The following is a 115343-nucleotide window of genomic DNA, read 5'->3' on the forward strand; positions in this document are numbered from 1 at the left end:
GATACCCGTGGTATTAGTCAATGGGCTGAAAATGATTTTTCTCTAGACAAAAGCTGGCAAGTATTTAATGGCTTTTACCTAGATGATCATGGTTTAGAAAATACACCTGATGACAAACCCGAAGCGGTTATTTATGCAGAAGTGACCGCTGGACTCTCTCTGGGCTTAGCAGGCTTAGTCGAAGCCGGTATTCAGGCGGGTATTAATGCCACTATAGAGTTTGACCTGAATGATAAACTGACGGATATAAATTTAGCAGGTGAACTGGTTGGTGATGGCAAGCTCTATGGTGATGAAATTATTGATAGACTGAGCCATGAATGGTATTGCCTATTTGACACCCGTGGACAGCTGAGTGTTTTTGTTGAGGCATTTTTATGGGTTGGTTTGGATTTAGGTTTTTCTGAAATCACTATATTTGAAGCACGAGAACGCTTTGTTGATGAAGTGATTGCTGAGTTTGAATTTGAATGTGTGACACAGCGGGTTGATGATATTGCCCAACAGTCTGGTGATAGCCTAACGCTGAAATATATCGGTGGTGAGAATGCCAGTGATGCACATAACTATAAAGTTGAAAGCATTGATATTAATGCTGATTTAACGACTGCCAGTCTGCTTCGTCTTGGTTATTTTGATGCAGACACTTATACCTCTTCAGAATTAAGCGCACTTAACACCCAACTACAAACCTACCGAAATTCTTATGCCGGTGAAAAAGCAATAATTGTCTCTATAGGCACACGAGTAGAAATATTCAGAGCCAATGATATTAAGACTATTTATACCGCAGGTACAGCAAAAGATGATAGCTATATCTTTAATGGGCTTGACGGTCTGGTAGATATTCTTGATGTAAACACCCAAAGTGGTGTTGATTATGTTCGTGTTAATTCGGGTGGCGTTAGTAGTAACGCGATGACGGTTAAAGTGAATACCGGTAGTGGTAAAGATCGCTTAGATTCAACTCATAAGTGCAACACTATTTGGTTGTATTTGTGATATTTGCTGGTTTATCGCTGGCTCATGAAATTCCCGGGGTGGCCGAGCGTAGCGATGGCCACCCCGGGAATTTCATGAGCCAGCGACGCGCCTGACGGCGCTACTAAAAAAATCATAAGTACAGCAATGATTTGCTCGAAAAAATGGCCAATTGCTTGTAAAATCGGCCATTTTCTCCTGCAAGAGTAAAGTGACTTATGAGAACTTACAAGCAATTGACACAAGAACAAAGATACTACATTTCGACTGAGATTAAAAATGGCATTTCCCAGTCTAAAATTGCTCAGGCGATTGAGGTGAGTAAATCTACTATATGCCGTGAAATTAAACGCAACGCTGGTTTACGTGGCTATCGATTTAAGCAAGCTCAAGAAAAAGCCGTTAAGCGTCGCTACAATGCTTCTAAAGCAATTAAAATGACGGATGACATGATTGCCCTTATTGATGAAAAGCTTTCACAGCACCAGTGGAGTCCTGAACAGATATCAGGTTGGTTACTGAATGACAAAATGCTACTTCTTAGCCATGAACGTATTTATCAACACATATGGGATGATAAGAAGCAAGGTGGTGATTTACATCAGTATTTAAGGCGTCAGGGAAAGAAATACCAAAAGCGTGGTAGTAACGGTAAAAGCAGTCGAGGACAAATAATTAATCGAATTTCCATTGATGACCGTCCTAAGATTGTTGATGATAAACGTCGTGTTGGTGACTGGGAAATTGATACAGTGATCGGTAAAGGACACAGTGGTGCTCTGGTCACGATTGTAGAAAGAAAAACGCTTTACACATTAGTAGCAAGAGTGAATGGCAAACAGGCTGATTGGGTGACACAAGCAACAATACAATTGCTTAAACCCTTTAAAGACAGGCTTCATAGTATTACCGCAGACAATGGTAAAGAGTTTGCTTATCATGAGCAGGTAAGCAAAGCTCTTGATACAGCATTTTATTTTGCCCACCCTTATTCTTCATGGGAGCGAGGGTTAAATGAAAATACTAATGGACTGATTAGACAATATTTTCCTAAAGATACAGACTTTAAAGAAGTGACTGATAAAGAGGTTTACAACATGATGGAAAAACTTAATAATAGACCTAGAAAGGCACTCGGCTTTCAAACACCATTCCAGGCAATGAAAAAATCATTTGCAAGAACTGGAATTTCCTGCGTTGCACTTCAGAGTTGAATCCGCGTCGTATTGAAGTTGATAGCCTGATTAAAGCTGACTATATACTCTCAGGTGGTTCAGGTAATGACACCATAAAAATTATCAATGAAGCTAATAATTATCTCAGTGCTAAAATTCATGGTGGTAGTGGTGAAGATTTACTCTTTGGTGGAATGAATGATGACACTATTTATGGCGATGCTGATCCGGATATCATTTTAGGCTATGACGGGGAAGATACCATTTATGGTGGTGATGAAGAAGTTGCTTATTACTATACTGCCAGTGGAGAACAACGAGCCGCAATTATTTATCGTACTGATGGAACAGCCTTTGATGCTTATAATGACAAAGGTAAGCCCGTTGATGCCAATGGTGCAGTTATTACCGCCGGTACTATCACCGTGGCAAGACTGGGTGACATTATTGATGGTGGTTCAGGGATTGATGAATTACATGGTGGCAAAGGTGTCGATGAAATAGTCGGTGGTGTGGGTAATTTTGCCGATGTAATTTATGGTGATGCCGGCACTGATATTCTCAAACTGGCAGGGCCGGGGCGTGTTTATGGCGGTGCAGATAGTGACCGAATTATATTAACCGATCCCGAGGCATTAACGGGAAGTGCAATAACGGTTGATGGTGGCGCTGGACGTAATACTCTGGTAGCTGAGTTGAGTAATGAGTCAGAAGTCTTGCATATTTTTGGTGATGTTAATAATTTAGATACAGCAGGGGAATATGAAAAACTCGTTATTCAAGTTGGCTCAGTTAAACATTCGCTTGAGAATATTTCCAGATTAACCATTGATGCCGGAGATGGTGCAGATAAACTCAATATTGATAACTTGCTCAATACGGAAGTGTCGCTGGTTGAAATTGACTTAGGTTCAGTTAAAGCAAAAGCCTGGCAGGCTGCTCGCAATGGTGATGGTGAGCAATTAACCGTAGCTACTGAATATCCCTTGTTGCAAGGACAGCGCCTTTCTGCCGCAGATGGTGCATTTGATTTTGAGCGAGATGGTTTCTATCAGTTAGAACTGAATAACAGTGGAAAATATGCCTTTGATGCAGATGGAAATCCCATTATTGAAACATTGAATAATGATTATAGAATTCAAAGTATTGAACTTCTTAATGATGCACAATTATTAATTCCTACGGGGAGTACGATTATAGGGTATAAACTAAATGGCAGTAATTTGTCATCCTCTCAAAGCAATCCTGTTGATATCGCTGCTGATTACGAACTTGCAATTGAAACCATTGATGGCATTAATGATGTGGATGTCACTGCAGTAGATGGTGGCTATCGCATTGATATACTCGATGCTGACTTAGATCCTGAGGGTAATTATCCTGAGATTGAACTAACTGTTATCAGTGAAAAATCCAGGGATTTAAAATGGCAAGATCTGGCTATTTTAAACCAAGGGGTACAAAGTTTTAACTTCGCCTATACGCTGGCTTCTACAACAACAAATGTTTCTATTACTTTGCAACAAATTCTCGACTCAGATGAACAAAATCAAAAAGATACTAAGAATAATGCCAATCGAATTGCTATTCGTGATGCATTACAAACTATTACGGGTATGTCATCGCTTGATGTCAGACTCAGTGATGACCAGTGGGAAGTTGTTTATGCCGATGGAGAGCCAAATGGTGATTTAAATGTGACGAGCATTGAACATTTCACACAGAGTGTTTTCTTAAAACCGCAAATTATCGCTTTAGAAACTAATTTAAAAACCATTAACTTTAATTATGATGGAAAAGCCACTGGCGAATTGGATTTAAACGGTTTAAGTGATACTGCCATTGAACAACTGATTGAAAGCAAGTTAGCGGCTATTCTTGTTATTGCTGATGTGTCTCTTAGTGCTGTCAATGATGTTAATGGTGGTGAGGTTAAACGTTCGATTGAAATTGATCTGACTGATGCACCTCTGGATCTTTCTGGTCAGTTTACGACACTTGAGGTAATAAAAGATTTATCACTATTGGGTGAAAAGGTTCAAACTATTACTATTGGCAGCAGCCTGAAAACAATCGGTGCTTATTATTCTGCACAACAAACTGCACTATTAGAAGAGTTAACAGAAGTACGTGAAAAGCGTGAAGTATATGAGGCTGATAGTGATGGTAATATGCAGCCAACAGGGGAATATGATTGGTTTCAGGTGAATAAAATCAGTGCTGATCATTTGCAAGATGAGCTTATTATCACTGGTACGGCAGACAATGATAAGTTTACTTTAAGTCATTTTAGCAATGATGCTGGTACGCCCAATGATGATTCAGACGATTATAATGAATGGCAAACACTGAACCTGAGCCAAACTAATGAAGCAGGTGATCGTGGTGTGTCATTTGTAGTTCGTGGTATTGACCTTAGTGATAATGATCCGGCGAATAGTGCAGACATTATTAGAGTACGTGGTGGTGATGGTGAAGACACTATTGATGCCAGTGGCATTATTGAACGCTTAGTTGATAATTTATACCTTGAAGGTCAGGCGGATAATGATCGCATTGTTGGTAGTAAATATGCTGAAAGCATTGATGGTGGTAGTGGTGATGATACGATTACTGGTGGTGCCGGGGTTGATGTTTTCTTTGATAGTTCGGGTTATGACACCTTAATTGAACAACGCGATTTGAATTTTAAATTAACGGATATGAGTTTACGTATCAGCGGTGTTGAAGTTTCCCAGGAGCCGGATACAGGTCTTAAACTTGAAACCCCTATCGATGAAAATGAGAACCTGAAAAACTTGTTTGAATCAGTACGTCTAACGGGTGGCGCATCGGACAATAAATTCTTAGTCAGCAACTTTACTGCTGAGGGTTGGTTAGATGGTAGTGAAGGCGGTGACACTTATCTCTTAAAACTTACTGGCACACCGGATGGAAAATCCTTATTACGTATTCAGGATCAAGGCACTGGCAATGAAACCGATAAAGTGTCAATTTGGGGAGACAATATTGATGACTTCTTTCAGTTAGATGTCGATAAAATTAATAATCTGGGAATTGTGACTCGAACGCTCAAAGAAAATGCGACTGAGTTGTTCTCACGGATTGATATAGACTCACTCAAAAATGGCAGTGAACAACCGGATACACCCGAAAGTGCGAGCGACCTTTTTGCCAACGTCGCAGACTATCAACGCGTATATTATGACTTGGGTGTTGAAAATGTTGCTGTTCATGGTGGTAAAGGTAATGATATGTTTGTCTCCGATTATACTCTGGCAGCAATGAGTATTTATGGTGATGAGGGTAATGATGACTTTATTGTAGGTCGAGTTATTGATACCACGACTATGATGGTTAATGGTAAAGAAATTACGGTCGTTAATGGTGCTAATGGTATTACAGATGGTGTTAGCTTTAATGCTAAGATGTTTGGTGGTAAAGGCAATGATTATTTTGAAGTCAATCATAATGTGGGCATTTTAAGTCTTTATGGCGAGAGTGGTAATGATTGGTTCTATCTGAAAACACTCTTACAAAAAGACGGCAATAGTACCGTATCAACAGAAGAAAATGCAGAAAAAATTGATATTTCTGGTTCCTATGATCAGGCTGGTAAAACCACCAATGATAAAGATGTGTTAATCAGTTATGTTAATAATAACCGTATCAGTATTTCCGGTGGCAGTGGTTTTGATACTTTGGTGCTGGGTGGTACGGCACTAGCAGATACAGTTTATATCTACGAAGCGGCGGGTTCATTTAGAATTTATGTGGTTTCTGATACATTAGGATCTGGACAAATTCTTGAAGGTTTAGACAATGTCGAAAACGTTGCCATATTAACCGGGCAGGGTGATGATGAAGTTTATCTTTATGGACTGCCTGAGGATGTGAATTTAACGATTAATCTGGGGCTTGGTGAAGATACTGTTTACGTAGGTGGTGAAGAGAAAAAATTCACTGTAAGTTATCCTGCCTCATCCTATACAGAAAATGTAGAGCATACTTTTTATGGCCTGGATGTGGACACGACAAGAAGCACTGGTCAGGTGTATGATCCCATCTATATTATGCCTAGAGCGCAAATAAAAGATGATGATGTCAAAGAGTTTTATGAGCGTTGGTTTAATGGTGGTACGGAAATCAATGGCTTTAATCTGGATTCTACTCGTAAGAATTTATTAGCCTTTAATATTCTTAACTCCATGAAGCTTTTTTCTCGTGCCATGATTGAAGAACACACTGAACTATTTCATCGTGCTGGTAATCGTTTGTGGACGCCGGGTGATGCGGTTTATTATGGAGACACCTCTACTAAGGCAGATAATGGCTGGAATTCTGCTTCTCGATGGGGACCTTATGATAACTACTATCATGGTGTTATCAGACCTTTTTATGCAAACATTAACGGTTTGCTTGCTGAGACCTATAGTGGCGGTCAAGGAAGTACAAAGGTGTCTACGACACTGGATGATTTTTATGCGAAGAATATAGGTACCTTATTGGACGGTGTTAGATGGAATCCATCATTGATACTCGGTTTAGCGCCGCCAAGTGGTCCACATTCTGGCTTTGATGGTTTACAAAAAAGCTTTAAGCATTATTTGATGACCGGCATTCAATCTGCGTTTAATGGTTATGCTGTTTCAACCGATGACCCTTGGATTCCAGACATGCTTGCCAATGATGTTGCTAATACCAAAGGTAACCCAGTTGGCACAGATCCTTTCAATGGCTTTGCACTTGATGCTGTGAAAACTTGGGGTGACAGTGCGACGACTGCAGGTGCTAATAGTAAGCTTTGGTATGATGCGCTTTCATTGTTGTTTGAAATAAGAGGCATTGATGATGGTCGAGAAGATGCTGTTGTTGATCGATACAAGGCAATTGATTCCGTTGGCGAATTCTCCTATCGTTTTGACTTACCAGAGCTGGTGAGTGGTGAGCGAATTATGCCAGAAACCTATGACTTATCAAAAATCGCCGGTTTCGTTGAAATTCGAGATAGTGTTGGTGGTAATGATAAGCTGGTTGTTAATGCTAAGGATGATTCTGCTATTGAATTAGAATTAGATCAATTGTCTCGTCTGACCGGTGATTATGCTTATGATAAGAGTGCCATTTCAGGCTTAAGTGATGCAGAAAAAAATGTCTTGATTGAAACGCTCGAAAATATGAACTTTTCAACTGATCAAGGGATTCTAAATCGTCTATTAGATGGTTCGCTTATATCGACGAATGTTGATATCGAATTGGAAGAAAAAGTGGGCAATACTTTTGCTGATGCAGAGCAATTGCGTACTTATCTGGATGCTAATGGCTATGAAAGTGAATTATCATTACGTATCTACCGTCCTGATGCCATTAATTTTTCCTCTATTAAAGCAGACTATCGTCATGAAGCTGATAACTATAGAAATGATTCAACACGTGATGCCTGGGTCGATTACGCCAATAAGTCGGGCAAATTTTCTGAAGTCAGTGGCGAAACAACACCACCTAATTTGGCTCTTGATGGCACAATTATCAATCCATCAGGTAAAACGCTCAAAGAGATTAGATTGTTTTATACCCAGAACGGTGTGAACAAAAGCGGAGTCGTCCGTGCTAATGATTATAGTGGCAATAGTGAACTCAGTGATGAAGAGCGTGTTAAGTCAGCAGCATTACAATTTCTCAGTGATTTAAACAATGGTTATTATACATTACCTTTCTTTGGTGTAGATTCCTCAGGCAATGAAATACTGGATGCGATGGCAATTGGACGTCTAGCTGATGATGTTCAATACAGTAGTGCATTAACGGATGGTGTGTATATTACTCAGGATAGCTGGGCTGATTTTTATCAGGCAGTAATGGGATCGCCCGTTGGTAGTTTGGCCTTTACGCCGGATAATGTTGATGATTTGATCCGCAATGGTTTAAAGCAAACAGAAATAACGGATGTGCGTTTACCTATTCAACAAGGTTTGATTCTAAATACCAGCGTTGCAGGAAATCCGGAAGAAGTTTATATACAGACATTGTTCGATGGTGATGGTTTGGAAATTGGTTTTGAATTATTCACCGAAGTGACCAAAACAGTTCAAGTGAGTTCTGATTTTGTGACGGGGCGTGCTAATGACCGCTATGATTATTTTGATGTGATCAGTGGTGAAACAGGTGCCGGTATCTGGTAACTTCTCAATAAGTCTGTGCATTTAAACAGCACAAACTTTACCTTTCAGCAACTCAGGCAGATATGGGATCAAATTTCTCTTGCTGATCCGGTCATTAATAAAATCCCAGAATGAAATTCCTTGTTTCAAACAAGTTTTCTTTAAACTGACAAAGGTATCTCTGCAAAGTTGCCCATCCTTTGAGCGTGTACTACCACTAATTTTACGCTTAATAACATATTCTCGAATATCATTTTCACTCAAATTATTATGAAGAGGAATATCAGGCCGTTCCAATACCAGCAGTAATTCTGTTTTATTTCTTGCCAATCGTTTCAGTGCCTGATTCAACGTTTCAAAGCTTGTTTTAGTCCGGCACAATTCATCAAAATGTTCAGCAATCGCTGACTTCAACGGATCATCTGGCTCAAGTTTATATTGTTTGAGATCATAAAATAGTTCCCAAATCTGAGTATGTACCCAGTTCAGTTCTTTATCATGTCGCTCATTGAGTGGTAGTATCCGCTGAAACACTCTGTCTGCATGTATCCAACATAATGCGTGCAACAAAATATCAAATTGTCCTGCATCATCACTCACAATCACCAAATCACTTGGAAAGCCACTGTTAATTAATGCCCCCAGTAAAGCGCCTTCTGTGGCAATGCGAACATGCCGTTGTGTTATGATACTATTGTTCTGCAGATAGTATTTCCAGGCTTCTTCATTATCAAAGCAAGTCTGATGACTTTGTTCAATAACGCTCAATGGCTTGTGAGGTAATTTTTCTGCTCCATATAATCAAGTGCTGCATCGTTGAGCGTATAATCAACAGCAGCACCTCGTAACAATTGTAGAAAATTAATCCGGCTCTTATATCGAGTACTTGAAAACCAGGCAAAGGTTTCATTGCCAACGTGAGTACAATAACCATTCTTTCCATCATGACGACTACCCGTATCATCAACATGGATATAAGTACTATTGTTGATACCGGCAGTTAGCAATGTATTTTTTCAGTATGAAAATGGTCTTTGTCATGGATTAAAATCTCATTGATCTGACCCGTTGAAATATCAAAACCTAATTCTGTTAATTGTTGTATTATCAATGGCTGAGTCACTCTCTGGTGATAATATTGATAAACGATATAACTCTGTAATGTATGGCCAAAATGTCCTATATGTGTATCAAAGCTCAATTTTCCTATACAGGTATCACCATCGGGTGTTTTATAGCGAGCCAATCGATAACGAGTATTGAAAGGCTTAATCAGCAGCTCCTGAACAAAATAATCCTGATACCCTAAAAACGTGAATGTTCTGGCAGGTTATCTGGTTTGATAACGGTGGTTTTATGAATAGCCAATTTCTTCTTTCGTTTACGACTTTTACTAGTCCCATTTCCTGAGTTGTTTTTCTTGCTTCCTGAATGACCTGTCGGATTATCATTGTCATCATCCTTTGGCAATTTACTGGCTCTTATTTTAGGCTTTGGAGGTAGCTTTTAAGCTTAGCAACTTCTGTTTTAAGGGCATCGATTTCAACCTGTTGGTTTTGAATGATTTCCTGTTGTTGCTCCATGAAAGCAAGGAGTAATCGGACTACCGGTGTCTTTTCTTCTTCAGGTATCTCTGGAATTGGAGGTAATTTTTTCACTATAATCAATACAGGTTGTTTTCAATAAAACAATTGTATCATGGCTTTTTAAGGCTCTTTAGTTTGCCCTGTGTTGATCAAACTCCCTCTCAGTTAAGATAATATTCAAAAATATTCTATTTCGATCTGAGACAGATCGACAGGATCATTTATAGGGATAAATTACATGGGGCAGTGAAAATGCAATTTTTGTCCTCTAAAATGCTGTCAAGACTTTTTTTGTTTTTATTTCAAGTTTTGCACAGACTTATTGAGAAGTTACGGTATCTGGACCAATGGTATTGAAAATCTTGAAATTAATACCGGTTCAGAAAATGACCTTGTTACGATAAAAGCCCCTTCTACCTTATTGAATGTCAAAATTGATACGGGGGCAGGTAATGATGACAAAGTTCGTCATGATTTATCTGCACGCCCAGATGCCGTACAAGTTAATTTAACAACAGCGGGCAGCAGTCAAATTTCTGATAGTTATTACACTCAATATCAGCAAGATGCTACGGGGCTGGTGGCTAAATCCATTGTGGCACACATTGAAGCTAAAAATAGTGAAAACTTTTTAGTGACCAGTGGCACGAGTGATGACATTATGAATGTTCAGGCAACGTTGGCAGGGACTCATGTTTATTTAGATACCGGATTGGGTAATGATCGTATCTATGTCACTTCCAATGCGAACCAAACTGCTGGTAATACTTTGTCGGGAGCAGATGCTCGACAATTATCGGGCAATTTAGATAGCATCCAAGGTAACCTTTCCATTGATGCGAACCAGGGGAATAATCAATTATTGATCAGTGATTTGGCCGGAACTGTCAGTGATACGATTACTATGAAGCAAGAGGGTTCAGATATTCTATTGCAAGGACTGGCCACTGGGAATGTACGTTATCGTTCAACAGGAGGTGATTATACTCAAGGCTTAGGTATTGCATTAGGTCAAAATTCTGATGACCTGGATATTTATAATGTCTTTAATGGCGCTGCAACAGAAACCAATATCTATGCCGGTAAAGGCGATGATCAAATACAAGTCCATGCTCTAGCAAATGATCTGGATGCTCAATTGATTATCAGAGGTGAACAGGGCGATGACTTTATTGATGCAAGTCTTTCGAATCTAGGTCTAATCCTCAAAGGTAATGAAGATGATGACTATATTTTAGGGGGTAAAGGCAACGACAATATTGATGCGGCGCAAGGCAATAATCGCATTATTGGTAACGCGGGCGATGACATGATTTTTGCTGGTGATGGCACGGATCAAATCATTGGTGATGAAGGTGAAATCATCCGCAATGCTGATGGTTCACTAAAACAAATGATTAGCACCAATTCATCAATCGCTGGTAATGATACTATTGTTGTTGGTGATGGTACTAAGCAAATCATTGCAGGTAGTGGTGCTGATTATGTGACTGTCGGTGCAGGTCGTCATGTTATTTTGGGTGATAATGGTGAGTTAATATTTAACTCCGGTCTATTACGGAAACTGGATAGTCTGGGCGCTGATGACATTGATGGTAATGATACTATTGTCACAGGCAACGGGGATAATGCTATTGCGGGTGGTGGTGCTGATGATAATATTACAACACAAATCGGTACAGATAGTATTCTCGGTGATCATGGTGAAATCATTTTCAATGCTGATGGTTCACTTAATTCAATCAATGCCATAGAGTCAGTAACAATACCTACCCCTGTAGCGATAGCTTCATCAGACTTTTCCTTAGCTGATTTCCCGCAAGTGCCTGAGCCTGAAATAGTACCTTTTCCCGTATTGAGTGGTGAATTTTTTCCGGTTGATAATTTTAATAATATTATTTTTGATCCTAACCAGAATTTAGGTGATTTATCAGGACTTTTTATTGTTACTGTACCTAATCAATTTTTTACCGTTGATTCTGGAATTTCTCTTGGTACATTAAACAAAAATGGCAGTGGTCAGGACACTATTACAACCGGTGATGGCGACAAACAAATTATTGCCGGTGGCAGTGAAGATACTATAACAACGGGTGAAGGTCTGCATAACATTCTCGGTGATAATGGTGAATTAATTTTCGATTCAGGACTTCTAAAAAGTCTCAATAGTGTGGGTGAAAACGGTGGTGATGATATTATTACCACTGCCGCTGGCGATAATAATATTGCCGGTGGTGTTGGTAACGACACTATAACTACAAGCACTGGCAACGACAGTATTCTAGGTGATCAAGGTGTTATCTTACGCAATGACGATGGTAGTCTGGCTTCAATGTTTAGCGCTGAAACTGAGTTTAGCGCTGAAACTGAAATTGCCGGAGATGATACGATCATAGCTGGTAATGGTGCTAAGCAAATTATTGCCGGTAGTGGTGCTGACACGGTGACTGTCGGTGAAGGTCGTCATGCGATTCTGGGTGATAATGGTGGCTTTGAATTTGACTCAGGTCTGCTGCGCACACTAAACAGCGTGGGTGAAGACGGTGGCGATGATACTATTACATCAGGAGTTGGTGACAACGATATTGCGGGTGGCGTGGGCAATGACACAATCAATACCAGCATAGGCAATGATAGCCTTATCGGTGATCAGGGCGTCATCTTACGCAATGCAGATGGTAGTTTAGCTGCAATGTATAGTGTAGAAACTAATATCGCCGGTGATGATACGATTACCGCTGGCAATGGCGCTAAACAAATTATTGCGGGTAGTGGTGCGGATACCGTGACTGTCGGCGCAGGTCGTCATGTGGTTCTCGGAGATAATGGTCGCTTAGGCTTTGATTCTGGCTTATTGAAAGTATTGCAAAGTGCTGGCACACAGGGTGCTGATGACACGATCAATACGAGCGCAGGTGACAATGATATTGCTGGTGGTGTAGGCAATGACACTATTAACACCGTGACAGGTAATGACAGTATCCTAGGCGATCAGGGCGTTATTTTGCGTAATGAAGACGGTACGCTCAATGCGCTATACAGTAGTGAAGAAAATATATCCGGTAGTGATACCATTATTGCCGGTGATGGTAGCAAACAAATTATTGCCGGTAGTGGTGCCGATAGGGTTACCGTCGGTGCTGGACGTCATGTTATTTTAGGTGACAATGGTGGCTTAGACTTCGACTCAGGCTTATTAAGAAGCCTCAATAGTACTGGCAGTGAAGGCGCTGATGATTCTATTAGCACTGGTGCAGGTGATAATGATATAGCAGGTGGTGTCGGCAACGACACTATTAATACCAGTACAGGTAACGATAGCATTATCGGTGATCAGGGCGTTATTCTACGCAATGACGATGGCAGTCTGGCGACAATGTACAATACTGAAAATGTTATTGCTGGCAACGACACGATTGTAGCAGGTGATGGAAGCAAACAAATTATCGGTGGCAGTGGTGCTGATTCAATAACAATAGGTGCAGGTCGCCATGTTGTTCTCGGAGATAATGGCCAGCTTGATTTTGACTCAGGCTTATTGCGAACGCTCAATAGTTTTGGCATCGATGGTGGTGACGATAGCATCAACACCGGCAATGGAGATAATGACATTGCCGGAGGCATAGGCAATGACACAATAATAACCGCAACAGGATCTGATAGTGTATTGGGCGATGATGGTCGAATTTTGCGTAATGCGGATGGCTCACTCAATAGTCTATTTATGAATACCAGCGTTAATACACTCGGTGTCGGTGCGTATCCTATCTTTATCAATGGAGTACCGCTCTGGGTAGGTGGTGATGACACGATTAACCTAGGTGATGGTGATAAACAAATTATTGCAGGCATCGGCGCTGACACCATTTCTACTGGTGCAGGCCGCCATGCAGTCTTAGGTGATAATGGCCAGCTTGATTATGACTCGGGCTTACTACGAACACTGAGCAGTTTAGGTGCTGATGGCGGCAATGATCAAATAACCACCGCTAATGGTGATAATGATATTTCCGGTGGTGCTGGAAATGATCGCATTACCACGGCAATAGGTACTGATAGTATCCTAGGTGATTTAGGTGTCATTATCCGTAATGCCGATGGCAGCATGAATCAGCTCACAAGCATTGAGCCTGATATTGCCGGTGATGATACGATAACGACCGGTAATGGTGATAAGAGTATTATCGCTGGTAGCGGTGCGGATATTATCAACGTTGGCAGTAGTTATCATGCCATCTTAGGTGATAATGGTTTTATTGATTTTGAAAACAATACCCTCAAGCAAATAGTCAGTCAGGGTGCTGAAGGCGGCAATGATCAGATTTCAGCAGAAGGCGGTGAAACCTTTGTTGCCGGTGGTGTTGCTCAGGACATTATTAATACCGCCAATGGTGATGATGTTATTATCGGTGATAATGGTAATATTCAATTTAATAATGGTGTACGCGTCAGCGCAGAAACTGATCCGGAATTTGGCTTAGGTGATAATGATACGATTGCCTCGGGTGATGGTGATGATTGGATTTTAGCGGGTTTGGGCGATGACACGGTTGATGGCGGTGATGGCGGTGATGCGATTATCGGCGATCAGGGCAAGATCGAACACACGGGTACACAAGTCATCATTGAAAATGATATCAATGATATTGCTGGCAATGATACGATAAAGGGTGGTGCGGGCAATGACCGCATTCTCGGTGGCCTAGGTAATGATGAATTACTGGGTGGTCAGGGCAATGACGTCATGATTGGTGACTTGGGCAATATCGTATTGGATAGCTCTGATGGCAGAATTGGCGAAGGTTTACTACGCTTAGCAGATACAGGTTCTTCCGATGTAGGGGGCAATGATCTATTACGGGGTGACGATGATAATGATATTATCTTTGGTGGTATAGGTTCAGATATTTTATACGGTGGTAAAGGTAATGATGCGCTTTATGGTGATCAGGGAATCTATGAATCTAATGGCGTACTGGTTTCATATTACACTACGGATACGTTTAAAGGCAGTGCCGACACACTAAACACACTTGATGGCGGATTTAATATCGCCTTTGGTGGTGCAGGCAGTGATGATATGCAGATCAATCTGGCAAGAGATATTGCCATTGGTGAATATGGATTAGTTCGATTGACCAATGATGAACTAACCCAATTGGATAGGTTGGCTCGGGGCGGTGTTGATTTAGTTGGCACGACCCTTATTAGCTTATTGAGTTCAACGCCCTTACTGGGTAATGCCACTTCCTTTGGTGCGCAAGGTGTTATTACAGAAGAAAGAGTCGGTGTTGATTTAGTTACAGGTGATGAATCAGAGCAATCATTCACCACCTTACAAATTGCCCAACTCGAATTGGATGAAGCCGGTAAATTTATTCAATTATTAGAAACTGACCCAGCGGCAGGCAATGATGAGTGTGAAGAAGGTGATCAAGCATGTCTTGATGCACAAGAAAATCTACAACCGGAAACGCCAGAAGCTGAGAAACTCCCTGAGCAGAAAAGCGAGCAACAAAGTGAGCAAGAAAAAATTGACCTTGCTGAAGATAAGGACTCATCACTAGAACTGATGGGGGCATTATTTGGTATGGCAGCCGTCACCCAAAATGCAGTAAAATCAAAAACTAAAGTCTCTAAAGAAGCACTGGATACACTGGTTAAGAATCAGCGTAAACGTAAATTCCAAACATGGAACTAATAACAATAAAATAATTAATTATAGGAACGAATAGGAAAAAAAATGAGCAACGAAGATAAAACTGAAGAACAAGACAAACAACAAGCGGCAACTCAAGCAAGTGCGCAACCCAGACAACCAAGAATTGTCTGGGACGATAGCAAAATGAAAACCGCCTATGCCAATGTTTGCAATGTCTCCACTACCCGAGAAGAATTCAACTTTGTATTCGGTACTCATCGCAACTGGCACCAGGCTAAAACTGATCTAATCATCGACTTGAGCCAACGTATGATCGTCAGCCCTCAAAGCGCCAAACGCCTATTAAAACTACTGGAAGCCTCAGTAGAAAAATTCGAATCAACCTATGGCGAAATTGAAATGAACAAACCCGCAAACCCAGAAGAAAGTGCCACAGATACCACGCACTAAAATAATGACAAAGGAACTACCTGCAGGCTAGGCAATGTCCTATCCTGTATTCTCCCTGAATGCTAAGCCAACATAGAAGAACCTGTGCCAACTATTAACACAAAAACTGACCCAACGATTAACTCAAAAATTGACTCAACCGAAAAGCCAACAACTGACTCAATAAAAGAGCCGGAAAATTATTCTATAAAAGCAGACTATTGGCAACAATTACAAGCCGATACTGCCAACGATGTCATCCTTAAAGAAAAACTCGAAGCCTGGCTTGCCCTGCAAACCGGCTTTATTCCCAAACTTAAAAGCGCCTTATTACTTTCTCTTGACGAAGCAAGCAATCAACTACAGCCCGTTGCACAATGGGCAGACAAAGAAGCCAAGGCTGCCGATTTATTGGAAATTGTTAATCAGGTCATTGAAGATACCCAACCGCTATTTGTCAATCTGGATGAAAACAATGTCGCCGTAGCATTACCGCTATTATGGGATAAAAAAATACAGGCCATTATTGCCGTGTCACTGGCTTCGACAGAACAACTCATTATCAACAATGCCATGCGCCATCTTCGCTGGGGTGCAGGCATGTTGGAACTGCTCTTTCGTCGCGAGCAAGTGTCATCACAGCATAGACAACTCGAAAGCTTTAAACATTCCGTTGAACTACTCACCGACGTGGCAGCCGAAAAAGAATTTTTTAGCGCCTCACAACGCCTAGCATCCATGCTGGCGGCAAGATTTCATTGTAATTGGGTCGCTATTGGCTGGCAGCAACGCCGTATGAAAGTCACTGCCATTTCGCATCAAACGCAGCAAGTAAACAAAATGAACCTGGTGCGAGCCATTGAAGATGCCATGTCAGAAGCCATCATGATGCGTGAATCAATCGTCTGCCATGAACAGGCAAGTGTCAACCATCCCGCTCATGATCACTTGCTCAAATCGCATCAACTGAGCAATGTATTAACCGTGCCCATGTTTCATAATGAACAATACCTTGGTGCGGTCTGTCTGGAACGAGAAAATAATCAATCCTTCTCGGCTCTGGAAAATGAATTAGTGAATGATATTTTACAAGTGCTGACACCGGTTCTGGATGATAAAAAAAGCCGCGATAAAAATATGTTTCTAAAATTTATTGATGCCATCAATGAACAGGGCAAACGCTTATTCGGTAGTCGTTATTATGGTCGGAAACTGGCAGTGCTAGGGATTATTTTACTGAGCCTGATGCTCGGCCTAGTGAAAATCAATTATCAGGTCAATGCCGAATCCAGTCTACAAGGTGCGATTATACGTATGATTTCCGCACCCTTTGATGGTTATATTGAAGCGGCTCCTGTCAGAGCCGGTGATCGCGTAGAAAAAGACCAATTGATGGTTAGACTGGATGATCGAGACCTACGCTTAGAACGGCTCAATTGGCACACCAAAAAATATCAGCTAAAACGGGAACAACAAGAAGCTGCGGCACAACATGATCGTGCTGAAGCAAAAATCAAAGCAGCAGAAGCAGCACAAGCACAGGCAAAATTAGAACTCGCTGAAAGTAAATTAGCACGCACTCAGTTGACCGCACCCTTTGCCGGTTTGGTGGTTGAAGGTGATTTGAGCCAGCGTTTAGGGGGCTTAGTACAAAAGGGTGAAGTGCTCATGCAACTCACCCCGTTGAATGCCTATCGAATTGAAATAAAAGTCGATGAAGCACAAATTGATCACGTTCAAGTCGGACAAAGTGGTGAGCTTTTATTGCGTTCCCTTCCAGATGAGCCGGTGAGTTTTACGGTCAATCGTATTACCCCCGTGTCGGAAGCAAAAGACGGTATTAATTACTTTACCGTGGAAGCACAATTGGATGAAATACCTACTAGTCTTAGACCCGGAATGGAAGGCATTGCAAAAATTTCCGCAGGGCCACGGTCATTATTCTTTGTTTTGACGCGTAGTTTAACTCAATGGCTGCGTCTCACCTTCTGGAAATGGTTGCCGTGAAGGATAGCTCGCAAGAGCTGCGCAAGCCCATGTTTAGTCAGCAATGGTATCGAGTTGCTGACTTAAAACCACGCTTGGTGCAACACGTCCATATTTCCCGTCAGACTTTTCGTGGTCAGGAATGGTTTATACTTCGCCATCATCTCGAAGGTCGTTTCCATCGTATTCCTCGTAGTGCCTATGCCTTAGTACAACAGATGAATGGTCATCGCACGATGGATGAAATCTGGAAGTCAGTCTGTCTGGCCATGCCGGATCAAGCGCCGACACAGGATGATATTGTTGATTTACTCGGACGTTTGTATCAGCAAAATCTCATTCTCAGTGACAAAATGCCCGACATTGCTGAGCTACAAAAACGCTTTAGCAAACAGCGTCGTAGCAAATGGCAACAACAAATAAAAAATCCCATGGCGATCCGAATTCCGCTATGGAATCCTGAGCGATTTTTACAAAAAACACTCTTCATGAGTCATATCTTTAGTCTACCCGGACTCATTATCTGGCTGTTGATGATGGTGTATTTATTGATCAATGTTGGTATTTACTGGCCAGAACTCAGTCAAAATTTTTCTGATCGAGTCCTCGCGGCTGATAACTTAGTCCTGATGGCAGTGATCTACCCCTTTATTAAACTACTCCATGAAATGTCTCATGCCTATGCGGTCAAACGCTGGCGGGGTCAGGTTAATGAGATGGGGCTGATGTTTTTAATCTTCATTCCCATTCCTTATGTCAATGCCTCGGCATCAATTACCTTTGAAAACAAATATCGGCGCATGATAGTGGGCATGGCGGGCATCATGACTGAGCTGGCCATTGCCTCGGTGGCCTTGTGGATCTGGATACACACCAGTGATCCCTTAGTGCATTCATTTGCTTATAATGCCTTATTGATCACCGGTGTTTCCACGGTGTTATTTAATGGCAACCCATTACTGCGCTTTGATGGTTATTACTCCTTTGCTGACTGGCTGGAAATTCCTAATTTATATCAGCGATCCCAGCAATATATCGGCTATTTATATGGCCGGTATTTAATGCGTTTAAAAGACTCAGTGTTTCATTCTGCTCCGGGTGAACGCCCGTGGTTTTTTAGCTATGCGATTGCCGCTTGGATTTATCGCGTGTTTATTTCTCTGGGCATAGCCTTGTTTGTCGCTCAGGAATTTTTTATTGTCGGCATGATATTGGCTGCGATCACCCTTTATGGTTTATTATTTAAACCGGTTATTAATCAATTACAACAACTCTTTTCTAAATCGCGCTATCAAGGAAAACGTATGCGTATATTAACCATCACGGGCAGTCTGGTGGTATTGTTGCTGGCATTTTTACTCTGGGTGCCCATGCCTTATCGCACTGTGATCCAAGGTGTCACCTGGGCACCCGAAGCCAGTCATATCCGAGCGGCAAGTGAAGGCTGGTTTGAACAGCTAGAGCAAGCATCTGGAACTCAGGTCAAAACACAACAGGCGTTGATTCGTTTACGTAATGGTGAAATTGAAGCTGACCGGCAAGATTATCTGGGCAAAATAAAGGTGTTAGAAACCCGCCTACAACGTGCGCAATCACGGGATCGATCTGAAGGTCCCATTATTTTACAAGAGCTTGAGCATGCCCGTTCTGTTTTGGCGGAAATAGAATTTAGGACGGCACACTTAATCGTTAAATCCCCAAGAGCAGGGCAGTGGTTGGCATTGAAGCCAGAACTATTACAGGGCAAATATATTCAACGGGGAGAATTATTAGGCTATGTATTACAGCCGAATGATCTAACAATTAAAGCCGTTGCCGATCAGGCAGCCATTAATGCCATTCGACAAAATGTCATCAACATTGAAGTACGTCCAGCCAGTGATATTGATAAAATAATCCCAGCAACACTGAATCGACAAATCCCAGAGGCAAGTAAAGTCATCCCACATTTAGCACTAACGTCAACAGGTGGTGGTATTTTTGAAATTGATCCGGCGTTTAATGAACCGGGTTCTTCATCGGCTAGCGCTCAAGAAGTCAGAACCTTTGAAAACCTTTTTCAGTTGGAATTTCTCACTCAAGAAGCCACCAGCTTAAGGTTGGGTGAACGGGTTTATATTCGTTTACAGCATAAGGATGAGCCACTTTTCTGGCGCTGGTGGCGTGACTTGCGCCGTGTTTTTCTTGCAGAATTGGATTTATGAAATCGTTGCTGGACTTATCTCGCTGCCCACCACCCGGTCATCGCCATGCGTATGAGCGTGTGCCGGTGAAGCATGAGGGCTTGGATAAATGGGCGCATCGTCTGCAGGGTGGTCTAATACGCATGACCCAAAAAATTTACAATCCAGTCAATATTTCCGTTAAACCCATTCGTAAGGCGCGTGAACAATTGTTGCAAGACGGTGGCTTGCAAGCAAATTTAAACCAAGTGCGTTATCGTCTGCGCACGGAAGGGCTACAGCCCTCAGCTGTTTTTCAGGCACTGGCCTTGATTGACATAGCCTGCGAGCAAAGCCTGCATAAACAAGCCTATGATAGTCAATTTAAAGGGGCTTGGGCGATCCTATCAGGACGGGTCGCAGAAATGGCTACCGGCGAGGGGAAATCCTTAACCGCTGCACTCGCAGTCTCCGTCGCGGCTTTGGCTGGACTGAGAGTTCATGTGGTCACCGTCAATGATTATCTGGCAAAACGTGATGCAGAGGTCTTTAAACCGCTTTATACGCTATTAGAATTGTCCGTTGATGGTTTAGAACACGAATTTGATATGGAACGTCGTAGTGAAGCCTATCATTGTGATGTGTTGTATTGCAGTAACAAAGAACTGGCCTTTGATTATTTAAAACAACGTATACGCATGGGCGAAGGCTCTATCACCGCCAAACGTCTCACCAGTGGTGGCGCAGAATCAGGCCTCATGCCGGGACTTTATTTTGCCATTATTGATGAGGCTGATAGTGTCATGGTGGATGAGGCGCGTACGCCCTTGATTATTTCTGCTCCGGAAGAAAAGAAAGAGAACGAGGCTATTTTGCGTGAGGCTCTACAACTGGCTCATGAATTAATAGAAGACGAACATTTTTTTAAAAAAGAACGCCAAATGCGTCTGACAGAAGCTGGAGAACATCGGCTTGAAGAGCTAACCGATATTCAGCAATGGCCTTGGTGTTTGTCTTCCTTAAGGGCTGAAATTGTGGAAAAAGCCTTGGCAGCATTACACGTCTATAAACTGGGCAGGGAATACATTGTTCAGGACGATGCCATTCAAATTGTCGATGAATACACCGGACGGGTACTGGAAGGCCGAAGTTGGGAGCAAGGCTTGCACCAATTAATCGAATTAAAAGAACAAGTGACACTCACCGATCAAAATCGTACGGTAGCGCGTATCAGTTACCAGCAATTGTTTCGTAAATACCATTTTCTTGCCGGCATGACCGGTACTGGTGCAGAAGTCAGAGATGAATTCTGGCGCATTTACGATCTGGCAACCGCCGTCATTGCCACCCGAAAAAAAATCCAACGACAATTTTGTGCCTATAAAATTCTCCCTGATGAAACCGCCAAATGGGATTATCTGGCACATCAGGTTAAGCGCCGTAGTGAGATGGGGCAGCCGGTACTGATCGGCGTGCAATCCATTAATGCCTCAGAAATGGCAGAGCAGGCATTGCGACAACATGGCTTGAATGTTGTTGTACTCAATGCCAATCAGGCCGATAAAGAAGCAGAAATTATTGCACAGGCTGGCAATAGTGATGCCATCACCATCGCCACGAATATGGCGGGCAGAGGCACCGATATTGCTCTGAATGCAGCGGCCAGAGAAGCAGGGGGCTTGCATGTGGTTCTCACCGAATTACACGATGCCTCAAGGATTGATCGACAGCTCTATGGCCGTTGTGCCCGCCAAGGTGATCCTGGAAGCTATGAAATGATTTTATCACTGGATGATAATTTACCCAGAACACAATTTAAACCCTGGAAGAAAACCTTATCCAAACATGTCTTACAATGGCCTTGGATAGGTGGCTGGCTTATCAATCAATCTTTTCTGTTTTCGCAAAGGAAGATTGAAAAAATTAATCGTCAGCAACGCTTTCAACTTTTTGAACAAAGTTTACAAAGAGATCAACTTTTAGCCTTTACGGGCAAAGGTGATTAGCCTTATGATAAACAATTACTTAATGAAGACTATAACAATGAAAAACTATCTTTTAGCGATACTATTCTGTCATTTTTTCTTATCCACACTATTGTTTGCCGATGAAACTCCATCTCAGACAATGGACATGACCAAATTGGAATGCATGATAGAACCCATCCAACAGGTTGATATTAGTAGTGAAGTCCCCGGTGTGCTATCAGATGTTAAAGTTGATCGTGGTGATGTAGTTAAAAAGGGACAGTTAATCGCACGACTGGAATCCGGCGTAGAAAAAGCCCGCGTTAATGTGGCTAAAGCCAAAGCTGAATTTAATAAGCGCAAGCTAGCCCGTAATGATGACATGTATAAAAAAGAACTCATTTCATTACAAGAACGAGATGAAGTAGAAACCGAATGGCGAGTCTCCATTATGGAATTAAGCGAAGCCAAACAAGTCTATGAACAACGTCAATTACGCAGTCCCATCAATGGTCGCGTGGTTCACCAAAACACCGATGTCGGTGAATTTACAGGTGATGTGATGTGTCAACACTTTTCCGGACAGTTTTCTAAATATTTTTTTGGCTGTTTCAAGTGATTTTTGTCATTTTGTATTTCCTATCATTTTAGTTTCTCATGTTAACTTTAAACAGATGAAGAGAAAGGGCTTTGCCCTCTGGAACGATAGAGCCGTTCCATTCACCCAAGGTATTTTCACAACGGTAATGATCCTGTTACAATATCTTCACGGCACAGGCTGAGGAGCCGATGGCCGTCAACGGTAATGGGCGGCATTTATGTCGCCTTTTACCCCTCTTCAATCAATCGATTTAAGCTATTTCCTGCTGTATTTCATAATCGACTGGTGACAAATAATCATTAGCCGAATGAAGTCGCTCCCGATTATAAAATACCTCAATATATTCAAATATTGCCTGCTTTGCTTCTACTCTGGTTTTGAATCGACAATGGTGCGTCAATTCAGTTTTCAAACTATGAAAGAAGCTCTCTGATACAGCATTGTCCCAGCAATTTCCTTTGCGGCTCATAGACTGAATTATGTTATGATCCGACAATATTTTTCTATGACTATCAGAGGCATATTGGCTACCTCGGTCAGTATGCCAAAGCAATCCATCCATTGGTTTACGCTTCCATATGGCCATCAGTAAAGCATCATTGACTAGCTTGGCTTTCATTCGCTCATCCATCGACCAGCCAACAATTTGCCTAGAGAATAAGTCAATGACAAACCGCTAAATATAACCAGCCTTCCTTGGTGGCAATATAGGTAATATCACCCACATAGTAGCGATCAGGTTGAGAGACAGTAAACTCTCTTTCCAGTAAATTTGGAGATATACGCTTATTATGCTTGGAATTAGTCGTCGCTTTAAAGCGTCTCTTCGTTTTACAAAACAAACCGGCTTTTTTCATTAATCGACCAATTCTCCGGCGGCTTATATGAACGCCTTTTTCAGCCAGTTTTCTTTTAAGACGACGGGTTCCATAAGTCTTGCGACTGTCTTCAAACAGTTTTTTAGCTGCTCAGTAAGCGCTTCATTTTCTTTCTCTCTATCCGTTTTAGGAGAGCTAACCCAATCATAATAGCAACTACGGAAACATCCATAAAACGGCACAGAATCGTTACCGGGTAATCTTTAGCCTGATCAGTTATCCATGCGTACTTCACAAAGTTTCCCTTGCAAAGTACGCTGTGGCCTTTTTAATAAATCACGCTCCTGAATCACGCCACATTAATGAAGCCATTTTTACTTTGGCGCGTATGGATGAATTACACGTCGAATTAGTTGTTCCTGTCGAATTCTACGGACGTTTTACTCTGGGACAAACACTCAAAGTATTCCCACAAAAGCCGATTGGTGGTGAATATGCAGGAAAAATTATCGTCATTGACCCAGTAGTAGATGCAGGAAGTGGTACCTTTGGTATTCGAGTGTTACTTGCTAATCCAGAAAATAAAATCCCAGCGGGGATACGTTGTACGGTTGATTTAAAGAAAAAAAAATTAGTGGGTGCACCAGAGGTGCATCCATCTAAAAATCAAACCATGGTATAAGTAAGAAAGGATTATTATTAACAAATAAATATCTTTATTACTTCATGCCTATTACTAAAATTTGTAATTTATTCCTGCATAGACTGAGCGACCCATGCCCGGTACAGGCAATCCCCAGGCAACACTGGCTGGTTTTCCATCGCTCATGGTTTGCCCTTCACCCATATAGGTGCCACCCAGAGGGTGGTTATAGAATTTATCAAGCACGTTTTCTACGCCGACATCAATGCGTACATCTTTCCATTCATAGCTACTGCGTAGATTGATCAAACCATAGCCACTTGTTTTGATTTCATTGCGGGTGTCAGAAACCTTCGTTTTTTATCAACAAGCTCAAGCTCAATACTATTACTCCACTTGCCAAAATCCTGCACAACGGCAAATCTCGCATTCAGAGGCATAATATTATATAAGTTATCATTGGTATCTTTGTTCTTGCCACGGACATAATTGATTATACCGGTGGCAGTAAAAGCACCATACGATGTCTGTTTAGCGATAGGATAAAAGCCTGAAATGTCTACACCGTACAGCTTGGCTGACTCGTTGACAAATTGCAGATAGACAAAGCGATCGGTTGCAGTTTGATTAGCTGCGGTACAGGCGCTATAAGCCGCAGTTGAGTTACAGCGCGCAGCATCAATATAGCCATCAACATAGGTATAATAGGGGGTGGCTTGTAAGCCCCATTGGCTTTGTGTGGCATCATGAAAATCGAAACTTGCACTAATGGTATGGGATATTTCAGGATCTAAATCTAAGTTACCAACATAGCCATTACCATCACCAGCCCAGTTAACCATACGCATCGCCATACCACCTGTTGACCAAGCATAGCGTTCATAGAGGTTGGGGGAACGGGTTTTTGGGCATAACCCACTTCAATGGTGGTCATATTATCGACGGTATAACGTGCCAGAGCAGTCAGATCAATATTGTTGTCTGTAATGTCTCGATCAGAGGCATTAAATGTGGCAGCTTCTGATGCATAACTGGCATTATAACCCTGTACATCGCCTGCATTCATGTCAACTCTTTCACCACGGATGCCTAATAAGGTTTGCCATTGTGGATCCCATTGTGCTTCCCACTCGGCAAAGAGGGCTGTACGGTCTCGCTCACCATCGTTAATATTAACAAATGTGTCTGGCCACATAGCTCTACCGGATGGATCCCACCAATCATTAAGCGTGTAATTCTGTAATTCAGCGCCAATTTTTAATAAGTCTCGTGATGAAAGAAAAATGTCTGCTTTTATAATGCCCCCGGTATTTTTACCCTGTGTGTCCATTGGCATACCTGCCGCACAGCCCATCATGCCTCCACTGGGGGTGCATGGAAGGCCAGTCAGATACCAATATTGCTTGTCATCATCAAATTGCATTTTATGACGAGTTCTTTCTTTGTAGACTCTTGCTTCGAGTTCACCCCAATCAAATTCGCCTTGATAATTTAAATTATATTGTTCGCTATCATTGGCGGTCATATCCATCCGTTGATTAGTCCACCCTTGGTAGGGAATATCCTGTTCGCTGTATTTAAATTCAAACTGATGATTTTCATGTTTCAAAGCAAGTGAAATGGATTGATTAGTGGATTTATAGCTACTTGAACCGACTTCGTCACGATCTAAACGATTGGCACCTAGAGTAGTCTGTCCCGCAGGTTTAAAGTTATCGCCTGCAGAATAATTATCAGACTGAGTTGTTGAACCTTGGTAACGGATACTTAACTTTTCACCCGCCACTGTGGCAGAAATATTGCCGCCTTGAGCATTACCATTACTACGATAAAAAGCACCCACTTCGCCTTTGCTTAATAGACCTTCGCCATTTTTGGCAAACTCAGGTGGGGCTGAATTGATTAAAATTGTGCCGCCAATGCTGTCGCCACCGACACTAATCGGTGATATGCCGGCAAAAACTTCTGCACTAGCAACATTGCTGGGATCGATATAGGAAAGAGCTGGATTCATGTGGTTTGCACAAGCAGAAATTAAATCCATCCCATCAACTTTAATGCGTAAACGATCATCGGCTAGACCTCGAATAACAGGTAAACCTGAAACACCACCCGATTGTTGTATGACTAAGCCAGGTACATTTTTTAATAGTGATGCGGTATCACTGGTAGAAGGTGCTATCGATTTTAATTTTTCCACAGTAAGGGTTGAGGAATCGAGTGTTTGTTTAATCGCTGTTGCAGAAACATTGATACCTGCAAGCGGCGCCTCCTCAGCAATGGCGAGGCCATGAGTCAGTGTTGCAATAAGTGTTGTAAGAAGGGCACTTCGCTTATGAAATGAAGGGTGCATCATAAAAATTCCTTTGTAATCGGAGGTTAAGTCTTAACTCCAATAAAGCAATTTTTGCACCATGTTATTGTTTTATATTTTAGTTCAATGGCTTAAATCTATTTTTTAAATATTTTTTTTAACATTACTATATTATCATGTACCTTGTTGTGTCATATGAATTAATAATTGTGTTATATGACACAAATAAGGTTGGCTTATGTTTTTATAAATCTTTGACCAAAACAATTGCGCCACGAATATCACCTAATTTATAGCCTCTGGCTTTATCCTGAGGGTATAGGCTAGATAGTTTTTCTCGACATCAGGGAGAGCTTTTTCACCATGGCAATGTAGACAAGGCTGAGATATTGCCATGGCTTTCATATAGCGAAATTGTTTTTTGCCATCGATTTCAATGATTTCACTGAATTCCATTTTTTAGGTGATTCACCATTATTCTTTCGGTCTTCAAAGTTTTGTAAAATTTTGTGCTCCCAAGCTTCGGCAACATTGGCGGGATTACGAATTTTTAAAGAGGTGCGACTTAAAGTAACACCATTTTTCTGACTTGCAGTATCAGTGATGGGGATCGCTCTTTCGTTACAAACTTGTATTGCATTGACAGGCCCTCCTTTTTTCATTGCTGCTTTTAACTCACCTTTTAGGCTGCTTGCAAATTGTTTGACGGACTGGCGACTTTCTTGAAGTAGTTGTGTTTGATTATCGCTAGAAAATACAATAGTCGGCAATAAAAAAAGAGATGATAGGACAACAGTAAGTGCTATTGTTTTCATTGAATTTGTTCCTCTAGGTAAAATGAATATGAGGCCATTATCTTTATAAACAAAGGTATTATCTGTGATGAGTGTTACATAAAAAGTATGTATATTTGTTTAGCGTAATATTCTAATTTTTAAGCTTGGATCATAAAAAGACTTTTATCAATCACTTGTTTCAAGCTCACTGAGCAGTTCTGACTCAACTAATTGGTATTCAGCTTTTATTTCATAAATGAGCTCAAATGCCTTTGCTTGATTTTTTTTTCTTTAGAATTACACTCAGATTTTTCACAGAGTTGAGCCAGTTTGATTGCTCCCAGGTTCTTGCTACTGGATTTTATAGTATGAGCTGTTTCCGCAAAAGAGATAGCATCCAACTCTTTTGCAGCCTGAGTTAACAACTCAATTAAATCAGGTGTATTGTCCAGATAAATACGGATTAATTTGTGTAAAATGTCAGGCTGATTAGGGCGTTGTAAATCACGTATCACCTGCCACGAACTTTGTTCAATGGTATCGTTTGAAATGATGGTTTGTTCTTTAAACGTGACCAGTGGTGCAAGATGCTGCTGGCTATCCAACCATAAGGTCAGTTTGTCAGCAATTTCATCAAGAGTAAATGGCTTGCTGATATAGTCATTCATGCCGGCTTGTGTGCAATGCTCTTGAATGCCATCTCTCACGTCAGCAGTGAGGGCTATGATGGGAGGCTCTGTGTTGAGTTGATTTTTTGAACCTGATTTTAAAGTTTGTGAACGTATGGCTTTGGTTGCTTTAAAACCATCAACTTTAGGCATGTGGCAGTCCATAAAAATCAAGTCCAATGAATGTTGTTCGGCTACTTCGATGGCTTCAGCACCATTGTCTGCAAGGAGTACCTTACAGCCTAAAATTTCTAACATGGTTTTTGCTAATTCTTGATTGACCAAGTTATCTTCTGCAACTAATACGGTTGCTGAGTATTGAGGGGTTTTCTGAGCGCATTCATGGCCGCTATTAAACACAGGTAATAAATCGGAATCGCCTTGCTCTAAAGTAACGGTAAACCAAAACGAGGCACCGGAACCATAATTACTCACTACTCCAATTTCACCACCCATGAGAGAGACGAGTTGTTGACAAATAGAAAGCCCTAAGCCGGTGCCACCATATTCTCGACTGGTTGAGCTATCAACCTGTGAAAAAGAATCAAAAATAATATCCTGTTTGTCGAAAGGAATACCGATACCACTATCATCTATTTCAAAAAATAGACGTATTTTTTCTTGGGCAGTATTTTCTTTTGTCCTATTTTCTTGAGGTGATATTAAATCCGCTTGATTCAGTTCTGGAATAGAGCAACGTAAAGTGACTTCGCCTTTTTCAGTAAACTTAATGGCATTATGATGTGTCAACACTTTTCCGGACAGTTTTCTAAATATTTTTTTGGCTGTTTCAAGTGATTTTTGTCATTTTGTATTTCCTATCATTTTAGTTTCTCATGTTAACTTTAAACAGATGAAGAGAAAGGGCTTTGCCCTCTGGAACGATAGAGCCGTTCCATTCACCCAAGGTATTTTCACAACGGTAATGATCCTGTTACAATATCTTCACGGCACAGGCTGAGGAGCCGATGGCCGTCAACGGTAATGGGCGGCATTTATGTCGCCTTTTACCCCTCTTCAATCAATCGATTTAAGCTATTTCCTGCTGTATTTCATAATCGACTGGTGACAAATAATCATTAGCCGAATGAAGTCGCTCCCGATTATAAAATACCTCAATATATTCAAATATTGCCTGCTTTGCTTCTACTCTGGTTTTGAATCGACAATGGTGCGTCAATTCAGTTTTCAAACTATGAAAGAAGCTCTCTGATACAGCATTGTCCCAGCAATTTCCTTTGCGGCTCATAGACTGAATTATGTTATGATCCGACAATATTTTTCTATGACTATCAGAGGCATATTGGCTACCTCGGTCAGTATGCCAAAGCAATCCATCCATTGGTTTACGCTTCCATATGGCCATCAGTAAAGCATCATTGACTAGCTTGGCTTTCATTCGCTCATCCATCGACCAGCCAACAATTTGCCTAGAGAATAAGTCAATGACAACCGCTAAATATAACCAGCCTTCCTTGGTGGCAATATAGGTAATATCACCCACATAGTAGCGATCAGGTTGAGAGACAGTAAACTCTCTTTCCAGTAAATTTGGAGATATACGCTTATTATGCTTGGAATTAGTCGTCGCTTTAAAGCGTCTCTTCGTTTTACAAAACAAACCGGCTTTTTTCATTAATCGACCAATTCTCCGGCGGCTTATATGAACGCCTTTTTTTCAGCCAGTTTTCTTTTAAGACGACGGGTTCCATAAGTCTTGCGACTGTCTTCAAACAGTTTTTTAGCTGCTCAGTAAGCGCTTCATTTTCTTTCTCTCTATCCGTTTTAGGAGAGCTAACCCAATCATAATAGCAACTACGGAAACATCCATAAAACGGCACAGAATCGTTACCGGGTAATCTTTAGCCTGATCAGTTATCCATGCGTACTTCACAAAGTTTCCCTTGCAAAGTACGCTGTGGCCTTTTTAATAAATCACGCTCCTGAATCACTTTTGCCAATTCTTTTTTCAGACGTTTTACTTCATCATAAATGTGTTCATCACTTCTATTGGCTACCGTCTTCACCGGTTTGGAATATTTACTGATCCAGGTATGTAGAGTATTTACATTAACACCTAGCTCCCTGGCAGTCTGAGAAACGGGTTGATCCGTCTCATTAGCTAATTTGACAGCTGATTCTTTAAATTCTGATGTATAGCTTTTATTCGGTTTTTTTGTTTGATCATTCATTTTAGGTCACACTTTTTATCTTTTAGTTATTTTAAGTTGTGTGTCCGGTTAAGTATAGCCACATTATTACTAAGCAAGTTAGTAATAATCTGCTGTAATCGGTTTTTGTCACCGATCAGTACTAAATGTCTATCAATATTAAATTCTGAACGTAGAATTAAACGTAAGCGCTTAACGAACAGCGTTCTTTACCTTTTCCAATTCTGATTTTTTAAAATTCCAGGGAAGCAATGCTTCCAGCTTTTCAACCGTATCCGCATAAGGTAATTGGGTTAATACATAGACCATATACGTATATGGCTCAATATCATTGGCCTTAGCGGTTTCAATAAAACTATAATGAACTGCACTGGCATGTGCACCCTTTGGCGTATCTGAAAATAACCAGGCCTTTCTACCCACGCAGAATGGACGGATAGCATTTTCTGCCAGCACATTACTGATATTCAACCGACCATCTTCACAATAAACAGTCAGCTTAGGCCATTGATTATTAATATAGGTGAGTGCTTTTCCTGTCAAGCTGTCGTTCGGCACTTTGCCCAGGGTGTTATCGACCCATGTTCTTATTTTCTCAAGAAGCGGCAGGCTCTGTTTCTGACGAACCTTAAATTTTTCATTAACACTGGCTTCTTTTATCTCACGCTCAATTAAATACAGCTTATTGATATGGGCCAGTGCCACATCGGCTTTTGTAGGCTTTTGATTGCTCTTTTTTTCTTTGGTTGTGCCGTCTGAGAATCTTTGAATTTACGGCGAGTGTGATCCCAGCAGCCGACCGATGTGGCATTATTTTGTGCACACACGGCATTGTAACCGGCATAGCCATCGGTTTGCAGATAGCCGCTAAAGCCATCAAGCAGGCGCAGTGGTACTTCCTTCTTACGAGAAGGATCGTATTCAAACAGCACACTGGGTTGTCCAGGTGGCCCGCCACGACTGACCCACATGTATTTGTTCGAATGAGCACTGAGTCCCGGCTCTTTTAATACTTTGAGCACCGTTTCATCCATTTGGATGATGTCACCCGACAGTTGATGTTCTCGCATGAGGTTGATGAGCGGCTGGAACTGATGAGCCAGTTTAATAGCCCAATTGGCCATGGTGGCTCGGGTTATATCGCCGCCATAGCGTGATAATATGCCTTCCATTCGATACAGAGGCAAACCATCGGCATATTTTGAGATAATGATGTGTGCCATCAGGTGAATACTGCCCATTGATTTAGGTAATGGATGTTTTGGCATGACCGCAGCTTTCATTGAACGACTGTCTGTGTCATTGGTGCCTGCAAAGACGGCTTTTTCCTGGAAGTATTCCAGTATTTGGACTTTAGCTGGAATGATATCCAGCTCTTCTCTGACTTTAGTGTAAAAACCTCAATGGCACCGGCTTTTTCTTCATCTGTCAGATCGATGAAGACAGGGACTCTTGGAATAGTCTTTGAGAAAGGCTTCCTGCCTGTTTTTTCTTTCTTCTTAGGCGAAGTGGTTTTAGGTTCAGGGAGCCCCTCATCGTCAGCCGCCTGCTCAGCTTCATCAAATAAGCGTTCCTGACCATCACTTTTTTCACTGCTGGGTGCAAAGCGTTTACTACGAGCCAGACGAAGGGCTTCTTCCAGTATTTTTATACGGTGGTTTTTCTGTTCAATGACACTCAACAATTCATTCTTGTCCGCGTGTGAAAAAGCGGAAAATATAGAGTCGTTTTTGTGGATTCAGCCTTGTTTTGCATGGCTTTATTATAACAAAAAATAGACTAAAAGTACTTAAAATACAGACTCATAATGCAATTTCTTATGCGGTTTCATGACACTGATATCATAGCCGTCTAATAGCCAGTTGATTTGTTGTCCGGTGATATTCATCAGGTCATCTTCACCCTTTGGCCATTTGAACTTTTCTTCTGAGAGACTTTTGTAATAGAGTACAAAACCGGTATTATCCCAGAAGAGGCATTTAATTTTATTACGCTGACGATTGGTAAAGGCATACAGATGGCCTGCAAAAGGATTATGACCTAATTCACATTCAACAATGGCACTGAGGCCAATAAAACTTTTACGAAAATCAACAGGCTTCAGATAGAGATACACCTGTGGCAGGCTGAGTGATGGACGTATGGCTGACTTCATTGGAACAGTCCTGCTAATTGTTTTACCAGCTGTACATTATCGGCAGTCACTCCTTCAATGCGTAGCTGATTGGGTAATTCTACAATTAATGCTGAGGTGCGGGCTGAATAGTGTTTCGGGGAGGATAGTTGAATAAAACCATTCCCCTTTGTCATCGCACTGGTTTGCGTTGTTGCACCCAGCAACTTACGCTTGTAATAGCCAAAACGTTTGATGGATAGCCCATGTTCCTGACAATAGGATGCCTGGCTGATACTGTTTTCATTCCATTGATTAACGTGGTCTTGCCAAAATTGTTTTGAGTTGGCTTGGGTTTCTGGTTTCATTGATATGTCTCATAATTAATCGATGGATTGATTATGAGGCAGGGGAGATATTTTTTGAATAACGCTAGATGGTTAAGCGCTTACAATTAAACCTTTATCTTTCGCGTCTTCAGTAAAAAGTTCCAGTGTTTCATTAAGCAAATTATTTGGACGAAAGGCCTGTTTTTCCAGAGTTAACTTGCCTGATTCAAATTTTGAAAAGTCGAGAATTTCGTTGATAATAATTAATAAGGATTTTCCTGAACGCTGAACTGTTTTGAGCAGTTTGTTTTGCCTTGCAGACAATTTTGTACGTAATAATATTTCAACCATCCCTAGAACACCATTCATTGGAGTGCGAATTTCATGACTGATGGTGGCCATAAATTCACTTTTAACCAAGTTTGCTTTTTCTGCAATATTCTTTGCTTGTAGTGCTTCAATGGTGATACTTTGTAGCTCCTGATTTTTTTTGTAGAGGTCTTTGGTGCGATCAGCTACTTCAGTTTCAAGGCGTTGACTATAGCTTGCTAATTGACTGTCACGCTGTTGTATTTCATTGAGCATTTCATTAAATACATCGACCAAAGTACCATACTCATCACCGCTAATTTTACGCGCACGAATATTATATTTTTTTTCTAGTGAGACAGATTTCATGGTTTGCATTAATTCTGTAAGTGGTGTCGTAAAGGCTTTTTGCAGTTTGGTTGAAATGATTATCACGATTAAAAATGAGATAAAAGCAATGGTCGCAATGAGTTTGTAAAAATTATTTAAGCGTTTTATTAAAGCATTTTGCTGATAAATAATATTAATTGAACCAATCTCTTCACCCTGAAGTTTAATTGACCGTTTAATGAGGTAATAGGTATCATTAATGTTTGTTCTAGCCTTATTGTCACATTGCCAGGTAGCAATATTGAGTTTTTTAAAAGAGGCTTTGTTTTGATAATCAGGTGTTATATATTGACTGAAAAGTTGACCGTTACTGTCACATAAGTTTGTCATAACAATGTCTGGATGTTTACTAAGTGCCTTAAGCATTTCCATGGTGGCATCCATGTCATAAAAAGCCATTGCTGCAGCACTATTCCAACCGACGACATCAGCGAGGGTCGTTAATTCATCGATGGAATTGGTATTCGCCCGTTGTGTTTCATTATAAATGATTGCCGATGAGACTAAAAACAAGCCGATAGCAGATGCAATACTCATCATCAGTATCAATTTGAACTTAACAGACCAGTTTTTAAACTTTGTAAACATTATATTTTTACTCATTAATGGACTGAGTGAGTAGGGGGTAATTTATATAGATATAGATAATATTATATTATTAGCAATATCTAATGTATATAGGGGCTTACCTAGGCTAATTGAAAATAAGTGTATAGGGAATCTATCGTTTATTGACTTTTTTTAGAAAGGGAGAATGTTAATTGTTGTTAGTAAGGGTTATCGCATGTTTTTACATAATAACATACGATATAAAAACCTTATTTAGCCGCTTTTTTCAGCATACCATGTTGTACGGCCATAACTGCTGCCTCAACTCTAGAATGAATATTGAGTTTACGCAAAATAGCTTTGACGTGTAATTTTACCGTACCATCAGAGATATCCAGGTTACGGGCAATCACTTTATTGCTTTGGCCTTCAGCCAGTAAAAATAGAATTTCTGTTTCTCTGGGTGTTAATTCAGAAAAGGGGCTGGGTTCAGGGGCTGGGGGAATATGTCCCTGAACAACTTTAGCAAGGATTGGCGTTAAATCAGGTGCAACAACGGTCTTACCCTCATGAATATCTTGTAAAGCTGTAACCAGCTCATCAGGTTGCATACCTTTAAGTAAAAAGCCTTGCGCACCACATTGCAGGGCTTCGATTAAGTCCCGCTCATCATCAACCGTAGTAAGGATGGCAATGGGCATTTTTTCGCCTTGCTCACGCAATTTTTTTAACACTTCAATGCCATCCATATCAGGCATACGCATATCTAGGAGGACCACATCGGGTTTTTTCTCACTAACGATGTTTAAGCCCTCCTGACCGCTGCCGGCACTGGCGATGACTTCGATCCCCATTCGTTCCAATAGACCCTGCAAGCCTGCACGGAAAAGGGTGTGATCATCAATTAATAATACTCGCATAAGTTATATCTTTATTCGTTAGGTGTCATTAACTGACTAAATTAGGGAAAAATTTGACCGATTTCTCGACCATCGCCTGGGTTGGAAATGTTAACAGAATTTGCGTGCCCTCACCAGCTTCGGTTTCGATTGAGATATCGCCACCGATACGTCGAGCGCGTTCTTCCATCACACTGATGCCAATATGTTCACCCAGACTATTGGTTAAGTTGGGGTTTTTCATACCAATACCATCATCTTCAATTAAAATTTCACATTGTTTATTGTTATAGTTAGGGTTTTTGGGGCTGCGCGCCAAGATACGTACGGCACGTGCTTTACTGTGCTTGCCAACGTTGGCTAAGGATTCTTGAACGATGCGTACAATTTGAAATTCTTGATCTGATTTTAGATCCATCGACCATTCGTTCTGGAAGAAGATGGAAATATCGTGATTGGACTGAAAATTAGACACCAGTTGTTCTATGGCAGGAATCAGTCCCTGTTTATTCATGGGGGCTCTAAAGTGCGTAATGAGTCCCCTGACTTCACGATAGGCTTCATCAATGCTTTCATGTAGACGGGTGACTTCTTCACGCTCTACAGGGATTTTTTCTAAAACATTTTCTTCTAAAATAGTGACCTGGAAGCGTAAGCTGGCTAAGGTTTGTGCTAAAGAGTCATGTAGTTCATGTGCCAATAGCGTTCTTTCCTTCATCACGGAGTGTTGTCGAGTATCTTTATCCAGCCGTGATTTTTCAATCGCCATACCCAGATGTTTACCGATACTGGTGAGCAATTCTGACAAATCTTCACTCATATAAACATTGGGCTTATCAATGAATAGATTATAAATGCCCAAATGTACGCCTTGATGCTCCAAAGGCACAGCAATGATTTCGGCATCATTACCATCAAATAAGCGCGTACCAGAAAGTTTGGTACAGGTTTTTATTGATACGTTGCACTCAACAGAGCCTTGGGTAAGCGAAGTGCCACAGAGACAACGTTTTATGGGAACGTAGCGTTCTTCTCTGACGAACTGATCATTTAAGCCAATAGAGGCGACCATTTTTAATTGATCATTATCGGTGCGTAGGCGGACTGTGCCGGCTCGCGCATTAGTTAGGCTCACCAGCATCTGTAAAAAACGGGATAATAAATCATCCAGATCCTCAGAACGGTTGATGGAGGTGGCTACTTCATAAAGAATATTGAGTGAGTGATTTTTTTCTTCGACTTTATGTATTTGCTTGTCTACTTCCTGTTGAAATTCAGCAGACAGACTTTGTAATTTGTCACTCAGAGAATTGATATCCACGGCCAATTTGGCAAATTCGCCTTTTTTTGGCATGGGCAGACGTGCAGAATAGTCCTTTTTCTTCATTTGCAAAGCCCAATTGCGTAAATGAATAAAAGGGGTGACTAAATCGTGACGAATTAAGAATGAAATACGAAAAATAAAGAATAGACCGACCAATAATATAATCATATTTAGCCATAGTAATAAGGTATGGTTATTGATTATTTGATTAAGCGATAGAAAATTTAACCCGGCCAGTATGATAAGGACATTGCCCAAAGTAATCAGCGGTAAAAATAAACGGCTATACTTCAATTGAATAGGCTGGCGATTTAAGTCTTCAGTTGCTTTTGAGGCTTTCTTTACTTGTTCAAGAGGCATAGGGTTACTCAGGAGCCTGTTGCTTTAACAATAGACTCCTCCCGGAAAAGATTCTAATTGGTTTGATGATAACGACTCAACAGAAGTTTATTCAGTTGGTAGTTTATTCTGTAGGAACCTTATAATTAGGATCATTTGGGTTTTTAAAAATAAACTGATTATCTTCACCCTCAATTTCGACATAGTCGATTTCCATGCCCTTGGTAATTTCCAATAAATCATTGTGAATAATAATGTTGATACCACGTATTTCATAGAGGCTATCATTGTCATTTTTTTTGTCAAAACCCATTAAGTATTGAAAACCTTTATGGTTTTTATGTTTTGTTACTGCAACACGTAGTGGATCGCTTTCTCCACCACTGTTCTTTATCTGTGCATTGATTTGATTGGCTGCGTCTTCAGTCAGTTTTATCATAGTTCTTCTCGCTTTTGTATTTTAATAGATTAATGACTATTTTTTTGTGTGTTATGAATAAATTGTATAAATCGTTGTGCCCAATGATTTTGCTTGGTATCTTGCAAATGTGCATAACAGGCTAAAAGATTTTTATAGACTACTCCGTCATGCTTGCCGTCAATACCACTACCACGGTGGATTTTATAGGCATATTCCAATGGTTCAGAAATATTGACCAAATGGGAATAATGAAATTCATGGGCTGATATGGTCATATCTTTATCGCTGTTATTACTTGGATGATGGTTATTACTTGGATGAAGCGGCCAAGGCATCGCATTGGTTTCACTAAAACGAATCAGACCACGCCCCTGAGGCGTTTCTTCCATCTTTGCATCAGCGGGTACTATGCCGACCATCTCAACTTGTTGATCTTGCCATAGAATTTTACGGCATAAATACATGAGGCCGCCACATTCTGCATAAGTCGGCAGGCCATTTTCGATAGCATCAAAAACCGATTGCCGAAAAGATTGATTGGCATGGAGTTCTTTTAAACGCTCTTCCGGGAAGCCACCACCAATAAATAAACCATCAATGTTTTCTGGTAATAGTTTATCTTTGAGTGAATCCACTTCAATTAACTCAGCCCCAGCTTCTTCCAATGCTTCTAAATCCCCAGGATAGTAAAAACCAAAGGCACTATCATTAATATAAGCAAGGCGTATTTGTGTTTTTATGGCCTGTGTATTAGGGCGTGTTTTAATTGCGCTCTTTAAATGCTTGGGTGAATGCAAATGACTGATTTCAACAATCTTATCCAGGTCAACCTGAGCGGAAATAATATTGCCGATAGCGCTGATTTTTTTTTGTGCTTCACCATCTTCATTGCTCGGCATGAGCCCTAGGTGGCGCTCTACGATTTCAAGACGTTTATCCTTATGCACTGCACCCAGTACAGCAACATCAGTATAGTGTTCGATGACTGCGCGTAACTTGCTTTCATGTCGCGAGCCACCCAATTGGTTTAAAATAACCCCGGCGATTTCAATGCCGGGGTCAAATGATTGATAACCAAGAATGAGCGGGGCAACTCCACGGGTCATGCCACGGCTGTCTAAAACCAGAATAACGGGGGCATCGACCAATTTTGCAATGGCGGCATTACTATTACTGCCATCTAAATCAAGGCCGTCATATAGACCTTTGTTGCCTTCGATCAGACTCATATCACAGGAGGTCATTTTACGTGAGACGAGCTGTAGGATTTCATCCCGGGTCATGGTGTTGAAATCAAGTGTATAACAGGGAGTTCCAGACGCGCTACCATGCCAAAGTGGATCAATATAGTCAGGCCCTTTTTTAAACGGCTGAACTCGGAGTCCGCTATTTTTCAGTGCCGCAAGTAGACCAATGGTAATGGTTGTTTTACCGGATGATTTGTGTGCGGCTGAAATAAAAAGTGGGTTTGCTGAAATAGGCATAGTTTAGTAAGTAAGGGCAAACTGAAAGTTTTTCAAGGAGTTAGTTGATTGTATGCTATAGGTTAAGCAATAATCTATGAAAAAAAAAGGCCGCATAAGCGACCTTTTTTTCGTTATAAATAGCCTTAGGCTATTACAACAATCCTTGCATTATAACGAAACGATTAACGTTTCCAAGAAGAATTTTTTTCTTCGTGAGCCATGTCTAAAACTTGAACTGCTTTTTCCATGAAATCATCTTTATAAGTCTCTAATGCATGACCAGCACCAGGATTAAAATAGTCATCAGGGTGCATACCATTTTCATTTTCATATTTGATGAATTTAGTTTGCATGTCGATTAGTTCTTTGATTAGTTCTGCTTTAGTGCTCATTTCATGTCTCCAAAGTACTGAATTATAGTCAGTGATAAGCTAAATTATGTGACATAATATATCTGAGAAAGCGCTAATATACTATATCTATAAAAGGGTAGTATCTAAATAGGGTAGCAGCTATCGAAAATAGTGCAAATGCGGTTTAATAACCACCTTTACGTTTACTTTCTGGTAAGCCTGAAATACGGCCACCTTGTTTGCTTGGATCTTGTGGAAACAGATTATACAAATCCTTAGAACCAATTTTTTCGTTCCATTTAGCGCCCATTTCTTTAATCAAGGCACGGGTATTAGGATTTTTTCCACCATTATTTAAGTACTGATCACGTAGGAAGTTAATTAAATCCCAGTGCTTATCCGTTAATTCGATATCTTCATCGGCTGCCATTTTCTTTGCAAGATCTTCACTCCAATCAGTGATATCAACCAGGTAACCGTTAGCGGTTGTTTCAATATCTTTACCATTAATAGTAATAGCCATTAAATCTGCTCCGTAAATTCTTTTATTAAAAAATAATAAATCTTATATTTATGTGATTAAATTGTTTAAATATCAATTGCTTGAAGAACAAATAACAATGTTATAAAAAACAATCATTAAAATTTGTAAATTAGTAATAATTTAAGTGGATAAATAATATAATTACTTACCCATAAAATACACCCCTCAAAAGAGATAGGATGGTGTTTATTTGCTCATTTAAACAAATTATTCGTCATTGACGGCAGTAATCCCTTTTTGCGGGATAAAAATACCACAACCATAACTATAATAATCGCCCACTCCATTTTCCTGTAAAATAATAGATTCTTCCGGTGATATATCAGCAATCATTAAACTTCGGGTTTTTATGTGACCGTTATTGCCTTTTAGATAGTGCGATTTACCACAGAGCATTTTTCTTGCGGTAATACCTAAAGCAAGGATTTGCTTGTGAACCTGATGCAAAAAAGCTTCTTCATCATCATCGGTATCAGGAATATGCACATGGCGGGCAACAATCGTCGTTATAGTGCTGAGTAACTGACGGTCGGAGACACCAAAGGTTAATTCATCCCCATCGATGGAAATTGTTTTCCCGCTTATTGCTTGTAAATCAAGTTCACGGCTTTTAGGAATACGTATTTTAAGGCGAGTTCTACGTGATAACTGTATCACCTCATCGGCAAAATCATCCGTTCGATTCCAGCCATTACCTGATTGAGGAATATAGATATGGTGGATTGCGGCTTGGGGTTCATCTATAAACCAGGGCAGTAATTCAGTAATTGCATTGGTTAACATCCAAGCGTGATCGAGCTTAATCTGTTTGCAGCTGAGCTTAAAAGAAAGATCAATTACATTGTCAGGAGCTATATAATCGTTCGGTTTATCTTCATCACTCCAAAACATGATATTATTCTCTTCGTTTTTATAAATAAAAATTTTAAATTCGCGAGCTACTATTAACAAGCAACTTATTTGCTATCGTTAGATATCAACTATCTTAGCCTAGGCTAAGATGCTAACTATAATAAGTGCTAACTATTTAAGCTACTAACGACTGTAAGTGCTAGGGGCTGGTAAATTTAGCTTCTAAATCGGATTCCCATTCATCAGGTGTATCTGGGTAGGGGGGCTTAATATCGATATCAAAAAACATCTCACCTTCTTTTGCTTTAACTTTAATTAATTTAATCAAATCAGCATAGGTCTCTAATTGATGGTTCTGAATTAAAACTTCACTTAATATTAACATAGAAAAATACTCAACTTTTAATTAGTTAGCAATAAATAGGATTAAAGCCCTTAAATTTCAAGTGTTTTAATGAATAAATTCTATATTAGAAGTGATTAATTGAGTTTAATTGATATTCATCAGTAATAGATTAGCGTTTACTGATGTATAATTTCCTTGCTAAAGATATTTTAGTGAGCAAATCTAAGATAAATATTGAAATAAAGCTAAAATAAATAGCTGAGATGCTTTGGAAATGCTGTGGCATCTATCACTAAAATATTCTTGAATTTGTTTCAAGTTGTTGATATACAAAAAGATTTAAAGTTGAAAAATTTGTGGTTTAGAATGAACTATCCCTTAGTGGATAGTGGTGGGGTGTCATACCTCCCAAAGGAAGGGTTTTATAGTTTATTATTAAGTCCTAAAATTCACTCCATTGTTTTTGTCCGCCTTGTCAAAAATTGATTTATCGTGTATCTTTGCAAGGCTAAAGTTTATGTTTTTTTAACCACGTTTATGTGTGACATTGTCTTAATGTTAACTCAGGTTTTAATGTCAACTAAGCTGGTTTAAAAACAAATGTTAAAATTTTTAAAAGATTACTAAACGATATTTTGTTAGTAGCACCAAATTTACCTAAGGGAGAAAACCGTGCCTAAAGTAACGATCTATGATACTCCGATGCTAGATGAGTTGGAAAATGGCGAATGGCCTAGCTTTATTACAGCGTTTAAACGCTTAAGAGATGACCATCCAAATGAGCGCATTAATTCAATGGTTGGCGGACTATTAGGCCAACTGGAACATTCCTACGAAACTCGTATGGGTTGGTGGAAAGGTGGAACAGTTTCTGTCTTCGGTTATGGCGGTGGTATTATTCCTCGTTTCTCTGAAGTGGCTGAACACTTCCCTGAGTCAAAAGAATTCCACACAGTACGTGTACAGCCACCTGCGGGCAACTTCTACACTGCTGACATCCTGAATCAATTAGCTGACGATTGGGAAGCTCACGGTTCTGGTTTGCAAACATTCCACGGTCAGACTGGTAACATCATGTTTATCGGTGCAACCACGGATGAAATGCAACCATTCTTTGACAAAGTTAACTCCTATGGTTGGGATTTAGGTGGTGCTGGACCTTGTGTTCGTACTGCAATGGCCTGTGTTGGTGCTGCTCGTTGTGAACATTCTTGTACTAACGAACACGGCATGATGCGTCACTTGGTTAACGAATTCCAAGATGACCTGCACAGACCTGCTCTACCTTACAAATTTAAAGTAAAAGTCTCTGGTTGTCCTAACGACTGTACCAATGCCATTGAACGTGCTGATATGGCCGTGATTGGTATTTGGCGTGATGAGATGAAAGTTGACCAAACAGAAGTGAAAGCATTTGTTGCTGACAAAGGCCGTGACTACGTTATTGATAATGTCACTGACCGTTGCCCTACCAATGCCATTAAACTGGCAGATGATGACACTTTAGTGGTTAACAACAAAGAATGTGTTCGTTGTATGCATTGTATCAATGTTATGACTAAAGCCTTAGCGCCTGGTGATGACAAGGGTGTGACCATCCTAATCGGTGGTAAGCGTACCCTGAAAATTGGTGACATGATGGGTACTGTTGTCGCACCTTTCTTGAAAGTAGACACCATGGAAGAAATCGAATATCTGGTTGAACTGACTGGTGAAATGATTGATTTCTTCGCAGAAAATGCTTTAGAGCATGAACGTACCGGTGAAATGATTGAGCGTATCGGCCTGGTTAACTACCTTGAAGGTATCGGTCTTGACTTAGATCCCAACATGGTTAGCGAACCTCGTCAGTGTTCATACGTACGTATGGATGGCTGGGACGAAGAAGTTAAAAAGTGGTATGACAAAAAAGCTGAAGCCGCAACTGCTTAAAGCTAAGTATCATTCAATGACTTTGTTCAACGTTGCTTGATGGTGGCGTTGAAAAGTTAATAAGTTAAGTATTTCAGGAGGGCATACCTCTTGAATATGAACAAGTTTGTTAGAATAGGAACTTAAAATGGCTGCAAAAAAACCTAAAATGCCTATCGAATCTGGCGCACCAGATGGATTCCAGTATATGCATCCAACAATGCGTAGAAACTTCGGATTGTGGAAATATCATGAAAGACCACGTCCAGGCGTACTAAAGCACGTTGCTCATAGTGGTGACGAAATCTACACGATTCGTGTTGGTACTGCGCGTATTCTTGATGTTTACACTTTACGTGAAATCACTCGCATCGCTAATGAATTAGGCGACGGATTTATCCGTTTCACTATTCGTTCTAACCTTGAATATATGGTTGATAGCGAAGCAAAAGTAGCTCCAATGATCGAAGCGATTGAAAAAGCGGGTCTGATTGTTGGTGGTACCGGTCCTACCATTACTTCTCCTTCCCACACTCAGGGTTGGATTCACTGTGATATCCCTGGTTCTGATGCATCCGGTGTTGTTAAGTCAATGATGGATGAATTGGTAACAGAATTTAAACGTGAAGAAATGCCTAACCGTGTTCATATCACGACTTCTTGTTGTCAGATTAACTGTGGTGGTCAAGGCGACATCGCGATTAACATTCAACATACTAAACCACCTAAAATTGCTCACGACTTAGTTGCTAATGCTTGTGAACGTCCAACAGTTGTTGCACGTTGCCCAGTTGCTGCGATTCGTCCCGCAATGGTTGATGGTAAGCCTACACTTGAAGTAGACGAGAAGAAATGTATCTGTTGTGGTGCCTGTTATCCTCCTTGTCCTCCAATGTTGATTAATGATGCGGTTCATACAACTCTAGCTATCTGGGTTGGTGGTAACCACTCAAATGCACGTGGCAAGCCTACGTTCCAGAAGTTAGTTGCTGCTGGCATTCCTAACAACCCACCACGCTGGCCTGAAGCCACTGCTTTAGTTAAGCGTATCTTGAAAGTCTACAAAGAAGACGGTAAAGATTGGGAACGTATGAATGATTGGATTGAAAGAATTGGTTGGTTCGGTTTCTTCGAAAAAACCGGTCTACCTTTCACAAAATTCCACATTGATGACTGGAGAGGCGCGCGTAACAGCTTAAACGCTTCTACACATATCAACTTCTAATTGATCGAGGTTCTAATATGTTATTGCCTTTGGCTAGTAGCGTATTAGAACTCAATAGGTAAATCTTTAATGAAATTTACATTATTAGTTAATGAAGGACCTTATCAGCATCAAGCATCGGATACCGCGTATCAGTTTGCTAAAGCTGCAATAGAAAAAGGTCATGAAATATATCGTGTGTTCTTTTATAACGATGGAGTCAATAACGCGACTCGTTTAGCAATCCCACCCCAGGATGACCGTAATGTAACGGAAAACTGGGCTGCTTTAGCTAAGGAACATGAATTGGATATGGTTGTTTGTATTGCTGCTGCACAGCGTCGAGGCATGATAGATGCTGACGAAGCTGGAAGACAAGGCAAAGATGCTGATAACATCCATCCTGCTTTTCGTATTTCTGGTTTAGGCCAGTTAGTCGAAGGTGGAATCCAGGCTGATCGTTTATTAACATTTGGTGATTAAGAGGAATAAATATGAGTGAGAGCATAAAGAAATTCATGTTTGTGAACACTAAAGCACCGTATGGTACCGTTTACGCATTAGAATCATTAGAAGTTGTTTTAATTAGTGCTGCGTTTGACCAAGCTGTTAGTCTTGTTTTTTGTGACGACGGCGTGTTTCAAATATCAAACAATCAAAACACAGAAGCTTCTGGCATGAAAAACTTTTCACCAGCGTATAAAGCACTGGGTGACTACGACATCAACAAAATATATGTTGAGACTGAGTCTTTAGAAGAACGTGGTTTAACTTTGGACAACATCATGGCGTTGACGTATGAAGACGAAGATGATGATTGGGCTGAAAAATCATCCATAATACCTATTACACGCGCTGAGCTTGCTGATCTGATGGACGAGCAAGACGTAGTAATTAGTTCATAAGGGGAGATGACACAATGGCAATGTTACACACTGTAAATAAATCACCTTTTGAACGCAATTCACTGAACTCGTGTTTATCTAAATCAAAAGAAGGTTCTACTATTCTTTTGATTGAAGATGCGGTTGTTGGTGCGTTAAAAGGTACTATTGTTGCGGATAAATTAACTGCTGCAGTAGCAAGCAAAAACGTATGTGTTCTAGGTTCAGATTTGAATACACGCGGTTTTACAGAAGCCGATATAATTGACGGAATTAAGATCGTTGATTACGCTGGTTTCGTTGATCTGGTAGCCGAGCACTCAAACGTGCAGTCTTGGCTGTAATTTTATAAAATTTTATATTGGAGTTTAAACAATGGCTACTATTTCTGTAGAAGGTAAAGACATCGAAGTTGATGAGGAAGGTTATCTGGTTGATCTGAGTCAGTGGTTCCCTGCAGTTGCTTCTGTAATGGCTGAAATTGATGAAGTTGAAATGGGTGATGATCACTGGGATATCATTAATTTCCTTCGCGAGTACTATGAAGAGTATCAAATTGCTCCAGCAGTACGCGTTTTAACTAAGGCTGTTGCTAAGAAATTAGGTAAGGAAAAAGGTAATTCTAAGTATCTTTATGAATTATTCCCTTACGGCCCTGGTAAACAAGCATGTAAATTTGCTGGTCTTCCTAAGCCAACAGGTTGTGTATAAGCACAATTCCTAAACTGATATCTGTTGCTTAATGCCTTCTTGCTCTAAAGTATTAAGGCATTAAGCAATAGATAATCATGTATAAGAACCTATTTTATTTATAGCACAGGTTCTTATACATTATATTAAAAATATTATTAATGGGTAGGTAATATGTCAGCGTTTTATGCGCTACTTTTTACAGTGGCTTTTCTTGTCCTAGTTATAGGACTGACGAAAAAAATTATTCAATATTCACGCGTGCCTGCACCGTTGAAAATACCCATTACACCAGCGCCTTTGACAAAAGGTGGTGTGGCTATTCGACTGGCTAAAGAAGCAATCTTATTTGCTGCCTTATTCCGCTCAAACAAATGGACATGGCTATTTGGCTGGATGTTCCATATGAGTTTGTTTGTGGTACTGATCATACACTTACGTTATTTCATACAAGATGTGCCTACATGGCTTGTCTTATTACAACCCATTGGCAAATATGCTGCTTTTACCATGTTTATTGGTTTAACAGGGCTATTGGTTCGTCGCTTATTCGTCGCTCGAATTAAGTATATTTCTGCGCCATCTGACTATCTATGGTTACTGATGCTGATGGTGATTGCGCTAACGGGTATCGTAATGCGCTTTGTTTCTCACACAGATATTGTTGCTGTGAAAGAATTTGCTTTAGGTTTGATTTATTTTAACTGGCAAACTCTGCCAAGCGATATTGTCTTATGGGTTCACCTGTTTTTAGTTGCACTGCTGATGATATTGTTACCTTTTAGTAAGTTATTACATATCCCTGGTTTGTTTTTTGCTCCAACACGTAATCAAGTTGATAACCCACGTGAAAAGAGACATATCGCACCATGGGCTGCAGAATTAGATGCAGAAAAAAATAAAGTTCAACCTAAATAAGAATTAAGTAATGGCTGCCATTCATAATGGATGGTCGTTATTTCTGAGAATTTTTTGAGGATTTAGACAAGTGGCAGACTTTGAAACTCCCGAGATAAGAGAATATCCAATCGTTCCCCTGATTAAAAAGGATGAAATGGCTGGTAATGGACCGTTCGTTTCACGAGCGGAATTTGATACCGATCTTGGCTATCCTGGCGAATTGCCAGAAGACTGGAAAGAAAAAACACTGGACAAAATGGGCGACTTATTAGGTAAGTATCGTTCACTTCAAGTGTTTATGGATTCGTGCATGAAATGTGGCGCATGTACTGATAAATGTCACTATTTTATTGGTACGGGTGATCCTAAAAACATGCCTGTTGCTCGTCAGGATCTGATGCGCAAAGTATATCGCCGTTATTTTACTTTTGCAGGTAAATATTTTCCTAAATTAGTCGGTGCAGTTGATTTAACCGAAGATGTACTGGATGAATGGTATAACTATTATCACCAGTGTTCTGAATGTCGTCGTTGTTCAGTATTCTGTCCTATGGGTATTGATACCGCTGAAGTCACCATGGCTGCTCGTGAAATACTGGCCAATGTCGGTAAGGCGCAAAAGTACTCAAACCAAATTATTCAGAAAGTCTTCAAAATTGGTAATAACCTGGGTTTGCCTGGCAAAGCACTTAAGGGCATTCTTGAAGATCTTGAAGAAGAAGTCGAAGAAGATACTGGCGTACCAGTGAAGTTTCACATGGATAAAGAGGGCGTTGATGCCTTATTAATGACCCCATCTGCTGATTTCTTTGCTGAGCCGCATATTGATGGTTTGATTGGCTATGGTAAAGTACTTCACGAACTGGGTATTACTTGGACTGTGAGCTCTGAAGCATCTGAAGCTGCCAACTTTGGTTTATTTATTGGTAGTTATGAAAATATTCAGCGCATTTCAATGCGTATTCGTGAAGCGGCTATTAAGTTAAAAGTTAAACGCATCATTTTTGGTGAGTGTGGACACGCATGGCGTGTTGGCTACAGCTTTCTCAATACGCTAGCAGGTCCTTTTGACTTCCTCGATCAGAATTATCCAATTCCACAACATATTCTTGAAGTCACATCAGGTGCCTTGGATGCGGGTAAGCTGCGCATGAATAAAGCAGAAAATGATCATTTAACCATGACTTTTCATGATTCATGTAATATTGCTCGTGCCTCGCGTATGGGCGATAAGCCGGGTGGTCAGTTTGATATTCCTCGTGCAGTGATTAAGGCTTCATGTAATAACTATGTCGATATGAATTCAGATACCATTAAAGACGCAACCTTTTGTTGTGGTGGCGGTGGTGGTTTGTTGACTGATGATTTAATGGAACTTCGTATTAAAGGTGCTCTTCCAAGAATGGAAGCGTATAAACAAGTAACAGAAGAAAGTGGCGTAACCAATGTGGCAGCAATTTGTGCCATTTGTAAGAGTCAGTTTACTAAAACATTACCTTATTTTGGCTTTGAAATGGATGCCATTATGAGTGTTCACCAACTAGTCAGTGAAGCAATTGTCATGACAGAAAGTGAACAGGAAAAAGATTTAGATGGTGAAGAAAAGCCAGAAACAGAGTCTGAAACTTAGGCTCTCGTTTTAAATTTTTAACGTATTTTAAGAATGAACATTGCAATATTAAATTGCACCAAACTTAGCTTGATAGGAGAACATTAATGTCAACTGCTGATACAGCTCCGAATGCAGAGAAACTAACCAACACACGTTACGAGGAAACTCGGTTAGATCATACGGGAACACAAGAGTGGGATGCCTGGACTGACAATATTTTTCAGGCTAGCTGGACACATAAATGTCCAACCTACATTAATAGAACACCACCTTGTCAGGGCAGTTGTCCTTCAGGCGAAGATATTCGCGGCTGGTTGGACATCATGCGCGGTATGGAAAAGCCAACTGATGAAAACATGACTCGTGATGAGTATGCTTTCAGACGTTCTACTGATGCTAACCCGTTCCCTTCAGTGATGGGGCGTGTTTGTCCAGCACCTTGTGAAGACGGTTGTAACCGTAATGAACTTGATGACAATGTTGGTATTAACTCTGTTGAGCAATACATTGGTGATTCTGCTAAAGACGCTGGTTATAAATTTAAAGTGGCTGACCAAGAAAGTGGTAAGAAAGTTGCCATCATTGGTGGCGGACCCGCTGGCCTAGCCGCAGCATACCAACTACGTCGTATTGGTCATGGTTGTACAGTGTTTGATGACCATGCTGAACTTGGCGGTATGATGATGTACGGTATTCCTGGCTATCGTGTACCACGTGATACGCTACATCACGAAATGAATCGTATTGTAGAAATGGGTGTTGAAGTTAAACTTAATACACGTATCGGTACTGATATCACTGTTGAACAACTTGAAAAAGATTATGATGCTATCCTTTGGGCAATCGGCTGTAAAGAAGGCCGTGGTCTACCCATTGATGGTTTTGATGAAGCACCGAACTGTATTAGTGGTGTTGCTTTTCTTGAAGCGTTTAACGATGGTCGGTTAAAAGTTTCATCTGAGAAAGTCGTCTGTATTGGTGGTGGTGATACCTCAATCGATGTGGCATCTGTTGCTCGTCGTTTAGGTAATATTACTAATATCGCAGAGAAAGATTTTGCAGAAAATGTTGTTTTGGGTCATACCGCTCATGATGTTGCTGATTCAGCGAAGAAAGATGGCGCAGAAGTGACTTTATTATCACGCTCTTCCATCGAAAATATGCCTGCGGCACAGCATGAAATTGACGATGCTTTACGTGAAGGTGTAACAATCACTGGCTGTGTTAGCCCTATTGCAGTTGTTAGAGACGAAAGTGGTCGTGCTACAGCCCTACGTGTTATCAAACTTGAAGCAGATGGTAAAACAGAGATTGAAGGTTCTGAATACGATATCGAAGCGACATTGATTGTTTCTGCGATTGGTCAAAAAGGTGACATGGCTGGTATCGAAGAGATGGATAATGGTCGCGGCTTCATTGATGGTGATGCACATTACCAAGTTAAAGGTAAGCCTGGTCACTTCCTTGCCGGTGATATCGTACGTCCTCACTTGCTAACAACTGCAATTGGTCAAGCATCTATTGCTGCTGAAACAATTCATCATTATTTTACTAATAAAGACGAAGACCTTAGAAAGCGTCCTAAAGTAGATAAACACACTTTCTCTTTAGAGAAAAAATTAGATGATACTGGTTTAGCTCCAGATGCCTCTCCAGTACATGGCCATGATAGTGTTCGTGGTTCTGATACTGAAAACTTTGCTATCCACAACTATGAAAACCGTTCTTCAAATGACATTATCAGTCATGATAAATTGTTTTTAGGCCACTTTGAATATGAGCCACGTCACGTACGTGACACAATTGATGTCGATTCAGAAGAAGTATTGGGTCACTTTGCAGAACGCCTAGTTGCTCTTACAGAAGAAGATGTCGTTGAAGAGTCCAAACGTTGTATGAGTTGTGGTATGTGTTTTGAGTGTGATAACTGTGTTATCTACTGTCCTCAAGATGCTGTTTTGAAAACACCTAAGGATCAATCTACCACTGGTCGTTATGTTTATACGGATTATGACAAGTGTATTGGTTGTCACATCTGTAAAGATGTTTGTCCAACAGGTTACATTGATATGGGATTAGGTGATTAATATCACCTTGTTCTTAAGCCGTAATCTTGAGTCAGTAAGTAGGAGAATAAATGTGTGGTTGCAACTAAATTTTAACTTTAGTTTTGACTCTTTTTTTCAAAAGAGTCTGCACAAATTGCCACTCGCAGTTGCGGGGCTGGCTTTAATTGCTAGCTTCAGTACTGTTAATGCCAATGAAGTTGAACAGGATGAACTGGGGCCGAAAATAACATTTCCGGAATTTGGTGACAAGAAATGCGTATTACCCGAAGAGGAAATGCGTCGCAGACATCCTGATCTACTTAAGCATGACAGAATTAATACTCTGCGCGAAGGTATTCGGGTTAAAGCGGATGGCAAAGCACTTGATGGCAGCCTGAAGCAATGTATAAATTGTCATGCTACCAAAGACGAAAATAACAAATATGTTCGTATCGATAACGATGAACATTTTTGTGCCTCTTGTCATAAATATGCAGCGGTGACAATTGATTGTTTCCAGTGCCATAGAGACATTCCAGAGGGCAGTGGTGATTTTCATGCACTGACCAATCATAAGGGTACTAACTATACTAATCTGGTACCAGGTACTTATAGTTTGACTGTTAAGGATGTGGCTAATATGGCCCCTGAGGTTCGTTCAGATGATAACTAATAACGAAAATAATAATAAAGATGATAATGCAGTCTCTTGTGAAAATGAGAATAAAGTAACATCATCTCGCCGGAATTTTATTTTCGGTACAGTTGCTGCAGCCGGAGCTACAATTGCTCCCGGAATGATGTTATATCAAACCGCCAATGCAGCCCGTTCACTGGATAAACCAGCATCATCAAATGTTCGTTGGGGTATGCTTGTTGATACCACCAAGGACGTTGACTGGAACAAATGTGTCGAAGCCTGTAATAAAGAACATGGCTTAGGTAATGAAACTGAATCTAGAGATGACCAAAAAACACAATATATTCGTGTTGTTGATGTAAAGAATAAAGGTACTGGCTATAGTATGTCCTTGCCGGTGATGTGTCAGCATTGCGAAAGTGCTCCCTGTGTTGATGTTTGTCCTACCGGCGCATCAATGAAGCGTGAAGATGGCATTGTTTTAGTTGATCGTCATCGTTGTATTGGTTGTCGTTATTGTATGATGGCTTGTCCCTATAAGGCTCGCTCTTTTGTACATGAAACATTAACAAATCAAGCTGAAAGTACGCCTCGCGGTAAAGGTTGTGTGGAATCTTGCAATATGTGTGTCAACCGTATTGATAAAGGACTACAACCTGCCTGTGTTGAAGCAAGTGATGGTGGGATTATTTTTGGTGACTTAAATGATGCTGAAAGCCCCATTTCTAAGATTCTTGCTAAGCAAGGCGGCAAGCAAATTCGTGCTGATCTTAAATTAAATACTGGCGTTTATTACCAGGGCATTTAATTTTAAATATCTTCCGGAATTCATTATTGGATCTTCCGGAAGTATTCATCGTATTAGTCTTAACCACTTAATACCTGGTGTAACGAGTAAAAAAAATGAAAAAATTACACTTTCTTGAAGTAGAAGGGAATACCAAAGGGTTTTATACCTTTCTTGGCATCTTTGGACTGGTTTCTTTAGTTGGCCTTCTTTCAGCCTACTATATGGAACATCATGGCCATTATGTTACCGGCATGAGTAATCAAGTCGTCTGGGGAACGCCTCATGTTTTTGCAATCTTTTTAATTGTTGCCGCTTCCGGGGCGTTAAATGTTGCATCCATTTCCTCTGTTTTTGCTAAGACTGCTTATAAGCCCCTAGCCCGTTTGTCGGGTATGCTTGCGATGGCATTATTGGCTGGTGGTCTAGTTGTTCTACTGCTTGATTTAGGACGTCCTGACCGATTAATCGTTGCGATGACTGAATTTAATTTCGTGTCTATTTTTACCTGGAATATCTTCTTGTATACCGGTTTTATGGGTATTGTTGGTATTTATTTATGGACGATGATGGACAGACCTTATAATAGTTTAACTAAGAAAGCAGGCATGGCCGCTTTTATCTGGCGTCTTATCCTAACCACTGGTACCGGCTCTATTTTTGGTTTCCTTGTCGCACGTGAAGCGTATGACTCAGCTTTATTAGCGCCAATGTTTATTGTTATGTCTTTCTCTTTCGGTTTGGCATTCTTCATGTTAGTGCTTATGGGTAGCTATAAGACAACAGAAAGAGAACTGGGTGATTATATTGTTAATCGTTTAAAGAACCTCTTAGGTGTATTTGTTGCTGCTGTTTTATATTTCGTCATTGTTTATCACACAACGAACTTATATTCGGCTGACCATAGAGATGTCACATTGTTTATTTTAAGTAATGGTGGTATTTATACTTTCTTATTCTGGGTTGTGCAAATTGTTTTAGGCTCTTTATTACCTTTAGTACTTTTATATGGACCAACAGGAAAAAATCGCACTATGATTGGCCTTGCTTCGGCACTGATTATTATTGGTGGTTTAGCTCAGCTTTATGTCATCATCGTCGGTGGTCAGGCTTACCCAATGCATTTATTCCCAGGCATGGAAGTGAGCAGCTCTTTTTATGATGGTGTTGTTGCTTCTTATTCACCTTCACTTCCTGAGTTTCTATTAGGCTTTGGTGGTGTTGGCATTACATTGCTTCTAGTGACCGTTGCTGTAGCGGCATTAAAATTCTTACCTGCTAGTCTGGCAGATGAAGTGGCTAATCCACATAGTAAATAAAGTCTTCTTTATTGCTTAATAAAAAAACCGGCTTATGCCGGTTTTTTTATGCGTATTGATTAAGTTTGCATGTTGCTATATTTGAGCTGACCTGATGTGTCAACACTTTTCCGGACAGTTTTCTAAATATTTTTTTGGCTGTTTCAAGTGATTTTTGTCATTTTGTATTTCCTATCATTTTAGTTTCTCATGTTAACTTTAAACAGATGAAGAGAAAGGGCTTTGCCCTCTGGAACGATAGAGCCGTTCCATTCACCCAAGGTATTTTCACAACGGTAATGATCCTGTTACAATATCTTCACGGCACAGGCTGAGGAGCCGATGGCCGTCAACGGTAATGGGCGGCATTTATGTCGCCTTTTACCCCTCTTCAATCAATCGATTTAAGCTATTTCCTGCTGTATTTCATAATCGACTGGTGACAAATAATCATTAGCCGAATGAAGTCGCTCCCGATTATAAAATACCTCAATATATTCAAATATTGCCTGCTTTGCTTCTACTCTGGTTTTGAATCGACAATGGTGCGTCAATTCAGTTTTCAAACTATGAAAGAAGCTCTCTGATACAGCATTGTCCCAGCAATTTCCTTTGCGGCTCATAGACTGAATTATGTTATGATCCGACAATATTTTTCTATGACTATCAGATGCATATTGGCTACCTCGGTCAGTATGCCAAAGCAATCCATCCATTGGTTTACGCTTCCATATGGCCATCAGTAAAGCATCATTGACTAGCTTGGCTTTCATTCGCTCATCCATCGACCAGCCAACAATTTGCCTAGAGAATAAGTCAATGACAACCGCTAAATATAACCAGCCTTCCTTGGTGGCAATATAGGTAATATCACCCACATAGTAGCGATCAGGTTGAGAGACAGTAAACTCTCTTTCCAGTAAATTTGGAGATATACGCTTATTATGCTTGGAATTAGTCGTCGCTTTAAAGCGTCTCTTCGTTTTACAAAACAAACCGGCTTTTTTCATTAATCGACCAATTCTCCGGCGGCTTATATGAACGCCTTTTTCAGCCAGTTTTCTTTTTAAGACGACGGGTTCCATAAGTCTTGCGACTGTCTTCAAACAGTTTTTTAGCTGCTCAGTAAGCGCTTCATTTTCTTTCTCTCTATCCGTTTTAGGAGAGCTAACCCAATCATAATAGCAACTACGGGAAACATCCATAAAACGGCACAGAATCGTTACCGGGTAATCTTTAGCCTGATCAGTTATCCATGCGTACTTCACAAAGTTTCCCTTGCAAAGTACGCTGTGGCCTTTTTAATAAATCACGCTCCTGAATCACTTTTGCCAATTCTTTTTCAGACGTTTTACTTCATCATAAATGTGTTCATCACTTCTATTGGCTACCGTCTTCACCGGTTTGGAATATTTACTGATCCAGGTATGTAGAGTATTAATGTGGCTATACTTAACCGGACACACAACTTAAAATAACTAAAAGATAAAAAGTGTGACCTAAAATGAATGATCAAACAAAAAAACCGAATAAAAGCTATACATCAGAATTTAAAGAATCAGCTGTCAAATTAGCTAATGAGACGGATCAACCCGTTTCTCAGACTGCCAGGGAGCTAGGTGTTAATGTAAATACTCTACATACCTGGATCAGTAAATATTCCAAACTAATGTGGCTATACTTAACCGGACACACAACTTAAAATAACTAAAAGATAAAAAGTGTGACCTAAAATGAATGATCAAACAAAAAACCGAATAAAAGCTATACATCAGAATTTAAAGAATCAGCTGTCAAATTAGCTAATGAGACGGATCAACCCGTTTCTCAGACTGCCAGGGAGCTAGGTGTTAATGTAAATACTCTACATACCTGGATCAGTAAATATTCCAAACCGGTGAAGACGGTAGCCAATAGAAGTGATGAACACATTTATGATGAAGTAAAACGTCTGAAAAAAGAATTGGCAAAAGTGATTCAGGAGCGTGATTTATTAAAAAGGCCACAGCGTACTTTGCAAGGGAAACTTTGTGAAGTACGCATGGATAACTGATCAGGCTAAAGATTACCCGGTAACGATTCTGTGCCGTTTTATGGATGTTTCCCGTAGTTGCTATTATTATGATTGGGTTAGCTCTCCTAAAACGGATAGAGAGAAAGAAAATGAAGCGCTTACTGAGCAGCTAAAAAACTGTTTGAAGACAGTCGCAAGACTTATGGAACCCGTCGTCTTAAAAGAAAACTGGCTGAAAAAGGCGTTCATATAAGCCGCCGGAGAATTGGTCGATTAATGAAAAAAGCCGGTTTGTTTTGTAAAACGAAGAGACGCTTTAAAGCGACGACTAATTCCAAGCATAATAAGCGTATATCTCCAAATTTACTGGAAAGAGAGTTTACTGTCTCTCAACCTGATCGCTACTATGTGGGTGATATTACCTATATTGCCACCAAGGAAGGCTGGTTATATTTAGCGGTTGTCATTGACTTATTCTCTAGGCAAATTGTTGGCTGGTCGATGGATGAGCGAATGAAAGCCAAGCTAGTCAATGATGCTTTACTGATGGCCATATGGAAGCGTAAACCAATGGATGGATTGCTTTGGCATACTGACCGAGGTAGCCAATATGCATCTGATAGTCATAGAAAAATATTGTCGGATCATAACATAATTCAGTCTATGAGCCGCAAAGGAAATTGCTGGGACAATGCTGTATCAGAGAGCTTCTTTCATAGTTTGAAAACTGAATTGACGCACCATTGTCGATTCAAAACCAGAGTAGAAGCAAAGCAGGCAATATTTGAATATATTGAGGTATTTTATAATCGGGAGCGACTTCATTCGGCTAATGATTATTTGTCACCAGTCGATTATGAAATACAGCAGGAAATAGCTTAAATCGATTGATTGAAGAGGGGTAAAGGCGACATAAATGCCGCCCATTACCGTTGACGGCCATCGGCTCCTCAGCCTGTGCCGTGAAGATATTGTAACAGGATCATTACCGTTGTGAAAATACCTTGGGTGAATGGAACGGCTCTATCGTTCCAGAGGGCAAAGCCCTTTCTCTTCATCTGTTTAAAGTTAACATGAGAAACTAAAATGATAGGAAATACAAAATGACAAAAATCACTTGAAACAGCCAAAAAATATTTAGAAAACTGTCCGGAAAAGTGTTGACACATCACAATGGCTTTATCTGACTACGCTGACTCAAGAGTTTATTATGTGCACTTTCAGCGTGGTTTCAAAAAGCGTGGCCGCCCTATAAATATTTATTGGACAGACTTTTTAAATGCTTTTATGCTATATTGTAGTTCCTGAATTAATGTGGCTATACTTAACCGGACACACAACTTAAAATAACTAAAAGATAAAAAGTGTGACCTAAAATGAATGATCAAACAAAAAACCGAATAAAAGCTATACATCAGAATTTAAAGAATCAGCTGTCAAATTAGCTAATGAGACGGATCAACCCGTTTCTCAGACTGCCAGGGAGCTAGGTGTTAATGTAAATACTCTACATACCTGGATCAGTAAATATTCCAAACCGGTGAAGACGGTAGCCAATAGAAGTGATGAACACATTTATGATGAAGTAAAACGTCTGAAAAAAGAATGGCAAAAGTGATTCAGGAGCGTGATTTATTAAAAAGGCCACAGCGTACTTTGCAAGGGAAACTTTGTGAAGTACGCATGGATAACTGATCAGGCTAAAGATTACCCGGTAACGATTCTGTGCCGTTTTATGGATGTTTCCCGTAGTTGCTATTATGATTGGGTTAGCTCTCCTAAAACGGATAGAGAGAAAGAAAATGAAGCGCTTACTGAGCAGCTAAAAAACTGTTTGAAGACAGTCGCAAGACTTATGGAACCCGTCGTCTTAAAAGAAAACTGGCTGAAAAAGGCGTTCATATAAGCCGCCGGAGAATTGGTCGATTAATGAAAAAAGCCGGTTTGTTTTGTAAAACGAAGAGACGCTTTAAAGCGACGACTAATTCCAAGCATAATAAGCGTATATCTCCAAATTTACTGGAAAGAGAGTTTACTGTCTCTCAACCTGATCGCTACTATGTGGGTGATATTACCTATATTGCCACCAAGGAAGGCTGGTTATATTTAGCGGTTGTCATTGACTTATTCTCTAGGCAAATTGTTGGCTGGTCGATGGATGAGCGAATGAAAGCCAAGCTAGTCAATGATGCTTTACTGATGGCCATATGGAAGCGTAAACCAATGGATGGATTGCTTTGGCATACTGACCGAGGTAGCCAATATGCCTCTGATAGTCATAGAAAAATATTGTCGGATCATAACATAATTCAGTCTATGAGCCGCAAAGGAAATTGCTGGGACAATGCTGTATCAGAGAGCTTCTTTCATAGTTTGAAAACTGAATTGACGCACCATTGTCGATTCAAAACCAGAGTAGAAGCAAAGCAGGCAATATTTGAATATATTGAGGTATTTTATAATCGGGAGCGACTTCATTCGGCTAATGATTATTTGTCACCAGTCGATTATGAAATACAGCAGGAAATAGCTTAAATCGATTGATTGAAGAGGGGTAAAAGGCGACATAAATGCCGCCCATTACCGTTGACGGCCATCGACTCCTCAGCCTGTGCCGTGAAGATATTGTAACAGGATCATTACCGTTGTGAAAATACCTTGGGTGAATGGAACGGCTCTATCGTTCCAGAGGGCAAAGCCCTTTCTCTTCATCTGTTTAAAGTTAACATGAGAAACTAAAATGATAGGAAATACAAAATGACAAAAATCACTTGAAACAGCCAAAAAATATTTAGAAAACTGTCCGGAAAAGTGTTGACACATCAAACCGGTGAAGACGGTAGCCAATAGAAGTGATGAACACATTTATGATGAAGTAAAACGTCTGAAAAAAGAATTGGCAAAAGTGATTCAGGAGCGTGATTTATTAAAAAGGCCACAGCGTACTTTGCAAGGGAAACTTTGTGAAGTACGCATGGATAACTGATCAGGCTAAAGATTACCCGGTAACGATTCTGTGCCGTTTTATGGATGTTTCCGTAGTTGCTATTATGATTGGGTTAGCTCTCCTAAAACGGATAGAGAGAAAGAAAATGAAGCGCTTACTGAGCAGCTAAAAAACTGTTTGAAGACAGTCGCAAGACTTATGGAACCCGTCGTCTTAAAAAGAAAACTGGCTGAAAAAGGCGTTCATATAAGCCGCCGGAGAATTGGTCGATTAATGAAAAAAGCCGGTTTGTTTTGTAAAACGAAGAGACGCTTTAAAGCGACGACTAATTCCAAGCATAATAAGCGTATATCTCCAAATTTACTGGAAAGAGAGTTTACTGTCTCTCAACCTGATCGCTACTATGTGGGTGATATTACCTATATTGCCACCAAGGAAGGCTGGTTATATTTAGCGGTTGTCATTGACTTATTCTCTAGGCAAATTGTTGGCTGGTCGATGGATGAGCGAATGAAAGCCAAGCTAGTCAATGATGCTTTACTGATGGCCATATGGAAGCGTAAACCAATGGATGGATTGCTTTGGCATACTGACCGAGGTAGCCAATATGCCTCTGATAGTCATAGAAAAATATTGTCGGATCATAACATAATTCAGTCTATGAGCCGCAAAGGAAATTGCTGGGACAATGCTGTATCAGAGAGCTTCTTTCATAGTTTGAAAACTGAATTGACGCACCATTGTCGATTCAAAACCAGAGTAGAAGCAAAGCAGGCAATATTTGAATATATTGAGGTATTTTATAATCGGGAGCGACTTCATTCGGCTAATGATTATTTGTCACCAGTCGATTATGAAATACAGCAGGAAATAGCTTAAATCGATTGATTGAAGAGGGGTAAAAGGCGACATAAATGCCGCCCATTACCGTTGACGGCCATCGGCTCCTCAGCCTGTGCCGTGAAGATATTGTAACAGGATCATTACCGTTGTGAAAATACCTTGGGTGAATGGAACGGCTCTATCGTTCCAGAGGGCAAAGCCCTTTCTCTTCATCTGTTTAAAGTTAACATGAGAAACTAAAATGATAGGAAATACAAAATGACAAAAATCACTTGAAACAGCCAAAAAATATTTAGAAAACTGTCCGGAAAAGTGTTGACACATCATATTTACATTAACACCTAGCTCCCTGGCAGTCTGAGAAACGGGGTTGATCCGTCTCATTAGCTAATTTGACAGCTGATTCTTTAAATTCTGATGTATAGCTTTTATTCGGTTTTTTTGTTTGATCATTCATTTTAGGTCACACTTTTTATCTTTTAGTTATTTTAAGTTGTGTGTCCGGTTAAGTATAGCCACATTAACCCTTTGAATTTACCCCTAAGTATCAGCCCACATTTGTACCAGCTTGATATAGCTCACATCGACCCCTTGTGTTTCTTCCGCTTTGGGATTTTCTTTGAGCATTTTCTCTCTGGCTTTCCATAGTTCATAGAGCACTTCACGTTTATTTGTATCCTGAATCATACTTTGTGCCCAGGTAACGCAAACCAAGCGCTCACCAGCCGTTACTTCTTCGACATAGTGCCAACTCGTGGAAGGGTAGACAATGGCGCTACCGGCTTTGAGTTTTGCCTTGTGTTTACCATATTGTGTTTCAATAACTAACTCGCCGCCTTCATAGTCTTCGGGTTCATTTAAAAAATGGTCGTAGACACATCGGTACGATACATATTGGGCATTTGTCCCATGATAGGATTGTCAATATGGCCACCATAGCCCATACCTTTACGGTAGCGAGCTAAAAAGGCGAGCCAATGCGTTTCATCATGACTGCGGCTTTATAGGTTTCATTGTTGATTAGGCTGCCCATTAAAATATTGTTTAATGATTGCATTTGTGGAGAATTATCTTGAATTAATTCTTCATTATTTTTAACTGTCTGTGCGACATCACCGGCAGATATTTTTCCATCAATAAAATTGGCTTGTTTAAGAACGCCCTGAATTGATTTGAGCTGTTGTGGATGAATAACATCTGGAATTTTGATGTGTCCTTTCATTCGCTCATCCATCGACCAGCCAACAATTTGCCTAGAGAATAAGTCAATGACAACCGCTAAATATAACCAGCCTTCCTTGGTGGCAATATAGGTAATATCACCCACATAGTAGCGATCAGGTTGAGAGACAGTAAACTCTCTTTCCAGTAAATTTGGAGATATACGCTTATTATGCTTGGAATTAGTCGTCGCTTTAAAGCGTCTCTTCGTTTTACAAAACAAACCGGCTTTTTTCATTAATCGACCAATTCTCCGGCGGCTTATATGAACGCCTTTTTCAGCCAGTTTTCTTTTAAGACGACGGGTTCCATAAGTCTTGCGACTGTCTTCAAACAGTTTTTTAGCTGCTCAGTAAGCGCTTCATTTTCTTTCTCTCTATCCGTTTTAGGAGAGCTAACCCAATCATAATAGCAACTACGGGAAACATCCATAAAACGGCACAGAATCGTTACCGGGTAATCTTTAGCCTGATCAGTTATCCATGCGTACTTCACGCCACATTAATGAGCATTACACCTTTATTTTTAAAAACCGTTCAGCGCTGCTGCAAAGTATGCTAATGCCCATCACCCTATTATTAGGCTTGCTGGTTTTATTTAATTTTGTTTTGTATTGGATTTTCCGCTCTAATGTTCATATTCAAAGAAAATCCAAAGCCCGTCTCGCCTTTCAGGCAACCCATGATGAATTAACTCAGTTACCGAATCGTCGTTATTTGATGGATAAATTTCATGAATGGAAGAAGCAATATCATGATCAATTTTCCATCTTGTTTATTGATTTAAATAATTTTAAGGCCATTAATGATATCCATGGTCATAGTGTTGGTGATCGGGTGCTGATTGCCATCGCAGAAAGAATTAAAGTGAGCTGTCAGAATAGCTTGAAAATTCGTCAGGGCGGTGATGAATTTATTATTTTAAATCATCATGTTGAAGCAGAGGAAATCGTCAAATTATCCATGCGATGTCTATCTGAATTAAAGAAACCGATCATAATTGATGGCTTGGAATTTGTCGTTAGTGCCAGCATTGGTACGGCTACAGCCCCTCAAAATGGTATAGATGTTGATGAATTACTAAGAAAAGCAGACATGGCGATGTATGAGGCCAAGCGCACTCAATCGGGAATGTATGCTTTTTCTGAAAGACTGGATGAAATGCAACAGCGTAAGGCTATTATTGAAGCTGAATTAGGTCATGCACTGGAAAGGCAGGAGTTTTATCAGCCTCAGGTCGATGCTATCAATCATTCTTTGGTAGGTATTGAGACCCTCATTCGTTGGCAAAACCCTAAGTTAGGCCATGTGTCACCAGAAGAGTTTATTGCCGTTGCTGAAGCGACGGGACAAATCATTGAAATTGGTTTGTATGTATTGAAGACAGCATTGCACGAAATTTCAGATCTTTATCAGGCTGCTGACGTTGAAGATGATATTCGTTTATCCGTTAATGTTTCTGTTCGGCAATTATTGAGTGAGAATTTTCTGCAACAATTTTTTGAAATCAATATCGCCTTTATCAATTCCTCAATTAAACTGGTGGTTGAAATTACTGAAAACCTCTTTATTGATGATGTTGATAAGGCAATTGCTATTTTAGAAAGCCTTCAAAAAGCAGGCATTGAAATTTCCTTAGACGATTTTGGAACGGGCTATTCATCATTAAATGTATTGAATAAACTACCCATTAATGAACTTAAAATTGATAAGAGCTTTATTCGAGATATTCTTTTGGATGAACAGGATAAGCAATTGGTTCGCAGTATTATTGACCTGGGTAAAAGCCTGTGCATTCCTGTTCTGGCTGAAGGCGTGGAAGAAAAGGAACAGGCTGATATACTTAATAAGTATGGCTGTGATTTATTTCAGGGTTATTATTTTTCCCGTCCGTTAAAAAAGGCTGACCTTAGACAATATATCTTTAACTCAGAATTGCCTGCCTAATCTTATTATTCGATATGGTTGATATTACCCTTGTCATCAAAACTCACCTGCATTACTTTTTGTTTTCTAAATTGTTTAACTGATTCAAGCGGCACTTGATAGTAGTCACTACTGGCTTCAATGCTTAAGTCGGTATTATGTATGCTTTTACTTTTGCGTCGCTTGAAATAAAGATTGCCCAAAGACCAGAGAATAAACATCAGACTAAATGCGGCAATAATAATGAGATACCAGACCGAGGTCATGGTTTTATATTCTTTATAGCCTTCTAATAAGAGTATATGTTGCTGAAAAAACACAAAGGCAAGATACCAGATAATAAAAGTGATTATGGGAACAATCAGATAAATACCTGAGAGCACAAAAAGTAATTTCAAGGTGTTATTGGCATATTTCTGCCTCATAGACATTAAGTCCGGGCGATTAATGATCAGTGGTTTTTTTTGCTTAGTCATTAGCGAATACCTCTATCAGGGCTTGTCCAGATGGCTCGTTGGCCTTTTTTCTTTAAAAAGGCCTTAGGGAAACCAATGACGGTGGTGATCATGTTTAACATCCAATAGACCATTGGATACCAAATCATCCAATAATAATTTTGTAAAAGATGTTTTTCATAACGTGAGTCAATAGACATGCTAATAGTGAATTGCAATAATGACGTTAGGATCAGTAAAACGCCTGTCCAACCGGGTAGAATACTGCGAATGAAAAAATAATCCGGAACAATAAAAAACTGTTGGAATAACCAGACTAACATAATAGTAAAGACCACATAACTCCAAATAACACTGGCCGCATATTCAAAGGCAATGGGCCACATACGTCGTGATTGCCATTGAAAGAGTGATTTGAAATAACGTTTGAACACCTCTGCTCCGCCTTGTGCCCAACGAATTCTTTGTTTGAGTAGGCCGGATAATGTTTCCGGCATCAATATCCAACATAATGCATTAGGTTCATAGCGAATATCCCACTGATTTAATTGCAAACGCCAGCTAATATCAATGTCTTCAGTGATCATGTCTGTGTGCCAATAGCCAATAGCCAATCTCATGTAAGGCACTTTTTCGAAAGGCAACGATGACGCCAGAGGCAGTGAAAATAGCGCCATAAATACGTTGGGCACGTTTGATCATGCCGATGATAGAAGAAAATTCACCCACCTGAATTTTACCTAATAAGGTGGTACGGTTTCTGATGCGAGGATTGCCGGTGACAGCACCAACATATTGACTGCTGACAAAGTGACGTATCATCCAGCGGGTGGCATGGGGATCTAATAAGGCATCACCGTCCACACAAAGTAGGAACTCATAGTTGGCCAATAATGAGGCGGTTTTTAAAGCCATGGCCTTGCCTTGATTCGAGGCTAGATGAATAACGCGCAAGCGCGGATATTTTAGCGCTAGTTCATCTAAAATTTCACGGGTATTGTCGGTACTGCCGTCATTAATGGCAATGACTTCAAATTGTGAATAGTTTTGCTTGACCAGATATTCAATAGTATCACGGACATTATGGCCCTCGTTATGACAGGGCACTAATAAAGAAACGGGTGGCTCATGCTCAAGTATGGGAGGGTTATCCGGGCGACGATGACATTGGTTTTCCCAATGGAGTCGATAATAAATACCGCCGGTCATCCATAAAAATGCCATAAAGAATGGATAATAAAAAGCAAAAGAAAGTAGTGCTTCAATGATAGGAAATTCAGTATTCATAGTTTTATCTAAGGCTGATTATAGGGAAAGGTTTGTAAGGAAAATTGTTTTTTTAATTGTTCGATATTGGGATGATTGTTTTGAAAATCATCGGGGTAATAGCCGATATTATTGATCCCATGACGCAATAGAAAATTAACCTGTGCCGCCATAATTTGGGTGTCAATGGGCTGGGAGGTATTCCAGTCCATCGCTTGTAATTCAAACAGTACTTTGCTGATGTTTTTCTTTTCAATACGTTGCTTAACAACTTCTGTTAACTCTGCTAACCAGAGATGTGGATCAGTGGCTTTTTCCATCCAGGGCATGGCCATAATGGCTGTGGTGTCATAATTTTGCACAAATTGTTCCAAATTTTGTGCAAACCAGACTTCACTGTCTTGTTCCAACACGGGACGGGCATACATGTTTCTCGCCGTTTTAATGGTCGGGCGATACTGTCGAATGCTATCACTTAACTCATGGGTAAATTGAATCAGAAACGCCGTTTTGAGTTTGGCCAGTTTTTTTAATAGTGCTGGCTGAGCAATGATCGCCTGAGGGCTTTGAATGATCCCCCGTTGTTGATACCAATTGAGAGCCGCCTCGGAGAAGTCTTCAAAATCAGTATAATAAGCATCATCATGATATAAAATGCCATAAAAATTAGTGTGTTTTGCTAAATCACTATAAATTTCATTAATGATTTTTCTAACCTGAGGATAAAAAGGAGATAGCCGCTTATAAGCGGCTGAGGTGCTTATTAACTGGCCATCTTTCAGTTCTTTTACGCCATATTTAGAAAAATAAGACTCGCCAAAATCAAATGCCATCACCGGTATCCAAGCATAGACATTGACATTGGCACGAGTGCGTAATTGCCAGGCAACTCGATTAAATAAGTCTGCACGCATCGGCAGGTGACGATTAGGAAAATACAAGGCATTCACATTGCCATCACCATCAGGATCAGCAAAGGCCTGTAAATAGACCGTATTGACATTAAATTGTTTGATTCTGTCCAATAGCTGATTGAGATTTTTTTCCTGTTGCTCTGCTGAGGTATCATAAATATAGTCCAAATCAACATGAATTACTCTTTCAGGATTTGGTTTCTTGTTGGTGTTAAGCATATAGGCCAGATCGCGGGCATTTGGATTGGCGATAATTAATTCTCTATTGATTAAACTTAAATCAGTGATGGAATTCTTTCTTTTTAGTTCTAATTCCGTATCCAGGCTTAAGTTAAAGGGCATGCCAAGTTCTTTGGCTATTTGAACGGTTTTTTTATTATAAGCACCATAGGGCCAAACCATGACACGTGGCGGCTTGCCTAATTTTTGGGTAATTAAATTGGAATTTTTCTTAAGATCGTTTTTAATACGGTGTAGATAAGTTTTATCGGTTTCATAATGTTGTGAGCGACTATAATACTGTCGGCTAATGGCAGCAGGCTGAGTGTTTTTTTGTGGATTGGCCAGAATACCGCGATGTAGATTAAAACTATGAGACGCCACTTCAACAAGCCCCGAGGCTTGCATTTCTTTGAGTTGTGCCCAACTGAGAAAATGCTCACGTGAAATGCTTTTCTTTCCATATTGCACATTGCCATCACGGGGTGTTTCTAGCCACTTTCCGACAATGGCAAAGACCGCAGGGAAATTATAGAGTTTGAGCAGTGGGTAAATTTTAGTATAAAAACTAATATAGCCATCATCAAAGGTGAGTAAGACTGCTTTGGGTGGTAGTGATTTTTTTCCTTCTCTGGCGGCAATTAGATCATCGAAGCTAATAGCTTGATAATTATTTTTTTTCAGCCATTCAAATTGTGCTAATAAATTTTCTGGACTGATCGCATATTGATCGGGACCCAGATCACCCTGGGTGATTGTTTTGACATCATGATAGCAAATGGCCGTAAAATGAGTATTAGTCGCATAAACATTGACCAGTGATATATAAATGACTGTGCAGAGTAATACAAGCTGTCGAATAAATTTTGTTTTCATTTAAAATAACCAATTTAAAGAGGCAAAGGCCGATTTTCGTTTTTCTTTATCGCCATCGTAATAATTTCGACTGACTTTGAGCCCGTAGCTGAAGCTGAGTGTTTTATTCAAAATCCATTCATGTTGATATAGAAAGCTTGTTGTTGTTTCTGTATTAAACGTTTCTTGTTCGTATTTACCCAGGTCTAATTCAAGGATTTGTTTAAATTGTTTGTCGCTCATTTTATAACTCAGCCATTCATTTCTGATGTTGATGCCATAAGACTTATCACTTTTTGGGGCAAAGTAAGGGCCTCCGGGCTGACTATTTTTTGATTGAAAATAATTAGGCGTAATTTGCATTTTATAATTAGGCTGGTTAATGAGCCGATGAGAAAATGACAATGACCAGCTATCACGTTGGTTACCATCAGAGTAATCCAAAATTTCAAAACCACTATTGATACTGCTGAGTTCATTAAAACGCCACTGACCGGAAAGACGATAATCAAGCCCATCAATATCATGAAAATAAGCCCGGACGGGGACATTGTTGCTAAAGGAATTATAGCCTATGGCAAGTTGTAAATAATCATTAAACCATTGTTCACTATTGATAGAAATACCGGGATCACTACGACTGGTATAGGAGTCACTGAGTTCAATTTGGGTGGTATTGCGTTGTTGGCGATATTCAACGCCGATACCCAGGCGCTCATATTGATCCTTGCCTTCAGTAAAATCAGATTGGCTGAAAAATTGATGTATGTAGGGACGATATTTATTATCATACAGGGCATCATAGAGATAAGATTCGATGCTCATATCTGAATTACCATAATTACTCTGGCTAGCTTGATTTTTTGAATCAGAATCACCAACATCGACCCAGCTTAAAAACTGGCGTTTATTGATTAAGTCCCAGTCTTTTTGTAATTTTTGGAGTGCATATTGATGATCCCCTTTATTACTCAGCTGTGCTAAGTTTTGTTCTGCTTTAGCGAATTGTTGTGTCTCGATTAAATTATAAGTGTGATTAATTTGTGCATATAAATAATCAGGCTCTATGGTGTGAGCAAGTTGTAATGCTCGTGCTGATGTTTCTGGCCAGCCACGCCAGCGATAAACTTGTGCTAAATTATCAATGAGCTCAAGATTGTTCGGGGCATTATTGCGCATGTTTTCAAAGCGTGTTTGAGAACCGTCCAGATCATCGGCATAAGCAAAAATATTGGCCTGTAGTATTTCTACTTGTAATTTCTCGTCATTATTTTTAGTGATGTCACCACTATGATCTTTACGCCATATAGGGGTGTTTTCATTGCGTGTTTGGATGAGATGGATTGCTTCAGTGGTTTTGCCTTGATCCAGATAGGCATAGGCCAGTGAACGCATTAGGGCTAAATTATCCTTTTGGCGTGACAACAAGTCTACATACATTTGCTCTGCGATTAAGGGTTGCTGTAAGGCAAGATAGGCATCCGCAACAGCATTTAGGACATAATCAGGCAAGGCTTGTGAGTTGGCCTGTAATGCTTGGTATTGGTCAATAATCGCTTGCATTTGTTCGGTTTGTTTTAAAGCGATAATATAATCATATTGGAGTCGTAATTGATTATAGTGATCATTTGACTCAGTTGAATTTGCTATTGCAGAGGCTAATAATTGAGTTACTTTTTCTTTGGCCTCATCTGAAGACTCCTCTGCTGCGGGTTGATAAACGCTCCAACGCAGTTGTAAGGCATAGGTGTCAGTTGTTATTTTGTTCATTTCTTTCGCCGTGAGTACCGAGGGTGTTGCGGCCAATTTATCCAGAGCTAAAAAGGGAGCACCGGCATAGAATAAATTTAATACTAATTGCTTGTTGAGTTCGGCATAATCTTTGCTATCAGAGTGGGGTATTTTGTTCAGTTGCACTTGATAGAGATAAGCAGTTTTTTGATAATCTTTTTGACTATCAAAATAACGAATTAATAATTGTATTTGTTCATTGTTAATTGCGCTGCTATGTTTCTCAGATAAAAACTGACCGGAAAGATAAAGTGGCATTAATATTTTTTTTGCCTGTTGATAGTTTTTTTGTTTGAGAAAAGTGCTCGCTTTTTTTAACTGTTGAGATAAGTGTGTTTGCTGCTGAACACTTTTTTTCTGCGGTATATTTTTTTGTTGTGGTGCTATTTTTTTTGCTTCTCGTTGTTTTACTTTAGAAATATTAGAGATGAAACTGTGGTTAAAACGTTGCTGATATTTTGTTAATAAGCTCTGTTCTAATGTATGATCATTGAGTTTTTTAGCACTGGCAATAAGAGCATCAAAGACAAATTCAGGTGCATGGTTAAAATCAATGGCTTTCCCTGCATCGAGAGCCTGCTGATAGTGTTGCTCCAAATAGAGCGTATTAATATAGTCAGCAAGATAGGCTTGGTTTTCAGGCTGCTCTTTGAGCAGTTGTTGTAAAATCACCAAGGCGGTTTGGTTCATCCCTGCCTGACGGGTAAGAAAAACTAACTCAGATTTTGTTTTTCCTCGGATTGCTGCGGGTGTATCCTGTGGCACGATAGGGTATTTAGTGAAATAGACTGCTAGTAATTGTTGAATTGTAGCCTGTTGTTTCAATTTATCAGCAGCTATAATAAGTGAGCGTAAAACGTATTCAGGCGTTTCATTTAGTTTGAGCTTGGGAAAATAATCTAATGCTTGTTGATATTGTTTGTCCCAAATTAGGATGGTGATGTAATCATTGAGCGCACCGATATTATCAGGCTCTAATCTGAGTAGGCGTTGGAGGGTGACTAAGGCACTTTGGTGATTCCCGGCTTTAGCTTCGGCAACAGCTCGATCACGGGCAAGCTGATATTGTTCCTGGGAGTAAAGACGCAGGGCAGAGGCAGATTGTGAACAAAAAAGTAATACAATGCCTAAAATACCACTAGAAAATAATGTACTTCGAAATACCACAAAGCCTTCCTATAAAATTCAGATTATAAAAAGTATAGCAGAGGCCTAGTATTTTTTATGTTGAATACATTGTGAATCAGGTGCTAAACTTATCTTTTAGTGTATTCGTTACTTTTTTCTAACCGCATTTTTCTATTTCTAACTATTTCTAACTATTTCTAAATAAAGACAGGTAATTTATGAAACCATTTTTACTATTCCTTGCGTTTATTCTACCAACGATAGTTTTTGCCAGCAGTGAGCCCGTACACACCAATAATAAAGAATATTCCCAGTGGATAAGTGCAATGAAGTCCTCTGAACGGGGGCCCTTTGTCAATGTCAGGTGGTTTTGTCAGGATGGCAGTGTGTTACCGCCTAAGGCTTATGCTTGTAGAGATCATGGTGGTGGTTTCCAGCATGGAAATTATAGCCAACAGACTAAAACCTTAAGAAGCAAAGGCTATTATATTGCTAATTTTCTAGCGGGTATTGATGCTAAGGCATTCATTCAAAATGATACATTTATAGATCAGTACAATCAGATATTAATAGAAAAATTTCTAGGCCATCTTGATAATGGTTGGATTTTAAGAAAAGCACAGTTTTATCGTGGCGCCATTCAGGAAGAAGATGAGCGTGCAGGGGCAAGGAATTTGCTCATGGAACTCAGTGGTCAGCCAGCATGGATCAGCCATCGCTACTTAGGGCTTCGTAGCGGCGTCAGGCTTTTACCCCATGGCAAAGATACCGCCTCTATGCAAAAAATGCGGCAATTAGCGGCATCATTGTCTGATAGTGATCGTGGTTTCAAAAAAATTCGGATAAAAATTCATGGTTCACCCGATGCCAGTGATGCGCAGATGGTGAGAGACTATGTGACAGAGAAACAACCTGAAGACAAGGCGCCTTACCTAGAGCTAGTCGATGAAATTGATGCTATTTATAAAGCCTCCCCTTTATCAGACACTTTAAGAGCCGATGCAAAAATTTATTCTGGTGCGCCCTGGTTACAAGATTTTTTGCGTAAAATGGCGGATGACTTAGAAAAAAATGATTTAGAGAATAATAGCTCCACTATCAAACAGTATCAAATAACGGCCACTGCCCTGGCTGATATGCGTGAGTTCATGCCTAGAATAAAAAGCGCGAGTGCACGTTTACGTTTATTAGACTTAAGCTTGATCATTGAGGCGCATAATTTCAAATCCAGTACTGAACTACATAAAGTGCTGGATAAAATGACTAGAAGCGAACGCTTATCCTTATTAGAAAATATCGCTCAGGCAAGTTATGGTGCAGGCATCATCAACCAAAGAAGTTATGCGCAAATAAAACAGTCGATTGAATCACTGAATAAAGACAAAATTGCTTTAAAACAATATATCAATGAGCTTAATTATTTAGCCAGAGTGCCCGGCTGGGGAACCCAAGGCATGCGTTTTCAATTTTATGCTTCGATGCAAAAACTGGGGGCAATTGAACCCTTGAGTTTTCACTTTATTCAAGATCAACTTCGTGGCAGCCCATTAATGTTTTTCTCTCAGGTGCTCAATGATTTGAGTATTGATGTCAATCACCTCTCCGGCGTTAAACACAGTATCTTTGGTAAAAAAACCGGTATTGGTTTTCATGCGCTTAATCCGGGATTTGTGAGGGGGACATTACATACCGATATCCGTCTGGAAAACATTGCTGCTATTAAACCCGATGGCATTTATTTGCTGCCCGAAACAGTTTCCGACCTGCCACCCTTATCAGGAATTATTACGGCGGGTGAGGGCAATCCACTTTCTCATGTGCAGTTGCTGGCAAGAAATCTGGGTATTCCCAATGTGACTATTAGTGAAGATTTAATTGCGTCATTAGAACAGCACAATGGTGAGATTATCGTGATGGCGGTTTCACCTTTGGGTTTGGTTGAGATCATGTCTGATAGTCCTAAGTGGCGTGAGTACTTTAATAAGGATAGCAATAAGGACAATATTCGCATCCGTCCTGATTTGGAAAAGCTGGATGTTAAATTTCGTGAGTTTATCAATTTAAAAGAACTTAGAGCAAAAGACTCCGGTCGAATAGTAGGCCCTAAGGCGGCAAAACTAGGTGAACTTAAACATATTTATCCTGATAAAGTGGCCAATGGTCTGGCCATTCCCTTTGGCATTTTCCGTGCTTCGGTATTGGATAAACCCTATAAAAATACCTCAAAAACTGTCTATCAGTGGATGTTAGAGCAGTATGATATTATTCGTTCATTAGAATCAAAGCCTGCACAACATGAACAGAAATCAGAAGCCTTCAGGGCTGAGCTTTATGATATTATCATGCACTCAAAAATGAGCGATGCACTGATAGCGTCGTTTAGAAAGGCCATGCAAGATGCGTTTGGAACCACTAACTTAGGCGTCTTTGTGCGTTCAGATACCAATGTTGAAGACTTGCCGGGTTTTACGGGGGCAGGTTTAAATCTGACCATGCCTAATGTGATTGGTTTTGATAATTTAATTAATGCCATTAATGATGTCTGGGCCTCGCCTTTTACCAAGCGTGCTTTTGCCTGGCGTCAATCACACATGGAAAAGCCGCAATATGTTTATCCTTCTATTTTATTATTGCGCTCGGTTGATAATGAAAAATCAGGTGTGATGGTGACTGAAGATATCACTACAGGGGCACGAGATATTATTTCTGTTGCGGTAAATGAGGGTGTTGGAGGTGCTGTGGATGGCCAATCAGCCGAGTCTTTACGCATTAATATCAATGATGGCTCGGTGAAAGTGCTGGCAACAGCCACAGCGCCTCTGAGACGACAAGCTGCATCAACGGGTGGAGTAGTGGCATTGCCTGTCAGCGGCTCTGATACCATATTACAGCCTGATGAAATTAAACAATTAATTGCGTTTGCTAAAAAACTTGTAACTTCTCAATAAGTCTGTGCAAAACTTGAAATAAAAACAAAAAAAGTCTTGACAGCATTTTAGAGGACAAAAATTGCATTTTCACTGCCCCATGTAATTTATCCCTATAAATGATCCTGTCGATCTGTCTCAGATCGAAATAGAATATTTTTGAATATTATCTTAACTGAGAGGGAGTTTGATCAACACAGGGCAAACTAAAGAGCCTTAAAAAGCCATGATACAATTGTTTTATTGAAAACAACCTGTATTGATTATAGTGAAAAAATTACCTCCAATTCCAGAGATACCTGAAGAAGAAAAGACACCGGTAGTCCGATTACTCCTTGCTTTCATGGAGCAACAACAGGAAATCATTCAAAACCAACAGGTTGAAATCGATGCCCTTAAAACAGAAGTTGCTAAGCTTAAAAAGCTACCTCCAAAGCCTAAAATAAGAGCCAGTAAATTGCCAAAGGATGATGACAATGATAATCCGACAGGTCATTCAGGAAGCAAGAAAAACAACTCAGGAAATGGGACTAGTAAAAGTCGTAAACGAAAGAAGAAATTGGCTATTCATAAAACCACCGTTATCAAACCAGATAACCTGCCAGAACATTCACGTTTTTTAGGGTATCAGGATTATTTTGTTCAGGAGCTGCTGATTAAGCCTTTCAATACTCGTTATCGATTGGCTCGCTATAAAACACCCGATGGTGATACCTGTATAGGAAAATTGAGCTTTGATACACATATAGGACATTTTGGCCATACATTACAGAGTTATATCGTTTATCAATATTATCACCAGAGAGTGACTCAGCCATTGATAATACAACAATTAACAGAATTAGGTTTTGATATTTCAACGGGTCAGATCAATGAGATTTTAATCCATGACAAAGACCATTTTCATACTGAAAAAATACATTGCTAACTGCCGGTATCAACAATAGTACTTATATCCATGTTGATGATACGGGTAGTCGTCATGATGGAAAGAATGGTTATTGTACTCACGTTGGCAATGAAACCTTTGCCTGGTTTTCAAGTACTCGATATAAGAGCCGGATTAATTTTCTACAATTAGTTACGAGGTGCTGCTGTTGATTATACGCTCAACGATGCAGCACTTGATTATATGAGAGCAGAAAAATTACCTCACAAGCCATTGAGCGTTATTGAACAAAGTCATCAGACTTGCTTTGATAATGAAGAAGCCTGGAAATACTATCTGCAGAACAATAGTATCATAACACAACGGCATGTTCGCATTGCCACAGAAGGCGCTTTACTGGGGGCATTAATTAACAGTGGCTTTCCAAGTGATTTGGTGATTGTGAGTGATGATGCAGGACAATTTGATATTTTGTTGCACGCATTATGTTGGATACATGCAGACAGAGTGTTTCAGCGGATACTACCACTCAATGAGCGACATGATAAAGAACTGAACTGGGTACATACTCAGATTTGGGAACTATTTTATGATCTCAAACAATATAAACTTGAGCCAGATGATCCGTTGAAGTCAGCGATTGCTGAACATTTTGATGAATTGTGCCGGACTAAAACAAGCTTTGAAACGTTGAATCAGGCACTGAAACGATTGGCAAGAAATAAAACAGAATTACTGCTGGTATTGGAACGGCCTGATATTCCTCTTCATAATAATTTGAGTGAAAATGATATTCGAGAATATGTTATTAAGCGTAAAATTAGTGGTAGTACACGCTCAAAGGATGGGCAACTTTGCAGAGATACCTTTGTCAGTTTAAAGAAAACTTGTTTGAAACAAGGAATTTCATTCTGGGATTTTATTAATGACCGGATCAGCAAGAGAAATTTGATCCCATATCTGCCTGAGTTGCTGAAAGGTAAAGTTTGTGCTGTTTAAATGCACAGACTTATTGAGAAGTTACAAAAACTTCCTCAAAAATTTCCATCGATTATCGACGATGCCGGTAAGCCTGCACCTGCTGATGTTGAGTTTGGTTTTTTAAAGGGTAAATTACAATTGTTTCAATTAAGACCTTTTCTGCAAAATCATGAAGTGCAAGGCATGGATTATTTAATCAATATGGATAAGTCATTGCATGGCAAGTCTCATATCAAAGTTGATATGTCTGGAGTACCAAAATAATGAAAATGCTTATTAATAGTTTAAGTAACTCTCTAAGTAAAAAACTAAACCCCCTTAGTCCCCCTTTGAAAAAGGGGGAAGTAAAAATAAGTGTCTCTTTATTCGCTGTTGCTTTGTTCAGTGTGTTACCAACGATTGCAGCTGCTTATCCTTTGGATGGTTATGTCGATACCGGTATTCGTCGTGTTGAAGGCTCAAGACTTGCTAATGAGGGGGTGGTTAAGGATCGTTTAAGTCAGGTGCCGGGGGCATTATTGACGACCAAAGAAGTGGATATTCGTTTGCTGGATCATAAAGATTTTCAGATTCCTGAAGCTGATCCCCAGCTCAATGCTCAGATCAAAAAATTATTAGGTCAACACGCAGATGAATATGGTATTGCTGTCTTGGATTTAACGGACATGGAGCATCCTCGCTATGGGGTGCATCGTGGTGATCACAAGCAAAATGTGGGCAGTGTGGGCAAGCTTTTGGTTGGCCTGGGTGTTTTTCAGGCAATGGCTGATGTCTGGCCTGATGAAACCAAACGCCTTGATGTGTTAAAAAACACTTTGGTGACGGCAGATAAAATTAGCCAGTATGATCACCATACAATTCGACTTTTTAATCCTGAGACAAAAAAGCTGACTCGCCGTTCGATGAAAATTGGTGATCAGGGCTCGCAATGGGAATTTCTGGATTGGATGTTATCCATCAGCTCAAATTCTGCGGCAGCGATGAACCAGCGTCAGGGCATGTTGATGAGACAATATGGCACGGATTTCCCACCATCGGAATCTGAAATTGCCCGTTATTTCAAAGAAACACCCTCAAAAGAAAAAACCGCACTTTATAAACAAACATTTTGGGAGCCCGTGACACGCAATGGACTGGATATAGAGCAATTTCGTCAAGGTAGCTTTTTTTCCCGCAATGGTAAGTTCGCCGTTAATGGTGGCGGAAATAGTTATGCGACAGCCAATCAGTTATTGCAGTTTTTAGTTAAAATGGAACAAGGCGAGTTAGTCGATGAATTCTCTTCACGACAATTAAAACGCTTACTCTATTTAACGGAGCATCGTATTCGTTATGCCTCATCGCCTGCGCTAAGAAAATCAGCCGTGTATTATAAATCCGGCTCTTGGTATAAGTGCAAAGAAGAAGTCGGTTTTAAATGCCGTGCTTATCAAGGCAATGTTATAAACTATATGAATTCAGTTGCTATTATAGAAAGCCCTGAAGCGGAAGGTAATCTCTATTATATGGTAGTTGTTATTTCAAATGTACTGAGAAAAAATTCAGCAGTAGAACATCAGACCTTGGCTACCAGAATTCACCGACTGATGAAACAAGCACATCCAGTTAAAAATGCTTCAGTTAAAAAATGATCGTTAACTTAGCACTAGAGCTATATTATCGACCAGGCCAGGTTCAGCCTATTAAGCAAGGATGTAAGTTGTAATTTATGGTCGCTGAACATACATCCTTAGAGTTAAATCGAATTGAAAAAATATTAGGTGTTTTTACTGACGTTAAAGCCGGAGAGGGAACAACGGCAATTTTAATGTTTGCCAATGTATTTTTAATACTATGCGCTTATTATTTTGTCAAACCCTTGCGTGAAGGTTGGATCGCAATTTCTGACATTGAAGGTTTGACCAAAATGGAAGTCAAAGCCTATTCAAGTTTCCTGCAAGCCATCTTTCTACTGTTTATTATGGGCTGGTATAGTCAACTATCTGACCGGTGGTCACGCTCAGCCTTGGTGACTCGCTCAACACTATTTTGTATCTCTAACATGATTGTTTTCTGGTTTTTACAGCCCGGTTTCTTTTTTGAGGGGTTACCTGTTTCAGGGATTATCTTTTATCTTTGGGTGGGCATGTTCGGGGTTTTTGTTGTTGCTCAGTTTTGGACCTTTTGTGCGGATATTTATAATGATGAAGTAGGTAAGCGCTTATTACCACTCATTGCCATTGGCGCGACCTCCGGTGCTGTTTTCGGCTCTAAAATTATTGATACCTTGGTGGGTTCAGGCTTAGTCCCCACAGAGGCTTTATTATTAGCCGGTACAGCGCCCTTGTTCGCATCAATCATATTAACTCGTATTGTTGAGCAACGTCTATGCCGAAGTCGTCAGGCAATTGACAAACAAGAAGATGATAAGCTTGACGTTAAGATGACCGAAATTGAAAAAGCTAAAGTTAAAAAGCAAGGCTTCAGTTTTTTATTAAATGGTGTAAAACTTGTTTTTAAAAGTCGTTTTTTATTCGCCATTGCCATTGTTACCTTACTCACCAATTGGGTGAATACCAATGGTGAAAATTTATTGTTTCGAGTCATACAAGAAGATTTGGCAATACAAGCTGCTCAATACGGTATTGTGGGTAGTCAAGCGATACTGGAATTTACTCGTGATGGTACCACTGCTTTTTATGGTAATTTTTTCTTTTGGGTGAATGTGGTTGCATTACTCTTGCAAGCATTAATTGCTTCACGTTTATTAAAATACGGTGGCTTTGGGGCAATTATTATGCTGCTGCCGGTTATTGCTCTATTATCCTATTCCGTTATGGCCTTACTGCCTATTTTATTAATAGTAAAAATGATGAAAATTGCTGAAAATGCAACGGACTATTCGGTGAATAATACTGCGCGTCATGTACTCTGGTTGCCCGTTGATTCAGTGAGCAAGTTTCATGGAAAACCAGCTATAGATACTTTATATGTGAGAATTGGCGATGGGCTAGCGGCCCTGACTGTTTTAATCGGGGTGCAGTTTTTATCATTAACAACGGCAGAATTTTTTATTATTAATATTATTTTGATTTTTTTCTGGTTGTATTTTACGCGAGTATTAATACAGGAAAGGAAAAAATTATTATAAGCGAGAAGTGCTTATGATTAATCAATAAATGTGAGTGGAAGGCCGTAGGGTAGGGCACGCTTTTTGTGCCCACGCTGAAAGTGTGAATAATAAATAAGAGACGTTTTACTTTATCAATTTACTGTCTTCAGGTAATGCTACATTCAATTCCAGAATAGGGCAATTCTTATCATTGGTATCGAGTTGTACCTTGATTTGATCGGGATCGATATCCACGTACTTACTAATGACCTTAAGAATTTCTTCTTTTAGCTTGGGTAAATAATCCGCATCAGGATGGCTACCACTGCGTTGGTGAGCAACGATGATCTGTAGTCGATCCTTAGCAAGGTTGGCTGTTTTTTTCTTTTCTGTGCGAAAGAAATTTAAAATACCCATCATTATCCTCCAAATACACGAGAGAAAAAGCCTTTCTTCTCAGGCGTTAAAAAGCGGTGTTCAATATCATTGCCAAGGAAACGCTCGACCAAATCATCATAGGCCTGACCTGCAATACTATCACTATCCAAAATCACGGGATTACCGGTATTGGATGCCTGTAAGACTGATTGAGACTCAGGAATTGCCCCCAATAATGGAATGGCTAAAATTTCAATAATATCATCGACACTGAGCATTTCACCTTCATCGACACGTGTTGGTGAGTAGCGGGTGATGACTAAATGTGGTTTTACCGGTGAACGACCTTCGATAACGCGTTTGGTTTTGCTGTCGAGAATACCGAGAATGCGATCAGAGTCACGCACTGATGAGACTTCGGGATTACTGACGATCAATGCCTCATCGGCAAAATACAATGCCATCAAAGCACCTGATTCGATGCCTGCCGGTGAGTCACAGATAATATAGTCAAAGGTTTTGGATAACTCTTCGATAATTTTCTCAACGCCTTCCATGGTCAGGGCATCTTTGTCCCGTGTTTGTGAAGCCGGCAGAATAAATAAGTTATCCACTCGCTTATCTTTGATCAGCGCCTGATTGAGGTTGGACTCACCATTGATGACATTGATAAAATCAAATACCACCCGGCGTTCACAGCCCATGATTAAATCCAGATTTCTCAGGCCAATATCAAAATCAATAATGACAGTTTTGTGTCCTTTTTGTGCCAGGCCGGTGCCAAATGCTGCGCTGGTGGTGGTTTTACCTACACCGCCTTTGCCGGATGTCACTACAATAATTTTTGTCATTGTTTTGTCTGTTCCTATTAAGTCTTTGAATAAATAAAGTTTGTGCTGAGAAAAATGAAGAAATTACAGTGATTCCATCATTAATTTCTCATCTTTCATACTAATTTGTACCGATGTACCAATTTTATCGTCTTGAATGTCATCACTCAATAGGTAAATTCCTGCAATTGAGATTAATTCTGCCTGTAGAGTGTGACAAAAAATGGCTGCACTCTGATCACCACGTACTCCAGCCAAGGCACGGCCTCGTAAAACACCATAAACATGAATATTGCCATCTGCGAGTATTTCCGCCCCGGTGCTAACAGAACCGATGATCACTAAGTCGCCACCGGGGGCATAAATTTGCTGTCCGGAACGAATGGTTTGCCTCAGCACTTTGGTTGCTTTTGTTGAAGCAGAGGGGGAAGGGCTTGGTTTGGTTTCGCTTTCTTCTATCTCAGGTTTGGCTTCAGGTGTTGTCTCAGGTACTGCTTTAGTAACCGTCGGAACGCTTTCGGTTTCCTTGGTGGTTGTTTCTATAGGCTCTTTGCGCGGTGTTTTTGCTTCTGCAAGCACGGCCATACCAGCCGCTTCAAGCTGAATGTGACGGGACTTATCTGCACCTTTGACACCCACAGGGATGATTGATAAGGATAAGAGTAGCTCCCGCAAGTCAAAAAAGTCTAAATCTTGCTTCTCAGCTGATAAATTATGCAGGTCAACAACGAGCGGGGTATGATTAAAAAAGCCCGGTGCCATTTTAACTCGTTCTTTTAATTGCGTTTCTAGTACGGACAAATCATTTTCAAAGAGCTGTAACACAGTCAGAGTAAATAGGCTTCCTTTTAATTCAAAGCAGGGTTTGTCCATAGAACCTCAATATTTTTATACGCGATATTTTAAAAGAAATATGTAAAAGGCAAAATATAGTACATTTAGCCCCAATAGTATAACAAAAACCGCGTATTGCCTTAAGTTTTGTTAAAAGTGACGGATTATCTGCATTTTTTTATGATAAAATTTGTTCACAAAAAATGCCTGAGAGATTATTTGTAACTATTTTACTCATCGCTTGTCAAAGCTTGGGTAAAAATACGTATAATTATTCTCATTGCTCAGCTTATAGCTCAAAAATATAGCTCAAGAGTATAGCTTAAATATTGATAGCTCAAGAACGTAACTCAAAAAATAAAGGTCGATGGATGTTAAAAAACTTATCCTTATATGAAAAATTAGCCTTAGCCTATGTCTCATTCTTTACTTTGGTGGGCTTTATCTGGAGCTATATCAACCATGATACCTTCAAGGCTTATTTTGTCATAGAAGACGGCTTTACAGAATGGTCAACAGTGATTTTCCTCTTAATTGGCCTGTTTATTTGTGTGAAACGGCTTGTATTGCTCAAAAGCCAGAAACCCATGTTGTTTTTGTTTATGACATCTTTATTGGCCTTATTCTTCTTTTTTGGTGCGGGTGAAGAAATTTCCTGGGGACAACGTATTTTTAATGTCGAAAGCTCAGAATTTTTTGTCCAAAATAATGCTCAGGGTGAAACCAATTTGCATAATTTGGTGGTGAATGACACCAAGCTAAACAAGCTTATCTTTGGTCGTGGCATAGGCATTCTTTTATTATTGTATCTTGCTGTGCTGATCCCCTTGTATAGAACCAAAGAAGGTGTGAAACGCGTTGTTGATAAGTGGGCTATTCCTATCGCACAAAACTATCAGATCGTTGCCTATATTGTTTTATTATTATTGGTTCAGGTGATTATGGCATCATCCAAAAAAGGTGAAATGCTGGAATTTGCCGGTTCGGTTATTTTTATTCTTAATGTGGTCTTCCCCTATAATAAAGCTGTTTTTGAAAAACACTAAAAATAGTTGCCGGAGCATGGGCATCTCGCCCATGATACATCACCTAACTCCCCTCTAATCTTATCTTCATCAGGAAAATTATATCAATGAAATTAGTTAAGACACTGCTGTATTATTTTTTAGCCCTGGTGTCATTATTTTTTATCGGCAGGGCAGCATTGTTTGCGCTTTATTTTGAGCGTTTTTCTCAAAGTGATGTTAATTATTGGCTGAGTTTTTTATACGGTTTAAAAATGGATGCCATTGTGGCATGTATTGTTTTAATTTTACCCATGCTTTTATTAACCCTGATGCCCAAGGCATTGAAAAAAATCGTAGACAAATTTCTGACCGGCTATTTCCTGGTTATCTTCTTATTTTTTATCTATATAGAAAATGCTACATTTCCTTTCTTTGCCGAATACGATGTCAGACCAAACTTCTTATTTGTTGAATATTTAATCTATCCCAAAGAAGTTTTTACGATGATTTTTTCAGCCTATAAGCTGGAATTGTTTATTTCATTTGTCATGCTGGTGAGTGCCGCTTATCTCTTCCTGAAAAATAAGAAATGGCATGATTTTGAAACCGTCTTTGAGTTGCATTATTTCAAACGCTTTTTATTGTTTTTCCCCCTGTTCATTGTCTTAGCCATTGGCATTCGTTCTTCCTTCGGTCATCGACCTGCCAACCTATCCGATGCCATGTATTCCAGTAATCGGGTGGTGAATGAAATTACTAAAAACTCTTTTTATAGCATTGCCTATTCTATTTATAGAGACATGAAACATGGCAAAAAGAAAATTGAAGTGTATGGTGAAATGCCAATCAGTGAAGCCCTGCAACGAGTGAGTACGGCTTTAAATATCCCTCTAAATGAAAATTCCGACTCACCTTTTCGACGTGAAGAAGTCAGTCAGTTTCCTCTTGCAAAACCGAAGAATCTGGTTATCTTTTTACAAGAAAGCCTAGGCTCACAATTTGTTGAAGTGACCGGTGGTGCTGCGGGTATTACACCGAATTTTAATCGTCTGAGTCAGGAAGGCATTTTATTTAGAAACTTATACTCTAATGGCACGCGTAGTATTCGAGGTATTGCTGGCAGTGTGTCCGGCAATTTTTCTGTGCCGGGCAAGGGCGTGATCAAACGCAATAAATCACAAAGCGATTTTTTCACCATTGCTTCATTACTCAAACCCTTTGGCTATCATTCGATGTTTATCTATGGTGGTGAGAGCCGTTTTGATAATATGCGTGGCTGGTTTTTAGGCAATGGTTTTGATGAAGTGATTGATCAGCCAAAATTTATCAATCCAGAATATACCGGCACCTGGGGTGTGAGTGATGGTGATATGGTCGCACGTGCTAATCAGGAATTTAAAAAAATGCATGAGCAACAACAGCCCTTTGTTGCCGTTATGTTCAGTACCTCCAATCATTCCCCTTTTGATTTCCCCGATGGCAAAATTGAGTTGATAGCAGGTGTTGAGAAAAAAAGTGAACTCAATGCCATTAAGTATGCCGATTATGCCATTGGTCAATTTATTGCAGCGGCAAAAAAAGAAGCCTATTATGAGGATACAGTCATCGTTGTCGTTGCCGATCATAATATCAGAGTGCGGGGCAGTGATATGTTGCCAGTAAAACTCTACCATATACCGGGGATGATTTTAGGAGGGGGCATTACGGGACAAAATATTGATCGTATGATGACTCACCCCGATGTATTGGCAACCGCTTTAGATCTCACCGGGCGAACCTATAATTATCCTATCCTAGGGCATTCAGTGTTCTCTGATAAGAAAAAAGACTTGTCATTGATGCAGTTTAATGACACCTATGCCTATCGTGTGGCTGATAAAGTCTCTGTCTTGAGACCAGATAAGGAAGCACTGACCTTTATTTATCAAGATGAAAAAATGATTCCGACAGAGCATGATGCCGAGTTAGAAAAAAATGCCCTAGCGTTTATATTGACGATGAATCATTTATATGAAAAACGGCTGTACAAATAAATAGACATATAGCTGTAATGCGCTAAAAATCTAAAAACTTATCCACAGCTTAACTCTATGACTAATAACAGTATTAAAAAATAAAATCATTTATTAATTTATCCTTGAAAAAGTTATCCACAGGCACAATATAATAGGTATAGAAAGAATATAACAAATTTCAAGGGGTATTATTGAATGAGAATGGACAAACTAACCAGTAAATTCCAACAAGCCATTGCAGATGCGCAAAGTCTGGCAATTGGACGTGATCACCAGTTTATCGAATCCATCCATGTGATGGTGGCACTATTGGATCAAGACAATGGTACAGCCAGACATTTATTGACGCAATCCAATGTCAATATCAACCTATTACGCTCCCACTTAGCCAAAGCACTGGATCAAATGGCCAGCATCGAAGGTTTCGCCGGTGATGTGCAAGTGTCGCCCGAACTGACCCGTCTGTTGAATATGACCGACAAACTGTCTCAGCAACGTAAAGATCAATATATTTCCAGCGAACTCTATATTTTGGCTGCCACCGAAGACAAAGGTCAATTGGGTAGTATTTTAAGTGAGTTAGGTGCAAGCAAGGCAAATATTGAGCAGGCCATTGATAATATGCGTGGTGGTCAAACAGTAAACGATCCCAATGCTGAAGAACAACGTCAGGCCTTAGAAAAATACACCATCGATCTAACCGAAAGAGCCGAACAGGGCAAACTTGATCCCGTCATTGGTCGTGATGATGAAATTCGTCGCACCATCCAGGTCTTGCAACGTCGAACAAAAAACAACCCGGTATTAATTGGTGAACCCGGGGTAGGAAAAACGGCGATCATTGAAGGTCTAGCACAGCGTATTATCAATGGTGAAGTCCCCGAAGGTCTAAAGCACAAGCGTATTTTATCTTTGGACATGGGTACCTTGATCGCCGGTGCCAAATTCCGTGGTGAATTTGAAGAACGCTTAAAAGCTGTTCTCAGTGACCTGTCTAAACAAGAAGGTAGCATCATCCTCTTTATTGATGAACTGCATACCATGGTTGGAGCAGGTAAAGCCGAAGGCTCTATGGATGCCGGTAACATGCTAAAACCCGCCTTAGCACGAGGCGAGTTACATTGTGTTGGTGCAACAACCCTGGATGAGTATCGCGAATACCTGGAAAAAGATGCCGCCTTAGAACGTCGTTTCCAAAAGGTCTTGGTCGAAGAGCCAACTCTGGAAGATACCATTGCCATCTTGCGTGGACTGAAAGAAAAATACGAACTACATCATGGTGTCGATATCACCGACCCTGCGATTGTGGCGGCGGCAACCTTATCACAGCGTTATATCACGGAACGTAAATTACCCGATAAGGCCATTGATTTAATCGACGAAGCCGGTAGTCGCATTCGTATGGAAATTGATTCCAAACCCGAAAAAATGGATCGCTTAGAGCGTCGCATTATTCAGCTTAAAATTGAGCGTGAAGCCTTAGGTAAAGAATCTGACCCCGCGTCTAAAAAACGCTTAGGTATCTTGCAGGAAGACATTGCCGAGTTAGAATTTGACTATTCAGAACTGGAAGAAATCTGGAAGTCAGAAAAAGCAGCCGTGCAGGGCACACAGCATATTAAAGAATCATTAGATCAAGCCCGCAAGGATTTAGAAACTGCGCAACGTGCCGGTGATTTAGGCCGTATGTCAGAATTGCAATATGGTCGTATCCCAGAGTTAGAAAAACAATTGGATATGGCATCTCAGGCTGAAATGATTGATCAGGACGAACAACCTAAACTTTTACGTAATCGCGTCACCGAAGAAGAAGTGGCCGAAGTGGTGGCCAAGTGGACAGGCATTCCCGTCGCCAAAATGTTAGAAGGCGAAAATGATAAATTATTACGCTTGGAAGAACAACTTCATGAGCGAGTCGTGGGACAAGATGAGGCGGTGACAGTTGTTGCAAATGCCATTCGTCGCTCTCGTGCGGGCTTATCCGATCCTAATCGTCCCAATGGTTCATTCTTGTTCCTTGGTCCTACCGGTGTCGGTAAAACCGAACTGACCAAAGCCTTGGCCATGTTTCTTTTTGATACTGAAGCGGCCATGGTACGTTTGGATATGTCAGAATTCATGGAAAAACATGCGGTGGCACGTTTGATTGGCGCACCTCCCGGCTATGTCGGTTATGAAGAAGGCGGTTATCTTACCGAAGCCGTTAGACGTAAGCCTTATTCCGTTATTTTGTTAGACGAAGTTGAAAAGGCGCATCCTGATGTGTTTAATGTTTTACTTCAGGTCTTGGATGATGGGCGCTTAACCGATGGTCAGGGCAGAACGGTTGACTTTCGCAATACCGTAATCATTATGACATCTAACCTGGGCTCACAACGTATTCAGGAACTGAGCATGTTGTCATCCGGTAAAAAGTCCGCGAGCAATTCGGCTGAACAAGCCAAAGCGGAGACTGAAGCGGAATATCAATTAATGAAGTCAGAAGTAATGGAAGTCGTTGAACAACACTTCCGCCCTGAATTCATTAACCGTATCGATGATGTTGTCGTCTTCCATCCTTTGGGAAGAGAAGCGATTAATAACATTGCCAAAATTCAGATGCAGGATTTACGTGGCCGTCTGGAAGAACGTGAACTGGGTATGAGCCTAACCGATGAAGCGATGGCGCACATTAGTGAAGTTGGATATGATCCTGTTTATGGTGCTAGACCACTTAAAAGGGCCATTCAACAATTGTTGGAAAACCCTTTAGCACAGGAAATCCTAGCCGGTAAATTCATTCCCGGTGATACCATTGCCATCGATGTAATTGACGGTGATGTTCAAGGTCGAATGAGCTTTAAAAAGGCTTAGTCAATAACCAACCTGCCCCTTTTTTTCAAGGGGCACTTACCCCTAATGTAGCTCTCTATTTCGTTTCCCTACAATTAAACTCTTACCTTCCTGCTCACATAGAACAACGTAGGATGCTGCTGAGGCACGAAGCGCATCAGCAATGTTTAATTAAATATCATAATGAATAAAAACACCATTTTTAAATAGGCTATCTTTTTATATGGAATTTTTCCATGTTGGTTGGCTAATATCGGATTAAGTGGAAAGTTTTCCATGTTAGGCGGCTAATATTGGTTTAAGTGGAAATTATTTAAAATTGACTTTCAGCTTAGGTCGGAATTTTTCCATGTTAGGGCATCTAATATCTGTTTTAGTGGAAAAATTTCCATGTTAAGGGGGCATATATCGGCTTTAGTGGAAAATATTATTATGTTTTTTGAATTATGCCTTTATTTTCCATGTTTAGGGGGGTAATATCAGTTTAAGTGGAAAATTTAGGCAGTTATTAAAGATTTATCATGGAAAATTTTCCGTTAAAAAAGATCGTTAGGTAATGAAATTACAGTGAAAAAAATAAGCTCCATAATAATACAGACTTTATTTTTTTGGTCAGCATTTTGGTTTTGTATCCTTTGTTTAGGAGGTAGCTCAGATGTTGCTTTTATGACTGTTTTCCCTCCACTTACTTTGTTTATAATTTATATTTTTTTTGGATTTGTAGCCTTACCTATTATAATTTCTTTGGCTATGACTGCATTAATATTTTATTTATTAAATTTTCATGGTAATTTTGTATATCATAGATTTTATCCACTAATTGTAAATTTTGTTTTCTTAGTTATCTTTTTAATTACATCTGAAATATACCTTCAGTACCAAGTAACAAAAGCATTAAAAAAAGAAGAACCTAATTGTTTTATTAAGAAATCTTTTATAAAATCATTGCTTTATATGGAGCGTGGATATAGACATACTGTGTATGTAAAAGATGGTTATGTTTTTAGGTGGAGTTTTCGTGAAAATGAAAAATATTGTCGGATCATAACATAATTCAGTCTATGAGCCGCAAAGAAATTGCTGGGACAATGTGTATCAGAGAGCTTCTTTCATAGTTTGAAAACTGAATTGACGCACCATTGTCGATTCAAAACCAGAGTAGAAGCAAAGCAGGCAATATTTGAATATATTGAGGTATTTTATAATCGGGAGCGACTTCATTCGGCTAATGATTATTTGTCACCAGTCGATTATGAAATACAGCAGGAAATAGCTTAAATCGATTGATTGAAGAGGGGTAAAGGCGACATAAATGCCGCCCATTACCGTTGACGGCCATCGGCTCCTCAGCCTGTGCCGTGAAGATATTGTAACAGGATCATTACCGTTGTGAAAATACCTTGGGTGAATGGAACGGCTCTATCGTTCCAGAGGGCAAAGCCCTTCTTGATTACCCACAAAGCTCCGCCATATTTCGATAACTATACTATAATTATACTATAATTATACTATAATTAAAGTATAGATTATGTGTGGAGTAGAATGATGTCAAAAAATAAAATTCAGTTTCAAGAAGGTTATAGTTTATTTGAGCTTTTTAATGATTATGGCACTGACAAACAGTGCCGACAAGCCTTATTTAAATGGAAATTTCCTGATGGATTTGTTTGCCCAGAGTGTGGCAATAAGACTTATTGCACTCTAGAACATCGCCATCTTTATCAGTGCCACCATTGTCATCATCAGACATCAGCAACCTGTGGGACAATATTTGATAGTACCAAACTGCCTTTATCTAAGTGGTTTTTAGCGATTCATCTTATGACTCAATTGAAGACAGCGGTTTCAGCATTAGAATTAAAGAGACAGCTTAAGGTAAGCTACAATACAGCCTGGAGTATGAAACAAAAGATCATGCAGGTTATGAAAGAACGTGATGACAGTAAACCTTTATCAGGCATCATTCAAATTGATGATGCCTACTGGGGTGGTGAGCACAGAGGCGGCTCCAGAGGTCGTGGTTCAAAATAAAACACCGTTCGTTGCAGCCGTTTCTACTAATGAAGATGGACACCCGATTGCAATGAATTTAAATGTGCTTAAAGGGTTTAAATCCAGTGAAATAAAACGATGGGCACAAACTCATTTAACACCTGGAAGTACTGTTTACTCAGATGGGTTAAATTGTTTTCCTGCGGTTAAAGAAGCTGACTGTAAGCATGTTCCAATCGTCACGGGTGGTGGTGCGGCAAGTGTTGATAAAATTGAGTTTATCTGGGTTAACACTATGATAGGTAATATTAAAAACTCTCTATGAAGGGAAGCTATCATTCCATTAACTCAAAACATTTACCTCGGTATCTTGCTGAATTTTGTTATCGGTTTAATAGACGCTTTAACTTAAAAGACATGATGCCAAGGTTTTTATGCGTGGCGATGAAAACGCCACCTATGAATGGAAAGCTCCTAAAAATGGCGGAGCTTTATGGGTAATCAAGAAGCCCTTTCTCTTCATCTATTTAAAGTTAACATGAGAAACTAAAATGATAGGAAATACAAAATGACAAAAATCACTTGAAACAGCCAAAAAAATATTTAGAAAACTGTCCGGAAAAGTGTTGACACATCAAAATTCTTTTTACAAGTCAAAAACAAAGCTATTTACCATTAAATGTACTCCTGAACATAAAGAGTATTGGGAAAACATAGAAAGAAAGTGGGCTAAAAATACCTAACAAAAATTTGAATTGGATCACTTGGTCTATGCGATTTTTTAAAAAAATTCGAGTTTTGGTCAAAGAGAGTCATTTTAAACAGTCTCTTTCCTTGACCAAGTGCCCAATTAAATAGGCGTTAGCCAAAGGAATTATTAATGACACTCGGTAGTTTAATAACCAAAACTGAATCAGTTGAATTATTAAATTCAATTATGCCAGGAGGTAGTAATTGGCATAATGCAAGAAAAACAAATACAGACTGCTTAAATAATTGCCCTTGGTCTAAAAAGTGTAAAGGCAATGGTTCTGGTGGTTTTGTGTGCTCTGATGAGTGGGAAAAAGCAGAGCCAACCCCACTAGTTCTGGATGTCCTGTTTCACGTTCTTAATAACTGGGATTTCTATAATCAAGAAGACTTAAAAGGAATTTCAAAAGAAACTGAATCGGTAAAGAAACTAAGAAATTATGTTTTTGAATTATCTCATGAAATGGATATTGAGTATGAAGAAGGTGGCGTATCCATAAGGACACATTATTATAGAGAAAGAAAATCAAGTGCCGCTATAAAACTTAAGAAAAAAGCACTTAATGAAAAAAAAATAGTATGTAAAGCTTGCGAAATTTATTATTATGAAAAACTTTCAGAGCTGGGAATTAAGTTAATAGAGTGTCACCATTTAATACCAATATCAAGCAGTGAGCATACAGGGAAAACTAAAATATCAGAACTTGTTTTACTTTGTGCAAATTGTCATAGGTTAATACATTCTAGAAAAGAGCCACTTAGTGTTGAAGAATTACAGAAAATATTAAATTATGAAATGGCTAACAAATAGCTGCACCGGACAATTCAAAGCGGCACTTGTTTTGCTTTCGCAAAAACGTGCCACTTTGAATTGCCGGTGAGCAAGGCGTTAGGATATCAGTAACAAATAAAAGGAGTCATGAAATGGCAAGAACTGTAGAAGATATTGAAACAGAAATTGCACAATTGCCACAGTCACAATTAAAGCAATTTCGTGAATGGTATGAAAGCTTCGATTCAGATGCATGGGATAGGCAAATAGAAGATGATATCTTGTCTGGCAAGCTTGATGCCATTGCAGATGCCGCACTTGCAGAGCATAAAGTAGGGAAATCTAAGAGATTATGATTCACCATTCAAGCCCATCATTTTGGTCAGCTTATAATGCACTACCAGTATCAGTACAAAAAGTAGCTGATCAAAATTATGAGCTTCTAAAAGACAACCCTAAACATCCTTCACTGCATTTTAAAAAAATAAAACGCTTTTGGTCTGTTCGTGTTGGACTTCATTATCGAGCTTTAGCGATAGAAGTTGATGATGGTCTGCTATGGTTTTGGATTGGGAGTCACACAGTATATGACAGGTTAATAAAATCCTAACCAGAAAATGCACCGGAGGCAAAAAGACGCCCCGATGATTTAGGCGTTATACGTAAATATGAAATTCAAGAATATAAAATCATTCACTCATAACCTTACACATTCATATGTTAGTTTTGAAAATTATATCGATGGTGAGTTTGTATTTAATAGCTTAAAAGAAATGGCATATGCAGCAAATGGTGAAAAGGTGTCAATATACTGGATTTCCCCTAAAGATAAAATTCAACCACTTTTCAACGAGCGTGTAAATAAAAGCATAGAATATTACAAAGAATGGATTCCTAAATTAATGTTACAACATGAAATAGAAAAAGAAACTGTAGTTGAGTTAAGAACAGACATTTATTTAGCTAAAAACAAACAAATTGAGGTTCAGGCTTATGCTAGAGAACTCAATGGAAAAGAGTACATAAAAAATATATATGAGTTCGCCGACATAAAGTCATATGATGGTGAGGCGTAAAAAACGTATAACAAATAAATTAACGCAGACCCAAAAAGTTACGCACCTTTTGTGGCGCTTCGCTATAATGCCACAAAAGGCACAAAACTTTTCGGTCTGGTTATTAAAGCGTTAAGTAACCTGCAGAAATAAACTAATGAGATTTAAATGAAAGGTAAAGTAATTCAATGGAAAGATGATAAAGGTTTTGGGTTTATTCTCCCAGATGATGAGTCTGGAAAAATTTTTTTTCATGTTTCAAACGTTAAAACACGTTCTAGAAGACCACAAGTTGGTGATGTGGTTTTTTATGAACCAATGCGAGACTCAAAAAACCGTATACAAGCAAAGTCTGTTGTTATTGACGGTGTTACTAATTCATCAAATATATCTAAAAAACCTAGAGGCACACAGGTTGAGCCACCAAAGAAAAATGTTCTAAATTTCATTCTAATGATCATGTTAACGGCTTCTTTTATTGGTGGAATTTATATTTTTTTAAAAACTAATTCTATTGAAAAAGCTGTACCATTAGGTATTATAACTATTGTCACTTTTATCGCCCTTAATCGTCAAAAGAAACCAAAAGAAAAAACATACAGTTGTTCACGTTGTAAGAAGGTTGTTCCTTATGATTCCCGAACGATACAGGCATGGAATAATGGTTTTCTGAAACTATATTGCAGTTCTTGCCATCGAAAGTGGTTAAATGACAAGCCTCAACAGAACCATACTCATGTTAATTCACGAGGTGGGTCTGTCTTGGTATTATTGCATTATTAGTTATAGTACCAATTACAGCATGGATAAGCATTATATCAATAGCAAAAATTATTACTTAACAAAGTCATGAATTTGATCTCTGGGTCTTAGAGCCAGATCTTTATAGCGATCTTTATAGCCATATATGGACGCCCCACGAAAGTCAACTGATTTTGCTCTAAATCTTTTGATTTTTAACTTCATTTGTTAAATTCAAAATAAAGTAATCCATTCATCTGAAGGTGGTTGAAGAGCGGGCTCTTTCTTACCCCCTTGGTCAGATCGCTTTTTTCTATTAATGGGTTATGTTTTCATTTATTTTAGATGCTCACTCCTAATTCCTCATTCGTTCACTTTTAGAAAAAAATCCAGGCCGCTCACATATATCCGGTCTCATTGTGGCAGTATTTTTAACTGCCGGACCTTGATGAAATACGCACCTTATCGCCTATACACCCACTCGGTGTTTAACCAATGGCTCGCCAGGCTCTGATAAGGCACGTAAGCCGTTTTTCTCATCCGTTATTGCGACGGGAGGAAAGGTTTTGTTAATTTTTTATCTTTTATTCATACTGAGCTGTTATTTTTTTGGGATCATAAATCTCACCTTGTAATATTCGCCAAGCTGCCCGTGTCAATTTGTTGGCCAATGCGACATAGGCTTTTCTTTTACCTCGTCTTGCAACTAGCCGCTGCACCCAACAACTTAGAGGGTCATTTTTTTTATTAATTGAAGAGGGTCTTTATAGCCACCCATTAAATAAAGATTTATATCAAAGCTAAATTGTAAAAAAATTTCTTCTCGAAATGTGAATTTACAAAAATTGAATGTTTTTCAGTGGAGTGGGCAGGGAATGGGTAGTAAAAGTAGCTGCTAGATGGGGTTGCTCTGCATGACGAACAAGGGGAGGCCTGCACTGTTCTGCTAAGGTGTGTGCTTTGGTGAGCTGTTACGTTTAAGTCGTGATGGGGACGGTAGAATCGATTTTAAATAATTTCCTACACAAATTAATACCGCGCACCCAATACCGTTTTTGTTTCAGACATAAGGATTTTAATGTAAACGTCAATTAAAACCCACGTTCACAATAAGCTTCAGTTAGCTCAAACTATGATCTTCAATTCGTAATTTGGAGATACAAATGAGCAACCATTCAAAAGATGCTTCGATGAAGCAACACATAGAGGCCTGCCAAGCCAGTAACTTAAGCCAGGCAGTTTATTGTCAACAACATAAGATACCCTCTCATATTTTTAGCTATTATCGAAAGAAGTTGGGTTATGTTAGCTCATCAAAACAGGTCAACACCAACAATCAACTCATTCCCATTAATTTACTGGCCAATTCCCCCACAAGCAATGCAATTAAAGTAAGCCATACCAATGGTTTCAGTTTGGAAATCAATTCTGATACGAACCTGAATCAGCTCAAGTCCATTCTGGATTTGCTCAGGACTGTTTCATGATAACGGGCATCACAGTCAATCAGGTTTATCTGGTTTCTGGTGTTACCGATATGAGAAAAGCAACCAATGGGCTATCACTGATTGTCTCAGAGCAATTGGAACACAATCCCTTTGATGGCAGTGTCTTTGTTTTTTGTAATCGTCAGCGAGATAAACTTAAAATACTGTACTGGGAGCGTAATGGTTTCTGGCTTTACTATCGTACACTTGAAAAGGGAAATTCCAGTGGCCGATGGAAAAAGAACAACCCACTCTTTCGTTAACACTGAGAGAATTACAGTGGTTACTGGATGGTTTATCTTGCACACAACACCATGCTCACCCTGAAATTCATGGTCTGGAAAACAACTAAAAAAGTCCCTTTAGATGCGCATTAAACAGAATAAATACAAGCATTTAACGCTCATTTTTAGTATAATATAACGCATGAGTTCAACAGACAAAATACTACCAGAAGAGATACCAACGCTCAAAAACAGGGTGCTTGAACTCCAGTCAAAAGTGGACTGGTATGAGGAACAATTTCGTCTATTGCAACACAAACGGTTTGGTACTTCCAGTGAAAAAAGCCCACCCCGACTTCTTTAATGAGGCAGAAACGTTCGCCGAAGAAGCACCGGAAGTCCGTGAAACCATTACTTATGAGCGTAAAAAGCCCGGTCGTAAGCCTTTACCTAAAGACCTACCTCGTAAAGTTGTTCGTCATGAGTTATCTGAAGCAGAACAAGTCTGTGACTGCGGTCATCACTTGCATGAAATTGGTGAAGAGACCTCAGAGCAACTGGAAATTGTTCCTGCTCAGGTATATGTTGTAGAACATGTTCAGGTTAAATATGCCTGTCGTGCTTGTGAGGAAGGCGTTAAAACTGCTCCTAAGCCTGCACAGCCCATTCCTAGAAGTTTTGCATCACCCAGCCTGCTGGCCTATATCATTGTTTCTAAATTCCTAGACAGCTTGCCTCTCTATCGACAGGAAGCGATATTTAAACGCTATAAGATAACACTTTCCAGAGCCAGTATGTCCAACTGGGTGCTTAAATCAGCTGAATTACTCAAACCCTTTTATAATCGGTTGTTGTATTATCTCATTAGGCAGAAAATCATCCAGGCCGATGAAACAACGATGCGAGTGATCCATGATGGACGTGAGAATTGCCCTAAATCTTATATGTGGCTCTATCAAAGTGGCGGCTATCATTCCAAGTGTCCCATTGTTTTGTATGAGTATCAGCCTACTCGTGCAGGCCAACATGCCAAAACCTTTTTAACGGGGTTTTCAGGTTACCTGCAAACGGATGGCTTTCCCGGTTATCATATATTCGAAAATGAGAACAGTGAAGTCACTTTATTAGGCTGCATGGCACATGCTCGTCGCAAGTTCCATGATGCCTTAAAAGCATTACCCAAGAACAGTCAGAAAAAGCCTGGCATGGTACAAATGGCGATCAGTAAAATTGCTAAATTGTATGCGATTGAAAAACAAATCAAACCGCTCAATGCTGAACAACGTTACCTGATCCGTCAGGAAAAAAGCAAACCACTACTGGATGACTTTAAAAAGTGGTGTGATGATAAAGTGACTAAAACAACAAAAGACAGTAAGTTGGGTGTCGCTATTCGTTATGTGATCAATCAATGGAAGTATCTGACTGTCTATCTTGAAGAGGGCAACCTCCAGATTGATAATAATATGGCAGAGCGGCGGATCAAACCCTTTGTGATTGGGCGCAAAAACTGGGTCATGAACCAAAATCCTCGTGGTGCTGAGGCCAGTGCTATTTTATATTCAATCGTGCAAACAGCGAAAGCAAACAACCTAGAGCCCTTTGCCTTTTTAACACACATTCTGACTGAGTTACCTAAGCTGGGCAGGCATTATGATGATGAGGCTTTAGAGCAATTGTTGCCATGGAATTTGACTGAAAAAATTCAGCCTTTAAATAAAGTGGAATGATACGTCAACGTGGGAAGTTTTGACGTATACATTTTAATTGTTCTTCCGGGCCAACGAAGGAATGAAAGCCTTTTGAAAAACCATCGACTGTTTCTAGCCAAGCATCTTCATTGAGTTGTAATTTTTGTAATATAGCGGGAGTGCCCGATTTGATATAGCCACGTTTATCATCTCTCTTCATTCGCCCCGTCCATTCTGCAAGTTCCAGATAGTCGTTAAGGTCAAAGGCAATACCCTTGTCTTTAAGTGAGCTACAGATAAAGGGGGCGAGCTTAATAGTAGCTGTGTTTTGTTGCGTTATTTTTTGGCTAATGCTTTTTGTCTTTTTAATTGAGTCGATACGCTGTTTTACTGAAGTATATTCAGAGTCTTCTAGCGTTTGACTGATATCCGCTCTGATAGGATTTAAATCAACATAGACCATGCAGCTAAGAATGGCTTGCTCATCAAGCAGTGCCTGACTTTTAAAACGTCCTTCCCAGAAACGGCCAGTACATTTATCTTCAGCATTGGCTCTGCGAGCAATGTGTTCATTGAGGCAACGCATGAACCAACTGATATCCATTAACCGCTCTCTGAAGACGGCAATGGTTTCCCGAGCCTTGTCTTGTTCAGCCTCAGAATGGCATTCACCATTAAGGTAGCGTTCTACCAATACTGGAATTGAACAAAGTTGTTGCCAGTGTTGTATCACGGTTTCATCTGACCAACTTTGGGCAAGTGAGGCGTTGATTTTCAATACTGTGTGCAGGTGATTGGACATAATAGCGTAGGCGCAGACGTCAATGGCAAAGGTTTTTGATAGTAAGGCCAGTCGCTCAACAAACCATTGTTTGCGATGGCTGTAATCTTTATTGGTGGCGCTATCGACACCACATAAGAATGTCCTGCGGACACAGCGGGAGATGCAGTGGTAAAAGGGAGTATCTGAAAGACTGATTGTTGACTTCTTGGGGTGGGCATTTGATTAACTCCATTTAATCGGTATGACAGTTAGAATGAAGAGTATAGAATATAAACGTACAATATTCAAGTGATACTATCCCATGAGCATTTGTTTCAGCTTATTATTTGTATTACACTGGGTTTAGATTATGGGTGGCCAAGACTCCCCAAGACTCCCGCCAGTAAATTATGAAGATTATCACTGAGGTAAAAACAATATGCTAATGTACAATCCCCCTCACCCTGGTGAGATAATAAAAAAATTATGCCTAATTCCACTTGGTATAACAGTAACTGATGCCGCAAAAGGACTTGGTGTTAGTCGAAAAACATTATCAAGTATCATAAATGGAAAAGCAGGTATAAGCCCTGAAATGGCAATTCGCTTATCTATAGCATTCAGTACTACATCAGAGAGTTGGCTAAATCAACAATCACAATACGATCTTTGGCAGGCAGAATTACACCGAGATGAATTACATGTTACTAAGTTATCAGTAGCTTAAATGACATAATCGGGTAGCCGGAGGTTTCTCTCCTCCCAGCAGTAATCTAGGACAGCCATCAATTGAAAATTTAAACTATGGTTGTCCTTAATCCTCCCTAAAAATATACATCAATACTCAGTAATTTGACAGTTGTAACTCATTGGGTTACAGTGTTTTTATGATTATTACTTTCATACATAAAGGATTAGAGAAATTTTATAGTTAAGGCTCTACTGCTGGAATACAAGTAAACCACTCTAAACGCCTAAAGCTCATCCTTTCCAACCTAGACCAAGCAGAAAGTCCAAATGATATGGACTTACCAGGTCTTAAATTACATGAGCTAAAGGGAGATCGAAAAGGAATATGGTCAGTAAAAGTCAATGGAAACTGGAGAGTTACATTTCGATTTGAAGGTCGAGATGTTGAAATAGTTAATTACGAGGATTATCACTAAATGAGTATACACAATCCAGCTCATCCGGGTGAAATTCTCAAAGAATTAGTAATAGAACCATTAGGTGTTACTATTACTGATGTCTCTGAGCATTTGGATATAAGCCGAAAAACATTATCAAAAATTTTAAATGGTCATGGTTCAATTACACCAGAAATGGCATTAAGATTAGAACTAGCATTTAAAAACCATCCGCTGATCATTGGCTGAGGCTTCAAAATGCGTATGATCTTTGGCAATCACGACAACATCTAGCAACTTTGCATGTCCAACCATTTCAAATTGCCTCATAATGGATAGTGGTTTAGGCCACCCAGTGCGCCGAGCTAAATCGGTAAGAAATTGGAGGTGAAAGCCCTCTATCTGGAAAGGGTTAGCTCCCCACCGGAACTCCGAGTTATGGGCGGTTATTCGTAAGGGTAATGGTCGTCTTAAATTATGGCTGTCATCAATTCCATTGTTTGAATGGGTGGCTATGATTGTTGTTTGTTTGAAAAAATATTTTTAAATGATGGGTGTCTGGAATCGCAAGCAATGTATTAGTAGGCAAGGGAACCAGTCGGTCTTTATTGCCTTTGGCATTGCGAATATGTACTCGACAATTGATGGCATCAATATCGCCTACTTGTAAACGAAGCCCTTTGATGTGTCAACACTTTTCCGGACAGTTTTCTAAATATTTTTTGGCTGTTTCAAGTGATTTTTGTCATTTTGTATTTCCTATCATTTTAGTTTCTCATGTTAACTTTAAACAGATGAAGAGAAAGGGCTTTGCCCTCTGGAACGATAGAGCCGTTCCATTCACCCAAGGTATTTTCACAACGGTAATGATCCTGTTACAATATCTTCACGGCACAGGCTGAGGAGCCGATGGCCGTCAACGGTAATGGGCGGCATTTATGTCGCCTTTTACCCCTCTTCAATCAATCGATTTAAGCTATTTCCTGCTGTATTTCATAATCGACTGGTGACAAATAATCATTAGCCGAATGAAGTCGCTCCCGATTATAAAATACCTCAATATATTCAAATATTGCCTGCTTTGCTTCTACTCTGGTTTTGAATCGACAATGGTGCGTCAATTCAGTTTCAAACTATGAAAGAAGCTCTCTGATACAGCATTGTCCCAGCAATTTCCTTTGCGGCTCATAGACTGAATTATGTTATGATCCGACAATATTTTTCTATGACTATCAGAGGCATATTGGCTACCTCGGTCAGTATGCCAAAGCAATCCATCCATTGGTTTACGCTTCCATATGGCCATCAGTAAAGCATCATTGACTAGCTTGGCTTTCATTCGCTCATCCATCGACCAGCCAACAATTTGCCTAGAGAATAAGTCAATGACAACCGCTAAATATAACCAGCCTTCCTTGGTGGCAATATAGGTAATATCACCCACATAGTAGCGATCAGGTTGAGAGACAGTAAACTCTCTTTCCAGTAAATTTGGAGATATACGCTTATTATGCTTGGAATTAGTCGTCGCTTTAAAGCGTCTCTTCGTTTTACAAAACAAACCGGCTTTTTTCATTAATCGACCAATTCTCCGGCGGCTTATATGAACGCCTTTTTCAGCCAGTTTTCTTTTAAGACGACGGGTTCCATAAGTCTTGCGACTGTCTTCAAACAGTTTTTTAGCTGCTCAGTAAGCGCTTCATTTTCTTTCTCTCTATCCGTTTTAGGAGAGCTAACCCAATCATAATAGCAACTACGGGAAACATCCATAAAACGGCACAGAATCGTTACCGGGTAATCTTTAGCCTGATCAGTTATCCATGCGTACTTCACAAAGTTTCCCTTGCAAAGTACGCTGTGGCCTTTTTAATAAATCACGCTCCTGAATCACTTTTGCCAATTCTTTTTTCAGACGTTTTACTTCATCATAAATGTGTTCATCACTTCTATTGGCTACCGTCTTCACCGGTTTGGAATATTTACTGATCCAGGTATGTAGAGTATTTACATTAACACCTAGCTCCCTGGCAGTCTGAGAAACGGTTGATCCGTCTCATTAGCTAATTTGACAGCTGATTCTTTAAATTCTGATGTATAGCTTTTATTCGGTTTTTTTGTTTGATCATTCATTTTAGGTCACACTTTTTATTTTTTAGTTATTTTAAGTTGTGTGTCCGGTTAAGTATAGCCACATTACTTCACCCAATCGAAGTCCCATGCTGTACAAGGTGAAGAACAATACACGATAACTGAGTTTGCGAGTTGAAAGAAAAAGTTTATTGGCTTCATCAATGGTGATAATGTCTGGGATACGAACGATTTTAGGTGGCTTAATAATAGGAATATCAACCCAATTTCTCTTCAAAACATGAATATAAAAGAATTTTTAAACCATAGAGATCAAGCTTTACGGCACTCCAAGAAAGCCGTTCTAGAAGTGCATGAAAGTAGTCGATGAGTTGGTTTTCAGTCAGATTGTTTAGTTTTCCATTAAAATACTCACCAATTCGTCGAATGGCACGGGAGTATGCATCAATGGTTTTGGGTTGCAGGCCTTTAAGTTTTAAATGTTTGCAGTGTAATGCATAATATTGCTTGAATTGTTTATTATTTGGTGTTTTCATTAGGTTGTAACCTCTGTTATTTGAAGAGATCACACAAACCTGCTTATTGGTGTAAGCGGTAATTTATGAGGTTACACTAAATTAGAGTGATGAGCTGTTTTCTCCGCGATAGCGGTTCGTCCAACAAGTGGGTCAAGTTCGCCCACAAACAACGTGGGCTGGGACCTCCGCTTTACTCTGGCCTCTTACCCTAAGCGTTAGGCATAAATAATCATGTTAGATAGTATGCTCGCACAAATTTCGTCACATTCATTAGATATTACATGGTTTGTCTTGTGGGTATCCTCGTTCATTTTTGCATTGATTCTTGCATATCCTCCGATGAAATTAAAACCCTGGCGACGCTACCTTATTGCACTTTTTCTCTATGTCCTTATTCAAGCAGCCGTTACCATAATGACTAACGAGAGCATCGAACGTACGGTGGAGTCAGGCGATGATGGCGCAGGGTTGATGCTCGTGCCGGCCTTAATTGCTCTCCCATCAATATTGATGCTGTTCCTTCTGAGCTTGCGCGGATTGATCTGGCTGGCGCGTATTCTTTGGCGGTATGTTGGTAATAGAAATGTCTCGTCTAGCTAGTCGGTTCGTCAATCAAAAGAACGTAGCGCCTAACGAATAAGCGAAATATTTATTGCCACCCATCTTTTGAGATTAAGTGATGGGTGGCCTAAACCACTTTGCCATGGGTGGCCTAAACCACTTTTGAGTCTCTTTTTGCGTGCATCCTGTCGCAAAAAAACATCGCCAGTACCTAATGCAAGGTTCAGGTCAATATTGTCGATTATCCAACCTGGAAAATGGTATAATTCTTTTAGGGAAGCAGTTGCTGACATTTAATAGATTCCTTACAAAGTGATGTTTATGCTGTAGTGAGCTATAACATTATACTGTAAGTACTATTTTATGTTTTCGACTGTTTTCCCATCAGCCAAAGTGGTAAAGCCCCTTATTTATTCCCTAACAGACGATTTAAAGCAGAGAGTTAAAATAGAGTTGAATCTAAGCCTTCTAATTTAACTCTATTTTTAAATTAATTTGATTTGATTTGATTAGTATCCCAATTATAAGAAAAAGCTGATAAACTTAATGGTAATTTTAGTACATTCAATAGTTGTGATATACAAAGAGAAGCACGGAAATGGAAACTACCCTTGTACGAGTTTCTAGAGACTGAAATGTTAGCTTATAAAATAAAGGAATAATCATGGACGAAAATGTATACAAAACACCCGAATCAAATTTATCGGTAAAATCGGAAGAAAATGACAATATTGCGACTCGATGGAGTCGTTTTTGGGCATCGTTAATCGATGGTCTAATGATTATAGTAGTCACTGTCCCGACAATGTATTTTACCGGTGGCTTTGATGGGGTTTCAGAAGGAATTCAGCAACCTATTGCCTATACAGTTTCAATAGGGATTCTTGGTCTAGTAATATTTATGATGATAAATCTGAAGTTTTTGAAAAACTCCGGTCAAACTGTGGGGAAAAAAGCGTTAGACATTAAAGTCGTTACAATGGATGATGAACTGCCAACACTGAGTAATCATTTTCTTAAACGTTACTCAGTTTATTTTCTTCCAGGACAAATACCTTTGGCAGGTCAGTTTTTTTCAATGCTAAATATATTGTTTATCTTCGGCAAAAACAAGCGATGTATTCATGATTATGCTGCAGGTACAAAGGTAGTAAAGTGCTAATGAGATATTAGTTGTTTCTGGCGTTTTTGAATCAACTCAGAAATTTTCGGATAGCCATTTCCCTTTGCATCCTTAGCAATAATCTCAATCCAATTTTTTTCTGTGGGGATACAAGTAATCTTGTCCATTGCATATTGTGTTGATGCCATATCATTACTCATGGCAATGTGCCAAAGTGACACAACAGCTAAGCAAGAATCTGGGTGCGTAATTAAATCAAAGCCTTATCAATAAGACGTTCGAGCATTTCCTTATCATCAAACCGGTGATCTAGGACGCCCATTATTTGGAAAATCATGGGTGTCCGCAATCTGTCATGAATGGGTGGCTATGATTGTGTTTTTTAAATGATGGGTGTCTGGAATCGCAATTCATTAAATGATGGGTGTCTGGAATCGCATCTGGAATCGCAATTCAAAGCGGCAGGAACCTCCCCCAGTTTTGAACACATCTATTTATTTATAAGCCTAGAATGCTTAGGTGGTTATTTTCCTAGTCGATAGCAATTATTTCTTCTTTAAACGTCAGGCATTCATTTTCAACAATAGCCCTAACCACATGGATTTCCATTGCTTCTGTGCCAAAATTTTTATAATACAGAAACATATTTGTGTCGTTGAGAGTATTGCCACTTGATAGCGATCCATTCTTATATTGAGTGAATGTGTGTTTGTGGTATAGGTCGGTTGATTTCATTATTGACAAATGATGAGTATGACCACAGAAAACATGTCCTATATTATTCTCCCTTACGAACTCGACAACGAATTTGGAGTTGAAAAGAGGATCGGAATCAGTGTCCAGGATGGAATGGTGATTTAGAAGAATTATTCTATCGTAACTCTCTTTGCTAATTGCTTGAGAGAGTGCGTTCAATATTTCCTTCTCTACAAAACCGTTGTCTGTATAGAGTGAGCCAGTATCAAGGCATACTACCAGAATGGACTCACCATTAATCGTGATGTTTTTAAGAAAATTGATGTCAGTAAAATGTTCCTTTATGTCAATGGTATTGTCATCAAGAAAAAGTTTTTTCTTTCTACATTTTTTACGATTTAATGGGTGAACGACTTCTATATCGTCGATATACTGACGAAAATAGTCAGCACTTCGCATATTTCGTTTGTCATGATTTCCGGGGATTGAAATAACGTGTTGGCAATCAATTGACTTCAAAAAAATTCCGGCGGCTTCAAATTCATTTTCGAGAGCATCCGTCGTATTGTCGCCTGTGTTAATTACGATATCAGCCGCATAGCTGTTTAATTTCTCCAGCAACAATTCATTTTTCCCGAGCCAGTGACGAGGGCCAAAGTGCATATCTGAGATGTGTAGTATATTCATTTACGTTTCGAGTATATTTTTTTCGCTAAGCAAGTATATTTTAACCACTATTTAGGCTCATGTACTTTGGAATTGGTGTCAAAGTACATGCAGTTGTGACCAATAGAGGTTGAGTACGTCAGTATAATGTGACTATAGTATGTTGTAAAGGGGTGGGCTAGGACACCCATCGATTGAAATTTCAAACTATGGCTGTCTGAAGAGCGGATCTAGAGCGGATCTAGACACCCATTATTGAATTTACAATTCTATCGTCTAAATTATGGCTGTCATCAATTCCTCCGTAAGTTATGGCTGTCATCAATTCCTATTCCTTTTCTGTTTTTAAAATATCCAGTGCCACAGCTTCGGCTGCTTTTATACCATCGATACCAGCAGATAAAATACCACCTGCATAGCCAGCACCTTCACCGGTAGGGTATAAGCCCATCGTGTTTATACTTTGCATATCTTTACCGCGTTTTATACAAATGGGTGATGAGGTGCGTGTTTCTACACCCGTTAATATTGCATCTGCCATCGCAAAGCCTTTTATTTTTTTATCAAATGCGGGAATTGCTTCGCGGATAGCGGTGATTGCAAACTCGGGTAAGGCTTTAGATAAATCGCCCAGAGTGACTCCGGGTTGATAAGAAGGGGTGACGCTAGCTAACTCTGTTGATGGTTTGTTATTTAAAAAATCTCCAACTAATTGTGCCGGGGCATGATAGCTTGAACCACCTAATGTATACGCGAGCTTTTCTAATTTTCGTTGTAAATCTATGCCGGCGAAAACATGCTCCGGATAGTCCTGCTGTGGATCTATACCCACTACAATAGCCGCATTTGCATTACGTTCTTGGCGTGAATATTGTGACATACCGTTAGTGACGACGGCGCCCTCTTCTGAAGTAGCAGCAACGACTTGACCACCTGGACACATGCAAAAACTATAAACACTGCGACCATTCGGGCAATGATGTACCAGTTTATAATCTGCAGCACCTAATATCGGATTACCCGCTTCAGCACCAAAACGTGCTTTATCTATTACTGACTGAGGGTGTTCTATACGAAAGCCAATGGAAAAAGGCTTGGCTTCGATGTACACACCTTGATCCAGTAGCATTTGAAAACTATCTCGTGCACTATGACCAATGGCCAAAATAATATGTCGGGTATTTAATGATTCACCATTACTTAAAGTAATACCGGTGATCTGAGCACTTTCATTATCATTTGATGCTCCACGATGAATAATATCTACTTTGCTATTGAATCGAATTTCACCACCTAAACTGACGATTTCAGCACGCATGGTTTGTACCATTTTTACTAGTTTGAAAGTGCCGATGTGTGGTTTACTGATGGAGAGAATTTCTTTCGGTGCGCCGGCTTTAACAAACTCGGTTAATACTTTGCGGCCTAAATGGTTTTTATCTTTAACTTGGCTATACAACTTGCCGTCTGAAAAGGTCCCTGCGCCGCCTTCGCCAAATTGGACATTAGATTCGGTATTGAGCTTGCCATCACGCCATAAAGCCCACGTATCTTGAGTGCGTTGTCTAACATCTTGACCGCGTTCTAAGACAATAGGCTTAAGCCCCATTTGTGCAAGTACAAGAGCAGCAAGGATTCCAGAGGGGCCAAAACCGATGATGATAGGGCGCTGCTGATCAGCTGTTGGAAAGTCACTAACGCTGGGTGCAACAAATTTATAGCTTGTATCAGGGCTGGGTCTTACAAACGATTGTCCAGAAAACTTATCTAAAATGTTGCTTTCCAGTGTTTTTTCTAGCGTCACATCTAACTGATATATCAATAATATATTGGTCTTTTTACGTGCATCAAAGCTACGTTTGTAAACGCTGAAATCAAGTAAATCGTCTTTGTTTATGCCCAGTGTATTAATTATGGCAGCGGCTATGTCAGTTTCCTGATGATTAAGCGGCAATTTTATTTCATTAAGTCTTAACATGGATAATTCGCTTGAGGGGTATAAGTGATAGTACTGCGGCTCATTTTAACATCAATAAGTAAGACACCCAACCTAATTTTAGTTACTAAAATAATGGGGCTTCTGAAAAATGAGTGGTCATTTTACCCAAAAGAGTTAAACAGAGAGATGAATTAGTAACATTGCTTTGTTAAGGATGGGATACATAAATTTATGTACGTTAATCAAGCTGTGTTTTACTGAAAAGAAATTTGGGAGCAGATATATACACTCAATGATTGAAATTTCAAACTATGGCTGTCCTGCATTTGCTCTGCATTTGCTGCATCTAGCATTTGTGCCATAGATAAAATTTTGGTGCTATATTTTATCTATGCTGTTACGGGTATAATATCGTTATTTACTCATTTTGGGATGACATTAGTATGAGCAATGAGATCAATTACAAAAACAACCCCTTACACGGTGTTAGTTTGAAAAGCTTGTTGATTGAAATAGTCGATCAGTATGGTTTTGAGATACTATTTGCCTATTTAAATATCAATTGTTTTAAAACCAATCCAAGTATCGATTCCAGTGTTAAATTTTTAAAGAAAACGGATTGGGCACGTGAAAAAGTTGAAGTCTTCTATTTGTATGAATATAAATGCTTACCTAGAGCACCTTATGAACAGTTTTCATTATCTCCAAGAGAGCGGATCATTCGTAAGCGCTTAACGAACAGCGTTCTTTACCTTTTCCAATTCTGATTTTTTAAAATTCCAGGGAAGCAATGCTTCCAGCTTTTCAACCGTATCCGCATAAGGTAATTGGGTTAATACATAGACCATATACGCATATGGCTCAATATCATTGGCCTTAGCGGTTTCAATAAAACTATAATGAACTGCACTGGCATGTGCACCCTTTGGCGTATCTGAAAATAACCAGGCCTTTCTACCCACGCAGAATGGACGGATAGCATTTTCTGCCAGCACATTACTGATATTCAACCGACCATCTTCACAATAAACAGTCAGCTTAGGCCATTGATTATCAATATAGGTGAGTGCTTTTCCTGTCAAGCTGTCGTTCGGCACTTTGCCCAGGGTGTTATCGACCCATGTTCTTATTTTCTCAAGAAGCGGCAGGCTCTGTTTCTGACGAACCTTAAATTTTTCATTAACACTGGCTTCTTTTTATCTCACGCTCAATTAAATACAGCTTATTGATATGGGCCAGTGCCACATCGGCTTTTGTAGGCTTTTGATTGCTCTTTTTCTTTGGTTGTGCCGTCTGAGAATCTTTGAATTTACGGCGAGTGTGATCCCAGCAGCCGACCGATGTGGCATTATTTTGTGCACACACGGCATTGTAACCGGCATAGCCATCGGTTTGCAGATAGCCGCTAAAGCCATCAAGCAGGCGCAGTGGTACTTCCTTCTTACGAGAAGGATCGTATTCAAACAGCACACTGGGTTGTCCAGGTGGCCCGCCACGACTGACCCACATGTATTTGTTCGAATGAGCACTGAGTCCCGGCTCTTTTAATACTTTGAGCACCGTTTCATCCATTTGGATGATGTCACCCGACAGTTGATGTTCTCGCATGAGGTTGATGAGCGGCTGGAACTGATGAGCCAGTTTAATAGCCCAATTGGCCATGGTGGCTCGGGTTATATCGCCGCCATAGCGTGATAATATGCCTTCCATTCGATACAGAGGCAAACCATCGGCATATTTTGAGATAATGATGTGTGCCATCAGGTGAATACTGCCCATTGATTTAGGTAATGGATGTTTTGGCATGACCGCAGCTTTCATTGAACGACTGTCTGTGTCATTGGTGCCTGCAAAGACGGCTTTTTCCTGGAAGTATTCCAGTATTTGGACTTTAGCTGGAATGATATCCAGCTCTTCTCTGACTTTAGTGTAAAAACCTCAATGGCACCGGCTTTTTCTTCATCTGTCAGATCGATGAAGACAGGGACTCTTGGAATAGTCTTTGAGAAAGGCTTCCTGCCTGTTTTTTCTTTCTTCTTAGGCGAAGTGGTTTTAGGTTCAGGAGCCCCTCATCGTCAGCCGCCTGCTCAGCTTCATCAAATAAGCGTTCCTGACCATCACTTTTTCACTGCTGGGTGCAAAGCGTTTACTACGAGCCAGACGAAGGGCTTCTTCCAGTATTTTTATACGTTGGTTTTTCTGTTCAATGACACTCAACAATTCATTCTTGTCCGCGTGTGAAAAAGCGGAAAATATAGAGTCGTTTTTGTGGATTCAGCCTTGTTTTGCATGGCTTTATTATAACAAAAAATAGACTAAAAGTACTTAAAATACAGACTCATAATGCAATTTCTTATGCGGTTTCATGACACTGATATCATAGCCGTCTAATAGCCAGTTGATTTGTTGTCCGGTGATATTCATCAGGTCATCTTCACCCTTTGGCCATTTGAACTTTTCTTCTGAGAGACTTTTGTAATAGAGTACAAAACCGGTATTATCCCAGAAGAGGCATTTAATTTTATTACGCTGACGATTGGTAAAGGCATACAGATGGCCTGCAAAAGGATTATGACCTAATTCACATTCAACAATGGCACTGAGGCCAATAAAACTTTTACGAAATCAACAGGCTTCAGATAGAGATACACCTGTGGCAGGCTGAGTGATGGAAGTATGGCTGACTTCATTGGAACAATCCTGCTAATTGTTTTACCAGCTGTACATTATCGGCAGTCACCCCTTCAATGCGTAGCTGATTGGGTAATTCTACAATTAATGCTGAGGTGCGGGCTGAATAGTGTGTCGGGGAAGATAGTTGAATAAAACCATTCCCCTTTGTCATCGCACTGGTTTGCGTTGTTGCACCCAGCAACTTACGCTTGTAATAGCCAAAACGTTTGATGGGTAGCCCATGTTCCTGACAATAGGATGCCTGGCTGATACTGTTTTCATTCCATTGATTAACGTGGTCTTGCCAAAATTGTTTTGAGTTGGCTTGGGTTTCTGGTTTCATTGATGTGCCTCATAATTAATCGATGGATTGATTATGAGGCAGGGGAGATATTTTTTGAATAACGCTAGATGGTTAAGCGCTTACGATCATTCCAGAAGAGCAAGTACCGAGTAATCCTAGAGAGCTGAGTTTAGAGGATGCTGAGCGGTTGCACGCAAAGCGTGTAAATAAGCCAGTTGTGCGCGAGCAGTGGGGTGAGAAGTCCTCGGTAAAGAATGTTGATATATGGGCGAATCGGAAAAAAATCTGAGTGATGATGGAGCGAATGGAAGTCACTAATGAGGCAATAATCGGTACTAATTGGCCACTATAAAATACAGATGCTATCCATCTTTTATAGTAGTTTTATGAAAATTCTCTAAAAGCGCATAAAGTGTTTAACGTCAACGAATTTTGCTGATTTGTGAACGGCTTGCTTGACAACATTAGGGAAATAACGGAATCTTCATTAACAAATTTTTTCCTAATATATCGTTAGTTATTTTCAATAAGTAGTAGAAATTTCATTAAATATTGTGGTGCATAATGCAATCAATCAAGAAAAATATTTCTTTTGTTATTGGGTTGTTTTTTCTATTATTCTTAAATATTTCTTCTGCAACAACGACTCTGGGTAGCAAAAACAGGTGCGAATTCAAATGACTGCTTAACTGAATCTTATCCCTGTTTTAACAATACATCATGCAGCAAAGCTAGCCAACCAGCCTGGCGACATTGTTAATATAAAAAGTGGTATTTATAAAGAAAATAATGACAATCAGGGCTTATTGTATTTCAATATTCCAATCGGCGTGTTGCTTGAATCAAGTGGCACACTGGACAAGCCTATTACTTTACAAGCAGCACCGGGTCATGAAGGCAAGGTTATTGTTGATGGGCAAGGTACCAATACATTATTTTTTATTGGTGATCGCGATTATATCGTCATTCAAAATCTACATATAATTAATGCCTACAGCCAGGCCATTGGTAGTCGAGGTAAATCTGCAAGAATATATGATGATGCTAATAGCTCAATTGGTGTGCATATTTTAAATAATTATATTTTCAATACTAATTCAAATACTGCAGGTGCTAATATCGCCGCTATTCGTTTGGATCACTCAAAAGACTGGGTGATTCGCAATAATACTATTGATAGAATAACTCAAAATGGCATTTTAGCAAAAGCAAATCACACCTCGGGCATTCAAGCTTATGAGTACAACAATATACTCATAGAAAATAATAAAATAACGAATGTATCCAGTGGCATATTATGGAAGGATCACAATGTTATTAGTGATGATGGCAGTGGCTCTATTATTTACCATAATGGTTCTGAAATTCGCTTTAATATTATTGCAGAAGCCAGTAATGCTATATCATTAATCACCAATCGTAGTGGGGGTGATGAAGCCGCCAATCATTTCGTTCACCATAATATTTTCTATAATATAAGCACTGCTGGCATCCACATTAACATGTCGGACTCACTTTTTTCTTCGACCAACTTTAGGATCGAGCACAACATATTTGACAATGTTTCATTAGGTGTGACTAACGACTCATTTAAGCAGTCATCATTCCTGGGAAATATATTTGTTAACTGCCTAAAATCCTGTATAGACTTCAAAGATGAAACGGATATTGATGCTCAATTAGTGGCTTCGGATTATAACGTCTTTGATAATACATTCAAAGTTTCCATCGATCGATATGGCATATCACAGAGGTCATTTAAAACATTAACCGATTGGCAAGCAGCTAAAACAATAGATTTTGTCGCTCTCAGTTTTGATTTTCCTGATAGTAATAGCATCATCAGTAGTGCTGATTTGTTATTTATGGATTCAGTTAATCGAGACTATCACTATAAGAATACTTCACCTGCCAAGTCATTATTGGCCGATGCAAGTAACGCAGGCCCATACCAATTAGGCACAGAGCTTATCGGTTTATTGCCCGATTATCCATCTTATGATGTGCCCATTAAAAATAACCTATCCGATAACATAAAATACCGTCGCTCATCAATTATCTGGCTCTTACTTAAAAATGAATGAAATACCATTTTTTGAGTGGTGGTGTGGTAGGAGATTTTACGGGTTTGATTTGTTCAATGCGTTGTTTAATGGATGTATGCTCAGAGGTTTCCAGTGTTTTGAATATCCCGCTGCTTAGATGTCAATTTCTCTGAAGCACCGGAAACAAATATTTTTGAAAGCTTGATGGGGCGTACGCTTTGACGTACGCTAAAGTGAGAGGTTAATCATCATGATAATATTAAATGCTACTGAAGCACGTTCAAAGCTGTATAGACTTATAGATGAGACGGCTGAGACTCAACAACCCATTGTAATTACAAGTAAAAGAGACAATGCCATTTTAGTATCAGAAGAAGATTGGAATGCTATTTCTGAAACGCTTCATCTATTGTCGGTACCCGGAATGAGAGAGTCAATCCAGGAAGGATTAAAACAAGATCTATCTGAAAGTGCCAAGGAACTTGATTGGTGACTTGGACACTGGTGTATACAAGGCAAGCACAAAAAATTAGCTGCCTCGGGGTTAAAAATTAAAGCAACATTACTTTTGAACACCATTCAAAAAGACCCCTACCAAAATCCACTACTGTATGAGACATTGCTGGGTGATTTGTCAGGTGCTTATTCACGCCGAATCAATATTCAACATAGGCTTGTATATCAAGTGTATGAACAGGAGCATACTATTAAAGTTATCAGACTCTGGACGCATTATGCATAAAAGTTCATTTATAACAAAGTTTGCTTATACTCACCTATCATTTGGCAAGCTGTAGCTGTCCTTAATCTACTTGGTTTAAAATATATTAACCATAAAGTATGCTATAAATAAATAGAAAATGTAAAAATTTATCAGTTAATCAATCATCCAATCTTCAAGGGAATAAAATGTTATCAGGTGTAATGCTATTGTGGTTTATTCTTACCGGTATTTCGGTGCTATTTGTTGCTATTGATAGCATTAAAACGCCTGAATCCCCTGTTTTGAAATGGGGCTTTATACTACTTACTGCTTATACCGGTCCCGTGGGTGCATTTCTTTACTTGTAATCAAGTTTCTTTATGTGCTGGGTTGTCGTGAGCCTTTGCCCGGCTTGCATGAAAAATATACTGCCACGCGCTGGCGTCAGGTATTGGGATCAACGATGCATTGTGTCGCCGGTGATGGTCTGGGGATTTTAGCTGGAGCAATCTTAGGGGCTGTCATCCAGCTATCCAGACCCTGGGAAATTTCGGTTGAATATTTATTGGGTTTTGGTTTTGGCTGGACTATCTTTCAGGCTTTGTTTATGAAAGCTTCATCCGGTGGTTCGTTTATTAAAGCCTTAAAGAATACTTTTATTCCAGAACTTGTTTCAATGAACTATTTGATGGCAGCAATGGTACTCGTCACCACTTTTGGCATGCAGATGATTCCACAAAGTGGCGACCCTCTGACAATGGAGTTCTGGTTTGTTATGTCGATGGCCTTATTAATCGGATTTGTTGCTGCCTGGCCGATAAACTGGTGGTTGGTCAGTAATCATCTTAAACATGGCATGATGACGGTACGTCCAAGTGCGAGCCATACGGATGATAAAATGTCGGGACATTCTGCCTCTGTTCACGCAGAGCAAGGTGCTGCTACAGAAGAGCATACAGAAGATCATGATGGTGGTGAGCATACGGATAAAGTTTCATCTGTCATGATAGGATTTATGGTGCTGCTATCATTTGTTGTGTTTGGCATCAGTGTCAGTATTGCTCTAATGTATGGAAGCTAAAAGCATGAACGTTCGTCAATATTTTATCATTATCTCTATTCTTGTTTGCTCTACGTTGCTCCTGAGCCAGTTTTATTGGGGCTTTTTAATAGTAGGTCCGGTTATTTTTCTGGGCTTATATGATATGTTGCAAACAAGGCATACTAATGTACACATCATACTATTCTTCGTCTTTATCCGGTTATCGGACATTTACGCTACTTCTTTGAAAGTATTCGCCCCGAGATTCAACAATACTTTGTTGAATCGAATATCAGCGGTCGTCCTTTGAACCGTGAGTTTAGAGCTCTGGTTTATCAACGCGCAAAGAAGCAACGAGATACACGTCCTTTTGGCACACAGTTTGATGTCTATCGTTCCGGCTATGAATGGATAAACCATTCGCTTGCACCGATTGAAATTACCGATAAACATCCCCGGATCAAGTTTGGCGGTCCGGGATGTCAGAAACCTTACTTGGTTTCCCCCCTGAATATTTCAGCAATGAGTTATGGCGCATTAAGTCAGTCGGCTATTATGGCCTTAAATAAGGGGGCTAAGCTGGGAAATTTTTCGCATAATACTGGCGAAGGTGGCCTTAGTCCTTATCATTTAAAATATGGTGGGGATATTGTATGGCAGATTGGTACCGGCTATTTTAGCTGTCGAGATGAAAATGGTTTGTTTGATAAAGATCTGTTTGCGGAAAAAGCACAGCTTGATATTGTTAAGATGATTGAAATAAAATTATCACAGGGAGCAAAGCCCGGACATGGCGGTATTCTACCCGCAGCAAAATTAACTCAGGAAATTGCTGATATCAGACATGTACCGATGGGCGCTGCTGTTGTTTCACCCTCATCCCACTCGGCCTTTGATTCACCCACGGGCTTGTTGGAATTTGTTAGTGAATTAAGAACATTGTCTGGCGGAAAGCCCGTTGGCTTCAAATTATGCATTGGTAATAAAAGCGAATTTTTAGGCATTTGTAAGGCCATGTTAGCGACTGAAATCTACCCTGATTTTATCACCGTTGATGGTGCTGAAGGAGGAACTGGCGCAGCCCCTATTGAATTTACCAATTCTGTTGGTACACCACTACGTGATGGTGTTATATTTGTCAATAATGCTTTATTGGGTGTCGGGCTACGCCAACATATTCGGATTATTGCATCGGCTAAAATTCTTTCAGCGTTTCATATCGCCCGAATCATGGCTTTAGGTGCAGATACAGTCAATTCAGCTCGTGGTATGATGTTAGCTCTGGGTTGTGTACAATCGCTCAGTTGTAATACTGATGAATGTCCAACAGGGATTGCAACCCAGAATCCAGCCCGTTATAAATCATTAAATGTGAGTGATAAAAGCAAGCGTGTTGCTAATTTTCATCAGGCAACGGTTGAAGCTTTGATGGATTTATTGGGTGCCTGTGGTGTCCAAAGTTTGGATGAGTTGGACTTGAAGCATATTTATCGTCGTGTCGGTGGTACAAATATCGCAACGTATGAAGACTTGTACCCAGCCGTAAAGTCGCTTTGCCTGCGTTGTGGCATGGATATTCCCAAGGATTGGAAAAAAATATGGGAGGCTGCATCAGCAGATAAATGGCATTGATAAAAACAACTAAATTATAATTAACGAGAATATATTTTATGTTTGATGGTATTGTTAAGAACGAAGTTGTCGGATCTTTTTCAAGACGGCAGCAATTATTTTTCCGCTATGTCATTTTTGTACTCATTGACCTAACCGTAATTAATTTATTCAATGAATATTGGGGATATGTATTTATAGAAAGTTTTTCTATTTCATTAATGGTGGCATTATTGCTTCAGGTTTTATTGCAATTGACAATTCTTATTGAGCATCGTGTTGCCAATTATTTTAATAAAAAAGCAACGTTTAAAGCTAAACTGCTTCGTATTCTATCTGCATGGGCGATTCTTTTTAGCTCAAAGTTGATAATTTTAGAAGCAATCAATATATTCTTTGGTGATAGCGTCGTTTTCAGCGGTCCTATCCATGGTCTAGTGTCATTTATTGCTGTTGTAATTGTCATCATAACAGTAGAACAAATATTTCTCTTTGGTCATCGAAAGTTGGCATCTAAGTCTGATGAAGATTTCTAATAGGGATTAGTGTATGTATGAAGTCTTGGCCTTGCTGGCTTTATTCGTACTGGTATACAACCCCGTTGCCGGTGCTGTTGAGCGCTCCTAGGTCAGTGGACCTATGATTTTTACTCTATTTGGTTTATTGATTGGTCCATTTGGCTTTGATGTGCTGTCCTTAGAAGCCGACCGGGAAATGATTAAAGCACTGGCTGAGCTAATGTTTGAATTAGTGTTATTTGCTTATGCAGTCAACGCTGATCTCGGTGTGTTGAAGAAAACCTCTGGCTTGCCGATGCGCTTGTTGTTGATTGGATTGCCACTGACTATTCTGCTGGGTATCGGCGTTGCTATGCTGTTATTTGATCAACTATCATTGTTTGCTATGGCAGTATTGGCAACGATGCTAGCACCCACCGATGCAGCACTTGGTAAGGCGGTGATAACCAATAAGACTATGCCCGATGAGATCCGCGAAGGCTTAAACGTAAAAAAATCAGTTGAACCTACTGCGACCGCCTTATGCACTGAATCTTAAGGATTTTCCATTCACCCGTAGGGTGACTACGAATAAAGCCAAAATAACCTGTAAAACCCTTAATTTTCAGCACCTAAGTCGCTCTCGCTACGATTCAACTGATTATTTTAGGTTAAATGTTGAAAGTGGTCTGAATGATGGAATTTGTGTACCGGTGTTACTGTTATTTTTAACTCTGGCTTTGGGACATGCAGGTGATCAAGGTGCATGGACTTTGGGGATAAAGCTGGTGAGTGAAGAAATCGGTATTGGCCTTGCCGTGGGATTGGTGTTGACTTATTTTGCCATCAGATTGTTTGGTATTGCGCATTTCCGGCGATGGTTGACACATATCTGGATTCAAGTGCCAGTGATTGCCTTGGCACTGAGCTGTTTTTCTATAGCACAGTATCTCGGTGGCAGTGGTTTTATTGCTGCATTTAGTGGTGGACTCCTCATCGGTAAGTTGGGGCATTATCTCCCCCGAAAAGTACATGATGAATTTCTTCTTGCTTCAGAGGGTACGGGTGATACCTTGGCCTTGATCACCTGGGTGATTTTTGGTTCAGCGGTGGTGGGGCAGGTAGTTGAAAATTTCAGTTGGTTGATCTTACTTTATTCGCTATTGAGTTTGACATTAATTTATATGATACCGGTGGTTTTATCGCTCATTGGCAGTCCGGTGGATACCGAAGGTAAACTGTTTATCGGCTGGTTCGGTCCACGTGGTTTAGCAAGTATCGTATTTACGGTCATCGTGTTGGGAAGTGGATTGCCAGAGAGTAGCGTATTGGCGACTACGGTAGTGTATACGGTTATTCTTAGTATCATTGGCCACGGTGTCACCGCAAATCTATGGGCCAAGGCTTATGGCAAACGTAAGCGACTGGCTACTAAGTAATGAATGTAATTCATTCATTTTATTGCTTAATCAAAAGTACCACATCTTTTTCTGGGATAACTAAAGTGGCTTGCCAATGTTGAGCCAGCCACTGAAAGCTATCTTCGCTGAAGAAACAAACATGGGTGATATCATTTTTGTAATGCCAGCGCGAGAAGGCATCCTGATCAATCACTCGCTTAGTCATAATGCCCAATATGCCCTGAGGTTTTAAACAAGTCCAGAGCCGTTCAAGTGTCTGACGAGGATGATGTAGGTGTTCTACAACTTCTGTTGCGGTAATGAAATCATATTGTTGCGCTAATAATTGGGGCTTATGTGCGAAAAAAAGGTCATAGTTTTCCACCGAATGTCCGGCTTCATTAAAGAGTGTTGCCAAAACAGGTCCCGGACCAGAACCAAAATCCAAACCCTGACTTGCGGGTTTTAAACGCTCTAAGAGTGGCCTTGCCATACGCATCAAAAAATGTCGATAACCGGTGTCCTCGGCAGAATTTTCATGCAGTTCATAAATGACTTTTTCTTCTTCAGCACTGATAAATTGTGTGGGTGGAACAAATACCAAGGCACATTCAGGGCAATAAAAATATTGTCTGTGATCTTCAAAGTAAGGCTGTCCGGTTTTTAATTGACATAGAGGACATAAGAAAGCATCTGTTTCAGACATGATTTGAATTCATTTTATCCGCAATAATACTCAGTGCATCCTCGACGGTTTCCCTGATTGCGGCTTCTTTATCATTGGCCAGTGATTGAATGACAGGAATGGCCTGCGGACTTTCAGTGAGTCCCAGATAATAACAGGCATCGTGACGAATATTATTATCTGATGAATTCACCAGTTCTCTCAAGGCCGGAATGAGAGCCTGAAGTGAAGGCTGACCCTGAAATTCTTCAAAAATAGCGCCGATACCAATTTTTGCCCCAAGGGCAACCTCGTTGCTTTGTATCATTTTGGGTAAATGATGCAATAAGTCCGGTTCTTTTTTGAGTAATTGGATCACTTGTTTTAATTGACCAGTTGTCAGTAATTCATTGAAATATTCTTGCATGCCGGTTTCGGATTGAGCCAGTTGAATCCATTTACTTAATTCGCTCTTGGTTTGTGCGCCGGTAAACTCAAATGGACCTATTTTTACCCAAGGAACCGAGCGAATATTAAGCTCACGGGCTTTTTCGGGAACCAGTGCCATATTGCTGATGTCTAATTGGGCAATATCCCCCGCTTTTATGAGTTCACTCAGTGCTTGTAAGACATTGGAGCAGTGAGGGCAGCCTGGCGCGATAAATAATTTGACAGTCATCATTGGTTTTTTGCTTTTTAGTCGTATAAATGAGTGGAAATTTAACATACTGTCAGCAATTGAGATAGAGGAATTTGTTATCAAATATTTTAAGTCATCCATTCAGGCATCACTCGCTTGTTCTTTTTTGTTGTTAGCAATGGCTGTCAGTGCAGAGCCATCAGCCAGACAGGAGCCGTCAGCCAATCAAGAGCCATCAGCCACACAAAAGCAACATCCAAGTACTGCTTATTCGGCTGAGTTAAGCAAAAAACTACAAGCAGCCTATCAAGCAAAGGGTAAAGACTATAAACCCCGCACAGAACATTTTAATAAAGAAGGTGCTGCAAAATATACCAACCGCTTGATCCTGGAAGAATCCCCATACTTAATTCAACATGCTCACAACCCAGTGAACTGGTATGCTTGGAGTAAAGAAGCCTTCGAAAAAGCTCGCAAAGAAAATAAGCCGGTGTTTCTGTCTATCGGTTATTCGACTTGTCACTGGTGTCATGTGATGGAAAAAGAAAGCTTTGATAATGAAGCAATTGCAGCATATCTCAATGAACATTATATTGCCATTAAAGTGGATCGTGAACGTCGCCCTGATGTGGATAAAATCTATATGACAGCGCTCATGATCATGAAACAAAGTGGTGGCTGGCCAATGTCATCTATCTTAACCCCTGATGGCAAGCCGTTTTATTCCGGCACTTATTTTCCTCCCGACTTGTTTATTCAAGTTTTAGAACAAGCGAGTCAATTGTGGCGTGATGACGAAGAGAACCTCAGAGCCATCGCAGAAAAAATAACGCTTGCTGTACAAAGTCGCCAGCGTGGTTTAGAGCAAGCTGAACATATTGGCAAAGAGCGAGTGCAAATTGCCGTGATCAATCTCATGAATAGCTTTGATGACTTGCAAGGTGGTTTTTCAGCAGCGCCTAAATTTCCCAATGAAACCTATCTGTTTTTATTGCTAGATGTGGCCATCAGAGATCAAGATGAAGAAGTCTTACAGGCATTAATATCAACCATGAACCACATGGCTCAGGGTGGTATTTATGATCAAGTTGGGGGTGGTTTTCATCGTTATGCAACAGACAATGAATGGCTGGTGCCCCATTTTGAAAAAATGCTCTACAACCAGGCGCACCTGGTCAGGAATTATCTGCAACTTTATCGTGTTACTCAGGATGAAAATTATCATCGAGTAGTGACACAAACATTAGATTACGTCTTGCGTGAAATGCGCGACCTTAAAGGTGGCTTCTTTTCTGCCAGTGATGCGGATAGTGAGGGGGAAGAAGGCAAGTTTTTTGTTTGGAGCAAGACTGAATTTGAAGCTGAGTTAACAAACTCATTAGGGTCTGAACTATCCAGTTTAGCGACGGCTGTTTATGGTGTGACTAAGGACGGTAATTTTAGTGAACAAGCTGCCCATGAAGTCACAGGTAATAATATTTTATATTTACCCGAATCACTGGCTGCTTTTTCGCAACATAAAAAAATACCATTAGCGATGTTATATCAAGATATCGATAAAATTCGTGATGTTTTGTATAAGAAGCGTCAGAGCAGAATTGCTCCCACTATTGATCATAAAGTGCTTACCGCATGGAATGGTATGATGATTACAGCCTTCGCACAAGCGGGCAAGCAATTAGATAATAAAAACTATCTTGATGCAGCAATAAAGGCAGCAGACTACCTCTGGCAAGTACATCATGTGTCAAGCAATTTTTCTGCTTCTAAACTGCTACGCGTCAGCCTTGATGGTAAAGCATCAGTCACTGCAACATTAGCCGATTATGCTTATCTTATTCAAAGCTATCTAGCCTTATTTGATGCCACTGAAAACCAGCAATGGTTACAACGCAGTCAGA

General features: G+C 39.9%; 103 protein-coding genes and 18 pseudogenes (2 of these 121 running past the window's edge). 65 read left to right on the forward strand and 56 right to left on the reverse strand.

The window, feature by feature from the left end; all coding sequences use genetic code 11:
• The 3 genes from JEU79_RS05660 to JEU79_RS05670 form a co-directional block, all read left to right on the forward strand.
• Positions 1-1002: the final stretch of a matrixin family metalloprotease gene (locus JEU79_RS05660; protein ID WP_198263326.1), read on the forward strand. 5646 nt of this gene lie to the left of the window's left edge; 1002 of the gene's 6648 nt are visible here — the last part of the coding sequence; its start codon lies off the left edge, out of view; its stop codon occupies positions 1000-1002.
• Between the two features lie 197 nt (positions 1003-1199).
• Entirely contained in the window at positions 1200-2195 is a 996-nt protein-coding gene (locus JEU79_RS05665; RefSeq protein WP_198263143.1) for an IS30 family transposase, read from the forward strand.
• The gene (locus JEU79_RS05670; RefSeq protein WP_198263327.1) at positions 2192-8338 is read left to right on the forward strand and encodes a calcium-binding protein; all 6147 of its coding nucleotides are present in this window, start codon (positions 2192-2194) and stop codon (positions 8336-8338) included. The genes JEU79_RS05665 and JEU79_RS05670 overlap by 4 nt, the downstream gene beginning before the upstream one ends.
• A gap of 21 nt (positions 8339-8359) precedes the next feature.
• On the opposite strand, the gene JEU79_RS05675 is transcribed toward JEU79_RS05670, so the two are convergent.
• From JEU79_RS05675 to JEU79_RS05695, 5 genes are read right to left on the reverse strand one after another with little or no spacing between them, the layout of a single operon-like run.
• On the reverse strand, positions 8360-9085 hold the full coding sequence (locus JEU79_RS05675; protein ID WP_198263328.1) for an IS66 family transposase: 726 nt from the start codon (positions 9083-9085) through the stop codon (positions 8360-8362).
• The gene (locus tag JEU79_RS05680) at positions 9082-9324 is read right to left on the reverse strand and encodes a hypothetical protein (protein ID WP_198263329.1); all 243 of its coding nucleotides are present in this window, start codon (positions 9322-9324) and stop codon (positions 9082-9084) included. The genes JEU79_RS05675 and JEU79_RS05680 overlap by 4 nt, the downstream gene beginning before the upstream one ends.
• A complete protein-coding gene (locus tag JEU79_RS05685; protein WP_198263038.1) occupies positions 9318-9563 on the reverse strand; it encodes a hypothetical protein in 246 nt (81 codons plus the stop codon). Before JEU79_RS05685 ends, JEU79_RS05680 begins: the two co-directional genes overlap by 7 nt.
• 59 nt (positions 9564-9622) lie before the next feature.
• The gene (locus JEU79_RS05690; protein WP_198263330.1) at positions 9623-9787 is read right to left on the reverse strand and encodes a hypothetical protein; all 165 of its coding nucleotides are present in this window, start codon (positions 9785-9787) and stop codon (positions 9623-9625) included.
• Positions 9788-9798: 11 nt separating this feature from the next.
• A complete protein-coding gene (locus tag JEU79_RS05695; RefSeq protein WP_198263331.1) occupies positions 9799-9975 on the reverse strand; it encodes a hypothetical protein in 177 nt (58 codons plus the stop codon).
• 250 nt (positions 9976-10225) lie between these two features.
• On the opposite strand from JEU79_RS05695, the gene JEU79_RS05700 reads away from it, so the two are divergent.
• From JEU79_RS05700 to JEU79_RS05725, 6 genes are all read left to right on the forward strand, one after another.
• A complete protein-coding gene (locus tag JEU79_RS05700; protein ID WP_198263332.1) occupies positions 10226-15604 on the forward strand; it encodes a beta strand repeat-containing protein in 5379 nt (1792 codons plus the stop codon).
• 42 nt (positions 15605-15646) lie between these two features.
• Positions 15647-16015 carry a DUF3467 domain-containing protein gene (locus JEU79_RS05705; RefSeq protein WP_198263333.1) on the forward strand — a complete coding sequence of 123 codons (369 nt, stop codon included), beginning with the start codon at positions 15647-15649 and terminating at the stop codon, positions 16013-16015.
• A gap of 84 nt (positions 16016-16099) precedes the next feature.
• Positions 16100-18001: an efflux RND transporter periplasmic adaptor subunit gene (locus tag JEU79_RS05710; RefSeq protein WP_198263334.1), complete on the forward strand. Its 1902-nt coding sequence runs from the start codon at positions 16100-16102 to the stop codon at positions 17999-18001.
• Positions 17998-20184, forward strand: coding sequence for a zinc metalloprotease (locus tag JEU79_RS05715; protein WP_214660509.1), 2187 nt, complete (start codon positions 17998-18000; stop codon positions 20182-20184). The genes JEU79_RS05710 and JEU79_RS05715 overlap by 4 nt, the downstream gene beginning before the upstream one ends.
• The gene (locus JEU79_RS05720) at positions 20181-22148 is read left to right on the forward strand and encodes a preprotein translocase subunit SecA (protein WP_198263336.1); all 1968 of its coding nucleotides are present in this window, start codon (positions 20181-20183) and stop codon (positions 22146-22148) included. The genes JEU79_RS05715 and JEU79_RS05720 overlap by 4 nt, the downstream gene beginning before the upstream one ends.
• A 22-nt stretch (positions 22149-22170) precedes the next feature.
• Complete coding sequence (locus JEU79_RS05725) at positions 22171-22728, forward strand: efflux RND transporter periplasmic adaptor subunit (RefSeq protein ID WP_198263337.1); 558 nt, start codon at positions 22171-22173, stop codon at positions 22726-22728.
• A 232-nt stretch (positions 22729-22960) separates the two neighbouring features.
• Here JEU79_RS05725 and JEU79_RS28355 read toward each other — a convergent pair.
• Positions 22961-23875, reverse strand: a pseudogene (locus JEU79_RS28355) (IS3 family transposase); the annotation flags it as partial.
• 41 nt (positions 23876-23916) lie between these two features.
• Between JEU79_RS28355 and JEU79_RS05745 the strand changes: the two are divergent.
• A complete protein-coding gene (locus JEU79_RS05745) occupies positions 23917-24210 on the forward strand; it encodes an efflux RND transporter periplasmic adaptor subunit (protein WP_425511139.1) in 294 nt (97 codons plus the stop codon).
• A 54-nt stretch (positions 24211-24264) separates the two neighbouring features.
• On the opposite strand, the gene JEU79_RS27355 is transcribed toward JEU79_RS05745, so the two are convergent.
• The 21 genes and pseudogenes from JEU79_RS27355 to JEU79_RS05830 all read right to left on the reverse strand — a co-directional run bounded on the left by JEU79_RS27355 (position 24265) and on the right by JEU79_RS05830 (position 40373).
• Positions 24265-24480 carry a TonB-dependent receptor gene (locus tag JEU79_RS27355; protein ID WP_281400836.1) on the reverse strand — a complete coding sequence of 72 codons (216 nt, stop codon included), beginning with the start codon at positions 24478-24480 and terminating at the stop codon, positions 24265-24267.
• Positions 24477-25013, reverse strand: coding sequence for a TonB-dependent receptor domain-containing protein (locus JEU79_RS26055; RefSeq protein WP_281400837.1), 537 nt, complete (start codon positions 25011-25013; stop codon positions 24477-24479). The genes JEU79_RS27355 and JEU79_RS26055 overlap by 4 nt, the downstream gene beginning before the upstream one ends.
• Positions 24968-26527 (reverse strand): TonB-dependent receptor plug domain-containing protein, encoded by a 1560-nt coding sequence (locus JEU79_RS05750; protein WP_246540030.1) that lies wholly within the window; start codon positions 26525-26527, stop codon positions 24968-24970. The genes JEU79_RS26055 and JEU79_RS05750 overlap by 46 nt, the downstream gene beginning before the upstream one ends.
• Before the next feature lie 243 nt (positions 26528-26770).
• Entirely contained in the window at positions 26771-26941 is a 171-nt protein-coding gene (locus tag JEU79_RS28360) for a c-type heme family protein (protein WP_425511140.1), read from the reverse strand.
• A complete protein-coding gene (locus JEU79_RS05760) occupies positions 26887-27300 on the reverse strand; it encodes a c-type heme family protein (RefSeq protein WP_198263340.1) in 414 nt (137 codons plus the stop codon). Before JEU79_RS05760 ends, JEU79_RS28360 begins: the two co-directional genes overlap by 55 nt.
• A 206-nt stretch (positions 27301-27506) precedes the next feature.
• On the reverse strand, positions 27507-28682 hold the full coding sequence (locus JEU79_RS05765) for a response regulator (protein WP_198263341.1): 1176 nt from the start codon (positions 28680-28682) through the stop codon (positions 27507-27509).
• 277 nt (positions 28683-28959) lie between these two features.
• Positions 28960-30121 (reverse strand): annotated as a pseudogene (locus tag JEU79_RS05770) (IS3 family transposase).
• Between the two features lie 171 nt (positions 30122-30292).
• On the reverse strand, positions 30293-30805 hold the full coding sequence (locus JEU79_RS26060) for an IS66 family transposase (RefSeq protein WP_198265128.1): 513 nt from the start codon (positions 30803-30805) through the stop codon (positions 30293-30295).
• Positions 30772-31473: an IS66 family transposase gene (gene tnpC / locus JEU79_RS26065; RefSeq protein ID WP_343075003.1), complete on the reverse strand. Its 702-nt coding sequence runs from the start codon at positions 31471-31473 to the stop codon at positions 30772-30774. The genes JEU79_RS26060 and tnpC (JEU79_RS26065) overlap by 34 nt, the downstream gene beginning before the upstream one ends.
• Positions 31380-31784 carry an IS66 family transposase gene (locus tag JEU79_RS26070; protein ID WP_198264909.1) on the reverse strand — a complete coding sequence of 135 codons (405 nt, stop codon included), beginning with the start codon at positions 31782-31784 and terminating at the stop codon, positions 31380-31382. Before JEU79_RS26070 ends, tnpC (JEU79_RS26065) begins: the two co-directional genes overlap by 94 nt.
• A gap of 105 nt (positions 31785-31889) precedes the next feature.
• Positions 31890-32255, reverse strand: coding sequence for an IS66 family insertion sequence element accessory protein TnpB (gene tnpB, locus JEU79_RS05780; protein WP_198263025.1), 366 nt, complete (start codon positions 32253-32255; stop codon positions 31890-31892).
• Entirely contained in the window at positions 32252-32581 is a 330-nt protein-coding gene (tnpA, locus tag JEU79_RS05785) for an IS66 family insertion sequence element accessory protein TnpA (RefSeq protein ID WP_198263342.1), read from the reverse strand. Before tnpA (JEU79_RS05785) ends, tnpB (JEU79_RS05780) begins: the two co-directional genes overlap by 4 nt.
• 72 nt (positions 32582-32653) lie before the next feature.
• Complete coding sequence (locus tag JEU79_RS05790; protein WP_198263343.1) at positions 32654-33778, reverse strand: histidine kinase dimerization/phospho-acceptor domain-containing protein; 1125 nt, start codon at positions 33776-33778, stop codon at positions 32654-32656.
• A gap of 281 nt (positions 33779-34059) precedes the next feature.
• Positions 34060-34710: a response regulator gene (locus JEU79_RS05795; protein ID WP_198263344.1), complete on the reverse strand. Its 651-nt coding sequence runs from the start codon at positions 34708-34710 to the stop codon at positions 34060-34062.
• Positions 34711-34738: 28 nt separating this feature from the next.
• Positions 34739-36373 carry a histidine kinase gene (locus JEU79_RS05800; RefSeq protein WP_198263345.1) on the reverse strand — a complete coding sequence of 545 codons (1635 nt, stop codon included), beginning with the start codon at positions 36371-36373 and terminating at the stop codon, positions 34739-34741.
• 103 nt (positions 36374-36476) lie between these two features.
• Positions 36477-36791, reverse strand: a complete 315-nt coding sequence (locus tag JEU79_RS05805) for a HesB/IscA family protein (protein ID WP_198263346.1) — start codon at positions 36789-36791, stop codon at positions 36477-36479.
• A 29-nt stretch (positions 36792-36820) separates the two neighbouring features.
• Complete coding sequence (locus JEU79_RS05810) at positions 36821-38257, reverse strand: cobyrinic acid a,c-diamide synthase CobB (RefSeq protein WP_198263347.1); 1437 nt, start codon at positions 38255-38257, stop codon at positions 36821-36823.
• Positions 38258-38421: 164 nt separating this feature from the next.
• A complete protein-coding gene (locus tag JEU79_RS05815; protein ID WP_198263348.1) occupies positions 38422-38631 on the reverse strand; it encodes a hypothetical protein in 210 nt (69 codons plus the stop codon).
• A 145-nt stretch (positions 38632-38776) separates the two neighbouring features.
• On the reverse strand, positions 38777-39115 hold the full coding sequence (locus JEU79_RS05820) for a TusE/DsrC/DsvC family sulfur relay protein (protein ID WP_198263349.1): 339 nt from the start codon (positions 39113-39115) through the stop codon (positions 38777-38779).
• Positions 39116-39343: 228 nt separating this feature from the next.
• Positions 39344-40087 carry a type I-MYXAN CRISPR-associated protein Cas6/Cmx6 gene (gene cas6, locus JEU79_RS05825; protein WP_214660510.1) on the reverse strand — a complete coding sequence of 248 codons (744 nt, stop codon included), beginning with the start codon at positions 40085-40087 and terminating at the stop codon, positions 39344-39346.
• Positions 40088-40187: 100 nt separating this feature from the next.
• Positions 40188-40373 carry a sulfur relay protein DsrC gene (locus tag JEU79_RS05830; protein WP_198263351.1) on the reverse strand — a complete coding sequence of 62 codons (186 nt, stop codon included), beginning with the start codon at positions 40371-40373 and terminating at the stop codon, positions 40188-40190.
• A 663-nt stretch (positions 40374-41036) separates the two neighbouring features.
• Here JEU79_RS05830 and dsrA point away from each other — a divergent pair.
• The 12 genes from dsrA to nrfD all read left to right on the forward strand — a co-directional run bounded on the left by dsrA (position 41037) and on the right by nrfD (position 52329).
• A complete protein-coding gene (dsrA, locus tag JEU79_RS05835; protein ID WP_198265879.1) occupies positions 41037-42266 on the forward strand; it encodes a dissimilatory-type sulfite reductase subunit alpha in 1230 nt (409 codons plus the stop codon).
• Positions 42267-42393: 127 nt separating this feature from the next.
• Complete coding sequence (gene dsrB / locus JEU79_RS05840) at positions 42394-43470, forward strand: dissimilatory-type sulfite reductase subunit beta (RefSeq protein ID WP_198263352.1); 1077 nt, start codon at positions 42394-42396, stop codon at positions 43468-43470.
• Positions 43471-43539: 69 nt separating this feature from the next.
• On the forward strand, positions 43540-43932 hold the full coding sequence (gene tusD / locus JEU79_RS05845) for a sulfurtransferase complex subunit TusD (RefSeq protein WP_198263353.1): 393 nt from the start codon (positions 43540-43542) through the stop codon (positions 43930-43932).
• Positions 43933-43943: 11 nt separating this feature from the next.
• A complete protein-coding gene (gene tusC, locus JEU79_RS05850) occupies positions 43944-44354 on the forward strand; it encodes a sulfurtransferase complex subunit TusC (protein ID WP_198263354.1) in 411 nt (136 codons plus the stop codon).
• 14 nt (positions 44355-44368) lie between these two features.
• Positions 44369-44677, forward strand: a complete 309-nt coding sequence (gene tusB / locus JEU79_RS05855) for a sulfurtransferase complex subunit TusB (protein ID WP_198263355.1) — start codon at positions 44369-44371, stop codon at positions 44675-44677.
• A 31-nt stretch (positions 44678-44708) separates the two neighbouring features.
• Positions 44709-45044 carry a TusE/DsrC/DsvC family sulfur relay protein gene (locus tag JEU79_RS05860; RefSeq protein WP_198263356.1) on the forward strand — a complete coding sequence of 112 codons (336 nt, stop codon included), beginning with the start codon at positions 44709-44711 and terminating at the stop codon, positions 45042-45044.
• Between the two features lie 153 nt (positions 45045-45197).
• Positions 45198-45941, forward strand: a complete 744-nt coding sequence (locus JEU79_RS05865; RefSeq protein ID WP_198263357.1) for a respiratory nitrate reductase subunit gamma — start codon at positions 45198-45200, stop codon at positions 45939-45941.
• Between the two features lie 70 nt (positions 45942-46011).
• Positions 46012-47553 (forward strand): sulfate reduction electron transfer complex DsrMKJOP subunit DsrK, encoded by a 1542-nt coding sequence (gene dsrK, locus JEU79_RS05870; RefSeq protein WP_246540032.1) that lies wholly within the window; start codon positions 46012-46014, stop codon positions 47551-47553.
• Between the two features lie 86 nt (positions 47554-47639).
• Positions 47640-49622 (forward strand): NAD(P)-binding protein, encoded by a 1983-nt coding sequence (locus tag JEU79_RS05875; RefSeq protein WP_198263358.1) that lies wholly within the window; start codon positions 47640-47642, stop codon positions 49620-49622.
• Positions 49623-49737: 115 nt separating this feature from the next.
• Positions 49738-50256, forward strand: coding sequence for a hypothetical protein (locus JEU79_RS05880; RefSeq protein ID WP_198263359.1), 519 nt, complete (start codon positions 49738-49740; stop codon positions 50254-50256).
• Positions 50246-51031 carry a sulfate reduction electron transfer complex DsrMKJOP subunit DsrO gene (gene dsrO, locus JEU79_RS05885; RefSeq protein WP_198263360.1) on the forward strand — a complete coding sequence of 262 codons (786 nt, stop codon included), beginning with the start codon at positions 50246-50248 and terminating at the stop codon, positions 51029-51031. The genes JEU79_RS05880 and dsrO overlap by 11 nt, the downstream gene beginning before the upstream one ends.
• A 95-nt stretch (positions 51032-51126) precedes the next feature.
• A complete protein-coding gene (nrfD, locus tag JEU79_RS05890; RefSeq protein WP_198263361.1) occupies positions 51127-52329 on the forward strand; it encodes an NrfD/PsrC family molybdoenzyme membrane anchor subunit in 1203 nt (400 codons plus the stop codon).
• A gap of 383 nt (positions 52330-52712) precedes the next feature.
• On the opposite strand, the gene JEU79_RS05895 is transcribed toward nrfD, so the two are convergent.
• Together JEU79_RS05895 and JEU79_RS05900 are read right to left on the reverse strand one after the other, a co-directional pair.
• Positions 52713-53576: an IS3 family transposase gene (locus JEU79_RS05895; RefSeq protein WP_198263029.1), complete on the reverse strand. Its 864-nt coding sequence runs from the start codon at positions 53574-53576 to the stop codon at positions 52713-52715.
• 54 nt (positions 53577-53630) lie between these two features.
• Positions 53631-53774, reverse strand: a complete 144-nt coding sequence (locus JEU79_RS05900; RefSeq protein ID WP_198263362.1) for a hypothetical protein — start codon at positions 53772-53774, stop codon at positions 53631-53633.
• A 38-nt stretch (positions 53775-53812) separates the two neighbouring features.
• Between JEU79_RS05900 and JEU79_RS05905 the strand changes: the two are divergent.
• From JEU79_RS05905 to JEU79_RS05935, 5 genes and pseudogenes are all read left to right on the forward strand, one after another.
• Positions 53813-53974, forward strand: a pseudogene (locus JEU79_RS05905) (transposase); the annotation flags it as partial.
• Between the two features lie 78 nt (positions 53975-54052).
• Positions 54053-55204, forward strand: a pseudogene (locus tag JEU79_RS05910) (IS3 family transposase); the annotation flags it as partial.
• Positions 55205-55709: 505 nt separating this feature from the next.
• Positions 55710-56857: pseudogene (locus JEU79_RS28365) on the forward strand (IS3 family transposase); the annotation flags it as partial.
• A gap of 295 nt (positions 56858-57152) precedes the next feature.
• Entirely contained in the window at positions 57153-57308 is a 156-nt protein-coding gene (locus JEU79_RS05930; protein WP_198263364.1) for a hypothetical protein, read from the forward strand.
• Positions 57309-57338: 30 nt separating this feature from the next.
• Entirely contained in the window at positions 57339-58148 is an 810-nt protein-coding gene (locus JEU79_RS05935) for an IS3 family transposase (protein WP_198263365.1), read from the forward strand.
• A 69-nt stretch (positions 58149-58217) separates the two neighbouring features.
• Here the strand turns inward: JEU79_RS05935 and JEU79_RS05940 are convergent, their stop codons facing one another.
• From JEU79_RS05940 to JEU79_RS28375, 5 genes and pseudogenes are all read right to left on the reverse strand, one after another.
• Complete coding sequence (locus JEU79_RS05940) at positions 58218-58496, reverse strand: hypothetical protein (protein ID WP_198263366.1); 279 nt, start codon at positions 58494-58496, stop codon at positions 58218-58220.
• Positions 58447-58569: a hypothetical protein gene (locus tag JEU79_RS27360; RefSeq protein ID WP_281400838.1), complete on the reverse strand. Its 123-nt coding sequence runs from the start codon at positions 58567-58569 to the stop codon at positions 58447-58449. The genes JEU79_RS05940 and JEU79_RS27360 overlap by 50 nt, the downstream gene beginning before the upstream one ends.
• A gap of 83 nt (positions 58570-58652) precedes the next feature.
• A complete protein-coding gene (locus tag JEU79_RS26075) occupies positions 58653-58799 on the reverse strand; it encodes a 2OG-Fe(II) oxygenase family protein (protein ID WP_246540033.1) in 147 nt (48 codons plus the stop codon).
• A 66-nt stretch (positions 58800-58865) separates the two neighbouring features.
• Positions 58866-58934, reverse strand: a pseudogene (locus JEU79_RS28370) (PKHD-type hydroxylase); the annotation flags it as partial.
• Between the two features lie 385 nt (positions 58935-59319).
• Positions 59320-59828 (reverse strand): annotated as a pseudogene (locus JEU79_RS28375) (IS3 family transposase); the annotation flags it as partial.
• A gap of 65 nt (positions 59829-59893) precedes the next feature.
• On the opposite strand from JEU79_RS28375, the gene JEU79_RS05960 reads away from it, so the two are divergent.
• Complete coding sequence (locus JEU79_RS05960) at positions 59894-61279, forward strand: putative bifunctional diguanylate cyclase/phosphodiesterase (RefSeq protein ID WP_425511165.1); 1386 nt, start codon at positions 59894-59896, stop codon at positions 61277-61279.
• Between the two features lie 5 nt (positions 61280-61284).
• Here JEU79_RS05960 and pgaD read toward each other — a convergent pair whose 3' ends face one another.
• The 4 genes and pseudogenes from pgaD to pgaA all read right to left on the reverse strand — a co-directional run bounded on the left by pgaD (position 61285) and on the right by pgaA (position 67925).
• Positions 61285-61734, reverse strand: a complete 450-nt coding sequence (gene pgaD, locus JEU79_RS05965) for a poly-beta-1,6-N-acetyl-D-glucosamine biosynthesis protein PgaD (RefSeq protein WP_198263369.1) — start codon at positions 61732-61734, stop codon at positions 61285-61287.
• Positions 61734-63000 (reverse strand): annotated as a pseudogene (pgaC, locus tag JEU79_RS28380) (poly-beta-1,6-N-acetyl-D-glucosamine synthase). Before pgaC ends, pgaD begins: the two are co-directional and overlap by 1 nt.
• 8 nt (positions 63001-63008) lie before the next feature.
• Complete coding sequence (pgaB, locus tag JEU79_RS05975; RefSeq protein WP_198263370.1) at positions 63009-64988, reverse strand: poly-beta-1,6-N-acetyl-D-glucosamine N-deacetylase PgaB; 1980 nt, start codon at positions 64986-64988, stop codon at positions 63009-63011.
• The gene (gene pgaA / locus JEU79_RS05980) at positions 64989-67925 is read right to left on the reverse strand and encodes a poly-beta-1,6 N-acetyl-D-glucosamine export porin PgaA (RefSeq protein WP_198263371.1); all 2937 of its coding nucleotides are present in this window, start codon (positions 67923-67925) and stop codon (positions 64989-64991) included.
• A 287-nt stretch (positions 67926-68212) separates the two neighbouring features.
• Here pgaA and JEU79_RS05985 point away from each other — a divergent pair, with 287 nt between their 5' ends.
• From JEU79_RS05985 to JEU79_RS06005, 7 genes are all read left to right on the forward strand, one after another.
• Positions 68213-70834 (forward strand): PEP/pyruvate-binding domain-containing protein, encoded by a 2622-nt coding sequence (locus JEU79_RS05985; protein ID WP_214660511.1) that lies wholly within the window; start codon positions 68213-68215, stop codon positions 70832-70834.
• A 247-nt stretch (positions 70835-71081) separates the two neighbouring features.
• Positions 71082-71741: a hypothetical protein gene (locus JEU79_RS26085; protein WP_198265641.1), complete on the forward strand. Its 660-nt coding sequence runs from the start codon at positions 71082-71084 to the stop codon at positions 71739-71741.
• On the forward strand, positions 71735-71914 hold the full coding sequence (locus JEU79_RS26090; RefSeq protein ID WP_198263039.1) for a hypothetical protein: 180 nt from the start codon (positions 71735-71737) through the stop codon (positions 71912-71914). The genes JEU79_RS26085 and JEU79_RS26090 overlap by 7 nt, the downstream gene beginning before the upstream one ends.
• Positions 71915-71945: 31 nt before the next feature.
• Positions 71946-72701 carry an IS66 family transposase gene (locus JEU79_RS26095; protein WP_246540034.1) on the forward strand — a complete coding sequence of 252 codons (756 nt, stop codon included), beginning with the start codon at positions 71946-71948 and terminating at the stop codon, positions 72699-72701.
• A complete protein-coding gene (locus JEU79_RS05995) occupies positions 72702-72947 on the forward strand; it encodes a hypothetical protein (RefSeq protein WP_198263373.1) in 246 nt (81 codons plus the stop codon).
• Positions 72948-73069: 122 nt separating this feature from the next.
• Positions 73070-74314: a serine hydrolase gene (locus tag JEU79_RS06000; protein ID WP_246540035.1), complete on the forward strand. Its 1245-nt coding sequence runs from the start codon at positions 73070-73072 to the stop codon at positions 74312-74314.
• Positions 74315-74391: 77 nt separating this feature from the next.
• Positions 74392-75813 (forward strand): NTP/NDP exchange transporter, encoded by a 1422-nt coding sequence (locus tag JEU79_RS06005; protein ID WP_198263375.1) that lies wholly within the window; start codon positions 74392-74394, stop codon positions 75811-75813.
• Positions 75814-75918: 105 nt separating this feature from the next.
• On the opposite strand, the gene minE is transcribed toward JEU79_RS06005, so the two are convergent.
• The 3 genes from minE to minC form a co-directional block, all read right to left on the reverse strand.
• Positions 75919-76191: a cell division topological specificity factor MinE gene (minE, locus tag JEU79_RS06010; protein WP_198263376.1), complete on the reverse strand. Its 273-nt coding sequence runs from the start codon at positions 76189-76191 to the stop codon at positions 75919-75921.
• A gap of 2 nt (positions 76192-76193) precedes the next feature.
• Positions 76194-77003 carry a septum site-determining protein MinD gene (minD, locus tag JEU79_RS06015; RefSeq protein WP_198263377.1) on the reverse strand — a complete coding sequence of 270 codons (810 nt, stop codon included), beginning with the start codon at positions 77001-77003 and terminating at the stop codon, positions 76194-76196.
• Positions 77004-77066: 63 nt separating this feature from the next.
• On the reverse strand, positions 77067-77855 hold the full coding sequence (minC, locus tag JEU79_RS06020; protein WP_198263378.1) for a septum site-determining protein MinC: 789 nt from the start codon (positions 77853-77855) through the stop codon (positions 77067-77069).
• A gap of 290 nt (positions 77856-78145) precedes the next feature.
• Here minC and JEU79_RS06025 point away from each other — a divergent pair, with 290 nt between their 5' ends.
• The 14 genes and pseudogenes from JEU79_RS06025 (at position 78146) to tnpC (JEU79_RS06095) (ending at position 92421) form a co-directional block, all read left to right on the forward strand.
• Entirely contained in the window at positions 78146-78862 is a 717-nt protein-coding gene (locus JEU79_RS06025; RefSeq protein ID WP_198263379.1) for a hypothetical protein, read from the forward strand.
• Between the two features lie 86 nt (positions 78863-78948).
• On the forward strand, positions 78949-80856 hold the full coding sequence (locus JEU79_RS06030; protein WP_198263380.1) for an LTA synthase family protein: 1908 nt from the start codon (positions 78949-78951) through the stop codon (positions 80854-80856).
• A gap of 183 nt (positions 80857-81039) precedes the next feature.
• Positions 81040-83691 (forward strand): ATP-dependent chaperone ClpB, encoded by a 2652-nt coding sequence (gene clpB / locus JEU79_RS06035; protein WP_198265882.1) that lies wholly within the window; start codon positions 81040-81042, stop codon positions 83689-83691.
• A gap of 546 nt (positions 83692-84237) precedes the next feature.
• The gene (locus tag JEU79_RS06040) at positions 84238-84723 is read left to right on the forward strand and encodes a hypothetical protein (protein ID WP_198263381.1); all 486 of its coding nucleotides are present in this window, start codon (positions 84238-84240) and stop codon (positions 84721-84723) included.
• Positions 84723-84948, forward strand: a pseudogene (locus JEU79_RS06045) (IS3 family transposase); the annotation flags it as partial. The gene JEU79_RS06040 and the pseudogene JEU79_RS06045, both read left to right, overlap by 1 nt.
• 267 nt (positions 84949-85215) lie before the next feature.
• A pseudogene (locus JEU79_RS06050) lies at positions 85216-86163 on the forward strand (IS1595 family transposase).
• A 379-nt stretch (positions 86164-86542) separates the two neighbouring features.
• Entirely contained in the window at positions 86543-87223 is a 681-nt protein-coding gene (locus JEU79_RS06055) for an HNH endonuclease (protein ID WP_198263382.1), read from the forward strand.
• A 113-nt stretch (positions 87224-87336) separates the two neighbouring features.
• On the forward strand, positions 87337-87540 hold the full coding sequence (locus JEU79_RS06060) for a hypothetical protein (RefSeq protein ID WP_198263383.1): 204 nt from the start codon (positions 87337-87339) through the stop codon (positions 87538-87540).
• Positions 87537-87794: a ParE family toxin-like protein gene (locus JEU79_RS06065; protein WP_198263384.1), complete on the forward strand. Its 258-nt coding sequence runs from the start codon at positions 87537-87539 to the stop codon at positions 87792-87794. The genes JEU79_RS06060 and JEU79_RS06065 overlap by 4 nt, the downstream gene beginning before the upstream one ends.
• A 58-nt stretch (positions 87795-87852) precedes the next feature.
• Positions 87853-88260, forward strand: coding sequence for a hypothetical protein (locus JEU79_RS06070; protein WP_198263385.1), 408 nt, complete (start codon positions 87853-87855; stop codon positions 88258-88260).
• Positions 88261-88407: 147 nt separating this feature from the next.
• Complete coding sequence (locus JEU79_RS06075) at positions 88408-89022, forward strand: cold shock domain-containing protein (protein WP_198263386.1); 615 nt, start codon at positions 88408-88410, stop codon at positions 89020-89022.
• A gap of 1121 nt (positions 89023-90143) precedes the next feature.
• Entirely contained in the window at positions 90144-90467 is a 324-nt protein-coding gene (gene tnpA, locus JEU79_RS06080; protein ID WP_198262602.1) for an IS66 family insertion sequence element accessory protein TnpA, read from the forward strand.
• Positions 90464-90730, forward strand: coding sequence for an IS66 family insertion sequence element accessory protein TnpB (tnpB, locus tag JEU79_RS06085; RefSeq protein WP_198263387.1), 267 nt, complete (start codon positions 90464-90466; stop codon positions 90728-90730). Before tnpA (JEU79_RS06080) ends, tnpB (JEU79_RS06085) begins: the two co-directional genes overlap by 4 nt.
• 163 nt (positions 90731-90893) lie before the next feature.
• Positions 90894-92421: pseudogene (gene tnpC / locus JEU79_RS06095) on the forward strand (IS66 family transposase).
• A gap of 4 nt (positions 92422-92425) precedes the next feature.
• On the opposite strand, the gene JEU79_RS06100 reads toward tnpC (JEU79_RS06095), so the two are convergent.
• The gene (locus JEU79_RS06100) at positions 92426-93160 is read right to left on the reverse strand and encodes a transposase (protein ID WP_246540036.1); all 735 of its coding nucleotides are present in this window, start codon (positions 93158-93160) and stop codon (positions 92426-92428) included.
• Between the two features lie 424 nt (positions 93161-93584).
• On the opposite strand from JEU79_RS06100, the gene JEU79_RS06105 reads away from it, so the two are divergent.
• From JEU79_RS06105 to JEU79_RS06115, 3 genes and pseudogenes are all read left to right on the forward strand, one after another.
• Positions 93585-93872, forward strand: coding sequence for a HigA family addiction module antitoxin (locus JEU79_RS06105; RefSeq protein ID WP_198263390.1), 288 nt, complete (start codon positions 93585-93587; stop codon positions 93870-93872).
• 160 nt (positions 93873-94032) lie between these two features.
• Positions 94033-94311: pseudogene (locus JEU79_RS06110) on the forward strand (type II toxin-antitoxin system RelE/ParE family toxin).
• A pseudogene (locus JEU79_RS06115) lies at positions 94312-94604 on the forward strand (HigA family addiction module antitoxin).
• 155 nt (positions 94605-94759) lie between these two features.
• On the opposite strand, the pseudogene JEU79_RS28385 reads toward JEU79_RS06115, so the two are convergent.
• The 3 pseudogenes from JEU79_RS28385 to JEU79_RS06125 all read right to left on the reverse strand — a co-directional run.
• Positions 94760-94954, reverse strand: a pseudogene (locus JEU79_RS28385) (hypothetical protein); the annotation flags it as partial.
• A 289-nt stretch (positions 94955-95243) separates the two neighbouring features.
• Positions 95244-96402: pseudogene (locus JEU79_RS06120) on the reverse strand (IS3 family transposase).
• A 67-nt stretch (positions 96403-96469) separates the two neighbouring features.
• Positions 96470-96896 (reverse strand): annotated as a pseudogene (locus JEU79_RS06125) (phage integrase N-terminal SAM-like domain-containing protein); the annotation flags it as partial.
• A gap of 321 nt (positions 96897-97217) precedes the next feature.
• Between JEU79_RS06125 and JEU79_RS06130 the strand changes: the two are divergent.
• Positions 97218-97478: a hypothetical protein gene (locus JEU79_RS06130; RefSeq protein WP_198263391.1), complete on the forward strand. Its 261-nt coding sequence runs from the start codon at positions 97218-97220 to the stop codon at positions 97476-97478.
• Between the two features lie 29 nt (positions 97479-97507).
• On the opposite strand, the gene JEU79_RS06135 is transcribed toward JEU79_RS06130, so the two are convergent.
• The gene (locus JEU79_RS06135; RefSeq protein ID WP_198263392.1) at positions 97508-97732 is read right to left on the reverse strand and encodes a hypothetical protein; all 225 of its coding nucleotides are present in this window, start codon (positions 97730-97732) and stop codon (positions 97508-97510) included.
• Positions 97733-98103: 371 nt separating this feature from the next.
• Here JEU79_RS06135 and JEU79_RS06140 point away from each other — a divergent pair, with 371 nt between their 5' ends.
• Positions 98104-98601, forward strand: a complete 498-nt coding sequence (locus JEU79_RS06140; protein ID WP_198263393.1) for an RDD family protein — start codon at positions 98104-98106, stop codon at positions 98599-98601.
• Here the strand turns inward: JEU79_RS06140 and JEU79_RS06145 are convergent.
• The 3 genes from JEU79_RS06145 to JEU79_RS06155 form a co-directional block, all read right to left on the reverse strand.
• Positions 98598-98750: a hypothetical protein gene (locus JEU79_RS06145; RefSeq protein ID WP_198263394.1), complete on the reverse strand. Its 153-nt coding sequence runs from the start codon at positions 98748-98750 to the stop codon at positions 98598-98600. The genes JEU79_RS06140 and JEU79_RS06145 overlap by 4 nt on opposite strands.
• 343 nt (positions 98751-99093) lie before the next feature.
• Positions 99094-99945, reverse strand: a complete 852-nt coding sequence (locus JEU79_RS06150; protein WP_198263395.1) for a metallophosphoesterase family protein — start codon at positions 99943-99945, stop codon at positions 99094-99096.
• Between the two features lie 307 nt (positions 99946-100252).
• Positions 100253-101902, reverse strand: a complete 1650-nt coding sequence (locus tag JEU79_RS06155; protein WP_198263396.1) for an NAD(P)/FAD-dependent oxidoreductase — start codon at positions 101900-101902, stop codon at positions 100253-100255.
• A 404-nt stretch (positions 101903-102306) separates the two neighbouring features.
• On the opposite strand from JEU79_RS06155, the pseudogene JEU79_RS06160 reads away from it, so the two are divergent.
• Positions 102307-102585, forward strand: a pseudogene (locus tag JEU79_RS06160) (VF530 family protein); the annotation flags it as partial.
• A gap of 9 nt (positions 102586-102594) precedes the next feature.
• Here JEU79_RS06160 and JEU79_RS27370 read toward each other — a convergent pair.
• The 5 genes from JEU79_RS27370 to tnpA (JEU79_RS06175) all read right to left on the reverse strand — a co-directional run bounded on the left by JEU79_RS27370 (position 102595) and on the right by tnpA (JEU79_RS06175) (position 104879).
• Entirely contained in the window at positions 102595-103011 is a 417-nt protein-coding gene (locus tag JEU79_RS27370; RefSeq protein WP_343075004.1) for an IS66 family transposase, read from the reverse strand.
• 31 nt (positions 103012-103042) lie between these two features.
• Positions 103043-103774 carry an IS66 family transposase gene (gene tnpC / locus JEU79_RS27375; protein ID WP_343075005.1) on the reverse strand — a complete coding sequence of 244 codons (732 nt, stop codon included), beginning with the start codon at positions 103772-103774 and terminating at the stop codon, positions 103043-103045.
• Between the two features lie 147 nt (positions 103775-103921).
• Positions 103922-104083: a hypothetical protein gene (locus JEU79_RS26105; RefSeq protein ID WP_246540037.1), complete on the reverse strand. Its 162-nt coding sequence runs from the start codon at positions 104081-104083 to the stop codon at positions 103922-103924.
• Between the two features lie 105 nt (positions 104084-104188).
• Positions 104189-104473, reverse strand: a complete 285-nt coding sequence (gene tnpB, locus JEU79_RS06170; RefSeq protein ID WP_198265884.1) for an IS66 family insertion sequence element accessory protein TnpB — start codon at positions 104471-104473, stop codon at positions 104189-104191.
• 76 nt (positions 104474-104549) lie between these two features.
• On the reverse strand, positions 104550-104879 hold the full coding sequence (gene tnpA, locus JEU79_RS06175; RefSeq protein ID WP_198262442.1) for an IS66 family insertion sequence element accessory protein TnpA: 330 nt from the start codon (positions 104877-104879) through the stop codon (positions 104550-104552).
• Positions 104880-105670: 791 nt separating this feature from the next.
• Here tnpA (JEU79_RS06175) and JEU79_RS06180 point away from each other — a divergent pair.
• From JEU79_RS06180 to JEU79_RS06215, 9 genes and pseudogenes are all read left to right on the forward strand, one after another.
• On the forward strand, positions 105671-106924 hold the full coding sequence (locus JEU79_RS06180; protein WP_198263398.1) for a right-handed parallel beta-helix repeat-containing protein: 1254 nt from the start codon (positions 105671-105673) through the stop codon (positions 106922-106924).
• Positions 106925-107135: 211 nt separating this feature from the next.
• Complete coding sequence (locus tag JEU79_RS06185) at positions 107136-107378, forward strand: type II toxin-antitoxin system Phd/YefM family antitoxin (protein WP_198263399.1); 243 nt, start codon at positions 107136-107138, stop codon at positions 107376-107378.
• Positions 107375-107627 (forward strand): annotated as a pseudogene (locus JEU79_RS06190) (Txe/YoeB family addiction module toxin). Before JEU79_RS06185 ends, JEU79_RS06190 begins: the two are co-directional and overlap by 4 nt.
• 167 nt (positions 107628-107794) lie before the next feature.
• A complete protein-coding gene (locus JEU79_RS26110; protein WP_246540038.1) occupies positions 107795-107956 on the forward strand; it encodes a hypothetical protein in 162 nt (53 codons plus the stop codon).
• Between the two features lie 14 nt (positions 107957-107970).
• The gene (locus tag JEU79_RS06195; protein WP_246540039.1) at positions 107971-108669 is read left to right on the forward strand and encodes a DUF4396 domain-containing protein; all 699 of its coding nucleotides are present in this window, start codon (positions 107971-107973) and stop codon (positions 108667-108669) included.
• A gap of 267 nt (positions 108670-108936) precedes the next feature.
• Positions 108937-110262, forward strand: coding sequence for an FMN-binding glutamate synthase family protein (locus tag JEU79_RS06200; protein WP_343074949.1), 1326 nt, complete (start codon positions 108937-108939; stop codon positions 110260-110262).
• Positions 110263-110300: 38 nt separating this feature from the next.
• Positions 110301-110777 (forward strand): hypothetical protein, encoded by a 477-nt coding sequence (locus tag JEU79_RS06205; protein ID WP_198263400.1) that lies wholly within the window; start codon positions 110301-110303, stop codon positions 110775-110777.
• Between the two features lie 103 nt (positions 110778-110880).
• Positions 110881-111297: a cation:proton antiporter domain-containing protein gene (locus JEU79_RS06210; protein WP_198263401.1), complete on the forward strand. Its 417-nt coding sequence runs from the start codon at positions 110881-110883 to the stop codon at positions 111295-111297.
• Complete coding sequence (locus JEU79_RS06215) at positions 111260-112177, forward strand: cation:proton antiporter domain-containing protein (RefSeq protein ID WP_198263402.1); 918 nt, start codon at positions 111260-111262, stop codon at positions 112175-112177. Before JEU79_RS06210 ends, JEU79_RS06215 begins: the two co-directional genes overlap by 38 nt.
• A 19-nt stretch (positions 112178-112196) precedes the next feature.
• Here JEU79_RS06215 and JEU79_RS06220 read toward each other — a convergent pair whose 3' ends face one another.
• Entirely contained in the window at positions 112197-112844 is a 648-nt protein-coding gene (locus JEU79_RS06220) for a class I SAM-dependent methyltransferase (RefSeq protein ID WP_198263403.1), read from the reverse strand.
• A complete protein-coding gene (locus JEU79_RS06225) occupies positions 112837-113484 on the reverse strand; it encodes a thioredoxin family protein (RefSeq protein ID WP_214660512.1) in 648 nt (215 codons plus the stop codon). The genes JEU79_RS06220 and JEU79_RS06225 overlap by 8 nt, the downstream gene beginning before the upstream one ends.
• Here JEU79_RS06225 and JEU79_RS06230 point away from each other — a divergent pair.
• Positions 113471-115343: the 5' portion of a thioredoxin domain-containing protein gene (locus JEU79_RS06230; protein WP_198263405.1), read on the forward strand. Its footprint extends 800 nt past the window's final position; only the first 1873 of its 2673 coding nucleotides appear in the window; its start codon is at positions 113471-113473; the stop codon falls past the right edge of the window. The genes JEU79_RS06225 and JEU79_RS06230 overlap by 14 nt on opposite strands.

Origin of the sequence: sulfur-oxidizing endosymbiont of Gigantopelta aegis, from assembly GCF_016097415.1 — a bacterium.
GTDB lineage: Bacteria > Pseudomonadota > Gammaproteobacteria > GRL18 > GRL18 > GRL18.

Excerpts from the sequence above, each read along its gene's own strand:
- JEU79_RS06055 (WP_198263382.1), top strand. The coding sequence starts at position 86,543 with ATGACACTCGGTAGTTTAATAACCAAAACTGAATCAGTTGAATTATTA.
- JEU79_RS05795 (WP_198263344.1), bottom strand. The coding sequence starts at position 34,710 with ATGCGAGTATTATTAATTGATGATCACACCCTTTTCCGTGCAGGCTTG.
- tusB (WP_198263355.1), top strand. The coding sequence starts at position 44,369 with ATGGCAATGTTACACACTGTAAATAAATCACCTTTTGAACGCAATTCA.
- JEU79_RS06210 (WP_198263401.1), top strand. The coding sequence starts at position 110,881 with ATGATTTTTACTCTATTTGGTTTATTGATTGGTCCATTTGGCTTTGAT.
- JEU79_RS05865 (WP_198263357.1), top strand. The coding sequence starts at position 45,198 with ATGTCAGCGTTTTATGCGCTACTTTTTACAGTGGCTTTTCTTGTCCTA.
- JEU79_RS06140 (WP_198263393.1), top strand. The coding sequence starts at position 98,104 with ATGGACGAAAATGTATACAAAACACCCGAATCAAATTTATCGGTAAAA.
- JEU79_RS06060 (WP_198263383.1), top strand. The coding sequence starts at position 87,337 with ATGGCAAGAACTGTAGAAGATATTGAAACAGAAATTGCACAATTGCCA.
- JEU79_RS05805 (WP_198263346.1), bottom strand. The coding sequence starts at position 36,791 with ATGATAAAACTGACTGAAGACGCAGCCAATCAAATCAATGCACAGATA.
- JEU79_RS05800 (WP_198263345.1), bottom strand. The coding sequence starts at position 36,373 with ATGCCTCTTGAACAAGTAAAGAAAGCCTCAAAAGCAACTGAAGACTTA.
- JEU79_RS26055 (WP_281400837.1), bottom strand. The coding sequence starts at position 25,013 with ATGGTTAACTGGGCTGGTGATGGTAATGGCTATGTTGGTAACTTAGAT.
- JEU79_RS27360 (WP_281400838.1), bottom strand. The coding sequence starts at position 58,569 with ATGAATGATCAAACAAAAAAACCGAATAAAAGCTATACATCAGAATTT.
- JEU79_RS26110 (WP_246540038.1), top strand. The coding sequence starts at position 107,795 with ATGTTATCAGGTGTAATGCTATTGTGGTTTATTCTTACCGGTATTTCG.
- tnpA (WP_198262442.1), bottom strand. The coding sequence starts at position 104,879 with ATGAAACCAGAAACCCAAGCCAACTCAAAACAATTTTGGCAAGACCAC.
- pgaB (WP_198263370.1), bottom strand. The coding sequence starts at position 64,988 with ATGAAAACAAAATTTATTCGACAGCTTGTATTACTCTGCACAGTCATT.
- JEU79_RS05985 (WP_214660511.1), top strand. The coding sequence starts at position 68,213 with ATGAAGTCCTCTGAACGGGGGCCCTTTGTCAATGTCAGGTGGTTTTGT.
- JEU79_RS06150 (WP_198263395.1), bottom strand. The coding sequence starts at position 99,945 with ATGAATATACTACACATCTCAGATATGCACTTTGGCCCTCGTCACTGG.
- tnpB (WP_198263387.1), top strand. The coding sequence starts at position 90,464 with ATGATAACGGGCATCACAGTCAATCAGGTTTATCTGGTTTCTGGTGTT.
- JEU79_RS05790 (WP_198263343.1), bottom strand. The coding sequence starts at position 33,778 with ATGAGTATTGCATCTGCTATCGGCTTGTTTTTAGTCTCATCGGCAATC.
- pgaD (WP_198263369.1), bottom strand. The coding sequence starts at position 61,734 with ATGACTAAGCAAAAAAAACCACTGATCATTAATCGCCCGGACTTAATG.
- JEU79_RS06065 (WP_198263384.1), top strand. The coding sequence starts at position 87,537 with ATGATTCACCATTCAAGCCCATCATTTTGGTCAGCTTATAATGCACTA.
- minD (WP_198263377.1), bottom strand. The coding sequence starts at position 77,003 with ATGACAAAAATTATTGTAGTGACATCCGGCAAAGGCGGTGTAGGTAAA.
- JEU79_RS05665 (WP_198263143.1), top strand. The coding sequence starts at position 1,200 with ATGAGAACTTACAAGCAATTGACACAAGAACAAAGATACTACATTTCG.
- JEU79_RS05705 (WP_198263333.1), top strand. The coding sequence starts at position 15,647 with ATGAGCAACGAAGATAAAACTGAAGAACAAGACAAACAACAAGCGGCA.
- JEU79_RS06130 (WP_198263391.1), top strand. The coding sequence starts at position 97,218 with ATGAAATTAAAACCCTGGCGACGCTACCTTATTGCACTTTTTCTCTAT.
- JEU79_RS06155 (WP_198263396.1), bottom strand. The coding sequence starts at position 101,902 with ATGTTAAGACTTAATGAAATAAAATTGCCGCTTAATCATCAGGAAACT.
- dsrB (WP_198263352.1), top strand. The coding sequence starts at position 42,394 with ATGGCTGCAAAAAAACCTAAAATGCCTATCGAATCTGGCGCACCAGAT.
- tusC (WP_198263354.1), top strand. The coding sequence starts at position 43,944 with ATGAGTGAGAGCATAAAGAAATTCATGTTTGTGAACACTAAAGCACCG.
- JEU79_RS06005 (WP_198263375.1), top strand. The coding sequence starts at position 74,392 with ATGGTCGCTGAACATACATCCTTAGAGTTAAATCGAATTGAAAAAATA.
- JEU79_RS05725 (WP_198263337.1), top strand. The coding sequence starts at position 22,171 with ATGAAGACTATAACAATGAAAAACTATCTTTTAGCGATACTATTCTGT.
- minE (WP_198263376.1), bottom strand. The coding sequence starts at position 76,191 with ATGGGTATTTTAAATTTCTTTCGCACAGAAAAGAAAAAAACAGCCAAC.
- JEU79_RS05745 (WP_425511139.1), top strand. The coding sequence starts at position 23,917 with ATGGATGAATTACACGTCGAATTAGTTGTTCCTGTCGAATTCTACGGA.
- JEU79_RS06105 (WP_198263390.1), top strand. The coding sequence starts at position 93,585 with ATGCTAATGTACAATCCCCCTCACCCTGGTGAGATAATAAAAAAATTA.
- JEU79_RS05760 (WP_198263340.1), bottom strand. The coding sequence starts at position 27,300 with ATGAAAACAATAGCACTTACTGTTGTCCTATCATCTCTTTTTTTATTG.
- clpB (WP_198265882.1), top strand. The coding sequence starts at position 81,040 with ATGGACAAACTAACCAGTAAATTCCAACAAGCCATTGCAGATGCGCAA.
- JEU79_RS05720 (WP_198263336.1), top strand. The coding sequence starts at position 20,181 with ATGAAATCGTTGCTGGACTTATCTCGCTGCCCACCACCCGGTCATCGC.
- dsrO (WP_198263360.1), top strand. The coding sequence starts at position 50,246 with ATGATAACTAATAACGAAAATAATAATAAAGATGATAATGCAGTCTCT.
- JEU79_RS05940 (WP_198263366.1), bottom strand. The coding sequence starts at position 58,496 with ATGAGACGGATCAACCCCGTTTCTCAGACTGCCAGGGAGCTAGGTGTT.
- JEU79_RS05960 (WP_425511165.1), top strand. The coding sequence starts at position 59,894 with ATGCCCATCACCCTATTATTAGGCTTGCTGGTTTTATTTAATTTTGTT.
- JEU79_RS05820 (WP_198263349.1), bottom strand. The coding sequence starts at position 39,115 with ATGGCTATTACTATTAATGGTAAAGATATTGAAACAACCGCTAACGGT.
- JEU79_RS06185 (WP_198263399.1), top strand. The coding sequence starts at position 107,136 with ATGATAATATTAAATGCTACTGAAGCACGTTCAAAGCTGTATAGACTT.
- JEU79_RS06145 (WP_198263394.1), bottom strand. The coding sequence starts at position 98,750 with ATGGCATCAACACAATATGCAATGGACAAGATTACTTGTATCCCCACA.
- JEU79_RS28360 (WP_425511140.1), bottom strand. The coding sequence starts at position 26,941 with ATGGAATTCAGTGAAATCATTGAAATCGATGGCAAAAAACAATTTCGC.
- JEU79_RS26075 (WP_246540033.1), bottom strand. The coding sequence starts at position 58,799 with ATGATTCAGGATACAAATAAACGTGAAGTGCTCTATGAACTATGGAAA.
- JEU79_RS06225 (WP_214660512.1), bottom strand. The coding sequence starts at position 113,484 with ATGATGACTGTCAAATTATTTATCGCGCCAGGCTGCCCTCACTGCTCC.
- tnpB (WP_198263025.1), bottom strand. The coding sequence starts at position 32,255 with ATGAAGTCAGCCATACGTCCATCACTCAGCCTGCCACAGGTGTATCTC.
- JEU79_RS06075 (WP_198263386.1), top strand. The coding sequence starts at position 88,408 with ATGAAAGGTAAAGTAATTCAATGGAAAGATGATAAAGGTTTTGGGTTT.
- tnpA (WP_198263342.1), bottom strand. The coding sequence starts at position 32,581 with ATGAAACCAGAAACCCAAGCCAACTCAAAACAATTTTGGCAAGACCAC.
- JEU79_RS05815 (WP_198263348.1), bottom strand. The coding sequence starts at position 38,631 with ATGAGCACTAAAGCAGAACTAATCAAAGAACTAATCGACATGCAAACT.
- tusD (WP_198263353.1), top strand. The coding sequence starts at position 43,540 with ATGAAATTTACATTATTAGTTAATGAAGGACCTTATCAGCATCAAGCA.
- dsrA (WP_198265879.1), top strand. The coding sequence starts at position 41,037 with ATGCTAGATGAGTTGGAAAATGGCGAATGGCCTAGCTTTATTACAGCG.
- minC (WP_198263378.1), bottom strand. The coding sequence starts at position 77,855 with ATGGACAAACCCTGCTTTGAATTAAAAGGAAGCCTATTTACTCTGACT.
- JEU79_RS06070 (WP_198263385.1), top strand. The coding sequence starts at position 87,853 with ATGAAATTCAAGAATATAAAATCATTCACTCATAACCTTACACATTCA.
- JEU79_RS06135 (WP_198263392.1), bottom strand. The coding sequence starts at position 97,732 with ATGTCAGCAACTGCTTCCCTAAAAGAATTATACCATTTTCCAGGTTGG.
- JEU79_RS06205 (WP_198263400.1), top strand. The coding sequence starts at position 110,301 with ATGTTTGATGGTATTGTTAAGAACGAAGTTGTCGGATCTTTTTCAAGA.
- JEU79_RS05810 (WP_198263347.1), bottom strand. The coding sequence starts at position 38,257 with ATGCCTATTTCAGCAAACCCACTTTTTATTTCAGCCGCACACAAATCA.
- JEU79_RS05995 (WP_198263373.1), top strand. The coding sequence starts at position 72,702 with ATGCACAGACTTATTGAGAAGTTACAAAAACTTCCTCAAAAATTTCCA.
- JEU79_RS05875 (WP_198263358.1), top strand. The coding sequence starts at position 47,640 with ATGTCAACTGCTGATACAGCTCCGAATGCAGAGAAACTAACCAACACA.
- tnpA (WP_198262602.1), top strand. The coding sequence starts at position 90,144 with ATGAGCAACCATTCAAAAGATGCTTCGATGAAGCAACACATAGAGGCC.
- JEU79_RS26095 (WP_246540034.1), top strand. The coding sequence starts at position 71,946 with ATGAGAGCAGAAAAATTACCTCACAAGCCATTGAGCGTTATTGAACAA.
- JEU79_RS06220 (WP_198263403.1), bottom strand. The coding sequence starts at position 112,844 with ATGTCTGAAACAGATGCTTTCTTATGTCCTCTATGTCAATTAAAAACC.
- JEU79_RS06030 (WP_198263380.1), top strand. The coding sequence starts at position 78,949 with ATGAAATTAGTTAAGACACTGCTGTATTATTTTTTAGCCCTGGTGTCA.
- nrfD (WP_198263361.1), top strand. The coding sequence starts at position 51,127 with ATGAAAAAATTACACTTTCTTGAAGTAGAAGGGAATACCAAAGGGTTT.
- JEU79_RS05750 (WP_246540030.1), bottom strand. The coding sequence starts at position 26,527 with ATGATGCACCCTTCATTTCATAAGCGAAGTGCCCTTCTTACAACACTT.
- JEU79_RS05830 (WP_198263351.1), bottom strand. The coding sequence starts at position 40,373 with ATGTTAATATTAAGTGAAGTTTTAATTCAGAACCATCAATTAGAGACC.
- JEU79_RS05860 (WP_198263356.1), top strand. The coding sequence starts at position 44,709 with ATGGCTACTATTTCTGTAGAAGGTAAAGACATCGAAGTTGATGAGGAA.